Source organism: Levilactobacillus bambusae (assembly GCF_003124125.1).
In the GTDB taxonomy this organism is placed as follows: Bacteria; Bacillota; Bacilli; order Lactobacillales; family Lactobacillaceae; genus Levilactobacillus; species Levilactobacillus bambusae.
The window spans coordinates 386,297-500,877 of record NZ_QCXQ01000002.1 but is presented as its reverse complement, the minus strand read 5'-3'; the positions used below and the strand labels follow the sequence as shown (position 1 = coordinate 500,877).

Sequence of the window (114,581 nt, the reverse complement as noted above, 5' to 3'; positions counted from 1 at the left end):
TTGGCCATCGTAGACTTCATCAGCGGCAGCAGATTTAGATGCTGCGGATGAAGATGAAGCCGTAACGGTGCTTGTCTTAGCGGCCGATGACTGGGTCGTCTTGCTAGTCGACTTAGAGGCGGCACTCGAAGTTGGGGTCGCAGCCGAGGAGGATGACTTAGCGGCTGATGAAGCGACCGTTTGTTTAGCCGCTGCTGAGGATTCGGAACTTGCCGAACTTGAAGCAGCTGACGAAGTCGTCTTAACCGTTGATTCAGATGTCTTTGTAACCGAAGCACTTGAGGCAGCTGAGCTAGCGGTTGCTGCCTTGGCATCACTAGCTGCTACACTAGAGCTGGCTGGGGTACTTGACGCCGCACTAGAAGTCGGCGCTGAACTTGAAACAGCAACCGTTTTCACATTTGTCGTGTCGGCATGAGCGGTAGGTGCCTGGAAGGTAGCTAAGCCAAATGAAAATAAGGCAATTCCAGCAACCATCCAATTTTTCTTGGATTTATACATTTTATAACGAACGGTCTTTTTTACCCCGTTATGATTTTGCGATCCCATATTTCTTTCCTCTTCTTTCGTCTCTGAAGTTGGTTGGCACGACCGTCAACCATCATATTCAGACTAGCACACGAAGTAAATAATTCACAGTATTAAATATACGAAGGAGGAACTTTAAGGTTATCTGTTTCATTCCCGGGACAGACTATTTGAAGATTGTGAATTAAATACTGATGTAGCTTTTGCTTTTCAAACGTATGTTCGTGTGATAGAGTAAAACGAGAACGTACGTTCGGATGACGAATAAACACGGTTTGGAAGTGATCAAATGGACTATTCAAATGAGCCGCACGGGGTCTATTTTTTTATTGATAACAAATCCTTTTATGCAAGCTGCGAGAGTGTGGCCCGGCGGATTGACCCCCTAGAATCGATTTTAGTGGTGATGTCTGAACAGGAAAATACAAACGGGGGACTGATTTTAGCTGCTTCACCCATGGCTAAGCAGTTGTTTCACATCACGAACGTCTCGCGTCAACGGGATCTGCCCGATGATGAACGACTGATAGTGGTGCCGCCTCGAATGAATTTATACATTAGAAAGAACCTGGAAATCAACGCTATTTACAACCGGTACGTGGCAAAGGCGGATCTTCTACCGTATTCAATTGATGAATCCCTCCTGGATGTGACGAAGAGCTGGTTCCTATTTGGCCATGACCTGTTAGAAGTGGCTCAGCAAATCCAGCAGCAGATTTATCAGGAACTTGGTCTCTACACTACCGTTGGCGTGGGCGAAAATCCGGTTCAAGCCAAGTTAGCGCTCGACTTATATGCCAAACACGATCCTAACCGAATTGGGCAGATCAAATACGATACGGTGGCCGAACGACTCTGGCCGGTGACCCAGCTAACGGATGTATGGAGCATTGGGCGGCGGACCGCAAAGCGACTAAATCAATTACATATTGACTCAATGGCGGATTTAGCGCGGGCCAACCCGTACGACCTTAAGGCGGAGTTTGGTGTGATGGGGTTCCAATTGTTTGCCCTGGCGTGGGGTGTTGATCGAAGCCAACTAACGGAGCCCCTTAAGATTCGGGACGTCAGCTTTAGTAATTCACAGGTTCTAGCCCGGGATTACAACCGGTTAGAAGAAATTGAAGTGGTGATCCGTGAAATTGGGGAGCAGGTTGCTTCCCGGGTTCGGGCGCACGGCAAGCTTGCGGGAGAGATTGGGTTATCGATTGGATTTGCCCACCCGGCGATAACCCAAACGGGCACCCCGGGGTTTAGCCACCGGATGAGGCTTGAACCCACCAACGATAATCGGGAAGTGGCCAGGCAGCTCCGGTTTCTCTTTGAAAAATACTGGGAGGGCCAGGCGGTCCGCAATATTGCGGTCCAGCTCGGCCGGTTAAGCCCGGATAATCATCAGCAACTGGATCTTTTTCACCCGGTTGACCAGCAGATTCAGACCAACACCATTAATCGGACCCTCGACCAAATTCGCCGGCGGTACGGCTCAAGTGCCATCGTTAAGGCGAGCAGCCTACGGACTGGGGCCACGGCCATTCAGCGGGCCAGCCTTGTGGGCGGACATAACGGGGGGAACGCTTATGATTGATTGCCACCGAGAAACGGCTATTATTCTAGATCGCTTAGCCGACCACTTTAAAAAACGGCCACGAACAATCTATCAACTGTCCGTGGCCTGGGATCCCTATGAAGGCGGGATTAATTTCTTTATTTTAATTCACAAACTAGGTCACCGGCAGCGCTCCATTCCACTCCATACCGTTAAAACGACGGAGTTGGCGGATTTTGAAACCATCATGACCGAAATTAAGGGTGCAACCCAGATTTCCGTGGTTTACGCCGGGTTTGACGGGTTGCGGTGGCCGAGTTCAAACCAGTTAATCACTTAATGGCAGGTTTAAGAGGTGAGCGGCGTTTTGGTAACCAATTTGTTCCTTGAGCGAGTCGTCAATTGGCAGCTGATCAAACCAGTTTGCACCCTCTTCATTAGTCACGTAGGGAAAATCTAGCGAAAATAACATGTGATCGGGGCCAAATGCTTCTAGGGCCGCCAGAAACGCGGCCGTTGAAAAGTGGCCGCTGGTAGTAGCAAAGACGTTTGTGCGCAAGTAATCCGTCAGGGGTCGAAGGTTCTTGGCCCCCGTCTGACCGTGCCGCTGTTTGTATAGGCGGGCCTGCGTCCGGGGTAGTGTTTGGGAGAGGCCTTCGCCCAGGTGACCCAGAATGAGGTGCAAGTTCGGATACTGATCGAAAAGCCCGCTCATCATCAGTCGAACGGTATGCACGGCGGTCTCTTGGGTGTAGCCCCAAGCTGAACCGATTAACCCCGGATAGCCCGCATAAATGCGTTGTTGTGACGGTTGAGGATTTCTAGGATGAAGGTAGACGGGGACGTTTAGTTCGTTAACCTTTGCCCAAAAAACGGCCATTGAGGGATCGTCCAAGTAAACCACTTCGTCGGGGTCGGCTAAATTGGTATAGCCATTAATTAAAGCGCCTTTCATCCCTAACTGGGTTACCGCCCGTTCTAATTCGTCAGCGGCAGCCTGCGGATCTTGGAGCGCCACGGCGGCGAAAGCACTAAACCGGCCGGGATAAGCGTTAACATAGGCTTCCGTCACGGCATCGTTGCTTTCCTTTGCCAGTGCAATCGCCTGCTGCTTGTCGCTAATTCCTTGGACGCCGGGGGAATTCAGGGACAAGACGACCTGATCTATGGCCATTCCGTTTAATTCCTGAACGTAATTTTTTTGGTTACCCCAGAGGTTTTCCCGGATGAATTGGGCATCAGTGGGACCAAAAACAGCGGCGGTATCAACGTCCTGCCAAAGCTTTGTGTTCATTGGGGAAGAAAAATGTTCTTCCAGCGCAATTTTTTTAACCATAAAACGACCCCCTAAAATTAAAAATAGTTACTTCTTTTATCTCCTAATCAGGATCAAAACGCAACGATAAACCCTTATTTTTGAACGGAGGTGGGATTAAAATGAAGCGACCGCCATTTACGGATGCGGACGTCCAGCATTTTTTTGACGTTGATTATCACGACCGGGGATTAATGAAGTGGCAGGGATATTTTCTCTCTGATCACACGTCAGCAATCAAGGAGGCACAGTCAGATAACCAATGGAAAACCCAGCCGCTGCCCCGCCAATCCCAACCAGAAATTAAGCGGCGGCTGGTTCAGGCGGTCCATAAGCAGCGGCCCGTTTTAGTTCAACAGCTGTCCATTGACGGCCAAACAAACGCCCACAACTTTGCGACCGGAATCGTCGACTAGGTTTGCGATTCAGAATGCTATGTTGGATCAGCACTGCTGAGTCTCACTGATATCCGGGCAGTGGTCTGGCAGCCGCACTAGAGGTGGTGGATTCGGTAAATGGCACTAGTAAGAATCAAAACGAGTCCCGCCAATAAGAGCGGGAAAAGTTGGATTCCGATGGTTTGCGTGAGCCAGCCAAATAGGGGCGGCAAAAGGGTCGTACCCGTGTAGGCGCTGGCCATTTGATACCCGATCATGGCCTGCGATCGAGCGGGACCAAAGGTGGTTGGCGTTTCGTGGATGAGAGAGGGGTAAATGGGGGCACACCCTAGTCCCATCAGGGGGAGAGCGAGAATGGCGGTACCTGAGGTTGGGATGAGAAGCAGAAGGGTTCCTAGGGCCAAGCAACCCAGTCCCGTTTGAATTAAGCGTCGGTCGCTAACTCGATTGGCCAAGACCCCGGCGAAGAACCGGCCCGTCATAATGCCCATGTAGAAAAAGGCGGTGTATTGAGCGGCACTCGCTACGGAGATCGCCCGCCCCTTAACGAGAAAACTACTGGTCCATAATCCCGTTGTTTGTTCCAGGGCGTTATAAACAAAGAAACTGAGAGTTGCCGCTTTAAATCCCTTGATGTGCCAAAGGGGTTCCCGGTCGGTGATCAGAGGTTCCGCATCGGTAGGAGTGACCTCGGCAAAACGGTGCCAAAGGGGCAGACTGATGATGAGGGCAATCCAGATTATGGCTTGAATCCCAGCCACCAAGAGGTAGCCGCCCCGCCACCCGAAGCCATTTCTAAGACTGGTGCCCATTAAGATGGGGCTTAGCGTGGCGCCAACACCCCACATGCAGTGCAGCCAGTTCATGTGGCGCGAGGAAAAATGCAGGGCGACAAAGTTGTTTAGGGCGGTATCAATGGCCCCGGCGCCGAGCCCATATGGAATGGCTAACAGGCATAACCCCCAAAATGTGGGGGAGAGGGCAAACCCCAGCAAAGCTAGGGCGGTTAGAAAAACACTCCAGGTAGTGACGGCTGCGGTCCCCCTTTTACGGATTAATCGGTTCGCAAAGAGACTGGATAGGATGGTGCCGATTGAAATAATCATTGTAATAAGACCGGCGCTCGCCAGGGGGACGTTTAATGATTGGTGCATGGCGGGCCAGGCGGAGCCTAACAGGGAGTCAGGCAGGCCTAAGCTGACAAAGGCAAGGTAAATAAAAATTAACAGTAAACTGGTCATGACGTTCGGTTCCCCCTATCGTTGTTTAAGCCTATCAGTTTCGACTAGTTTTATGATGCAGAAAATTATGACTATTTTGAATGACGACCGGATAAATTTGCGTTGCTATCAGATTAGGGGATTGGTATGATGAGGAAAACGGATTCTTTAGGCTTAAGCCAAGATTAAGTAAGAGGGAATATTTATGGTAACGATTCGGGACATCGCTAAAGAAGCCGGTGTATCAGTATCGACAGCGTCCAGAGCATTAAATGATAATCCACATGTCTCCCAAGCTACCCGGCAGCGGGTGCAGCAGCTGGCGGAACAAATGGGGTACGTCCCCAATTTGAACGCTAAAAACCTGACGAACGGTGAAGCGAATGCCGTTGGCGTTATTTTTCCAACGAGTGATCGGGTGGCACAAGCCAATCCATTTTACATTGACCTATTGCGAGGCATCAACTTAGAATTAGTGGCCCACCACGCTGTGTTATCCATTGCGATTGGCAGCACGCCCGAAATGCTGCTGCAGAACGTGCGGGCAATGGTTCAGCAAAGTCACATTAAGAAGTTTATTTTTCTTTACTCAGATGTTAATGATGAAGTCGCTCAATGGTTAAGGGATCAAGACATTCCCTTTGTAATCGTGGGCCATCCAATTGACCACGGGGACGACCTCTTTGTGGATAATGATAACTTTGAAGCGGGTGCCGCTGCCGCACGGTATCTCCTCACCCACTATCACGTGAAACACCCCGTCTTTGTGGAGTCTAATCAAGGTTGGGAGTATGAAATGAACCGGCGGGAGGGATTCGAACGGGTCATGGCAGCTTACCACATTCCGGTTCGGATTATTTCGATCACGGCCGAGACTTCAAATACAGAAACCATTCACGCCATTGAGAATAATCCGGCCATCGACGGGGTGATTGCCACCGATGATGATCGAGCAATGGAATTCTACCGCCTATGGCACCTGACCCAGACGGAAACCATTCCCTTCATTAGTTTTAACCAGACGGTCGCCAAACAGTTGGTGGATAATGAATTTCACTCCATTAATCTGTTTCCGGAACGGATGGGGGAGGCTGCAGCTCAATTGCTGTTTCAGTCCGATGAATCGACAAGGGCCCGGCACCGGCTGATTCCGTTTGAAATTAATTAAAAATTGATGTTGGAGTGGGAACCTCAAGCATCCAGACCATTTTGACAGGGATTGTTACCGGATTCGGTTAGTCGTAATCGGATTTGATCATAATCCCTTTTTGTTTTGCAATGGCCATGACGTGCAGGAGATCCATGAACTTCGCTATGCCCCCGGTAGGATTGGGATTAATGAACCGTTAATTTCACAAGATAACGAACAATGATTAATATATCACGTTTGTAAACGGTTGCAAAGGTAATTAAATTATTTTTACGCAAACGGTTGCATTATTTTGCAAACGGTTTCATAATGGAGCCAATCATAAATGATCATTTTGATTGAACAAGCACCGTGGACGTTAAAGTTATATTGCTTAAGGAGGAAAATAGCATGGCTGACACCGTACAACCAGATAACGGTCAGGTCGTTTTAGAGTCTCAATCAGGGCTGCCCAAGTTAACGCCAAGTATGATTTGGATGATTAACCTTGGGTTCCTAGGGGTTCAGACGGCCTTTACACTGCAGAGTTCTCAAATGAGTCGGATCTTTCAAACGATTGGGGCCAACCCCAATAACTTAGGGTGGTTTTTTATTTTGCCACCCCTAGCTGGACTAATTGTTCAGCCCATTGTCGGGTATTACTCCGACAGAACGTGGTCGCCGAAGTTTGGCGGCCGCCGGTTACCCTACTTAGCTTTAGGTACCATTATTGCTGTGATTGTCATGTGTCTGCTTCCAAACTCGGGCAGTCTTGGGTTCGGTTACGGTTCCTTTGCCGCCCTGATGTTTGGTGCGGTAACCGTGGCCCTGCTGGACTTATCATCCAACATTGCGATGCAGCCGTTTAAAATGATGGTCGGCGACATGGTAAATGATAATCAAAAGAGTTACGCATACGGAATTCAAAGTTTCTTATCCAATACGGGTGCCGTGCTAGCGGCGATCTTACCCTTCCTGTTTGCTTGGTGGGGAATTAGCAATACCGCCAAGAAAGGGGTCGTCCCACAATCCGTTGTGATTTCCTTTTACGTGGGGGCAGCCATTCTTGTGGTAACGAGTTTATTTACCCTGTTAAAGGTTAAGGAATACGATCCAGAACATTACGCCCTGTACCACGGAATTTCCGAGGAAGCCAATAGTACGGGAGGTAACTGGTGGACCCTCTTGAAATCGGCACCCAAGGTCTTTTGGACGGTGACCCTGGTTCAATTCTTCTGCTGGATGGCCTTTCAGTATCTCTGGACTTATTCCGCGGGCGCCATTGCTTCTAACGTTTGGCATACCACCAACGCAGCGAGTGCTGGGTACCAAGCGGCGGGGAACTGGTACGGTGTGTTAGCGGCCGTCCAATCCATTGCCGCTGTCATTTGGTCCTACGTCCTGGCCAAACTGCCGAATTCCCACCATAAGTTTGACTACGCCTTCAGTCTTCTATTGGGGTCGGTCGGGTTTATCGCCGTGTTCTTTATTCATTCTCAATACACGCTGATTATTGCCTTTGCCCTAATTGGAATGGCGTGGGCCGCAATGAACACCTACCCGCTGACCATGGTGACGAACGCCTTAACGGGAGCCCACATGGGGACGTACCTAGGCCTCTTTAACGGGTCGATTTGTTTGCCACAGATTGTGGCCTCATTAGCTAGTTTTGCCCTCTTTCCACTCCTCGGCAGCAGTCAGATCAACATGTTCCTGCTAGCTGGAATTGTTATGCTGTTAGGGGCATTTAGCGTGGGAACCATTAAGGAAACCTACCGGGCTTAACCGTAAAAATGAAAGGAATTTGAATGATGAAACGAACATTTGAAATTGCGCCCTGGCATGTGACGACGCACCGCATGGATAAGGACGATAAACGGCTCCAAGAGTCCATGACCAGTCTGGGCAATGGCTACATGGGGATGCGCGGGTTTTATGAGGAAGATTACTCCGGTGATACGCTGCCGGGTGTTTACCTGGGCGGGGTTTGGTACCCCGATAAAACCCGGGTGGGCTGGTGGAAAAACGGCTACCCCCTCTACTTTGGCAAGGTGATTAATGCCGTCAATTTTATCAAGCTGAACGTGGTGTTAAACGGCGACCAAGTTGACCTTAACCGGGATGATATTAGTGATTTTGAACTAGATTTAGATATGAAACAGGCGCGGTTAACCCGGACGTTTACGGTAACAACGCCACACGCCAAGGCTAACGTGGTGTTTGATCGGTTTTTAAGCATTGCGACCCCGCAGCTCTCGGTTCAGCGGGTAACGGTGACCAATTTGGCTGATGACCAACTGAACGTTCAGTTACTGCCAGCCATTGATGGCAACGTAAAGAATGAAGACGCGAACTACGATGAAACGTTTTGGGAGATTTTAAAGACGGATCAGCAGTTGGACTCTGGCTCCGTGATGGCTCAAACCACACCGAACACGTTCGGTACCCCACAGTTTACATCGGACATGTTAATGCACAATCACGCCACCAACCTGACGGCCCAACCGATTGCCCAGCCAACGACTAGCGCCATTGCGAATTCCTTTGTTGGTACCTTAGCGCCCCGGCAAAGTGCCCACCTCGAAAAACGGGTGATCGTGGTGACGTCAAGGGATTATGAAACGACCGCCGATCTGGAATCCGGGATGCAAAGCTTAATGGCTCAGGTTGAACAACAAAGTTACGCAACGTTATTTAAAGCCCATACGGATGCGTGGGCCAAACGTTGGACCCGCTCCGATGTGACGATTGAGGGCGATGATGAATCGCAGCAGGGGATTCGGTTTAACCTGTTTAACCTCTTTTCCACGTATTACGGGGATGACTCCCGGTTGAATATTGGGCCGAAGGGCTTTACCGGTGAAAAGTACGGTGGGGGAACCTACTGGGATACCGAAGCCTTCTGCGTTCCCGTCTACCTTGGGGTTGCTGACCCGGGCGTGGTTAAAAACCTCTTATTATACCGGTATAACCAATTAGACGGGGCCTACCATAATGCGCAGGAACAGGGTCTAAAGGGGGCCCTCTTCCCAATGGTGACGTTTAACGGAATTGAGTGCCATAACGAATGGGAAATTACGTTCGAAGAGATCCACCGGAACGGTGATATTGCGTTCGCCATCTATAACTACACGCGTTATACCGGTGATGACCAGTACGTTCATCATGAGGGCGCCAAGGTGCTTACCGAAATTTCGCGGTTTTGGGCTGACCGGGTTCACTACAATGCCATTAAAGACTGCTATATGATGGGCGGAGTAACGGGACCTGACGAGTATGAAAATAACGTTGATAATAATTGGTACACCAACTACTTAGCCCAGTGGACGTTAAAGTATACCCTGCAAATTCTTGATGGGGTGGACGCAGAAGTCGCCAATGACTTAGCCGTTAGTGACGCTGAAAAGCTGCAGTGGCAGACGATCGTTAATAAAATGTACCTGCCAACCGATTCTGACCGGCACATTATCCTGCAACAGGACGGCTTTTTAGACAAGGAACTAAAGCCCGCTACTGAAATTCCGGCTGAGGAGCTCCCCCTTAACCAACACTGGTCGTGGGATAAAATTTTACGGTCGCCGTACATTAAGCAGGGGGATGTGATTCAGGGGCTATGGGACTTCATCGATGATTTTACCCCCGGCGAAAAGAAGGCAAACTTCGACTTCTACGAACCATTAACCGTTCATGAATCCAGCTTATCGCCTGCGATCTATTCCGTTTTAGCCTCGGATATTGGGTACGAAGATAAAGCTTATGAGTTGTACGAACGGACGGCCCGATTGGACCTGGATAACTATAACGGCGATACGGTCGACGGCTTGCACATTACCGCGATGACTGGAGGATGGATTGCTGTTGTTCAGGGGTTTGCCGGGATGCGAGTCCGCAATGACCGCCTGCACTTTGCTCCGTTCCTACCGAAGAAGTGGACCAGTTACCAGTTCCGGCAGCTGTTCCGGGGCCGGGTCATTGACGTTCACGTTGATGAAACCGGGACGACGTTACACCTGATTAGTGGTGCCCCCCTTACCGTTGATCTAGCGGGAACGGCGGTTAACCTGAAGTAATGAAATCCCCCAAGAAACCGGTTCATGACCGATATCTTGGGGGATTTTTTAATGACCTTAACAGGAATTGGGGTCCCGTGTGATATACTTCATAGTGTGAAGAGAATGGGAACATCTAATAGAAAAGAGCTGAGATCAAATTTCAATTTATATCGTCCAACAGAACGGGAACTTCGACGACACGTTTTATAGCCAGTGGACCACCGGAGTGATGGGTAAAGCGGCGGCTGACGCCATTCAGTTTGTCAATCAAATTGGTGGAAAAACCTTGAATTACTTTGTGTACCGGGACGACACTGAAGACGCCGATCAGCGGCGAATCCGGTTTGATGGCATGCTTGGCGGATTGAAGTGGGATGATATCGTAATTATCCACTATCCGATCCTTATGTTTGATAAGGCAACCCAACGCCAATTTATTGCGCAGGTCCATAACCGGGGAGCAAGGGTTGTCACCCACATTGATGACGTTAAACAGTGGCAAATAAACGGGGACTATGATCAGCCGTTTGACGAACCATTTCTAACGGATAGTGACGGGATCATTGCCCAAACCCCCAAAATGGCCGCCCAGTTACGGCAACAACTCAACTTGGCTGATAATCAGGCTATGGTTGTCCGGGGACCCGGGGGATACGTGACGAGTCTATACGACCAAAAAGACCGCACCCTTGGGACTCCGATTGACTATGCAGGGGGACTACATAAGGCGCCCTTCTTAGCGGAGCTCGCTACCCAAGTTCCGGTGAATATCTATGCCAACGTGGATGACGGTGCACCAGTTCCGGAGGGAATCAACGTCAAGGGAACCTATGATCCAGACGTTATTCCCCACATTATTGATGGGAGCTTCGGCCTCGTTTGGGATTCGGAGTCCTACACCGATGTGACTGGTAAGTTTGCGGAATATACGAGGTATAACACGCCAAGCAAACTGTCGCTTTATTTATCAGCTAACGAACCCGTTATTGTGTGGTCGGGGGCTGGGGTCGCCAACTTTGTTCGAGAAAACCACGTTGGGTTAGTGATTGATTCCTTAACGGATTTGGCACCTCGACTGGCAGCACTGACACCGGAAGAGTACCACGCCATTTTAAGCAACACCCATCGTATCGGAAATGTGATTCGCTCCGGCTACTTTTTAAAGCAGGCGGTGTTTAAGATGCAGGGTGAGCTCTTGCTGGCGCACGCCGAGTTTAATTAAGCAGTGATTAATTATTCTGTTCATGACGTTTGGAAAAATGACGCTGTGATATAAGTCCGCTTCGCTCAGAAAACACAAGTCTGCAGCTTGGCACGAAGCCCAACATCCAAAGTACGGATGCCTTCGTGCCAATAGTTACGTGACATTAGTCAAGCCAAATCAAAATAAGGATCCTCCCAAAACACGAACAAAGGACGTTCGTCTTACGGGAGAATCCTTATTTTGCCAGGCTTAAACGACTAATGTCGCAGCCTCGTTTTTAATGATTAGAATTTAATTTAGTTCGTCCAAATCCGATGCGGTAATCACTGTTGGATGGAACTCCTCAATCTCACCGTTACGAATTAGGGTGGCCAATTTGTCGATGAAGTTATCGATTAGGTCGTCGCCGTAAATCCCCTTAAAGTCCCGAATGGAATAATTCCACCACTGGAGTTCAAGCAGCTTATCGATTATGTATCGGGGATAACGGTACCGAATAACCTTTGCGGGGACGCCACCAATAATGGCGTAGGGTGGAACGTTCTTGGTTACCACAGCTCTGGCGCCAATGATCGCACCGTCCCCGACCGTCACTCCCGCTTTGAAGAGGACGTCCTGGCCCACCCAAACATCGTTTCCGATGGTGACCTTGCGCTTGTCATCGCCCCCTAAGTCGTTAAAGGGGACGGGATTAAATTGGTTTTCGGAATCTTTGCCATACTCAGGTTTGACGTCCCAGTAGGTTAAAGGAGAAACGGAAAACCGATTGACAGCATGCTGGGAACCCATAATTTGAACATGCGGTCCCACTGAAGAATAGCGACCGATTTTTGAGGTTAGGGAAAGTTCACTGTTTGTGTAACTGTGGCAACCAATATTAGTTAGAAGCTTAGTCGCAGCTCCAAACCAGAAACCAGTATCTGTTTCAATTTGAACGTTATCGGCACTAATAATTTGAAAACCGTCTACTAGTTGACCGCCAAACGAAACATGATGATCATCAAAGTATTGACGTACATGTTCATTAATATTAATTTTTACCAACCTAATCGTCCCCTTTAACTTTATCTAGTTTACGTTTAGTATAGCATAGGGAGATGCAATGGCTACCACCGGCCACCTTGGATTCAGGTGGACACTAATGTTTAGAGAAGGGGAACCAATTTGTCAAAACGAAGCACGATTATTGTGACGTTAGCCCTACTAATGTCTAACGCCATGAGCGGCCTCGACAGTACCATCATTACCACAGCTTTACCCGCCATTACCAGTGACCTGCACGGAATTAACCTGATTGGATGGGTCATTGCCGTCTACCTGCTGGGATTAGCGGTGACGACGCCCCTATGGAGTAAATTGGGCGAACACATTGGAAATAAAACGGCGTACCAGTTAGCCACGATTTTCTTCGTCATTGGCTCGCTTCTAGAAGGGTTAGCCCCCAACATGGTCTTTCTGATTGCAGCCCGGGCTGTTATGGGAATTGGCGGCGGTGGAATGACGTCCATTCCCTATATTATTTACGCTAAGTTATATCAGGACCCGAAGCAGCGGACGAAGATTTTTGGGTTTGTGACGGCGGCCTTTAGCTTTGCCACCATTATTGGCCCGTTATTCGGGGGCTGGATCGTCGATAACTTCAGCTGGCACTGGGTATTTTACGTTAACGTTCCATTAGGACTGTTATCCATTGCTATCATTCAGGTCTTCTTTAAGACGCCGGCACACGAAGAAACTGCTAGCCAGCCCGTTGATTACTTGGGCGGCCTGCTTTTGAGCGCCGGCCTCATTTGCTTGCTGATCGGGATTGAAATGATCGGAACGGTTGCGCCACTGCTCGTTATTTTGACCCTTTTGGCAGCCCTGCTGTTTTTAGCGGCCCTAATCTACGTCGAACGTCTGGCGGTTGATCCAATTATTCCGGGCAGTCTGTTTAAGAATGCCCACCTACTCGTTGATTTTGCACTGTTTGCTCTCATATGGGGGGCTTTTTCAGGGTTTAATACCTACGTTCCGATGTGGGCTCAGGGAATTATGGGAACCTCAGCGGTGATCGGTGGGGTGACCCAGATTCCGGGGGCGGTGACCAATTTTATCGGCTCGGAACGGGTAGTAGCCTTACGGGCGAAGATGACGACCCAGACCGTCATTGGCATTGGGATTGTGAGTATCATGATTGCCTTTGTGGTGATGGTCAGCCTCAGCCAAACAATGCCGTACTGGCTGCTTTTGGTGGCGGGAATCTTTGAAGGCTTCGGGGTTGGAATCTGTTTTAACGTTCTGCAGATTCAGGTTCAGCAAAATGCGGATAGTCAGGATGTTGCGGCCGCGACATCATTTAGCTATCTCGTTCGAATGCTAAGCCAGACGTTTATGGCGTCCATTCTCAGTCTCATCTTAAATCAGGCCCTCTATCATGGCGTGGCGACTTCCCACGGGACCATTACGATGAAAATGATGAATCAGCTGAGCGATGCCAGCAGTGTGAAGACGTTGCCCCAGCGGTTAATCCCAGCCATGCGGACAATTCTACACAGCGGCTTGCATAACATCATGGTGACATCATTAGTTGTGTTAGTGGTGGCGTTTTTGATTAATGCTTGGTCCAAACGGCGGTTTGCTGCCCAAAATTAATACAAACGATTGTATGTTGATCGGGACGCGATTTGTTAGCCGTTAGGGTAGCAAGGCGTCCCGTTTTAAGCTCCTGGAAGGGAGCAAAATGATGATATACTGAAAGCGCTTTAAAAAGATAAGGGAGATGTTTTAGATGAGATTGGGCAGCGTAGAAGCCGGTGGAACGAAGTTTGTGTGTGCCGTTGGCAATGAGGACTACCGGACGGAGGATGAAACGGTGTTTCCAACCACTACTCCGGCTGAGACCTTGCAAAAAACGGTTGATTACTTTAAACAATTTGATGACTTGAAGGCCATTGGGGTGGCATCCTTTGGTCCGATTGAACTGCGCCATAATTCTGACCGCTACGGTTACATTACGAATACCCCCAAGGTGGGGTGGGCCAATACTGATTTTGTGGGGCGCTTGAAGGCAGAACTGGACGTTCCGATTTGCTGGACGACCGATGTGAATGGATCTGCGTTCGGGGAATACGTTGTTTCAACCCTGTTTAATGAAAAAATTGATTCTCTCACGTACTATACCATTGGCACCGGTGTGGGCGCGGGGACCGTCATTAACGGTCAGTTTGTGGGGACGTTGGGTCATCCCGAGATGGGCCACGTCGCCTTAAAACGGCATCCCGACGACCTGAACTTTGCGGGGATTTGTCCCTACCATGGGGACTGTTTGGAAGGGTTAGTATCAGGCCCCACCTTTGAAGCCCGGCTCCATAAAAAGGGACAAGATGTTCCGTTGACGGATCACGTTTGGGACATTATGGCGTACTATATTGCCCAAGCCGCCATGCAAACGACGTTAACGCTGCGGCCAAATAAAATTGTGTTTGGCGGGGGCGTTATTTCTGAACCGTTTCTGGCTAAAATTCGGGAGCAGTTCGGCGAGTTAATGAACGACTACGTGGCCGTTGGGGACTTAAACGATTATTTAGTGATGCCGCTGGTGAAAAATAACGGTTCCGCCACGTTAGGAAACTTCGCCTTAGCTTTGCGGGCGTACGAAAAATAACGGGTTTCTGTTCAGAACCGCCTTGTGAGGATTTTCGTTCACTGATATAATTTCAAGGAGAACAGGAGGATCACAATGGCGGAACTAAAGGTAGAGTTTTTAGATCGGTTTAATCATTTGAATTTGATTTTTGGGATCGGACAGGTGAGCAAAATCACGGGTGTGTCGCCCCGAAAGCTGCGGTACTGGGAGCAGCAGGGGTATATTGCCAGCATTGACAACAGTCAGGGCGGTACCCGACAGTTTGATCTCAAAAATCTCATGACGGTGATGGGGATCGCCCAATTTATTGATGCGGGTTATACCTTACAGGCGGCCGTCAAACGGGCCCACGCACTAGAAGCCGTCATGCCCCTGCTCAAACGCTTTTTATCGCAAAACATCCAAAGTATTGAATTAGATGACGATCATCAAGGGACCGGCCGAATTGATTTCGGGGTCATTGACTCACATCCCCACCAGCACCTGTACGGTGAAGTCAGGGATGATCAAACTCGATTCGTTATCGAAGAAGACTAACTAAAAAGCGCTAACCTGATCCGATCAGCGGAGTAGGTTAGCGCTTTTTAGCGAATTTAATGCGATTTAACGGGTTGTTTAGCAGCCCCCAGTTTGAAGGCGTAGTGGTAAAAAATAAAGTTTACGAAGATGAGAATACCAACGAAGGTGAAGGCATGCTGAGTCCCCGACTTCATTACTGCCCCGGCGGTTGCGCCCGTTCCAGAGGCTAAAAAGCTGGAAGCTACGGCGGTCCCGATGGAACCCCCAAACTGCTGCAGGGTGTTAAAGATAGCGTTAGCGTCAGCTTCTGACTGCGGTCCCACAATGGTCAGGGCGTACGTCATGGTGTTTGAGAAGGAGATCGTCATCCCAATGGCGAATAAGAAGTACATCCCCATAATCATTAAGGGTGACATATTCAGACTGAAGCAGGCAAACAGAACGATGGCCAAAAAGAAAATGGCGTTGCCAGTCGTAATGGGCCGTTTAGCCCCGAGGTTATCGTAGAGCCGGCCCCAAAGCGGGCTTAGTAGGCCGGAAATCAGGCTCCCAGGGAGTAAGATCAACCCTGCAATCAGGGAGGTAGCGTGGTCCACAATTTGGGCGTAGTTCGGGAGAATGAAGTTCATGCCGATGTTTGTAAACTGGATGAACACGTAGGCTAATAGGGACAGGGTAAAAACGGGATTTTTGAAAATTTGGATGTTGACTAACATCCGGGTCGACTTCTTGGAAACCGCAATGAAGGCCCAGAGTGCGGCCACCATGACGAGCAGGCTGAGACCAAACCGACCGTTTAACCATCCATAGGTACTAACCGTGTTAAATCCAAGGGTTAAGCTTGTAAAGACAACGGCTAAGAGGATAAGCCGGAGCCAATCAAACTTAGGCTTTGACAGTGGGGCTAATTGATCGATTGAGAAACCGAGGAAAAACCCCAGAATCATAATGGGTAGAACAATCCAAAAGATGTCCCGCCAACTCAAAAAGTAGACGACAATCCCGCCAAATGTGGGCCCCAGTGCAGGAGCAAGGGAGACGATAAGGCCGCCAAGTCCCATGAAGAGTCCCCGTTTAGCCATGGGGGCCCGCTCTAAAATAATGTTAAGCAGAAGGGGAAGCACAATTCCCGTGCCAACGGCCTGAACTAACCGGCCCAAAAGCAGTACACTAAAGCTGGGGGCAAGGGCACAGAGCAGATCGCCGACAATTGAAAAGAGCACGCCGGCCATAAAAATATGGCGTTCGTTGAACCGGCTCTTAATGTAGGAGGAGCACACGATCACTAAGGAGACCATTAAGAGGTAGCCCGTTGTGACCCACTGGACGGTGGCCAGGGAAACGTGAAACTGCTGGGTTAAGGTTGGAAAAGTAACGTTCATTGATGTTTCAATCAGGACCCCTACGAAGGCCATAATGGCAGCGGCGATAATCGCAAGCATCCCACGTCGTGAAATTGAATCAGATGGTTGATGAGTCATAGATTTTCTCTCTCTTTCTCATGCCGATGGGCGGATTTGGTGAGGAGGGCCTGAACCGTTTCCTGCTCGGTTGGCGTTAAATTGTCAAACACGAGGCTCATGGCATGCTGGGTGATGGGGATGAGCTGATACTTAATTTCTTCACCCCTGGGGGTTAGAAATAATCGGCTGGCCCGCCCGTCGACTGGATCTGGCTGCCGAACCAAATAACCAATTTTAACGAGTTTGGCCACCGATCGGGCAATGGTACTGTGATCTAAAATAACAGCTCGGACGAGGTCATCTTGTGAGGCCCCCGGGTGATCAGCAATAAAGAAAATGAAAAAGTAGTTACTGTCGTTGAGCCCCATTGGTCTTAACGCCCGGTTGAGGTCGTTACGCATAATGCGACTTAGCATCCCCAGTCCCTGGGTTTCATCTTCCGTCCATTGATTTGCCATCACGTTCATCTCCTTAATTTATGTGTTATTGCACATAAATGCAACGAGATTCATCTTAGTCGGTTTTAGTTGGCTTGTCAATAACGAATTGAGGGGATTAAACATTGGGGATCGAGGCGTCGATCTAAAAAAGCGATCCCAACTTTGCCCGCTGAGGGTAAGTGTTAGGACCGCTTCAAGTTCACTTTAAGCGCAAATCATCGAGTTTAGCGTCACTGGTGGCAACCGTGCGGGTGATTAGCCAGCCTTGGCCGTCATCGTCCATTTCAAAGGCCCCGCGGACGGGCAGGGTTGCTTGGTGGCCGTTCAATTCACTCGTAATGTCGTTAGTGGCAATGAGTTTGGCGTGGTTGTTCTGAATGTCTAATTCATGGGAGGTTTCCGAAATCTTTTTGTACCGGCGTTTATTGCTATTGATGGAATCCAACCATTCGGATTTAGTTTGATCCAGACCGGTAACGTCCTGCATCATTGCATCAGAACGAATGAGTTTGCCCAGCTTTGTGGTATCGCCATCAAGAAGTCCCTGCATAAATTGATGGTAAACCGAGAGGACGTCAGCTTCCTGTGTCATAAAATAACCACCTTTCTTTTCTTAATCCTAGTATAGGGCCAAGGGGCGGGAAAGATGAAGTATAATGACTTATAGAGAGGAATGGTGACATGGAGAAAACGAAATTGAGCAGTTTATTCCTGCTATGGTTAGGTGCAGCGATTTCCATCGCAGAAATTGTGACGGGGACGCTGCTAGGTCCCCTCGGCCTGAAGCAGGGGATGTTAGCAATTATTATCGGCCATTTAATTGGGTGCGGCCTCTTTTTACTGCCGGCAGCCTACATATCGGCGAACCAGTCGCAGACGGCCATTCAAACGACGGGGATGGTTTTCGGCACCCCCGGGAAAATTTTATTTTCCGGATTAAACGCCCTTCAACTATTGGGATGGACGGCGGTAATGCTGGTGAACGCTCAAATTGCCATGAATGGGATTACGAGTAAGCTATTCGGGTATGAATCGAAGTGGGTGATGACGCTGATTGTTGCCGTACTAATCATTGTTTGGCTGATTTTAGATCATGATTGGTTATTTCGGATTAACAATGGCGTAGTGCTGCTGTTGGCGTTAGGCACGATGCTCATGCTGTGGGCCGTGACACACGTTGGCATTCTGAGGGCTGGCGGACCAAGCGGCAGCATGACGTTTGGAGCAGCCGTTGAATTAAACGTTACCATGGCGCTGTCTTGGCTGCCACTGATTGGGGACTATACAAAACAGACTAAGCGCCCCGTAGCCATCAGCGTGGTGAGTGTGCTGGGCTACTTCATTGGGAGCGTCACGATGTTTTCAATTGGGCTGCTGACGGTGGTGTTGACCCATGAAAGTGACTTTGCCACGGTATTGACCCACTCCAAACTGGGGCTGGTGGCCTTGTTCATTATTGTGTTTTCGACCGTCACCACTACGTTTATGGATGCCTATTCGGCCGCAACTAACATCACCAACATCACGGGACAGCGCAACGTCAATTGGATTGCGGTGATCATCACCGGACTGGGAACGCTGATTGCACTGGGGATTTCCATGAGTTACTACGAAAACTTTTTATACGCCATTGGGGCGGTCTTTGCACCGCTGTTTGCCATTCTGTTCGTGAGCTACTTTATCATGCACGGGCGTTTGCCAATGATCGTTAACTTTTTATGGTGGATCATTGGCGTGTTTGCCTATAGTTGGATTCAGCACTATAACTTTGTGTGCGGGCCAACTCTCATCTTACTGGTGGGCCTCAGCCTCTGTGTCTGGCTCAGCAGTCTGGTTCTGCCTAAGACGCCGTTCAACACGGCAAAGTGAAAATTGACAGCACTATGAATACTCAAGTTTAGGACATTAGGCCCGCGTCGCTTAGAAATTCGACTCTTGCAACATGGTCCGAAAGTCTTTCATCCTTAACAGGATGCTTTCGGGTCAGTAGTGACGGGATAGGGTGTGGAACTTCTCGCTCACTTTTGAGGATTAACGGAGCTCACAAAAAATACTGGGTTTTAGTATTATTTGTGAGCTTGGTTAACCGCAGGAAGTTGAGAAGCGGAACCCGACTAAAGACAGACCACAACCAAATAGGGGCGATAACCAAATCCGATTAAAAAACAATCGAACCTGGTCATCGCCCCTATTTGGCATGGTCTAAACGTCTTATGTTCCAGCCTATTTATTTTATTCAAATATTTTCCATTGGAAACAATCTGTGCTATGATATTTTCCGTCAGAAACTAATTAGGAGATTTGCGCATGAGTGAAGAAGAAATTATTCGGTTGTACCAGAGCTTGCTTCAGCAGGGAAACCAAGTGGCCGAACCGGCGGGTACTTTAGCGACACCCGAATTAAACCGGCACTTTAATCATTTTCAGCACCATTACCAGGCGAACGCAGGACTGCGGCAGCTTCTGGACTATTTAGCGGCCTACCCGCAGACTAACGCCAAAGCGGTTAGCCAGACCCTGGACTGTCTCCCGGGAACCCTCTCAAAGCGGCTTCATCACTTAATGAAGCACGGGATCGTTCAGGAAATGATTAACCCGGATAATAAACGGGAGCACTGGTACCAGTTAACGCCAATGGGCCAGCAGTTTTATACGACTATGATACAGCAACTGCAGCTACGGTTTGATCAGCAAGCAGATCAGCTAAGCCAATTTTCCGACCGGGAACAACAGACGATCTATCATTTCTTGAAAGCCATGCAACAAATCAACGAGTAAGGGGGCTGTTTTATGCAGCAAGAACCATTGCAACAGGTAACCACTAAGGACATGCTGGGGTTTGTCTTTAATAAGGTTTTGAACCAGCGCTGGATTTTAGTGCTGAACGTTTTGGCACTGACGTTAATCACGGCGCTGCAATTTGTGATGCCGCAATTTGAAAAGCTGATTATTGACCAGGTGATTCCAACGCATAATTTTCAGTGGCTAGCGTTAGTCATTGGCGGGTTATTATTAACTGCTGTCGTGCTAGGGATTTTGAACTACGTCTCGACTTACTACATGGGGGTCATGAGCCAGTCAGCCATTACCGATCTGCGAAATGACCTCTATCATGACCTGCTCACCCAGGATACCCAGTTTTTTGAAACGAGTAAGACGGGGGACTTAATGGTCCGTTTGACGAGCGATATCAATAACCTCCAAAGTATGATTTCAGCAAACATGCTCTCGATGGTGGGCAACATGTTCACATTTGTGGGGGTCCTCGTGTTCATTTTCATCGTGAATTGGCAGATGGCGCTAGCGGTCAGTGTGACCTTCCCGCTCATGTTTATCATCTACCGGGTCTTTCGGGATCGGATTCACAAGGCTTACCGGGCCGCTAGGTTGTCGCAAACGAAGATGTCCAACCAAATGCAGAATACGCTGACCCAAATCGACCTCATTAAAAGTTATACAAATGAAGATCTGGCTCAGGACCACTTTAACGAAACGTCAGAGCAGAATAAACAGGATATGATCCGGGCCACCCAAAACGGCGCTCTTTTCTCCCCGCTGATCGACGGGGTCAACTATTTGGAGGTCGCCATCATTTTAGCCCTGGGTGCCTACTTTGTGATGCAGAAACAGATGACGGTCGGGACGCTGGTGGCTTACCTCACCTACGTGGGGATGCTCCAAAGCCCGATTCGGTCGTTTACCCAGCTCCTAAACCAAATTCAGCAGTCCCTCGTTTCCTACGGGCGGATTAATGAAATTTCTCAGGTGCGGCCAACCATTGAGGAACCGGCTCATCCCGTTGCCTTTCCGACGGGAAACTTAGGGATTCAGCTGGACCACGTGAATTTTGCGTACCAAGTGGAGGCCAATGAATCCACGCTAAAAGACGTGACGTTTGATGTCCTAGGCGGGAAAACGACGGCGCTAGTGGGCCATTCCGGATCCGGAAAGACGACCATTACCAAACTGATTGACCGGTTATATGACATTGAGAGCGGTGAGATTGCGATTAACGGCATTGATATTACGGACTTTCGGCTGGAGGATCTTCGTCGCCATATTTCGATCGTCTCGCAGGACATGTTTATTCTGGACGGAACGCTGCGGGATAACATCGTTTACGGGCGGCAAGAGGCCACGGATGAGCAAATTCAGCGGGTGATTGAAATGGCGGATCTCACCCAGTTTGTTGCCAGCTTGCCCGACGGGATTGAAACCCAGGTCGGTGAACGCGGGGTGAAACTGTCGGGTGGCCAGAAACAGCGGCTGTCCATTGCCCGGGCACTGTTGAAGGATGCCCCAATTGTGATCTTGGACGAAGCGACTGCTAGCCTCGATAACGAAGCGGAAAAACAGATCCAGCACGCCCTAGATAACCTCACCCAGACCCGGACCACCTTGGTCATTGCCCACCGGCTTTCGACCATATACAATGCAGATCAAATTGTGGTGATTGATAATGGCCGGGTTGTCGAGAAGGGGACCCACCAAGCCTTGCTTGATCAAAACGGGGCGTACGCTAAGTTGTATAACGCTCAGTTTAAGTAGGTATGAGTAAGAAGCTCCAACTCCAAAAATAAGGACCCATACCAAATTCGATTGAAAACCGAATCTGGTATGGGTCCTTATTTAGTGAGCAAAGTGGTTCCACATCCTACCCCGTTTTTTTGTCCAGTCGAATCAGTACGGAGAAGGCCACGAGGGCGAGTAAGCCAAGAACGATGTAGGTCCAGTGGTGGAGGATTGGAATAACGCCCCCAAAGAGGAGGCTGCCAACGGGTTGAATGCCATCGTAACAAAGGAACATCAACCCAAAAATTCGGCCCATGTAGGCGTCATCCGTAGCATCCTGGATAAAGGTCGTGATGCTGCCAAACAGGCGGGACTGAACGATGCCGTAAGTTAATCCAATTAGCAGCCACGTCCAGAAGTTAAAGAGGGTCCCGCCCAGAATCAGAACGGCAGCGTAGATTAATTGTTCCCGGTAGACGCTAACCGGTTTGACCCGGTTCGTTTGAAACATAAGGCGGAGGCCGCCAATGATGCCACCGATGGCGCTTACCGTTAAAAAGAGGCTGTAATTGATGGAATGCCCGCCAAAATTGTGTTTGCCGACGTACGGTGATAGCAGCAGAAAGCCAGCATAAATAAAGTTAAAGATCCCCATGGCAAACATGAACTGAACGAGTTTGCCGTGCCGAAAAACGTATTTGAGGCCCTCGATGGTATCGGTGAGAAGTCCTCGGTACCAGGCTTTGGAACTCGGCTGAGAGTGAGGATGGGGATAAATGATCAGGCTATTTAACACGGCTGCCAGAATAAAGGAGGTGGCGTTAAACAGCATGAAGTCCGTAAAATCGATTTGCTTAATCGCTAAGAGGGTCCCGCCGACGATGGGCGAAAAGATGTTGGCCAGACTAAAGAGGGTGTTCGAAGCGGCGTTAAACCGCTGGAGTCGGTCACTGGGGATGACCTCCGGAATAATTGATTTGGCCGCTGGAAAGTTAATGGCCACCATTAGGTTGAGAACGAGGGTAATCATAATCAATAAACCGGTCTGCGGGGCCGCATTATTAACCAGTAGGCCGCCTAAAATGCAGGCCAGTGCCGAAATGATGTCGGTCCAAACGAGGACCCGTTTACGGTTATAGTGGTCAACCAATCCGCCCACCAGAATATCCCCGAATAAGAAGGAAATCCCGCCAATTCCTTGAATGATTCCGAGCAGTTTCGTGGTTCCGGTGGCTTGAACGAGCAGCCAGTCTAAGCCGATTAAGTAGACAGCAGTCCCCAGCTGGGAAGCAAAGGGGCTGATAATTAGCGGAACGCCCGTCGTTCTAAATTTAGTCCCCATGGTATAACCTCCTAAGTGATGAGTAAGTCCAGCTTAACGGGATTTGCGGGGAAACGCAACCGACAATCGATTGCGCAACGGCTGATTGTCTGATAAGCTAAGGGGGTTAAAAAAATAAGCGTATGACACTAGGGGCGCCATTTGGCTGAGAAGTACCCTCGAACCTGATCCGGATAATTCCGGCGTAGGAAAGTGAGCCTCCTTTTGTCGTGCACAATTGGAGGCTTTTTTATGTCAAATTCTGTTCGACGGTTAACGCTAGCATCCCTGTTAGTGGCCTTAGGGGTCATCGGTGGAAGTCTGTTTTCCTTTACAATCGGGGTGGCTAAGGTAGCGCCCATGCAGCACTTAATTAACTTGGTGAGTGCCGTCCTGCTGGGTCCGTGGTGGGCGCTTGGCCAAGCGCTAGCAACTTCAGTGTTACGTAACGTTATGGGAACGGGAACCGTGCTGGCCTTTCCGGGCAGCCTCTTTGGGGCGTTTATTGCGGGTTGGGTCTTTCGGTGGACCGGCTCCCTTATAAGCACTGCGGTTGGCGAACTTGTGGGTGATGGGATTATTGGTGCATTGGCGGCCTATCCCGTTGCAGCGTGGTTCTTGGGGAGCAAGGGTGCCCTGTGGTTATTCATCCCCAGCTTTTTTATGAGCGCCCTAGTTGGGACCATCATCGGATATGGGTTACTGCGAGCCCTATGGCGGCCGGTAATTCGACCGCAGCTCGATAAATGGCGGCGGACGCGGGCCGAGTAGCTAAAGCTACTAAGCCAAATACTTGATTTTGCCCCCGTTTTAGCGAGAATTAGGGGTGCAACAGAAAAATTGGGGGCGATTTCAAATGGATAATAACATTAATATTATGATTAACGGTCAACGATACGGAATGATTTTAAACGGTAACGTGACGGCCACGGATTTAGACCAGCACCTGCCGCTTGATTTAGACTTCCAGAGTAACGGCGAAGCCTATTACGCTTCACTTCCTGTTGCTTTAACCAATGCGGATACCGATCATACTCACCACCTATTAGATAACAAACTTTACTATGGAATCGTTAGTCACCGTTTGATTTTTCAGTTAAAGGATGTTGACGGCGCGGATGATTACATTGAGATTGGCCACTTTAAGGATACGGAATTAACGACGGTTCTCAAAGCGGCGCCGGAACACCTTTTGCTCACGGTTGCTCGGGACGATGAGTAGGAGGTTATAATGAAAAACGTTTTAATTATTGGTGCTACGGGTTCGGTGGGGCAAGTGGTGCGCCAAACCCTTTTAGACCAAACAGACGACCAACTGACCCTGTTTTCTCGGTCCGCGGGTCAGCTAGCCATTGATCAAAGCCGGGAAACTCACGTTTCGGGAGACGCTACCGATCCATCGGCGTTGCGGGGAGCGGTTAAGGGGCAGGACTTGGTGTTTGTGGCCCTCAAGGGGGATATGCCCGCCTTTGCTTCAGCCATTATTCAAGCGATGGATGAGGAGGCAGTGAGTCGGCTGGTGTTTATCGATGCCATGGGGATTTACAACGAGGCGCCCGCCGAATGGATGGGTAGTCAGTTAGATGATCCCTATAACGACCCAATTTTAGCACCGTTTCGGGTGGCAGCGGATGAAATCGAAGCCTCGGATTTGAACTATACCATTATCCGACCAGGCTGGTATCGGGAACCAGTTATGAAGGTGACAAACTACCAAATCACCCAGCGAAATGAACCGTTTGGTGGCCCAACAACCTCGAGGGAAAGCATTGCAGCGTACGTATTGGCCTTAAGCCAGGACGATCAGTTAGATAACCGGGCCAACGTCGGAATTAACCTGCCTAAGACCGAATAGTCTATCGAATCTAATCTTCACTATAAGCTCGTTCAGAAATATTTCTGAGCGGGCTTTTTACTTTTTTCGCTAATATTTGGTACGGTGGGCTAAAAGGAGCGATTAAGATGACGCAGGATTTACAATCACTATTTTTTAGTTTGCTGGGGTTTGGAACGGGACAGTTAGGGTACGAAGTTAAGGCTCCCAACGTCCAAATGACGGAGCCTGGTCAGGTGACGCTCGTACCAAACGTGCAAGTAGAGTTCAGGGTGCCAGATAACCAGGGTGATGGGTTTGCCCGGTTTATGGTGACGGCGAGTAACGTTGCCCGGGTAAAACAGTTGCTAACGGCGGCCCTCAACCAGCAGTCCCTATCGGGGTTAACGCCTAATGATTCACAGGACCAGCACTTACACTTATCCCCCGCGACGACCTTCGACGATCAAGGCCAGCCAGTGCCGGGATTTAATTTAGCGCTGGATCCCCAGCATAGTACGGCGGTGAAAACCCCGGATGTTTCCCAAATTTTACAGCAGCTCAATCAACTTAATACGAGTACCGCGAAGGTTGTCTTGCAAAACCAGTTTAGCCAGCTGGCCCAGAACCTAAAGCATAACGGCCAATTTGCTCATCAATTACAGCAGCCACCGGTGAACCAAACGAACATTAACAACAGTGTTAATACGGTGACGAATCCCACAAACTCCTCCATTCAATCGCGAATCTTGGATGATATTAATAACGGCAATTCTAATAACAACGGGGATACGAACCATAATTCAACCGAACAGTCACCGTTTAACGATAACGGATCGAGCGATCAAAATCAGTCACAGGGATCAACTGATAACCAGGATGCAAACTCCGATAACCCCGCGGGGAGTCAGTAAGGACAGCGGTTCAACGGCTACACTGAAATTTTTTAAAGTTTTGGCTTGCCTTAGAGTCGACTCGAAGGGTTACAGTAGGGGCACAATCAAATCAGGAGGTGACAGTATGACGGCGTTAGATCCAGAAAAACGGTATCGAATTGGAGAGTTTGGCGCATTAGTCGGTTTATCAACCTACACCCTACGTTACTACGAAGACGAAGGCCTTATTCGCGCTCGGCGGGATGAAAACGACCAACGTTACTACACGGTAAATGATATTGGCTGGATTGGGTTTCTCCTTCACCTAAAGGGCACCGGAATGAAGCTGACGGAGTTAAAGCAGTACGTGAAGTGGCGGGCACAGGGGGATCAAACCATTCCCCAACGGCGGGACCTTTTAGAACAGGTTCGTGAAGCCAGTTTGGCAGAAATTCGGGAACGGGAGGCCAGTCTAAAGGTACTGTCCCATAAGATTGATTGGTACGACGGTAAACTGGACCATCAAATTGCGGATAACGAAAGTTTTGCAGAGTACCTGAGCCAGTTTAGCGATCAAGATTAAAGGAGCGAACAGCATTGACAGTGAAGAATAAAATTGTCGTCATTACGGGAGCCTCGTCCGGAATTGGCGAGGCAACCGCTGAATTACTGGCTAAAAATGGAGCACGGGTCGTCTTAGGGGCTCGGCGGGAAGCTAAACTACAGGCTTTAGTTGACCAAATTAAGGCTGACGGGGGCGAAGCCATTTACCGGGTCACCGATGTCACTAAGATGGCGGACGTTAAGGCGTTAGTTGAACTTGCCAAGGATCACTTCGGCGGCATTGACGTGATATTTAATAACGCCGGCGTCATGCTGACGTCCCCGCTTAGCGAGCTAAAAACCGATGAATGGGATCAAATGGTTGATATTAACTTAAAGGGGGTCTTAAACGGGGTCGCAGCCGTTTTACCTACCTTTACCGCCCAGAAACACGGGCACGTGATTACGACGTCCTCCGTGGCTGGCTTAAATCCCTACCTCGGAGCCGGCGTATACGGGGCCACGAAGTTTGCGGTTCGGGATATGATGGAGATTCTGCGGATGGAAAGCGCCCAGGAGGGAACTAATATCCGGACCACCAGTTTGTACCCCGGTGCCATTAATACGGAGTTAGTTGATCACATTACCGATCAAAATGCTAAGGCCGGAATGGATCAGTTCTACGATCAGGTCGGGATCTCTCCGGATGCCGTGGCGCGGGCCGTCAACTTTGCGATTGATCCACCCGATGACGTCGAAATGCACGACTTAACCATTTACCCCACTAAGCAAGGATAGGAGGGACCATTCATGAATGATAATCAGATGATTGTAAAAAATAATCCCTTTGGGTTCGGTGAACTGAATACCGAATACGCCCAATTCTTTCAGGGTCAAAGCTTCTTAAAAACGTTGGTGGCGGATCCCGACGTAAGCGTTAACGTGGGCAACGTTTCGTTTGAACCGGCCTGCCGAAATGACTGGCATATCCACCACGATGGGTTTCAAATTTTACTCGTGACGGCGGGCGAGGGCTGGTACCAAGAATGGGGTCAAGCGCCACGTAAACTGCGGGTCGGCGACGTGGTCGTTACTAAGGATGGCATCAAACATTGGCATGGTGCAACCAGGGACAGTTGGTTTAGTCATATTGCAATTACAGCGGGAACGGCTGAATGGTTAGAACCCGTTAGCGCCGCCGATTATGACGCATTGCCTAAGGAATAGGAGGCGTCAAAATGGCAGAAAAACAAACGGCTGGTCGGGATCAGTTGGGTGACTTTGCTCCCCAGTTTGCGACTTTAAATGATGATGTTCTGTTTGGTGAAGTTTGGTCAAACGAGGCGGCCCTGTCCGCCCACGATCGAAGTATGATTACCGTTGCGGCCCTCATTTCAGGGGGGAACTTAGAACAGTTAGACGCCCACTTAAAGATTGGCAAACAAAATGGTATTACCCAGGATGAAATTGTGGCTGAAATCACCCACCTGGCCTTTTACGTTGGCTGGCCCAAAGCCTGGTCGGCGTTTAGTCGAGCGAAAGAAATTTATGCCGATTAGTTCCAGATGAAACTGCGGTGGATCAGCCCGCAAATAAACGACGGATTCTCACCCAAGCGCTTGTGGATTGGGAGTTAGGGTTCGCCGTTTTTTGGCCGGAGCCTTTGCTTTAAGTTAGGCGCGCTTACGGCTATAATGTGGACTAATCAGGAGGAGGTTGAGGTTTGTGAAACAAAGAAAATGGTGGATTGGTCTAGTTGTGCTGATCGTTGCAATGGTCAGTGCGATATGTTTTCAACTTGGCCGCCGGGAGTCAAATTCAGTGCAACCAAGTGCGGATGGGGTGCCGACGTTTTACCTGCACGGGTACGGGGGCTCGGCTAATTCGACGAACGGCATGATTGACTATGCGGTTCAGCATAATGGGGCCACTAAAGTTATTCAAGCCGTCGTGGCTCCCAACGGAAAGGTCACGCTGCGTGGTAGGTGGACCGGCCAAGTTACCCATCCCATTGTTCAGGTGGTCTACCAAAATCCACGCCAGCGAAACTTTAAAACGGACGGCCGGTGGTTTAGAAACGTCTTACTGGCCGTTAAGAAGCAGCATTCGTTTTCCCGGTTTAACGCGGTTGCTCATTCCATGGGGAACATGTCGCTGATGTATGAAACCCTGTTTGACAGCCATGAATCCGGGATGCCACAGCTTCAAAAGGAGGTCAATATTGCGGGCCACTTCGACGGAATCGTGCAGCTGGATGACCGGCCCAACCAGAATTCCTTAGCCGCTAACGGGAAACCCAAAATAATGGATAGTACCTACCGGGAACTGTTGGCTAACCAAAATCAGTTTCCTAAAAATCAGGTTGATATCTTGAACGTGTACGGAAATCTCCGAAACGGAACCAATTCAGACGGTGACGTCACCAACGTGTCTTCCCGCTCGCTTTACTACTTGGTGGGAAAACGTGCAAAGAGTTACACGGAGCTGCAGTTTAACGGGCCCTCGGCACAACACAGCCGGTTGCACGAAAATCAGCGGGTTGATAAGGCAATTGGCAGTTATCTCTATCGCCGCTATTAAAAATTTTAATGGGCAAAGAGGGATTAGAGTGGTAAAATAACACCATTAGTTATTTTATTCACAAGGAGAAAACGTAGATGTCAAAAAAAGTTGCTTTTATTACCGGTGCCGGTCAAGGAATCGGACAGAGTATTGCTGAACGGCTATCAAATGATGGTTTTGCGGTGGCCCTAGTCGGTCGTCACAAGGAAAAGACGGATAAGGTTGCCGACAAGATTAACCAAAACGGCGGCCAGGCAATTTCAATTGCCGCTGACGTTGCCGATCGTGACGAAGTGTTTGCAGCCGTTAACCAAACGGTTGATGAATTAGGCGACTTAAATGTCGTTGTCAATAATGCAGGTGTGGCACCGACAACGCCGATTGATGAAGTGACTCCGGATCAATTACAGAAGGTGACGATGATCAACACGGGCGGTGTTGTTTGGGGAATTCAGGCGGCCCACGCTGCCATGAAGAAGTTAGGCCACGGCGGTAAGATTATTAACGCTACTTCCCAGGCCGGTGAAGTCGGGAACCCTAACTTGACGGTGTACGGATCAACGAAGTTTGCGATTCGTGGTATTACGCAAACGACGGCTAAAGAACTTGCGGTTGATGACATTACGGTAAATGCCTATGCACCTGGAATTGTGATTACTCCGATGATGGAAGACATTGCCCATGAAGTCGGGAAAAACGCTGGTAAGGATGACGAATGGGGAATGCAAACCTTCGCTAAGGACATCACTCTAGGCCGAGTTTCTAAGCCAGAGGACGTTTCCGCAGTGGTTTCGTTCCTTGCGGGTCCCGATTCAGATTACGTCACGGGTCAAACGATTACGGTTGACGGTGGAATGGTTTTCCATTAACCACTAATAGAGAAATATTGGAACGGATAGCGGCCAATGACCGCTGTCCGTTTTTTGGTTCTATGTTAAATAGTGTGATGGATTAATATATTGAACTCAGATCTATGATTCGGATTCTTTTTGATGCAATTTCAAGCCGAATTCTGGTAAATAAACTTTGCATGTTGCGATAACCGTATTCAGTTCTGCGAATTTGTTCTATTTTTCGAATTAGGCCTTTGAGTGGACCATTCGAATACTGGCAACTTAAAGAATTTTGACTATATTTTAGGTTTTTTGAAAGGTATTAATAGTTGTGTCCAAATCTGTTCCGATATTTATTTGTTTCAAAAACTGGTTACAGTTCCCTCTCGCCACGGAGACGGCCTCTTTTATTTTGATATCTAAACTTTGCTTTGACACTACATTTAACCTTTTGTCCTTTTCAAAATTTGTTAAACTATTTTTTGGACAAATATGACAGCTAGTTGTCATATTCACTTTGCTAAGATGGCATTTGTTGAAGGAGTTCATATGAAAATCAATCGGTTAGTCGGGATTTTATCAGTGTTATTGCAAGAAAATGAAACAACTGCAGTTAAGTTGGCGCAGAAATTCGAAGTGTCTCAACGAACAATCTATCGTGATATTGATAGTTTGGCAGAAGCCGGAATCCCAATTTATACAACTCGTGGTTCAGGTGGTGGCATTCGAATCATAGATGATTATCGAATAGATCGGACTTTACTGACATCCAAAGAAATGCAAGGGATTTTAACAGGGTTAAGGGGGATAGATAGTGTCAGTGGCAGTCATTATTATCGACAATTAATGGAAAAAATCCAGGCAGGCTCTTCGGAATTAATTAATGGTCAAGAAAATATTTTGATAGATTTAGCTTCATGGTATCAGCCTACCCTTGTTCCAAAATTTCAATTAATTCAAAATGCGATTGAAACAAACCAAAAAATCAGTTTTGCTTATTTTGCGCAAGCTGGTAAAAGTCAGCGTCAAGTGGAGCCGTATTATCTCGTGTTCAAATGGTCCAATTGGTATTTATGGGGTTGGAGTACTGAAAAACAGGACTTTCGTTTGTTTAAACTAATGCGAATTTCCCAACTCAAATTAATGGATGAAATATTTCAACCTCGTCCGGCGCCCATTCCTGATCCAGCAGTTCGTAAAACCCAGACCAATCATATTAAATTCAAAGCTTTATTTAACAACAAAGTTGCTTGGCGGGTCGTTGAAGAATTTGGCACTGATAACTTAGCCAAACAAACTGATGGCCGTTTGCTGCTCCAAGGTGATTACAGCAATTCAGAGAGTTTGTATCAATGGCTCCTGACTTTTGGTAACGATGTTGAAATACTGGAACCTCAATCGATTAAAATTGAACTCCTTCAAACCGCAAAAAAAATACTTCAACTATATGAAGCAAATTAAAGAGGTTTGTTTTTATGAAAAGTGTCGATCTTGGCAAAGATCAAGTACTACCACTTGTTTTAAAGTTAGCATTACCCACTATGTTGGCCCAGTTTGTCAATGTGTTATATACAATAGTTGATCGAATGTTTATCGGCCATATTCCAGGAATTGGCACTTTATCGCTTGCTGGTGTTGGTGTCTGTGGCCCAATCATTTCAGTTTTATATGCATTTGCTTATCTGGTAGGTCAAGGTGGCACGCCACTAATGGCCATGCAAATGGGCGCTGGTAATTTAAAATCAGCTAAAGAAATCCTCTCTAATTGCTTTCGAATTTTACTGGTTTTAGGACTATCACTAACCATTTTATTTCTCATTTTTCGTAAACGATTTCTATGGTGGTTCGGTGTTAGTTCGGCTACCTATCCATATGCCTTATCTTTTTTGACAATTTATATTTACGGAACCGTCTTTGCACTTATTTCTGGTGGATTAAATAGCTTTTTGATTGCTCAAGGTCACTCGGGGCTTGGCGTAACAACCGTTTTAATTGGTGCCCTCTTAAATGTTAGTCTTGATCCAATTCTTATTTTTGTTTGTCATCTTGGAGTTGCAGGTGCCGCTTATTCGACCATTTTTTCACAAATAATTTCAGCTTTATTTGCATTATTTTGTCTATGCTTTTGGGATCTACCTGTTAACCTAACATGGGGCCACTTTAGACCAGATCTTTGTATAAAAATTATCGGATTAGGCTTAGCACCTTTTCTAACCTATGCGTTGGATAGTTGCCTACTCATTTTATTAAACACTACTTTGCAAAGAACCGGTGGCGTAGGATTGGGTGATCGATTGGTCACTACGGCAACTATTATTCAAAGTTATCTCTTACTGGTAACTTCCCCATTAAGTGGTATTACGTTGGGATGCCAAGGAATTGTTAGCTTCAACTTTGGGGCCAAGGATTTTAAACGCGTTAAAAATGCATTATGGTGTGTTTATCTAGTCTGCCTTAGTTTTTGCAGTATCATATTTTTGATTACAATTTTTGCTTCACCTTATTTTGTCCGTTTGTTTACCAATGATTCGCCATTAATTACTCAAACTGTCACAGCACTCAAAATTTATCTTGCTGCAGTTTTATGTATGGCCGCTCAATGGACTGTTACCGATATGGGAATAGCCATGGGCCAGATGAAAATGGCCTTATTCTGTTCTTTATTACGGAAAGCACTATACATAGCCGGCGTTTTGATTCTACCGTTTTTATTCACACCTCAGGCAGCATTTTTTGCTCAACCACTATGTGACGGTGTAACGTCTATCATTTCAATTATTATCTTCTTTAGAATATTAAGTAAGATTCTCGTGCCAAATCAGGAAATTGAGCAGACTTAATACTTAATTTATACTAAAATCATCTCTGTACAGCTCGTTTTTAAGGGTAAAAAACGAATGTACGTTCCCACTTTATGGTACACTAAAGGTACCATAAATGAGATAAGCGAGGGATTAATCATGGATACGAATTTTTTGCAACAAGTGTTAGGGACTGCCGATAAGATTGCGTTAAGTACATCACTCGATCATGATGCCGATGTCAAAATCGTCAACTATGTGTGGTACCCTGATGAACCAGATACCCTGTACTTTTCATCCGTTAAGGATACGGACGCCGTTAAAATTTACGACCAAAATCCGGATGTAGCGTTTATTACGGTGCCCTACGATAGTGAAAAAACCAATCCGTTTGTGCGCGGCCAACACGTTACGGTTCAAAAATCGACTAAAACGATTGACGACTTGTTGCCACGATACCTTGAAACGGTGCCCGGATACCAAAAAGTATACGACATGATCGGAAAGTCCCTAGTGGTTTATGAAATTAAGCTCCATACCGTCACGGTGGACGCCGGTCTAGGCGAAAAAAAGACGGAGATGACGTTTGGATAGGGTGCCGAACTCCTCGGTAACTCCCGAGGATTAACGTAAGAATCAAAATATGCTGGTCCTTAGCATAATTTGATTCTTGGGTTAACGGGAAGGAGTTGAGGAGAGAGGCCTGACTAAAAGGGTGTGGAATCCCTCGATTAACTTCTGAGGACTAAGGGCGTCACCGAAAAATCCCGGTCTAGGGTATTATTCTTGTGGCTAACTCCGTCACCGAAAAATCCCGGTCTAGGGTATTATTCGGTGACGGAGTTAGCCACAAGAAGTTGAGGGATGGAACCCGACTAACAGGGTGTAGAGCAGCTCGGTAGATCTTGAGGAATAACTGAGGCATCGGAAAATGCTGGTTTTAGGCATTATTCGATGCCTGGGTTAACCGCAGAGATCTGAGCGGTGGAACCCGACTAAAGGGTGTCGAACTCCTCGAAAACTTTGGTGGATGCATCGGTTTTTAAGTGCAACGGCTTGCGTTTATAAATTAAACTCGATATGATGGCAAGGTTGGCTTTTGAAGCCAACCTTTTTATTTTATAGCCCTCTTTTGTTAATTAAGTTGACATTGATACAACGAATGCGTATCCTAGGAGCCAGTAAAAAATTAGAGGTAACAGGAGGAATGGTAGATGGCCTTTTTGGAAGTCCGAGACGTTTATAAGTCTTACTATTTAGGTAAAGAAGAGTTTCCGGTATTAAAGGGAATTTCGCTCGATTTTAATTTGGGTGAGTTTGTGTCAATCCTTGGTGAATCCGGAGGCGGTAAGTCCACCTTAATGAACATCATTGGGGGGCTGGACCGTAACTTTAAGGGAAGTATCCTAGTTGACGGTAAGAAGTTAGACCATACAAACGAAAAGGACATGGACCGTTACCGGCGCGAGACGATTGGCTACATTTACCAATCCTATAATTTAATTAGCCACCTCACTGTGTTAGATAACGTTTTAATTTCACTTGATATGACGTCCCTTAGCGGGGAGGCCAAAAAGACGCGGGCCAAAGAACTATTGGCCGAAGTTGGGTTAACCGGGCAGGAAAAGAAATACCCGAACCAGCTTTCCGGGGGTCAAAAACAGCGGGTGGCCATTGCCCGGGCGTTAGCTAGCAACCCGAAGGTCATAATCGCTGATGAACCCACTGGTGCGTTGGATTCCCAAAACACGAAGGAAGTCTTGGAGATCTTAAACAGGATCGCTTCCGAAGGCCGGTTAGTCATTACGGTAACGCACTCACAGGATGTTGCTGATTCAGGAACTCGGATCGTCAAGTTAGTGGACGGTAAAATTGCGAGTGATGAACAGGTTCGTGAACCCTATGTGGTGGACACGAAGGATCCGGGATTTAAATCACGGCTGCTGCCAGCGAGCGTGAGCTACCGGACCGCTTGGAAACACTTTAAGTACAACTTCGGCCGAAACTTCCTGATCGTGCTGGGGACCGCCATTGGTCTGTTTGCCGTCATTTTATTTTCGGGACTGGGTAACGGAATTAGCGGCTACATTAATAAACAAATTACGGACGTGGCAAACCCGAAGGTTATTTCGGTTTCACGCTACCAAAAGAAGAGCGACAATGATCAGCAGGGCGGTGCTGGCATGATGCAGCAGGCCAGTTTGACCAAGGTACCAACTTTCGACACTAAGCAGATTAATAAGCTGAAGGATCTGGACCACGTTGATAAGGTGGAAAAGATGTACACGGCAAATAGTGTTACCGTCAAACGGGATGGCAAATCGGCCAGCATTTCCAACTTAACCAACTGGACGGCCCTCTACCCGAAGTCATCCATTGAAGCTGGTCACGCCCCTAAGAAGGGTGAGGTGCTGCTTGATAAGACTTCCGTGGCTAAGAAGTTAGACAAGCAGGACTGGAAGGCCCTAATTGGAAAGACCGTTACGTTATCCTATAAAGCTCAAAGCAAGTCGGGCCAGATCGTAACCGTTAAGTTTAACGCCAAGGTTTCCGGAATTGGGAAGAACCAAACGGGAGCCTCTGCCGTTAACGGAGTCAATACGGAGACCCTGGCAGACGCAATGAAGGCCAAGAACGTTGATACGAATCCTCAGGCCATGATCGTGAGCGTGAATACCCTCGACAATGCTAAGACGGTTAGCAAGCAGATTAACAAGATTAAGATTGATGGTAAACGGCAGTTTACGTCAACTTCAATTGCATCAATGATTGATACCGTTCAAACTTACATTCACTTGGCTTCCACTATTTTAGCGGTGATTGCGGCCATTTCATTAGTGGTTTCGGCCCTTATGATTATCGTGACAATGTACATGTCGGTGAGTGCACGGACCAAAGAAATTGGGGTGCTTCGGGCGTTAGGTGAGAGTAAGAAGGATATTCGGCGGCTCTTTGTGAGTGAATCCCTGATTATGGGGGTCCTCAGTGCCGTTCTTGCCACGGCCTTAGCCTACGGGGTCGGTGCTGGCGCCAATGCGTTGCTGGCTAAAATTGCCTCATACAGTTTCATTCAAATTACGGCGGGTGATGTGATCACGACCTTTGTGATTGCCATCGTGATTTCCCTCCTAGCCGCAGTCCTACCCGCACGGCACGCTTCAAAACTGAATCCAATTGATGCCCTTGCGGCAGATTAAACTAATAAACAAGGCTGGGAGATAAGACGTTTAGACCATGCCAAATAAAGCGAAGGACCAGATTCGATTGTTTTTTTATCGAATTTGGTCCTTTGTTTTATTGGGTTGTGGTCTGTCTTATATCCCGTAACTACGGGTCCGAAAGCATCCGACTAAGGATGAAGGGCTTTCGGACCATGCTGCAAGAATCGCCTTTTTAAGTGAAGCGGACTTACTATCTCTAGCCTCTTTTTTAGTGGAATTTAACGGCGACTTACCGTTTTCGTTGTCACATGATATACTAGCAAAATATGTAACTGATCGGTGTTTGAAACGGGGGATGAAGATGCGGTATAGAGGATGGGTGGCTGCGGCCATCGTTATTTTTGGCGGGTTCGGGTTGTTAGAGTTTCATGACCAACGGCAAAATCAAAGCCGGCATGAGGCGATCGCGGTGTCGCAAACCCGAGTTAGTCAGCACTCAAAGTCTGAGAGTTCGTCAAATCAGGTGAAAACGTATCAGGCCGATAACGACCACATTACTGGACGTTCACAAGCCATTAAGGCCGTTAAGGATACGCTTCACATTAAGCAACGGGTGATCATCGCAAACAATGGGGATGGAACTGATCAAGCGGGTGACCAATACTACGAAGTGGAGGCGGTCAAACGGAATTCGGATGGCCGGCTCATCCAAACGAATTTATACTGGGTTTACCAAAACGGTCAAATCATTCCGCGGTAAGGGTTAGGAGTAGGAGAGATGAAGATGCAACGAAAGTTAAACGCACGGCAAATGCAAATGATTGCCCTCGGGGGGACAATCGGAGTGGGACTTTTTATGGGGTCCAGCTCAACCATTCGGTGGACGGGCCCCTCAGTGCTATTGGCTTACATTATTTCGGGGTTCTTTTTATACATGATTATGCGGGCCCTCGGTGAGATGCTGTACATTGAGCCCACCACCGGTTCATTTGCCAAGTTCGCCACCGACTACATTCATCCGGTTTTTGGTTTCTTGACGGCGTGGAGTAATATCTTTCAGTACGTGGTGGTAGGGATGTCGGAAATGATTGCGATGGGCGGTTACTTTCAGTTTTGGTGGCCTCACTTGCTGGTTTGGGTTCCCGGTTTAATTTCCGTGATCTTTTTATGTCTGGCCAACTTAGCCTCCGTGAAAATGTTTGGGGAACTCGAATTTTGGTTCGCCCTAATTAAGGTCGTGACCATTATCCTAATGATTATTCTGGGCCTCGGCGTCATTTTTATCGGGATTGGAAATCACGGTCACCCGGTTGGAATAAGTAACTTATGGGCCCACGGTGGCTTTTTCACCCACGGCATTAAAGGGTTTATCTATGCGTTAGCAATCGTACTAGCTTCCTACCAGGGGATCGAGTTGATCGGTGTAACGGCTGGTGAAGCCGAAGATCCACAGCACACCTTAGTGCGTGCGATTCGTTCAACGATTGGCCGAATTCTCATTTTTTACGTGGGCGCCATTTTTGTGATTGTGTCCATTTATCCCTGGGATCAGCTTAGCCAACTGGGATCACCATTCGTTCAAACGTTCACTAAGGTGGGAATTACCGGAGCAGCGTCACTAATCAACTTTGTGGTCATCACGGCGGCACTCTCGGGGTCAAACTCCGGGATATATAGCGCCAGCCGGATGTCCTTCACCCTTGCACACCAAAAGCAGCTGTCCAATAAGTGGACCAAACTGAACCGGCACGGCGTTCCATTTTACTCCGTCATTGCGATCTCGTGTGGGATCGCCCTGGGAGTGGTTGCTAACGTGGTTCTCCCGTTGTTCTATAAAAATGCGAGTGATATCTTTGTGATGATCTATAGCTCAAGTGTCCTTCCGGGGATGGTCCCCTGGGTCGTTATTTTAATCAGTGAAATTCGGTTTCGCCGGGAGCATGCGGCTGAAATGGTGAACCACCCCTTTAAAATGCCGCTATCGCCCATCATGAATTACATCACCTTGCTTTACCTTTTCATTACCCTCGCCTTTATGTTTATTAACCCGACAACCCGGGTTTCAATTATGGTCGGCGTGGTGTTCCTCGCCGTCATGACGGGAATTTACTTTCATAAGTTTAATCGAAAAAAGGGTTAACGAAAGCTTGCGGTAGGTGACGTTTCGCCGTATGATAGTCTTATTAATATCGAAAGGGCGATCTTATGCCAAAACAGGGGAAGTACGCGAAGGCCAGCTCGCTGAAGCGGATTCGAAACATTAAGCGTAAGCAGCAGGCCCATCATGATCACGCCATTGATCGGGCGGATCTCTCAGACTTCTTGGTGGTTCGGTACCAGTTAGTGACTGAAAAGCAGGCCGAAATAGCGCACGAAACCCTCCAGCGGTTTCTCATGTTATGGTTGGAAACGGCGGAAAAGCATGAGGGTGAATGGTCAGTTCGGAATGTTACGAAACAGGCGTTACAGTCAGCGAACATTCAGGTCCCGTGGCAGTTTTACGCCTTTATCGTGGGGCAGTGGAATCAATTCCAGAAGTTTCTGCTGAAAGAGATTCCTGCCGTCCCGTTAGATCAGCAGCAGATTGTTACCGATCCACTAACTTCAGCTGAAGTCAGTCGAATGGTAGCCCAGCAGCTGGCTGCCAACGTCTTTTTAACCACCTTTAAGGGTGACGATGACCGGTTGCAAGCGGTGGCCGCCGTGCAAATGATGCAGATGACCGCAAGCTTTTTACGCGACCAACAGGTTGACTGGCAGGCGGTTACCGCCGTCTTTTTGGCAACGCCGTTCGCGGTCGCTCCGGATGTCGATTCGGGGACCCGGGATTGGTTAGTCAATCTAAGCCAGTATTCCGCAGCTCAACTTAATGTTTGATATCAAAAGGAACGGGTCAGGCGTTCCTTTTTTGCTAAGTAAAAAACGAAAGAGGGAAAATTATGTTAGCCATTTTGATTGGTTTGACGATTGGGATTGGATTACCCATGCAGACGGCAGTAAATTCACAACTCAGGGATGCCGTTCGGTCGCCCTTTGGATCCTCACTGGTGTCGTTTGCCATTGGGACGGTCTTTTTAGTCATCATGACGGTGGCAACCGGGGCCACGTTGCTGCTACCCGCTAATTTTATCACGACGGAACCCTGGTGGATCTGGATTGGTGGGGTCTTAGGCGTTTTTTACCTCACCGCCAACGTGGTCCTGTTTCCCCGCCTGGGGAGTGTTCAGACCGTCATTATGCCAATCATGGGGCAAATTCTGATGAGTATGCTGGTTGATAACTACGGCTGGTTTTATTCGCCCAAACACGATTTGGGCTGGAGTCGGTTTGTCGGGGCCATCCTTGTGATTATCGGCGTGATTTTGGCCGTTGCCGTTGAAAGCTGGGTGCAAAACCGAAACCATCCGTTGGATGCCGAAGCCAAAAAGAGTGTTCGGGGAAGTGGAATTTGGCTTTGGCGGATTGCGGGCATCTTGGCGGGAATGTTAAGTGCCACGCAAACGGCGATTAATGGCCACCTCGGAACCGTCCTGGGCTCCGCCGTTAAAGCCTCCCTGATTTCATTTGTGGTGGGAACCCTGTTGCTAATTGTGATCGTCGGGGTCGGAGATCGGTCCTTTAGCTTTAAAAGTGCGGTAACCGGTCACTGGCCGTGGTGGATTTGGAGCGGAGGCATCATTGGGGCGGCCTTTGTCGTTGGTAATGCCTACTTGGTTCCTAAAATTGGAACGGGTCTGGCCGTCGTCATTGTGTTGCTGGGTCAAATTATTGGCAGTATGCTCATTGATCAGTTCGGCTGGTTCCGGGCTAACCGCCGGCCAGTGGTGCTCATTCAAATCGTGGGCGTATTAATTATGGTTGCGGGTGTCGTCATGATTAAGCTCGTATAAGATCAGCCTTACAATTAATTTGAATTCCGAATAAATAAAATAACGACGGATTTCCTCGTTGAGCAGTTGTGGCTCGGGGAAATCCGTCGTTGTTTTATTTGGGGAACTTCTACTTTTGAGTTTGGGCTAGGGGCCACGCTATTAATAATAATTCTTGCAGGCGACAATACCCATGTGACCATTTTGGGGTGTATAAACTAAGCGGTCCTTACGGTTGATTCACCTTGACCACCCATCTTGATATCTTAATCGTTCTGGTTTTCCCAGCCCATCGCGTTGAATTGACTTAATTAAATTATTGATTCGTTTTAGAGTTTTACGATCTTCCGTTTGCCAAGCTAAATAGGCTTGCCATGCTTCATCTAGAAATTCAATGGTCATTGTCAATTAGTCTCCATCGTCAATGAGGGTGTGAGGATTAACATCCTGCTCGTTGGCTAACTTTTTAAAGCGCCGATTTAGTTCGGCTTGGTTGGCTTCGCTGTAAAACGGATCTTTGACCTCGAAAGGCAGGCCGCCTTCAGCAATGCTTTTCTTTATAAAAATATTAATAGCCGTTGAAAGGTTAAGGCCCAAGCGGTCAAATAGTTCTGCTGCTTGCTGCTTATCTTCGGGACTCGTCTTGACTGAAATTGAAACTTTCTTTTTTTCAGTATTAAGCATTGTCTTCACCTCGTGGCCATAGTAACACCAAATCAATCCAGTGGATATACTTAAGCAAACTTTGTCCTGCAATCGATAGCTATAAGGGCCCTCTGGTGGCAACTAAATAAAGACGGTGACCAAATCCGATTAAAAATAATCGAACCTGGTCACCGTCCATTTTTGGTCTAAACATCGTCATGTCGTTGAGACTAGTCGCTCACCTTAACGATTTTTCCGCAGGCAATTGGCAGAGTGACGTGCTGATCGTATTCACCGGCCATGCCTTGAACGGTGTCAGGGAGCTGCATGTCGTCCGGAACGCCATGAATATAGACGACCCGCTTATCAAGGTCGAGGTTGGCGTCGTTGAATGCCTTCTTAAAGTTGCGAACGAGTTCGTCGATCCCGACTTCCTTGAAGTAGTCGAAGTTGCCGTGTTCGTTTGCAACGGGATAGTTGCTGTTGGCAATGTCAAGCTGTTGGGGTGCCGAGTCAAACGGAACCATGGTCGTCCCTGAGACGGGTTCGGTCTCAACTAAGTCAACAAACCCGTCGTGGTTGGTATCCTGTGCCATGGTAGCGGGTTGGGCGTCCTTGCCGTCAACGAAGCCGTGGAAGTGTTCCCAGTGCATCATGTTGGCGGGAACGCCTTCCATTTCGATGGAAATCCGGAGCCGTTTTTCGTCTAACTCAAACGTGGCTTTTCCGTGTGGTGCAGTGCCAATTTTATCTTCGTTTAGTGGTTGAATATTTGCTTCATACTTTGCCATATGAAAACCCCCTCATTGTTCTATCTTAATCGTAGCATAGGCCAATGAAAGGGGGCGGTTTAACGCTTATTAAAATTAGTGGTTAGTGGCCTAATTGCTAGGAATCCTGCTTGGTAGCAGCAATGACTACTTCCCTGATGTTGACTTCCTGCGGCATCTGGTACATCTGGTAGACCACCTGGGCAACGTACTTGGGATCGAGGGTCTTGCCACCGTCACCCATGCTTTGTTTCCAGTCGTTATAGGTGGCTAGGGCTTCTTCATCGGTGACGTGGGTGAGCAGCTCGGTATCCGCAGCCCCAGGTGCTACAACGGCAACCCGGACATTCTTAGCGGCGACCTCGCCACGAACGGTTTCACTAAGGCCATGAACGCCCATCTTAGTGGCAACGTAGGCGGCATGGTTGGCGAATTCTTTTCGCCCAGCAATGGAGGACATGTTGATAATGGTGCCGCCCTCCCGTGCCATCATATCATCTAGGACAATCTGCATGCCGTTTAAGACGCCCATCACGTTGGTGTTCAACATGGTTTGCCATTCGCTTGGATCCTGACGCCAGACGTTGCCAAGCAACATGACGCCGGCATTATTGACGAGGAGGTCCGTTTGACCAAACTGATCTTCGGCTTTTCTGACGGCCGCCTTAAATTCAGCGTAATTGGTAACGTCCACTTGGTCAACGAGGACGTTCGTAAAGTCGAGTGGCAGAGTCTTGATTTTGGCTGTGTTTCGGCCTAACAACAGTGTAGGATAGCCGTTAGCGTTAAAAATTTTGGCCGTTTCAGCCCCGAAGCCTGAGCTGGCCCCGGTAATGACAACGAGTTTTTTCATAATCAAATCTCCTTTAATTGGTAAGTGAACTTAGTGTAGCACCTAGACATTAGTCTAAGTAAAGCTATAATGGTCCTATTCAATCAAAAATTTGGGGAGGAAGAAAATGACCTACACCATTGGACAAGTCGCTGAACGCTTTGGCTTGTCAGAGTACACTATTCGATTTTACGACAAACAGGGGCTGTTACCGTTTGTTAAACGGAATGCTGCGGGGCGGCGTGAATTTACCGACGACGATCTCAAGACGATTAACATTATTGTTTGCCTCAAGGAATGCGGGGTGAAAATTTCGGAAATCCACCACTTTGTGGACATGCTCATGGCGGGGGACGACACCTTAGAAGACCGGCTCGCCTTCTTTAAGCAGCAGCAGGAAAACGCCTTGGAGCAGCTTGAACGACAGAAAAAGAACTTAAGCAAGCTGGACTTTAAGGTCCGCTACTATACGGCCGCTGTTTACGAAGGGACCGAGGCCGGAATTGACGGTGACTGTGACGTACCTAACTGCCCGATAACGGTTAACGGCAAGGTGTTTGACCAAGACCAAGTGGGCTAGCCGTTAGTTAAACGGGTGGTTCTTTAGGAGCTCCGTGTAAAACGCAAGTTCGCGAATGGCTTTATCCAGGTGACGGACTACGGCATCGGCTCCATCGCTGCTAACGTCCAGAACGCCAGATTCATTAAAGTATTGGTCCACGTTTGGGACCGCAATTTGGGCGGGTAGGGTAAAGGCGCCTAACCGGCTGAGCGGGGCCAGCAGTCCGATACCACCGAGCCGGCCACCCCTAGAATTATTAGCATAGGTTAAGACCTTAGCTGGTTTCCCCATAAATTCATCCGCCACGTAATCTAAGGCGTTCTTCAGGGCGCCGGGCATGGTGTGATCGTATTCTGGAGTCATGATTAAGTAGCCGTCAGCCGCTCCCAGATCAGCGAGCCACCGCTTCGTGTTTGGCGCAAGCTGGCGGTTCTTGTTGGCTAAGGGTGGTAATGGTTCGTCAAACCCAGTCAGCTGGTAATCCCGAAGGTTCTTGAACTGAAACTCGGTATGCGTTAAATCAGTGTACCGGTCCGCATTGTTGGCTAGGTATCGGTAGAGGTGTTCGCCGTTTGACACGGTTCGGATACTGCCAAGCAGAACTAAAATGGATGTCATAAAAAAGCCTTCCTTACTGTATAAGTTAAGTCTAAGTTTAAGCCAATTTACCGAAATGAACACAGAAAAAGGTTAGAAATTGAGGGTTTTCGTTTAGGGTTAAATGTGAAAAGGATTACACTAGAGGTATTAAATTAAGGGAGCGATGAGGATGCCAGAAATGCCAGGTGCTAAAGAAGTCGATGATTATATTGCCGGGTCAACGCCCATTGCCAGACCGATTGAGATGACGTTGCGTCAACTACTAAAGGATACGTGGCCAGACGCAAACGAGACGGTGGTGAACGAGGTCCCCACCTACCAATTGCAGGATAAGTCGGTGGCATACGGGGTTGATAACGATAAGGAGCGGGTAGTGGTCACACTGTCTGAGACGTTACCCGATAAGGTGATCAGCGAGGCCGATCGCATGGGATATGAGACGGATGCCCAGCATCTTTATGTGGGTTATAACCAGCCAGTGCCCCTAAATATGATGCGGAACCTCTTAACGGAACTATAAGGCGGTGATTAAAAATGCCCATTAGACCAGCTGTCAAAACGGTGGATGAATATGTGATGAAGGTCACTCCCATGGCGACTAACATCGTCACCACCCTCCGACAGATTATTTTAGAAACGTGGCCCGACGCCACCGAGACGATTAAGTACGGGATGCCCACCTACCTTCGGGGAAAACTACGGGTTAGCTTCGATACGTATCAGGATCACGTCAGTTTTATGAGCAGCGAAGACCTTTCGCCACTAACAATTACCCAAGCTAATACAGCGGGGTATATGACCGGTCAAAAACGGATCAACATTCAGTTCGACCAGGCCGCTCCAGTCGAGTTTATTAAAAATGTGATGGCGGAAATGAAGTAGGAAAAGGGTGTGGAGTCACTCGGGTAGATCTCGAGGAATAACTGAGGCAGTGAAAAATGCTGGTTTTGGGCATTATTCATTGCCTGGGTTATCCGGAGGGATCTGAGTAGTGGAACCCAACTAAAAAGGGTGTGGAACTTCTCGCTTACTTCTGAGGATTAACGGTGCACACAAAAAAATACTGGGCTTTAGTATTATTTGTGTGCTTGGTTAACCGCAGGAAGTTGAGAAGTGGAACCCGACTAAATAAGGCGGCTGACCAAGTTCGATTAACCTGGTCAGCCGCCTTATTTGGCATGTCTGAACGTCTTATATTCTTACCCTTTACTTGAGTAAGTGGTGGGTGAGAAGGTAATGGTGCGCCACCGTTGACGCCTTTTCGTGCTTGACTTGAACGTCATAGTTCATGGTTTGCATGTCCTTCTCGGTAATCTGATTGGCCAGTTTGTTTAAGGCCGGTTTTAAAGCCGGGTACTTTTTAAGTGTAGAGGTTTTTAACAGTGGGGCTCCCTGATACGGTGGGAAATAATGGAGATCGTCTTTTAGAACCACCAGGTGATACTGCTGAATTTCAGCATCCGTTGTGTAACCATCGACCACGTTGACCTTACCGTTAACCAGTGCTTTGTACCGAATGCTTGGCTCCATCGTTCGAATGGAACCCATCTGCAGGTTATAAGCCTTCTGTAATCCGGGGTACCCGTCTTTTTGGTGGTCAAAGTCGGGGTCAAAGCCTGCGTGCAGCTTGGTCGCAATTTCACGCAAGTCAGAGATGGTTTTGAGGTCGTACTTCTTGGCGAATTGTTGGGTTACCGCCAGATCGTACCCGTTTTGGTACTTCATCGGTTTTAGGTAGGACATTTGATATTCGGAGCTCAATCCGGCCCGGGCCTTTTCGTACGTTTGCTGCGGGTTATGGGAGGTTTTCGTGTGACTCTTTAAAATGGTTTGGGTCACCGTTCCCGTAAATTCTGGGTAGACCTGAATTTGGTTGGACTGGAGGGCCTTAAAGAGAAACGAGGTGGCACCGAAGTTCGGTTTAGTCACCACCTGTAACTTGTGATCCTGCTGTTCAATTAGTTCCTTATACATATTAATGAGAATATCCGGCTCGCTGCCTAGTTTACCTGCAATGGTAATGGTGGCTGTCTTGGCGGTGTAGGATTGGTAACCGGCGGCCCCAGCAATGAGGGCCACGGCAATGGCAACCACTTCGACCATTCGCCGCAAGGATAATCTGCCGAGCCACCGAATGAGTGCGGAGAAGAAAATGGCAAGTAAGGCGGACAGGACCGCACCGATGATTAAGTATGAATTATTATTGGTTTCAATCCCCAGTAGAATATAGGTCCCTAATCCGCCAGCTCCGATGAGGGCCGCAAGGGTTGCCGTTCCGATAATCAGGACGAGGGCGACCCGTAAGCCGCCAATGATGGTCGGCATAGCTAGGGGAAGGTCAATCCGAAACAGCCGCATCCACCGTGGGAGTCCGAACGCCGTCGCGGCTTCTTGCAGTGACGGGTCAATTTCTGAAAGCCCGGAGTAAGTGCTCTGAAAGATGGGCATGACGGCGTACACCACGAGGGCGATAACGGAAGGTACGGTCCCAATCCCCACGAAGGGAATTAAAATTCCGAGGAGTGCGAGGGACGGAATGGTTTGCATGACGCTGGTGATTTGGAGAACGCCCTCCGCAATTTTTTTGTGGGGGGTTAGGATGATGGCGAGGGGAATGGCAATTGCGGCTGCAATGAGCAAGGATAACAGGGATAAGCCAATGTGCTGCAAGAGGGCCTCCCAAATTTGGCCCCGCTGGGTCACCATGGTGTGCCAAAGGTTTTGCCACATGGGTTAGACCCCCCTTTCTGAAATGTAACTCAGGAGATCCTGGGTCGTAATGACCATATCTTGTCCGTCACTCCGGGTAACGATAACCCCGTTGGGCTGACTCTTTAATGTTTGGGCCAGATTATTAAGGCTCGCTGACTTAGGAATTCGCATGTAGTGTTTGTCCGGTTCCACGGGGCGATCGTAACCACTGAGAAGGAGCTCATCGACCGTTAGGGTTTGCTGCTGATCCTCGGCGGAAATGAAGAATTCCTTAATGAAGTCGTTTGCGGGGTGCTGGCGAATATCGTTTGGGGTTCCGACCTGCTGGATGTGGCCGTTCCGCATGACAGCCACCCGGGTCCCTAAGCGGAGGGCTTCCCGCATATCATGGGTCACAAATACAATGGTGAGGTTTAGGGATTGATGGAGCTGAAGTACGAGGTCCTGCAATTGTTTTCGCGAAATCGGATCTAGGGCGCTAAAGGGTTCATCCATTAAGATGATCTTCGGCTCCGTTGCTAGAGCCCGAACGATCCCAACCCGCTGCTGTTCGCCACCGGATAGCTCCCGGGGATACCGGTTGGCATAGTCATCCGGACTTAAGTGAACCTGGGTTAGTAACTGTCGGGACCGCTCAATTCGTTTGGCTCTGGGCCACCGGAGCGCTTCGGGTTGAATCGCAATGTTATCTTGAATGGTCATGTTAGGGAACAGGGCGATGTTTTGAAGAACGTACCCCATGGTCAGCCGCAGCGCCTGAATGTTATAGTCGGTAACGTTTTGATCCCCAATCTTAACGGTGCCGGAGGTAGGGTCAATCAACCGGTTAATCATTTTAAGGGTGGTGGTTTTCCCACTGCCGCTGGGGCCAACTAGGACAAAAAGCTCACCCGTGTGAATGGTGAGATTGAGGTCGTCGAGGGCGAGGTGTTCGGGGTACTGTTTTGTGACGTGTTCAAAGGAAATCAATTTATCAGACCTTCTCTTTTAGCTCGATAGTTGTAAGTTCATGTTGATATTATAGTCCCTCTAGCTGGCGCTGGGGCAAGCTTAATTTTGCCAATTTTGGGTTAAGAAGTGGCTCATGGTTTCGGGCTGATGCCCCGTAATCATGGCAAAATCGTCGCTAATTCCGTTTAAGAGCCCTAATGCGCCCGCGTGGTACATCGACGCAAGCTCGTCACCGTCACCCTCATCCGCATAAGCTGCGGCAAATTCAGAGAGGGTCATTTCATGGTAGCCGATGTGATGACCGGTAACCGTGGACATCAAGGCCCCTAATTCAGGCATCGTAAAGTTTTCACCCTGGGAAAGCAGGTAGCGCTGCCCGCTACTACGCAAGGCTGGTGTTACCGCAACTTTCGCAATTGCTTCAGCGCTATCGTTTCGGGTAATAAAGGATAGGGCTTGATCTTGGACGGGATAGATTAATCCTTCGCGTTCAATGAGTTCTGGGAGGTAGGGGACTAAAGGATCGGCATACAAACTGTTCTTTAAAATCGCAAAGTTAAGGGGTGTGCCCGCCAGTCGCCGGGGGACGTAGGCGTAGTAGCTTGACATTTGAAAGGGGTTTGACTCTTGGTCCGCAAAGAAACTGACGAAGACCAAGTTTTTCACCTGTGCCTGTTTCATCGCAGCTAGACTCGTTTCGAATTCAGTGATTCGCTGTAAAACGTTGTAGGTAATGCTAGGGATGTAGACCAATACGTCGGTACCGGTAAAGGCCGTGACGAGTGATTGATAATTGGCATAATCTGCGGAAACGACCGTCATTCCCTGCTTGCTAAAGGACTCGGCCTTTTTGGGGGTATGCACGGCCAGCTTTAAATTGGTGGGACCGACCAGTTTGGTTAAGGCATGGACGACTTTAGTTCCTAACTGTCCGGTTGCACCCGTAACTGTTATTGTCATTTTAATTCGTCCTTTCTATTGGCTTCGTGTAGGTCCGTCATAATGTCGGCTAAGGTAATGGCGGCCATCTGTTTCTTAGCGGCCGCCTCCACTTCTTGGTAGTGGTCAGTTAAAATCGTTTGGATGTGACCACCGACTGGACATTTTGGGTTCGTCTTTCGATCGACCGTTAGTATGGGGTGGGGGTCCACCGCCTGCTGAATGGCCAGTAAAGTGAGCTGATCTTCTGGAATGGTCAGCTCCGGTTGGGCTTTCCCCCTGGTGGTGATTAACAGGCCGGCATGGCTTAACTGGCTCATGAGGCGGCGGACTACGACCGGTGAGGTTTCGATGCTTTTAGCAATGGCTTCACTCGATAAATCATCCCCCTTAAAGTAGCGGATATAGGCGAGTAAGTGAATGGCATCGCTAAGTTTAGTAGATGAACGAATGGTCATCATCTCCCTTTTTGTAACTTTAAAAGTTACAAGTAGCCTAATTCATTGTGCGGCTACTGTCAAGCCAAGTACTCGCATTGACGTTCAAATTAGGGTACGGTAACCTTAAAGAAAACGTGAAAGGGGTTCCGCCCATGTCAGTCAACGAAAGGTCTGAAATTTTAGAATTTTTAGATGAGATTAATTTGAAGTATGATCGAATGGATCACGTGAATTGGTTGGCCAATGGATCGGCTGATGACCCGCTGTTTACCCATCCCTTGGTCAACCTTGAACTGTTGCGGGTGCACGGAACACCAGAATTTTACCTGCTATTATCAGCGGGTGACCGGGCGTTAAATCTAGACCGGTTGGGGCGTCATTTGGATGTTCCCACCCTTGAACCCGCAAGTTTAGACGTCAAGCAGGATCTGTTGGGCAAACCCGCCACGCTGTTTGGAGTTAAACAGGACGTGGATCAACAGGTGCACGTGGTTTTAGACCGGTTGTTGGACCAGGATGATGACATCATGCTGCCGATTAGTGAAGACTCACTGATTGTCCTGTCCTTTACCAGTCTCATAATGGTGATGCAGGCGCTTGACCATCCCGTTCGAGTAATGGAAGTTCCGAAGCTATAGCCATGATATAAACGTTAAAACAGGATTAAAGGAGTGTTGAAATTGAGGATTGCAATTGCAGGTGCCGGTGCCATGGGCGGCCGGTTTGGTGATATGTTGAGCCATGATAATCAAGAGGTGATTTTAATTGACCGGTGGGAAGCGAACCTTAAAGCGATTAATACCCGTGGACTGATTGTTAACGTCTCGGGGACGGAACACGTCGATCAAATCGTTGCGGTTCAGCCCGCTCAAGTTGACCCTAGCGAACATTTTGACCTAGTGATTATGTTTACGAAGGCCATGCAGCTTGATGCCATGCTCACGGATATTAAACCCATTCTGCACGACGACACCATGGTACTTACCCTGGCAAATGGGATCGGGAACGTTGAAACGATTGAAAAATACGTCCCAAAGGAAAACATCATTGCGGGGGTTACCACGTGGTCAGCGGGGCTCGATAGCGCCGGATACATTAGTTATGGTGGTGAAGGAATCGTTCAAATGCAGGCGGTTGAAACGGGGAAGGCAAATCAGGTTGATCAAATCGTGGAAGTAATGAACAGTGCCGGCCTTAACGTGACGTTGACCGATGATGCGATTGAAGCGATTTGGCGCAAAGCGGCGTTGAATGCCGTTTTAAACCCACTTTGCACGCTATTAAACTGCAATATCGGCAACCTCGGTAAAACGACAACGTTTTCAGCCATGATGGATGAAATTCTGGCTGAGTTTCAGCAGGTGGCAGACGCTATGCACGTTCCATTTGACGTGACGAAAACGCGCAACCTGATTCTCGCCCAGCTACCGGATGAGGCCAACGGGACCCATTACCCGTCCATGCATCAGGATATGCTGAGCAAACGGCCAACGGAAATTGATTATTTGAACGGGTACGTCGCGCGGCAGGGAGAATCCCGGCATATTCCAACGATGGTAAACCGATTGATCACCCAGGAAATCCACGCGATGGAACAACTCGTTCAGGGTAACCATTAATGCCCGGAAGTTGGAAGCAGCAACTAGCCACGTCCTTTTCGCCACGGCATTACCAGTGGGCGCCCATAATCGCCGGGTTAATAACGGTGGTTAGCGTTGGAATTACGGTCGCAACCAAGTCCCGGTGGCCAACCTGGCTGCTGATCTTTCTTGCGGCTTATGAAGCAGATTACATCAGTGTTTGGCTGGTTCGGCATCGGTTAAGCATTGGGGTAAGCCTCATTTTCGGGATATTGCTAGCGGTAACGCTGCTCGTACTGATCATTCTATTAATGGAATTTTTTATTTTTAAATAGAATGGTGAAGAGAATTGGGCATAAGACATTAGGTCTGCTTTGCTTAAGAAATACTGGGTGTGAGACATTATTCGCTGCCATAGTTAATTGCAGGATGAAGTGGCACCCGACCACAGCTAAACCTCAACTAAAATAACGGTGATGACCAAATTCGATCAAAAAGACAATCGAACCCGGTCATCACCGTTATTTTGCATGGCCTGAACGTCCTATGTCCCGGTCCTATTTTTTATGACTTCTGAAACACACCTAACTTCAACAGGCTTTTCGCGGTATCATCGACGGTTTGCCGGCCGGAGCGGGGGTGCCAATCTAATTGATCCACCGCTTTTTTATGCGTGTAACGGAACTGGCGGCCAATCATTGGGGTGAGCGCACGGAGTGGAGCAATGAACCGGGCCCCTAGTTTAAGCACGCCACCAGGGATTGTACGCAGCGATACATGGGGGCAGGCACTGCCTAAGTCGGTCTTGAGAATTCGGGAAATTTCGGTGGCCGTGAGGTAATCGTTAGCCGCAACGTAGCGTTGCCCCTTTGCCTGGTCAGACTGCATGGCCGCAATGTGGAGATCAGCAAGGTCGCGAACGTCAACGATTTCAAATCCAATTGGCGGATTCCCAATTCGATTATTCATTAGTTGGGCGATAAACTGATCGGACCCCGTATTGCGTTTCGTCATGGCGGGACCAAAGATGGCACCCGGTAAAATGGTGGTTAGAGCGGGCGCATCTTCGTGGTGGGCCACAAAGTTCCAGGCGGCCGATTCAGCTAATAATTTAGACTTTCGGTAGGCGTTTAATTCGGGATTATCCCGACTGGACCAGTAATGTTCATCAACGATCGGGTTTGAATCCTGACTTGGTGGAGTTGCGGCGGCAAGGGATGAAGTCATGATGATCCGGCTAACATGGGCGTCAGTGGCAGCCTGAAACACGTTGTTGACACCATCAACGGCGGGGCGGATCATGGCGGCCTCATCGTTCGGATTATCAGCTCCTAAGGGGGAGGCAATATGCAAGACGGTATCGACACCGGCCATGGCGGCGTCCCACCCCTTAGAATCGGTTAACTCGGCTTCGTAAAAGGTAAGGTGCTGGGTCAAGTCGGCTCCAATCCGATCGGTCAATTCTGATCGGACGAGGTCGCCCTTTTTACTGGTCCGGACGGTTCCCCGAACCTCATACCCCTGTTGCAATAATTTTAAAAGGGTCCAGCTGGCGACAAATCCGCTGGCTCCCGTGACTAAAACCGTTTGTGTCATGTGTGTCAGTCCTCCTCGTTTGATTGTGGCATCAGAATAACACGTGTTTTGAACAAAGTAAACGAATTTTGTTCAAAAAGTAAAACATGCTATAATAAACGGAATTTAAGTAAGGAGCGACAAGCGAATGGACGAAGCAGCGCGTCGGGCAGAAATGACGGCGAAAATTAATGAGTATATGGTGGTACATGGATTTCATAGCTTAAAGATGGATCAAATCGCAAAGATTATGGGCGTCAGCCGGGGGAAACTCTACCTGTATTTTTCGTCAAAGACTGCTGTGGTTGAGGCGGTTGTAGCCCGTTATCTCACGTACATTAGTCGCTTAACCAAGGCCTATGAAATTGGCACGGCTTCGGAGATTATTGGTGAGTTTCTGGATTACGTGGTGGATAATCTGCTGCTGAATACCTCAAGTTCACCCGTATTTATCGCGGATTTGCAAGCTGACTACCCAGAGCTCGCAGAGCAGCTAAAGCAGGCCGAAACCGCCTGGGTTGCCGAAGTTCGTCAATATCTATTGGCGGGCCAGCGCTTGGGAGTTTTTAACGATATAAACCCGGACCTGATTGTCCTTTCGGATCAAGCCATGATGCCTCAACTAACGCCACAGTATTTACTTGGCCACGGCTTGACACCGCTTAAGGCCATTCACGACCTCTTTCAGTACCAAATTAACTCTTTGGTGCGGGAACGGTACCGGTCTCAAATTGATTTAACGGCTCGGGAGGCTGATTTGGCCCGTTTAGCAGCTAAGTATACCCAGACTTTTGAATGAGGTTTAGGTCAAAGAAATTATGAATAAAATACAAAAAGTGGTGGACATATTGGCCTAGCCCATATTACAATAGGGGCATGGATTGATAGCGCTACCAATGACGTGACAAGTGGATAATGGGACTAGAGTGGGGATACGGCGTTAGTATCCCCAAAACCAACCAAGCTTTTGTAAGCGAATTCATATAGGCTATTTTAAATTGGTATAGTCCTTATAATGTATATTTTTCCTAGCTTTCATTTAGCTTTAATGGTATAACATTTACATTGGTATTATTTTATTACGGACGTTTGCTTGGTCACCGTCAGCGGATCGAATGATTAATCTACCTTACTCTATACTTAGGAGGAACACATAATGAAAACATACTTACAGCGTATGGGTCGGTCATTGATGCTGCCTGTTGCAACCTTGCCAGCAGCGGCACTATTAATGGGGATCGGGCATGCATTACCATCAACCTGGGCGTTTGCGCTCTTCTTACAAGCGGGAGCCAATGCCATTCTAGGTAATTTACCCACTTTATTTGCCGTTGGGCTAGCTCTCGGAATGTCTGTGGATAAATCTGGTGCCGCAGCGTTAGCAGGGCTGGTTGCCTTACTGGTTCCTATGTTTGTCTTGGATCCCGTGCAGGTTGCGACCTATTACCACACTACGGTTGCCAACGTAGATCCAGCGTTCACTGCCATTAAGTCCAACGTCTTAATCGGTATTATTGCCGGTCTGATCGCGGCGGGATTATATAACAAATTCCACGAAGTTAAGCTGCCGATGGCACTGTCCTTTTTCAGTGGCAAACGCTTAGTGCCAATTCTGGCATCGATCGTGATGCTCGCATTATCCGCGATCCTCCTCTTTGCATGGCCACCCGTATACGAAGCCTTAGTTGCCTTTGGTAAGTTTATGGTTGGGTTAGGGGCCCTTGGAGCTGGCTTATACGGCTTCTTTAACCGGTTATTAATTCCAACCGGGCTGCACCAAGCCTTAAACTCGGTCTTCTGGTTCAATGTGGCGGGAATTAACGATATTGGTAACTTCTGGTCCGGTCACGGAACGAAGGGGGTTACCGGGATGTACCAAGCCGGCTTCTACCCAATTATGATGTTTGGGCTGCCAGCTGGGGCTTACGCAATTTACAAAAACGCACTTCCAGAACGGAAAAAGGAAACGGCTTCCCTCATGTTAGGGGCCGGAGTTGCATCATTCTTTACGGGGGTTACGGAACCCCTTGAGTTCTCCTTTATGTTTGTCGCATGGCCGCTCTACTTGCTTCACGCCATCTTTACCGGTTTATCAATGGCGTTTGCCGCTGCCATGCACTGGATCGCCGGGTTTGCCTTCTCAGCTGGTCTAGTCGATTACGTGTTAAGTTTCCACTTACCGTTAGCCGATAAGCCCTATATGCTGCTCGTTCAGGGATTAGTCATGGCTGCGATTTACTACTTTGGGTTTGACTTTGCGATTAAGAAATTCAACTTAATGACGCCGGGGCGCGAACCGGTAGAGGCAGACGATGGCGATGGGGCCATTGAACTGCAGAACAGTGAGAATGACGATAAGTATATGACCAAGGCGAAGAAGATTTACATTGCCATTGGTGGTAAGGATAATATTTCGTTAGTTGATAGCTGTGCCACACGGTTACGCCTCCAGTTAAAGGATACGGGCAAGATTAACGAAAAGGCCCTGAAAAAGGCTGGGGTTGCCGGTGTTAACACGGTGGATAAGACCAACTTGCAGGTTATTATCGGAACTGACGTCCAGTTCGTAGATGAAGCCCTCGCAAAACTGTATAATGCCGGGGTTCCATTGTCTGACTTAACCATCTCAACGGATAATCCAGCTAAGGAAGACGAAAAGCTGGATGCCGAAGCAATCGGGGAAAAGCCAGCGGTCACGACCGACTTGCATAGTGTCGCTAACGGCCAGTTCGTTAATATCACGGATGTTGCTGACGACACCTTTGCCCAAAAGATGATCGGGGACGGGTTTGCGATTGAACCCAGCGACAACACCATTGTTTCGCCAATCGATGGAACGGTGACGGTTGTCTTCCCAACGAAGCACGCTATTGGTTTAAAGACCGACTCAGGGTTAGAAGTTTTAGTTCACATGGGGTTGGACACCGTTGAATTAAACGGCAAGCCGTTCGACGTTCAAGTGAAGGCAAATGACCAAGTTCATCACGGCGACGTTCTGGCAACCATGGATTTAGATCAGGTTAAATCAGCTGGTAAACAGACGACGGTGGAAGTTGTCGTTACTAACATGGACCAAGTTAGCGATTTGCACTTAGACATCGACGGTGATGTGACTCAGGACCAAACGGTTGGTTCGGTGACAACAAAATAACGAGGCTGGGATATAAGACGTTTAGACCATGCCAAATAAAGCGGGGGACCAGGTTCGATTGCATTTTGATCGGATTTGGTCCCCCGCTTTATTTGGTTGTGGTCTGTCTTTAGTCGGGTTCCACCGCTCAGCTCTCTGCGTTTAACCAGGTCATTGAATAATACCTAAGATCAGCATTTTTCGATGAACCCCGTTAAGCCTCAAGATCTACCGAGCGGTTCCACACCCTCTCCCGTCACTACCAGTCCGAAAGCATCCTATTAAGGATACTTTCGGACTATGCTGCAAGAGTCGTATTTTTTAAGCGAAGCGGGCCTAGTATCTCAAACCCGTTATTGTTTTTAAACTTAGATTATACATTAAGCTCCGTGGTGCGAGAAGGTGGTCACAATTTTTTCGTTGCCGTTAGTTTTCGTGGTTTTAATTTCCATTCGGATGTTTTTATGGGTTGCCATGTAGGCCTTTTTAGGTGTTTTTTCGGACCGGGTTAGCAGTGATTTAGCTTCCTTATCCGTGAACCCAAAGGCTTGACCAGCGGCGGTTACCTGTTGCTCATATAAAGTTCGATTGCGTTTGTCCTTCATAGAATCCGAGACCCCCAATAAATCACCGTTCTTAGTGGTGGTTACGGAAATCGGCTGGGTGTCGCTGCCCACATGGTACCGACCAATTTTACCCGTGGTATCGATCGTTTGAGAACCATTGGCCTTTTTGATTGCCGTATTATAAGCCGTTGCAAAGGTGGTGTACTTCGTCAACGGTTTAGCAGCTTTAATATCTACCTTTTTAGTCTTAGACGATTTATGGTTGATTTTGGCCGTTAATTTAACAGTTTGGGCCGTGGTTTTTGGGGTCACGTATATCTTATAGGTTCCCGATTTTTTGACCTTAACCGTTTTTGACTGCTTGCCGTTTAACGTATAGTGAATGGTTGACTTTGGTGTGGCCTTCCCGCTTACTTTGGCGGCTGCCCCATTGGGTGTAACCGTTGATTTAGTTGTGGTTAGTTTTACGGCTGCGTTTTGGCCACCCATCCCACATCCTGTTAACCCCAAACCTAGTGCAATGATGGCGATTCCTGTCAGTTCCTTTTTCATATTATGCATCCCCCTATGCGATTTAAACCCAGTATAGAACATCCTTAGGCGATTTCGAATTAAAAGCACTTCGAAAAATTCGATAAATTTGCGGGGCACTCCTTGTGCTCGACTATGGTCGAAGTTGTAAAATAAGGGTGTCGATAACAATAGGTGACTTTTTTAGGAGGTTAGTTATGAAACAACTTAAAATGGGTAACACTAACTGGCGGGTTTCAGCTGTTGCGCTGGGCATCATGCGCATGGAAGCTTTAAGTGCTGATGACGCTGCAAGGACCCTCGAAGCGGCTCATGATGCGGGAATCAACTACATTGATTCTGCAGATATCTACGGGCAGGGGAAGTCAGAAGAGGTTTTTGCCTCCGCTATGAAGGCCTCCAATCTTAACCGGGATGATTTTTACATTCAGTCCAAGGGCGGCATTGTAATTGACCCGAATCGGAGTCATGGCAGCTTTGTTTTTGGCCAACGTTACGACTTTTCAAAACAGCATCTTTTAGACGCGGTCGATGGGATCTTAAGCCGGATGAACATTGACTATTTGGATACCTTTTTACTACATCGGCCGGATGCTTTAATGGAACCGGATGAAGTGGCTGCTGCGTTTGACGAACTCCAGTTAACTGGCAAAGTCCGGCATTTTGGGGTGTCAAACTTTAATCCCCAACAGGTTGAACTCGTGCAATCGGCCTGCAGTCAACGGCTGTTGATTGATCAGCTCCAGTTCAGCATTATGCATACTGGAATGGTCGATCAGGGAATTCACGTCAACATTGCGGACGATCGGAGTATTGATCATGACGGAGGAATTTTAGATTATTGCCGGTTAAAGGGGATCACCATTCAGGCTTGGTCACCGTTCCAGTACGGAATGTTTGAGGGAACCTTTATCGATAATCCAAAGTTTAAGGTACTAAATGAAGAATTGCAGAAACTAGCCGATAAGTACCACGTTTCTAAAAATGGAATTGCCACGTCCTGGATTGTTCGGCATCCCGCTAACATTCAGGTTATCTTAGGAACCATGACCCCTGCTCATATTTCGGATAGTGCTGCCGGAGCGGACGTTGAACTTACGAAGCAGGAATGGTATGACGTCTACTTTGCCGCTGGAAATGATCTACCATAAACGACTACTAGGACATAGCTGGTCGGTTCATAGACAAAAAATAGAGAGCATGACCAATTGTTGGTTATGCTCTCTATTTTTGATTTCTAAGTTAATTAGTGTTAATGACCGTTGGTTTAATCCCCGGTAATATAATTTAAAATTTTAAACATTGTTTTTTTATTTTCTTCCGGGACGGGGGTCTTCAAAATATCAGCGGCTGACTGGTTAAGTACTGAATTTTCAATGTAAGGGAAGTCGTTAACAACCATTTCTCGAACGTTATCCGCTTGAGGTTCAAGGTGGAATTGCAACCCCACAATCCGATGATTCATTATAAAACCTTGGTTTCGGACGTCATTGCTGGAAAATAGTAGGTCGGCATGTTTGGGAATCTCAAACATATCTTCATGCCAATGTAACACTAATAGTTTTTCCGGTAGACCTGGCACTATTTTACTTTTACGATAGACTGGTGCCCACCCAACTTCTTTTGCGGGCGCTTCTGAAATTTGACAGCCTAACGTTTTAGCGATCTGCTGTGCTCCATAACATACGCCTAGCATTGGCGCATCCTTGTCTAAAAGTTCCTGAATCAATTGGCGTTCTTTTTTAATCCATGGTAAATCAGTGTTAGGATTCATTGGCCCACCCAGAATAAACAACATATCGGTTTCCTCGGCGGTGGGCAAATAACCAAAATGATAGGGGTGATACACGAAAGTTTGATGTCCATTAGCCTGTGCCCACTCTAAGAGTGAACCAGGACCTTCATTAGGAGTGTGCTGTAATATATTAATACGCATAAAAAACCTTTCCACACTAAAAAGTGTCAACGGCAATTTTATACGGGTTTCGCCTGCAATTACCCTTAGTATATTAAGTAGTATAGCACCATCAGTTAATCCGACCAACTTGAACGATTAATAAGAATCATAATCAATTGTCCGGTACATAAGATTGAGTGCTCCAACTGCGGGGGAAACTAACGCTATTTTGGTTATGAGTGGCTCATGACAAACCATACACCAAACTTATAACTGGTGGATCTCGAATTAACTAAAACAAGCGCCGACTTCTAAAAGTCAGCGCTTGTTTTAGTTAACTCGTTGGGCCGTTCGAAATATTCCAGTTTAGCGTTGCATGATAGGTCGAGTTGGTATCGACATTATCGTTCGGATTAGTCTGGTACGTTAATCCGCCTTCTGAACTGTTGCTGGAAATTGGAATGGTGAAGGCCCCGTTATGGGTTGTGGTATTGGTGTAAACCGTCGTCGGCGTATTGGTAATGGCGTGACCGTCAAAGGCTAGGGCGCCTGAAAGGGTCTTATTGTTGCCATCTGTGAACGTGGTGGACGACAGGTTTAACTGCCAACCTTGAACGGTCGTGTAGTTATCAAACATGGATAGGGCTAACGTGCTATCAGTTGGTTGATACTTGGATATACTTCCCGTTACGGGATGCACACCAAAATCAACATTTGGAGCACTTACGATTCCATAGCTGTAGACGATGTTTGTCACGGTTAAACTACCAGTATTAGTGGTTGCTAACGTAACATCTGATGGATCACCGGTCCCCTTACCAGACAATTGAATTCCCGGAACCGTTGTGGATTGGTCGGCAGAATTATACTGTGCCGTTCCTTGGTAGGCGACCCCAATTTTGGTTGACCCCGTAATGGAGGACAGCCCAGCAGATGACATCGCACTAGATAAATCCACGGTGATTTTTCCGCCCGAGACCGTTGCGTTTGTGTACGTGTAGGACTTACCGTTTAAAGTAACGGTGACTCCAGCGGACGGAACATACGTTAGGGAATCGGGGATGCTGATCACCAGTTTGCCATCTAACAACGTATTGTTGTCGGTCGAATCCGTGAAAGAACCCGATACTTTGATGGTATCCCCCTTGTTTGCCGAAATTGAGGTTCCTGCTGTGCCGTTAGCAGTGGTGTTTTGAAGGGTCATTTGGCCAGTATAGTTAGGGGCCTTTGATTGAACTAACTGGGATGAAACTGGGTTGAGGGCCGTGCCACCACCATCTTTACCGCTCCACGTAATAGTTTGGGGCGAGGAGGCTAAGTCATTGCCGCTAACGCTTGGCGCCGTCGTTGTTAGGTTGGTCGTAGCCGAACCATCTGCGATCGTGCTAGCATCTAGGTTGCTACCCATAGTTGACACCACAGCAGGCATCTTGAAGAAGTTAACGAGTCGACCAAACCGGTTGACAATACCGGCACTCGTTGGTGGTACCGTAGCAGCGGTGTATTTGTTGTACGTCATAATTCGGTTGTTCCAGCCGATGCCAGATTCGGGTAGGGTGGCAGTAATACCAGTTACTTCCTGAAAGGCTTCGGTTGACGTGTTTAATACGTTTTTACTGTCAAAGGGTGAAATATAAGTGTTCCAAGTTGGAATATTATAGCCTGTGGCATTGGTGCCGTTTGTTCCTAACTTAGATGGGTCATAAGAAAAATCAGAGTTTAAATCCGAAGATCCAAAGAAGTTAACGACAAAGGGTAATTTTTTGCTGGGACTAGGGGATAACATTTGGTCGGTTAACACGTGGTTCGGGGTGGGATCCCCCTGAAAATACGAGCTACTAGTAGCATTATTGGATAGCCCGCCAATACTAATGGGCGCGTTTAGGGTTAACGGTAAATTGGCCGTTGTATTACTTAATTGATTAAACCACGCGTCCCCGAAGCCACCGATCCAACTGGTAAGCAAACTAACAAAGTCCGCATTAAAATTTCCACCTGTTGTACTATAAAGTTGCACTAGCAGCCGTTGTTCAGAATTAGGATCGGTCTTAAAACCGATCCCATATTGTGACAGACTGACCATGTTCAACTCAGAACCAGTCTGACCGGTACCTGTGGATGAGGCCATACCATTTTTTTGGTTATTACCATAAAGAATGGTGTTGTTTTTATCCATAGAATTAATAACTTGGGTGGCCGTAAAATTCCATGGGAGGGTAACGACGGCCCGGAAACCAATCCCGGTTGAAATTTCAGATAGAGCTTGTCCGGGGTTCGTCAAGAACGATAAGATTGTTGATGACTGTAAAGTTACCGTGTCCTTCCACGTAAAGTTAAAGGTCCCACCCTTCCAAGGAACACTAGAACTAGCTGGTGTATACGTATTATAATTATTTCCCACTAGAGATGCGGCAGATGAATCCGTCCCTGGTGCTGGCATGGTTGGTTTAACGGTCGGTGATTGGGCAACGCTAATTCCGGCACTAAAAGCCCGAGAACTTTTTCCGGCTGTGCGAGAACTTTTAGCGTTAGCCTGGGTCATCTTTTTAATGTCGGGGTCGTTTTTGGCCAGTTGGACCAGTTTAGTGGCATTTTGCATGAACTTTGCACGCAATTCTTTGCTACTCATCTTTTTAACCTGGGCTTCAGTTAACGGCTGAATTTTAGCGTTCACAACTTTTTCTGCAGCAGTCTGGTTCTTGCTTGATGTTGTTGATTTAGTTGCTTCTGTGACATCAGATTTTGAACTAGCTGTTGAATTGGCCGATGATGTTGAAGATTTGGCTGGAGTTGACACGGATGCAGTGGAATCGGACGACTGGCTCTGTTTTTTTTGCTGCTTGGTAATTTCGACCGCATCCGCATACCGATTATTTTGAACGTAAGCATCCGTAATAGCGCAGATTGGTGTCGCCGAAAAAAGGACGAAGGCAGCAAGACCGGTTAAAACAGGTTCAATATGTTTAAAGGGTTTCATTTGCTGTGCGCCTTCTTTCTTTTGGCCCCGATGATAAGAAGTACAGATAAAATCAGTTCAAGCCCAATGATGCTTGCCAACAGGTTAACGGCATCGGATGTTTGGGGCAGGCTGCCCGTCAATCCGCTATTATCTGTGGTACCTGAATTTGATGCTGGCTGGGTGGATATTCCGGAACCTTCTTTCCCGGTTCCGGTTGTGCCATTGCCATTATTATCTCCAGTGCCTGACGGATTTTGATTACTAACGTTGCCAGGCCCCGTAGTTGACCCCCCAGAACCATCGGGCCCCGGAGTTTGGGATCCTGAGCTTGAGGTTGACTGAGTAAAGGTGATTGTAGCCTGACCGGTTGCGCTGGCATCAGCAGCGTTAGCGGTGGGCGTTGATGGTGAACTCACCGCTAAAATGGCAACCAGGGGCGCCAGAGCTAAAAATTTATTCAAATGAGTCATTTTTTTGCCCCCCTTTACGAGATTGAATCAATTAATCGCGTGAATGTTTACCTTGACTTCTATTCTTTCGGTAGCGGTGGTAGAGGAGAACCACGATAATCAAGAGGAGAAGGGCGATGATTGATAAGAAGAACCAAATTGTTTCATACCACGGTGTCTTTTGTGGGAAGTAGGAGTTGTTATTAATTTGACTAGCTTGCTTCTGAGTTACCGTGAAATGACGTACCCAATGCCAATGTCCACCCTTAGTCGTTGCATCAATGACCGCCTTATAGGAACCTGGCTCCATCCGGTGGTTATCGTTACGCACCATGTAGGTCATGTTCGTATTCGGGGCAATTTGCATCGTTCGAGTGGAATTGTTAACTAATAACTTTTTGTCACCTTTATAAATGGTGGTTTTAAGTTTGAGTTGGCTTTCTATTTTACTCATTGGATTTTGAATATTCAGCTCAACGGTTGGTTCAGCATTATTAGCTGAGGCTTTAACGGAGTTTAATACGAGTGCCGATTTAACGGGCTGCGTTGATTCTTGGAATTCGGTTGCCACGGAGTATGAAACCTGGTTGCGAATATTATTCTTTTTATCCGCGTCCGTTAGGTTTTTCGTGACCGTGACACCGCCCAGGACAATTCCGTTAAATGGTTTGTTCGGCATGCGATACTTAACTGCAATTCGTTTACCTTGCCCCGCCTTCAATGTCAGATTTTGCTGCGAAACCGTTGCGTAGTTGCGCAAATTAAATGGCATTGAGGGATCAAGCTTACGACTATTATTATTGTACGTAATTGCCCCGGCATTACTGGTGAAGGCCGGATTTAAAGCGATTTTATAGGTGGCCGTCTTATCCAGTTGATTTTGGACGTTCAAATATAGGGTACCGGATTCATTCGGTTTTACCTTTAAGTCGTAGTAGGTGGTTACTTTCTTATCAATTTGGTTTTTGGGAATTTCGGCCTGGACTTGGAATCCACCAGGCTGATTTCCCTGATCTTTAGCAGCTAGTGCTGTAGTTGGGAGGGTAAATCCCACTAATAGGGCGACTGCTGCCAACCACTTTCCTTTCTTGGTCATGATCATCGTCAACCTTCCGTTTCAAAATAGAATTGAATAAACGTTTTTTTGAAAAAAAGAGCAGCGCGAAGCCGCCTGCTCTTTTTCATTAAGTCGAATTAAGCTGTAGGACCGGCTGTTAAGTTCCATGTCATGGTGCTGGTGTAGGAACCAACCGTTTCATCGCCGTTAACCGTCAACTTAATGTTAGGGTTATCGTCTGATGGGCCGGCGTAAACCATGTCCCAAGTGCCAACCCCGTTACCAGCTTGAGCAGTCGCCATGTTAGTTGGGGTTGCTGGATCAACACTTGCGTCAGATACGGTTGGTGCGCCAGCGTTACTTGAGTTTGATGGGTTTGATGGGTTAGTTAGCGTGGCCTTAGAACCCGCAAAGTCCATCTTGGTTCCAGCTAACTTGTTAGCCCCGTTAGCAAATTCGGTGTAGGCCATAGTGACGTTCCAACCCTTTTTCAAACCGGTATTGTCGGTGACTTGGACGTAAGGGTTATTATTTGTTACGTTGTAAGTATTCGTTCCTTCAACGGGGTGAGTCCCGAAGTGGAGGTTTGGGACGTAATCAAGCGATAATGGACCAGCATCACCAGTCCCGTTGTTACTTGAATCGCCACTATCCGATGGTCCGGATGGGGTAGTTGAACTCGTGTTAGCTGTAAATGAAATGTCTGCTGAACCGGAAGCAGAATCGGATGATTCTGCGGCGTTAGCAGTCGAATGGTTAGTGGCCCCCAAAGTGGTAACACCCACACCACCAAGCATAATGGCTGAGACTAATAGCGTTGGTACAATTCCCTTTTTCATAAAGAATTCCTCCCTTTATTATTAACAATGTGACAATCAAACCGTGGATCGGGTGAAATTGCCCTTCCACGCACCGATTATGACAGGTGTGTCCGTTGAGGGAGGAAATGGACACTATCTAAAATTTAATCGTTATGATTAAAAATGTGATAATTAATGGCCTAAGAAAAAATCGGGCGTGAAATGATAGGAAACCAACTAGATTTAAGATAAGATGGGGGTAACTAAATAGTGTAATTAGGTGAGCACGTAAAAATGAACTTATTTGATATTTTGGAAAAAAATGATCAAATCCAGGTTCATATCATTCATGAACTATTGGATCAAGAGAGTGAAATTGCTGAGAAAACCCTGATGGAGCGTCAAAAAATTACGCGTTTTCTCTTCAACACCAACTTGAGCCAATTAATCCAACGTCTCTCAGAATTAGATATCGGGATACAGATCGTGGAGTCGCGCCGGGGCCGGACTAAGTACCTGGCACTTAAATGTCAGGCAGATGCAGATATTGCCCAGCTATACTACTCATACCTTAAAGAATCACCAAACTACCGGTTGATTCATGATGTTTTTTTTCAACCTAATTACACAATGGATTTCTTGACCCGGGATCTTTTAATAAGCGAGCCGGTGGTCTACCGCCGCTTAACGTGCATTAACCAGCGATTGCGTGAATTTAAAATCCAAATTACTGGAACGAACATTGAGGGGACCAGCCTGCAGGTCTGTTACTTTTACTACGAATTTTATTGGAATTCGGTTCCGGTGGAGGAGTTAGAGCGGCAGCTTACGAAGGCTACGGTATGGCAACTGGTTCACCAAGTGGAAGCGGCAATCAACGTTCAGCTCGCTCACTCGGAGCAGCTGCGGCTGTATTTATGGCTAGCGGTTATTAATCACTACCCGATAGAGCAGCCCAACCAGTCGTTATCAGATTCGATATTAGAAGAACTCCAGGATCAACCGATCATCAACCGATTAGTGGCGCGGGGGTTCGGCCGGACTCAGGCGCTTTTCTGCTACCTGTTTTTAACGACCCAGTTAGTGTTAACCCCCAGTGCCCAGACGGACCAGCTCTTAATGCCGTCACCATTGAAAAAGGTCCGACAGACCATGCAGACCGTCTTAGCAGTGGGGCAAGAACAGTATGAACTCACGTTGGACAGGTTGGAGTCAACGTTAATTCGTAACTGGATGCAGACCCTCAACCAATTAAATACCCGCTTTTATTTATTTTCGGGAATGGTTTTCTTCTATAAAAGAAACTATTACCAACCACCGTTGACGCTGCCTCTTTCCATAGCCGATAAACGACTAGTTGCTCATATTTTAGCGGCTACGCAAGACCAATTGGGGGTTCGTCTGACGGCGGACCAAGCCGATAACTTAAGTAGTATCATTCAATTCTGTATTGAATCGATTAAACGTTTTTCACCCTTAACTTTGAAAGTGGGCATTTATTCAGCAGCGAATTATTTAGCTGCCCAGTCCCTATTGACAAGCTTAAAAGACTTCTCCCACCTGGGGAAAACGGTTCAGTGGGAAGTTGCTAAGCCGGACCAGCGCTACGATCTTTTGGTAACGGACACTCGGGCAGCACTAGCGGACTTTCACTACCGAGAAGGGTACCTTCTGAGTGGTGCCCCTAACCTTAAGCGGGATGCTCGGGCGATTACCCGGTTAATTGATCAGGGAATAAAGGAAGTTCATGAGCGTCGCCCACCCCAAATTGAAATGAAAGATTTACACTTAGAATAACTAGGTGAAGGAGGTATGAAGATGAATTTTAATCAATCGTAGCTTGGCGGCCAATTATCGGAGAATGCCAATGATCGATTAGTCATGAAAATAGGGATGCGTTCATCATTAATCCGGTTGAAGGAAAAATGGCTTGGTTACGCTGGCAAAGCTGACCACCATGAAATCTGGACTAATGGGCGTACCCTAAGACGTCGGTCACGGGCCCGTCGCTAATTGCAACGGCTGTCGGTAATATTTTTAACAAATGGACATCGTTTTGAAATATATCTGACATAATAAGTCGTTATTATATAAAGTGACAGGGAGTAAACGAGTATCAGTTAATTAGAGATCCATTACATAATCAGAGAGTGAATCCCTGAATATCAGTCAAGAAAGAATTGGGGTAAGAAAGAATATGAGTTCAAAGTACATTAAGCCATTGCTTGCACTAACAATGGCCGGTAGTTTTGTCTTGGGTGGTCCAGTTGCGAGTGCCGCAACGGCTGCCAATAGTAGTTCTAGTGCCGATAGTTCTTCGAACAGCGTCAGCACTTCGAGTTCTTCCAGCGCATCAAAGACGTCGTCATCTTCAAGCAGTCAGAAGGCTAAGGCGACGAAGTCAGCTGACACCGCAACGAAGTCAAGTTCGACGTCTGGTTCGGGTGCCGATGTAACGTTGAAGAAAAGTCAAAAAGGGACCATGGGTTCTTCCATTGTGAAGACCAAGCAGTTTAGTGCCTTTTCCTTAAGACGGTACATTACACAACGGTCCAATTCGGCACCAGATATTTCTGAGTGGCAGGGGTCCATGTCCGATAGTCAAGCTAAGGCTTTGAAGAAGGAAGTTCCGTTTGTAATCTTACGGGTTCAATATGGGTCTGACTATTACGATAGGACTTTTGACCATAACTTAGCTCTCGTTAAGAAATACAACATTCCTTACGGGGTGTACTCCTTCAGTCAGTATTCAAGTCCAAGCGACGCTAAGACCGAAGCTAAGGACCTTTACAATCGGGCTCCGGAAGCCTCATTCTACGTTAATGATTACGAAGACCAAACGGTTTCGTCTGGATCAACGGATACGGCAACCAAGAATTGGTACACGGAAATGCGGAGTTTGGCGGGGAACCGGAAGATCCTCCTATACTCCGGTCAATGGTTTGTTGATTTATATGCACCTAAGGCCGTTGGGAGCTACGACGGTTTCTGGTTAGCGGCATACCAATCAAATGAGCCAACTTCAACCCACGTTTTATGGCAGTACACAGATTCCTACTACAGCAGTTCACTGAACCAAAACGTGGATGCCAGTGTTTACACTAGTAAGCCAAAGAGCTGGTTCTTCTCAAGCAGCAGCGATAATAGTAGTTCTAACTCAAACAGTGTTGGGGCAACTTACAAGCATACCTCAACGAAGTTTACCGTTAAGAACAACCCAGAACACAACTTCTACACGCACGTGGCGGGAGATACCCGGTACTCCCGGAAAATTTCCCACTATGGTTCAACTTACGCTGGTAAAGACATCACCGTTGATTCACAGGGAACCCGGACAAGTACGGGTGCCATCTACTACCGTTGTTACTACAACGGCAAGAACATTGGGTGGATGTACCATACCGGTTTAGCTTCTCAAGTGACTTACTCTAAGCCAGCTAAGAAGACAATGACGGTGGTTAATAAACCTACTAGCGCGTTTTATAATCACGTCACGGGCAGTAAATATGCTAGCATCAAGGTTACACATGCCAGCGCAGCCTACGCTGGTAAGACCGTGACCGTTGATAGTAAGGGAACGAAGTATGGATGGAAAACCCCATACTACCGCTGTTACTACAACGGAAAGTTGGTCGGTTGGATTTACGCAGGTTCATTAAAATAATGAAAGAAGATTCGGAAATTAATCAATTTTCCGAATCTTTTTTTTTGATTTTACGTGAATTAAATCACAGAAAATACAACCGATTGTATTCCTAACTTTGTGAGGTTAGGGGCGTTTATAACCGGTTCATCTAGAGGAAACTAACTTTTTTTCCGGGACGACGATGCTATACTAAACTTGTTAATTTTAGAACAAGAGGTGTTCATCATGAAAGCATTAGTTCTTACTGAAACGAAAAAAATGGAACTTGAAACTATTGACCGACCAAGCGTTGGACCGGATGAAGTCCTGGTTAAAACAGCGTATGCCGGAATCTGCGGCACGGATAAGGCCCTTTATCAAGGGTTACCGGGGTCAGCCGATGCCGTGCCCCCAATTGTTTTGGGTCACGAAAATTCAGGGGTGGTGGAAGCCGTTGGGGACGACGTTAAAAATGTAAAGCCGGGGGACCACGTTTCCGTTGACCCTAACATTTACTGCGGAGAATGTGCTTATTGTTTGACGTCCCGGCCGGAACTATGTGACCATCTATCAGCCGTGGGGGTAACCCGAAACGGGGGCTTTGAAGAGTACTTTACGGCACCCGCCAAAGTCGTTTATCGGGTTCCGGCCAGTCTGTCCCTAAAGGCTGCGGCAACCATCGAACCCCTCTCCTGTGCGGTCCACGGGGTTGACTTGTTGAACATTGAACCCTACCAGAAGGCGTTAGTCATTGGTGACGGGTTTGAAGGAGAACTGTTTAACCAGGTGTTGCAAGCCTACGGTGTTCGTCAGGTGGATATGGCGGGGCGTAACCGAGAAAAACTCGCCCTGAACCAGAAACAGTTTAACGTCACCACGACCTATGAACTCTATCGAGACGAAATTCCAGCAGAGTATGACATTGTGATTGAAGCGGTGGGGCGGCCGGAAACCCAAGAGATGGCCATTGCAGCTACTAAGAAGGGGGCCCAAGTCTTGATGTTTGGGGTTGGCGCTCCCAACCAAACCTTCCCGGTCAATACCTACGATGTCTTTGCTAAACAGTTGAAAATTCAGGGATCCTTTATTAATCCCTATACGTTTATGGCCTCCATCGCACTGTTAGAAAGTGGAAAGGTTAATCCGCTGCCGCTCATTAACACGGAACTCACGTTGGATAACGTGGAGGACTTTGTGAGCGGTCAGATGCAAAACGTTAATAAAGCCGTTGTCAAAGTTGGTGGCGACTTAAACTAGGAGGATCTGCACATGGCAATTAAGGATGACATTACGGGGATCCAACACGTTGGAATCCCAACCGATGATTTAGACCGGACAATTAGATTTTACGAAGCCTTAGGGTTTGTTCAGGCGGGCCTCTTTAAAAACGGAGCTAACCGGTGTGCGTTTCTGCGGCTAGGAACGTTGACCATTGAAACGTGGGAGGGCGACCCCGTTACTAAGAAGACGGGCGCCATTAACCATTTTTCGTTGGATACCACGAATATCGAGGCCGCCTTTCGGGATGCCCAAACGATGGGTTTAACCCTGAAGGAATCAGAAATTCAGTCCATTCCTACCTTCTGGGATCATGGCATTCGGTACTTTAACATTCTCGGCCCCAACGGCGAAACGATTGAGTTTTGCCAAATCCTCTAGACAACGGGCGTCGATTTGATATAATAAACCTATAATTTAACCAATTCTTGCCGCCGGGTAAGACAACTAGGGTGTTTCCACCGATTCTATTAGGCCAATGAAAGAATCGGATGGGGAGCACCCGCTTTTTTATGGAGGGATTCAAATGAATTGGGTTTATTTAATCGTTGCGGGCCTCTTGGAAATGGTATGGGCAACGACGATGAAACTGAGCCAGGGATTTACGAACGTGACGATGACCGTTATCACCATTGTTGTTTCGTTAACCAGCTTTGTTTTACTCGCGCAGGCAACTAAAACGCTCCCCATTAGTTTAGCCTACCCCATCTGGACGGGTATTGGGGCGATAGGCTCCATTATCGTTGGGTTGGTTTTATTTGGGGACCGATTATCCCCGCTGGGTTGGGGCTTTATGATTTTACTGATTGTGAGTATTATAGGGTTGAAGATGACAACCCAAGGATAGAAAGGATGATTACCATGGCACAAGAATTAAAGATTGATGATGATTTTTGGCAGCTGTTTCCCGATACAACGGTGGGGGTTGTGCGGGCACTCGGCGTTAATAATACGGCTGACGTTCCAGAAAGTCTGCTAGCAGAAGCCAATCAAACGGCACAGAAGTACGTTCAAGAGGATCCCATCAGTGCCAATCCGATTGTGGCGGATTGGCGGGAAGCCTACCGAAAGTTTAAAACGAAGAAGGGGGCCCGATCATCCATTGAGGCCCTAATGAAGCGGGCTAAGCAGGGGAAACCCGTATCAAGCATTAACGCAATGGTTGACCTCTATAACATCGTTTCGCTTACCTATGGTATTCCCGTGGGTGGGGAGAACATTGATTCGTTAAAGGGTGATATGCACTTAAAGATTGCCCAGGGGGGCGAGGACTTCCAACCACTTGGTGAAAATGACAGCGAGCCTGCATTACCAGGTGAGGTTGTATACCAAGATGGGGAGTCGATCGTGTGTCGATGCTGGAATTGGCGAGACGGCCAACGAACCATGCTAAAGGATGACACGACGAACGCTATTCTGGTTTTAGAAAACGTTAACCCCGATCGGGAACAAAACCTGGTGGACGCCGTGAATGCCCTTTGTGACTTACTAGCCAAGTACGTGGGTGGTGATATTTCATCCGCCATTTTGAGTCAGAACAACCCTAGCTTTCAGTTTCGCAATTAATTTCCTCAAATAACGGTCACAAGCCGGATTTCTTCCCGTATACTAGTTTAGAGGAAACTATTTGGGAGGAATCCAACGTGAAAAGGAAATTGTTGCAGCTGACGGGGCTCTTATTTGCCAGCGTCATGTTATTAACGGGGTGTTCGGTAACGGACTCACCAACTACTAACCGGTCGTCATCCGATACGGTTGAGCAAATTGCTAAACGACCGTACCAATCTGGGCATGAAGCGGTTGTTAAGGTGAACGGAAATAAGAGTACCCTGGCCCCAGAGGATTGGAAAACTAATCAGGTTGAGTACCACGACCTAGATAAATTGAACCGGACGGCATCGGCCAACACCGCATACCTGGAAAACCGAAATCTGGCTAAGGGGTCGCTGCGGGTCCGCCAAATTTTCCAACCCACTGGCTGGCACCAAAAGTTTGTGGATGGTGCCCCCATTATTAACCGGGGCCATATGATTGCCTATTCAATTTCGGGGGGAATCGATCAGGACGGTCAATATCAGCCAGGACAACGATCTGGGGATCAGAATAACCCGAAGAATTTGTTTACTCAGACCGCGTTTTCCAATCAAAACCTGCAAACCATTTACGAGGATAAAGTTCGGGACGCCCTGTACCATTATAAAAAGGTGATTTTTCAAGTCCAACCCGTTTTTTTAAACGATAATTTAATGGCCACCGGGGTTCACCTTCAGGCACTCTCCACCGATAAAGAACTCAACTTCAACGTGTTCATCTATAACGTCCAGCCAGGAGTTAAGTTTGACTACGCCACCGGCCGATCGGTGATTGATCATGATATGAAGGTACCGCAGCCTGCGGGAACTCACGGCTTTTCCAGCTCTAGCAGCCGGAAGTCATCGTACTATTAAAGCTCATTGCAACACTAAATAACGTCGGGAACCTGAACTGAGCAAGTATTGCTCAATTGGGTTCCCGACGTTATTTTAAATGGTAGATACCTGGATACGTTGTTTAATACGCTGGGTGCCACTGGGTATCAGTTACCGTTTGAGTGACATCGTTTACGGGGATTTGATTTAATCCAGCGGTCACCGCTGCTTTTGCCGTGGCAACCGCAATCGTGTTCGAAAACCTCTGTAGCTGATCAACGGGGGGTAAGACGGCTGCACCTGGTTGGTTGGGATCAACGATGCCGCTAAGGGAATGGGCAGCCGCGGAAATCATTGGGTCTGAAAGCCGGCTAGCGTGAACGGCGATGGCCCCCAGTCCTAACCCGGGATAGACGAGGGCGTTATTTGCCTGACCGATGTGGTACTGAACGCCTCCATAGGTGACGGCTTCGGCGGGCACACCCGTTGCCACTAATGCCCGACCATCCGTCCAGGTTATGAGGTCCTCCGCCGTTGCCTCTGCGAGCTTAGTCGGGTTGGATAGCGGAAAAATAATGGGTCGGGCTGTATGAGCCGCCATCTCCCTAACAATTTTTTCTGTGAAGGCACCGGTAACGGTTGAGGTACCGACCAGAATTGTGGGATGAATGGCAGCGACTACGGCGGCTAAGGAGGTCAGCGTTTCTGGGTGGCTAAAGTCCGATCGGGACCGGGCAAATTTCCGTTGGGCTGGGGTGAGGTTGGGATCGTCATTGAATAACAGTCCCTGCCGATCAACCAGGTAGAAGTGCGCCCTGGCAGTGGCCTCTGAGAGCCCCTGCTGCCGCATTTCTTGATAGATGCGGTCGGTAATACCAGCGCCCGCCGATCCCGCACCAAAGCAAAGGTAGGTTTGGTCGGTCAGTTTTTCACCGGATATTTTGAGGGCGCCTAAAATTCCGGCGAGGGTAATAATTCCCGTGCCCTGAATGTCGTCATTGAAGGTTAAAATCTGGTCCTGGTACCGGGCCAAGATAGCAGCGGCCGTCCCACGGCCAAAGTCTTCCCAGTGCAGGTAAAGGTTGTTGAACAGGGGTTCAGCGGTCGTGACAAACTGGTCGATAAATTGATCGTATCGGGCCCCTCGAATCCGGTGGTGCCGGTTGCCGAGGTAACGGGGATCCTTCAAGAGGGCGTTGTTTTCCGTCCCCGTGTCTAAAATGACGGGCAGAACCTGTTCGGGGTTAATCCCGGCGGCAGCCGTATAGACCATGAGTTTACCGATGGCAATTTCCACACCGTTCACGCCCCAGTCCCCGATCCCTAGGATTGCTTCAGCATCGGTCACCACAATGAGGTGAATATCCCGTCCACTAGCGGCTTCTTGCAGCGTTTGGCGGATGTTTTCGGGGTGGTCAATCGAGAGAAATGCGGCACCCTGGGGTTTCATATAAATGTCGCTGTAGTGTTCAATGGCGTCCGCGATGACGGGATCATAAACCACCGGCATCATTTCAGCAATGTGCTGACCGAAGAGGTAGAAGAAGAGGGTCCGGTTTGTATTAAACAGGCGCATGAGAAATTCGCGTTGATTTAGTCCCCGGGGCTCCCGCAAAAACTCATGGTAGGCCCGGGCGGCTTGGGCGGCGATTGTTTCAACCTGTGGGGGAATCAACCCCGTTAGGTGATACTTTGACCGTTCTTGAATGGAAAATGCGGTGCCCTTATTTAAAAAGGGATTGGCAAGTAAGGCAGTGGGGTTCATCATTAAGATCCTTTCCGTGGTTGGTTACTGCCCACAGTATAGGAGTGTTAAAAAAATATAGTCAAATACCCTAATTTTGATAAAATAGTTTTATCAGGAGGCGACATGATAGATGAATACAACAGACTACCAATACTTCACTAAGCTAGTGACCCTGCGGAATTTTCGGGATACCGCCGCTTACTTTCACGTGACGCAGCCCACCATTTCTTACGCTCTGCAACGGTTGGAAGCTGACTATGGCATCAAATTGATTGACCGTTCCCGGGGAAAAGCCGTAACGGTAACCGAAGCGGGGATGCGGCTGAATGATCATGCCCTCCGAATCATTCGGGAGGAACGGCTGGCTCAAAAGGATCTCGATGATTTACAGACGGAAAAGATCCGATTGGGGTTGCCCCCGATTATCGGGAACGCTTATTTTTCGGCCTTAACTCAGCCACTCAAAAAAGCCCACCTTCTATCCCAGTTAGATCTGGTGGAGGCAGGCTCGCAAGAGGTTTTAGCCCAGTTAAAGGCGGGCGACATCGACATAGCGTTATTAGGTTCAGCGGAGCCCTTAGTGGATCCCCAATTAGTGACCCTCCCCATCGTTAAAAAGCCGTTCAACATCGTGGTGGGTCCCGAAAATCCGTTAGCCGACCAAAAGTCAGTCGCCTTTTTTGAGCTCCAGGATCAGGCATTTGTCATGTTTAATTCGGAGTTTGTTCACCGGGAGGTCTTCGAAATGTTATGTGCCGTATCCGAGACGAACCCAACGGTGATTCAGCAGACGAGTGACCTATCCATCTTAAAGCAGATGATTAAAGCCGACATTGGGATTAGTCTGTTAACTGAAGCGGCGGTCAGTCCGTCCGATAACTTAGTCTCGCTATCCTTAACGGATCGGGACGTTCCTCAGTTTGCAATCTCACTGGCATACCGCCGGCACTATCGATTAACCGGGGACCAGCAGGCCTTCATCGATTTAACTCAGCAACTGCGCTAAGGAGCCACCTTGATAATGACAGAGCCCTGGCATAGGCCGCCCCGAGCATAGTTTAAGGCGTCGTTGATTCGATCGAGTGAAAACGAGGTGGGGTCAACCCGAGGCGTCATCGTATGCGATTTCACCATGGCACTAATCTTACTAAGTTCATAACCGTCCGCGCTGGTAAAGATAAACCGGTAGTTAATTCCTAGTTTTTTGGCCTTATAATCCATTTCCCGGCCCCTAACTGATTGAGTGACGCGTTGCCAAAATGAGAGGTCATGGTTAGCGGCCAATAGGGCATCGGGGCCAGCCACAATGCTTAACAGGGTTCCGCCACGCTTAAGGATCTCCATTTCATGGGCTACTTGGTCACTGCCGGTTGATTCCATAACGGCGTCGATGTTTGATAGGACCTCCCAGAAATTTGTGGACCCGGGATCGATAACCTGTTTAGCTCCCAAATTCAGGGCGTGCTGTTTTGTCTCGCCCGTCCCAACCGTAATGACGGTAACGCCCATGGCAGACGCCATGGGAATGACAACCGCAGCTAAGTTATCTGTTGCATCAGATAAAAATAGGGTTTGCCCGGCCTGCATTGCGAGTTCGTCCGTCAACCCCTGGTAGGCAAGCAGTCCAACCTGTGGCATTGCACTTGCGGTTCGCATGCTGAACTCTTCTGGAACCTTATCAATCACGTCCTGATCAACGGCAACGTATTCGGCAAACGAACCAATTCGGGGAAGCGGTAACCGAGCGTAAACCTGATCTCCGGGACGAAATGCATTGATCCCAGAACTTACGGCTTCAATGGTGCCCGAAAGTTCGCTCCCCATGGTGAAGGGTGGGGTAGCCCCCTGGAGGGTTCGAACGGCGCCGGTCCCAATTAAGTTATCCAACGGGTTGATGGCGGCGTAACGAACCTTGATTAGAACTTCATTGTCGGCTAACTTCGGTTTTTCGACATCCCTAACGGTTAACATGAACTTCGTTTGATATTGATCTAACTGTGCAGCTTTCAATCTTGAACACCCCCTTAGTTGGCCCTATTGTAACAGGGGAGATTTAGGGATACAAAAAGGGCGACTTAGAGTCGCCCTTTTTAGTGGCCCACGTAATTAGCAGAGGTCTTAGTTCGTAATATCCGACATGGAGAGACCTAGTACCTTGGCAACCCGGGTCCCAAAATCGGGATCCACTTGGTAAAAGAGTTTGGTTTGCCGGATTTTAGTGTCGGTTGATTTGACGGTGCCTAAGCTATCCTTAATGTCCTGGATAAGCCAGTCCTTTTTATCTGGTGTTAGGATCTGGTAGAGGGCTCGAGGAGCACTAAAGTAATCATCATTTTGGGGGTAAGCTTTGACCTCACCTTGAACGGGGTAGGTCATCTGAGTTCCACGGGGATTTTGAACGGGTCCGCCCAGTGAATTAGGTTCGTAGTTGACGGCTCCCGCACCATTATCCGTGACCTGCATCTTACCGTCCCGATCGTAGTTTTTGACCGTATTTTTAGGTCGGTTGACGGGAATTTGATCGTAATTGGTGCCTAACCGGTAACGTTCAGCATCCGTGTAGGCAAACAAACGTCCCTGTAACAGTTTATCAGGCGAAAGGCCAACTCCCGGAACGATATTGGCGGGTGAAAAGGCAGCTTCTTCAACGTCGGTAAAGTAGTCAACGGGATTTTCGTTTAACGTAAATTTACCGATTTTTTGCAGTGGGTAGTCGTGTTGGGAAACGACCTTGGTGACGTCAAAGATGTCGTCCTTGTACTTCAAACCTTCTTCATAGGGAATGATTTGAACGTAAACGTTCCAGGAGGGGTAGTCGCCATGATCTATGGCATCATACAAATCCTTAATATACCAATCGGGTTCCTTCCCGGCCATGACGTCAGCTTCCTCATCGGTCAGGTTCTTGATTCCCTGGTTTGACTTGAAGTGATACTTAATCCAAAAGTTCTCCCCCTTAGCGTTTGTCCAGCTAAAGGTGTGGCTGCCGTAACCGTGCATGTACCGGTATGAATAGGGAATCCCCCGGTCGGACATTAAAATCACGACTTGGTGGGTTGCCTCGGGTGAGTGTGAGAAGTAATCCCATTGCATATCCGTACTACGTTCATGGGTGGACGGGTTCCGCTTTTGACTATGAATGAAGTCGGGAAACTTCAGTGGGTCGTTCATAAAGAAGACGGGCGTATTATTTCCCACAATATCAAAGTTTCCTTCGTCCGTGTAAAACCGAAGGGCAAATCCCCGCACATCTCGGTAGGTATCAGCATGGCCGGACTCACCTGCTACGTTTGAGAACCGGGCCAACATTGGGGTCTTCTTTTCGGGGTGGGTTAAGAAATCAGCGGAGGTATAGGCGCTTAAGTCATGGTCAAGCTCAAAGTACCCCTTTGCTCCCGCACCCTTAGCGTGAACCACCCGTTCTGGAATCCGCTCCCGGTCAAAGTGGGCGAGTTTTTCCGTAAAGCCAAAGTCCTGCATGACGACTGGACCACGGGGGCCGGCCGTTAAGGTGTTTTCGTTATTAGCTTGTGGGGCACCGTTATTAGTGGTTAAGTCCGGCTGACCCTGTTTTGGTTTGTCGTTTTTATCATTACTATTGTTAGGTTGTTGATGGTCTGTCATGTGATCTCCTCCTTCAGGGTCATTATACGAAATTTACCAAGTGTTAGAGTCCTAAACGCTCAACAATTTAGACTATAATTTTAGTTGGAAATACGCCGAAAAAGGAGACGAAAAAATGGACAAAGTGATCATCATGTTGGGGCTTCTATTTGTCATCTTAGCTAGTTTAGCTGTTGCGGTGGCTCCCTTTGCTAACCTTGCGAGCAGCTTAGGGATTAGTCCGATGTGGGCCCGGCTGATTTTAGGGTTGGGAATTATAGTGGCCGTTGTGGGAATTTACCGGAAGTTTAATAAGTAGCGACAAAATGCAAAAGCGGGAATACAGTTAAAGAGGAACCGTGACACAAGTCCGTTTCGCTCAGAAAACACAAATTTGCAACTTGGCACGAAGCCCCTCATCCCAAATGCGGATGCCTTCGTGCCAGTAGTTACGTGACATTGGTTAGGCCAAATCAAAATAGGGATCATCCCAAAACACGAACAAAGGGCGTTCGTATTACGGGATGATCCCTATTTTGCCAGGCTTAGACGACTAATGTCACAGCCTCTCTCTGGCTTAGCAATTATTTTGTTTCGCGTGCAACCTTTGGGTTAAGGTGCAGACTTAAGGCGTTTAACGCCACAATAATGGTGGAGCAGGACATCACGAGGGCCCCAGCCATTGGTGGCAGAATGAAGCCAATAGGAGCTAAAACTCCGGCGGCCAGTGGAATCGCAATGATGTTGTACCCGGCAGCCCACCACAAGTTTTCGGTCATCTTATCGTTGGTCCGTTTGCCTAAATCAAGAAAGTCAATCACGTTTTTGGGATCGCTCGAAACTAGGACGACATCGGCCGATTGAATGGCAACGTCCGTACCTGAACCGATGGCGATACCAATATCTGCTTGGGCTAGGCTAGGCGCATCGTTGACACCGTCCCCGATGAAAATAACTTTGCCGGATTTTTGGTAATCTTCCACAATTTTTTCCTTATCGGCAGGCATTAACTGGGCTTTGAATTCAGCAATCCCCAGTCTGTTTGCCACTGCGGCTGCGGTTTCCTGGTTATCTCCCGTTAGCATAACGGGAGTCAGTTTATGGTTTAACATGTAGGCAATCATTTCCTTAGAATTCTGTTTGATTTGATCACCCAGGGCAATGACGCCCAAGACCTGCTGACCACTAACCAAGAAACTAACGGTATTACCTTCAGAAGCTAACTGCTTGAACTGGTCGGAATTATACGGTAATCCCTTTTGCTGGAGGTAAGCCACGGATACGATACCGTATTGCTGACCGTTAATGGTTCCGAACTGACCGATTCCGGACTGTTGTGAAACATCTGTTGCGGTGACAATCTTGAGGTCCTTGGCTTTAGCGGTCGTTAAGATACCAACGGCTAAGGGATGGCTGGATCCCGTTTCCAGGTCGGCAATTAGGTTTAAAACCTGGTCGTCATTTAGCGAGTCCGATAGGCTTTTAACGGCGGTGACTTGGAAGTGCCCCTCAGTCAGCGTTCCGGTCTTGTCGATTAGAGCGTACTTGACCTTGTTTAACTGTTCAATGGCGTTTTTATTCCGATATAGTAAACCATGGGTGGCAGCAATAGAGGTACTCCGTGCCGAGACGAGGGGAACCGCCAGTCCTAGAGCGTGGGGACACGCAATGATGAGCACAGTGACCGCAATGGGCAGTGCGACTGAGAGACCCCGTAAGGCTAACCACACGAAGAAGGCAATGATAGCAACAGAAACGGCGGCGTAGAATAACCAGCCAGCAACCTTATTGGCCCGGGTTTCGGTGTTGGACTTGCTGCTTTGGGCGGTTTGAACCAGCTTGACGACGTTTGAGAGGTAACTCCCATCACCAGTGGCCGTAACTTTTGCTTCGATGGTCCCGTCGCCGTTCACTGATCCTCCGATAATATCATCGCCGGGTTTCTTTTCGACTGCCTTCGCTTCACCCGTAACCAACGATTCATTAACCGATGTCGTTCCACTCGTTACGGTCGCATCAGCGGGAATTTTTTCACCGGCCCGGATCTGAACGGTTTCTCCGTTTGTCAGATCACCTAAAGCGACATCTTGAATTTTACCATCGGCGCCCACCACGTGAGCCTTCTGGGGCAGCAGTTTTGCGAGGGCGTCCACGGCTGATCCGGCGTTAGACAGGGTCTTCATTTCAATCACGTGCCCCGCCAGCATAATGACGATTAGGGTGGCTAATTCCCAGAAAAACGTGGTAACCATTGGGTGAACGTGGAAAATATTATTAGCAATTACCCCGTAAACACTGTAAATATAAGCGACCGTGATACCCATGGTAATTAAGGTCATCATGGCTGGCTTGTGCTGTTTTAACTCTCCCTTGGCTCCGGCAAAGAAGGGCTGGCCACAGTAAAAGTAGAGGATGGTACCCAAGAGTGCAACAATCCAGTCGGACCCGGGAAACGTAATTTGCCAGCCGAAGGTCATTCCCATCATGGGCGACATGATAATCATTGGCACGGTTAAAATGACCGCAATCCAAAACTTTTTCTTCATGTCCTCCATCATGTGATCCATTCCGCCCATGCCCGACATATTCCCCATGTCCATTGACATGTGATCGTGACCCGACATAGTCATTTGATGGTCCATGTGATTCATGTGATCCATCTGATGGTCATCATTTTTCATTCGTCACAACTTCCCTTCATATTTGGCATACAGTTACAGTCAACCTCGACCGGAGCCGTTTTTTGGCGTTCGGTTAATTTTGTCACGAGCTGATCAATATCGCCTTGACTCAGTTGAATTCGATCGAAGTTATCCAGCAGCATTTGTCCGTGGTGCATGGCGCAGGTTTCGTCAAACAGGGTGGCGGCCTGCGAATCAATGGTGTCTTGTTCCACAATGTTAGCCGCGTACTGGTAGCTTCGGCCGTTCCGAGTGGCCGAAAGGGCGTTCTTCTTCACGAGCCGGCTGATTAACGTTTTAGTTGTTGAAGCTGACCAACCCATTTTTTCAGCGAGGGCGTCGATTAATTCGGTACTGGTCGTTTGGTCGAGCGTCCAAACAATCCGCATAACTTCCCACTCAGCGGGGGTAATGGTCATTTCAGTTTCGGTCATTTTCGTTCCTCCAATCTACATTTGTAGATCTATTTACTGGGTTAAGTTTACATTTGTAGATTTTAAATGTCAACTTTTTTGAAGCTCCTTTACTTGAAAGCGGATTCTAAAACCCGTAAAATTAGTTCATACGACGCTACTAGGAAGGGGATTCACCATGACTAAGATTCTATCGATTAATGCCGGCAGTTCGTCATTAAAGTTTAAACTTTATGAGATGCCAGCCGAAACCGTCATTGCGGAGGGCGAAGTGGAGCGGGTCAACATGCCCCAGTCACAGTTCAAGCTAACCGTTCCGGATCAACCGGATCGGCCCTACACTGAAACTCAGGACAATATGACCTACCAGGAAGCCGTCTCGACCATTTTAACCAGCCTCAAAAGCGAAGGGGTGCTTGATCATATTAGTGAGATTGAGGGCATTGGGAATCGGGTCGTTGCCGGGGGTGAAATCTTTAAGGATGCGGCCGTTATTACGCCAACGACCTTAAATCAGATTAAGGAGTTAGCGAAGTTTGCCCCCTTACATAACCCCGTTCAAATTGAATACATTGAGGACTTTCAAAAGATTCTCCCCAACGCGACTCAGGTCGCCGTATTTGATACCTCCTTATTTACGGAGTTGCCAGCAACGAACTACCTTTATCCACTTCCGTATGACTATTACGAAGACTATGGTGCCCGTAAGTATGGCGCCCACGGAACTAGTCACCGTTACGTTTCTCACCGGGCAGCGGAAATTCTAAATCGCCCCCTGAAGGATCAAAAGATGATTACGCTGCATTTAGGATCGGGCTCATCTGCTACCGCGTTTAAAGACGGTCGGGCCCTTGACACTTCCATGGGATTTACACCGTTAGACGGTTTGCTCATGGGGACCCGGAGCGGTAATATTGACCCGTCACTGGTTGCCTTTCTGGGGCAAAAGATGCAGATGAGCTATGCGGACGTGGTGACCATTTTAAATGAAAAATCTGGCTTATTAGGGGTTTCAGGCTATTCCTCTGATCAGCGGGATCTTGAAAATACGGCGGCCGAACGTCCCCAGTCTAACCTAGCGTTGGAAATGTATGCGAACCGCATTGTGCGCTATGTCGGAGCGTACATGGCTGAGTTAGGCGGCTTAGACACCTTAGTCTTTACTGCCGGAGTGGGAGAAAATAGTCCCGCTATGCGACAAACGATTGCTAATCAACTGGCGTTTTTAGGGGTCAAAGTGGCCGATAGTTTGAATCAGGTCCGGGGGAAGGAACAAATTATTAGTCCCGCCGACGCCAAGGTGACCACGATGGTCGTTCCCACCAATGAGGAATTAATGATTGCCCGTGATACCATGCGGTTAATGACCAATCAAAAATAGAACGGTGGAGACGACTGGAATCGCTCGAAAAATGGACATTGTGAATATTTTTGTTAAACAGTTGTAATCTTTCTGACTCAATTTTGACTTTTAAGGTGTGTATGATGAAATTAGATAGATAAAATTAAAAAAGATTAAAGAAAAAGGTAGGGGTTTTAATTTTGAGTGATGCAGGGAAACGATTGTTATCGATCTTAGTTGTTGCCGCGGGGGTTTTCTTTTTATTCGGCGGGGCTAACCAACGGGCCGAGGCTCAGGCATACAGCCATATTTCTAACGTTAAATGGGTGGCTAAGACGCCGTACGTGCGTAATTCATGGGCTGGAAATACCTATAACTTTACTAGTACCACGGGAAAGTTTAAGTTTAGCAGGTTAACGCACCGGTTAAGAAATTATCCGAATACAACTTGGAATGTGACTCGGCGTGCTACGGTTACTAAGCCGAATGGTGTTCGGTACACGTACTACTACGTCACGAATGGTCACGGAGATGTTTCAGGTTGGATTTGGCACGGTTACCTCAAAAAGAAGAGCATCGTTCCAAATTTATCAGCCGCTGAGGCGAGCGCCCGCAGTTGGATCGTTGCGCGTGAATCGGGCGGTTCATACACAGCCCGCAATGGTGTGTGTTACGGTAAGTACCAACTGAACCTTGGTTACCTACACGGTAATTTATCCCCTGAAAACCAGGAAAAGATGGCCCAGAAGTACGTCACATCCCGTTACGGTTCGTGGCGGCGGGCTAAGTCATTTTGGCAATCCCATCACTGGTATTAAAATAAACGCCTATCCTTTAATCTAACTCAAATATGAAATATTTTTCCACCAAAAACGGTGACCCTCCTAGTTGAGCACTCTTGTTCGGCTAGGTAGGTCGCCGTTTTTGATTTCGGAATTGGCCTGTGTCTAACCTAACAGTGATTAAGATCACAAATATTCAAAAAATGATACAATCGATTACATTGTGAAGGAGCCAATGATTGAGGAGATTTAACGAAAAAGACGGCCATTTTTTATGGTAGTATCCGCTTTCAGCAACCACTATACTAAAACCGGAAATGATAATTGTGAAATTAAAAACATGATTTTAGAAAAGGTGGAGTTTAAGATGGAAGCGGATCAAGATAAGTTCGTGACGCATAAGGTTGAGTCAGTAGAAACCAATCCGGGAGTCGGGCAAAGAAATATTTCGGTGGGAACCTCCCTTACGTTTTTCGTCTTATCACTAGTGATTAATTCGGCTGGTAACGTCCTGACACTGGTGACCAGCGCTAAGATTCACCCACCGTTTTTAGGGGCGGCCTACTGGACGGCGGCGGAAAATAATTTTGGGGTCGCCGTTGGCTGGAACCTATTCTGGACCTTTCTGATTATCGGAATGGGAACGACCGTCTTAAATGCGATTTTAGTGGGACACTGGAGCTGGCGGCGGGCACTGGGAAACCTCTGCTTTATGGTGCCATTCTCTGCGTTAATTCAAATTTTTCAGGATTTTTTCATGGGTAACTATCCCCAATTATTTAGTGGTTTTCCGGAAGCTCACGGAGCGGTGATGGTCACCCTCTACGTCGGCCTTAACTTCCTTGGGGTGGCACTGATTGCGATTGCGATTTCCATTTACCAGCGGGTTAACTTAGTGCTGCATCCCGCCGATGACCTCATGCAGATTCTTCGGTTTAAGTATTTTAAGGGAAACGCCGTTTGGGCTATGTTGGCGTCATACATTCCACCGACCATTCTGGCCATTGTTGCGATTCTAATTACCCATACGTTCACCACGTTTGGGGTGGGCACGGTCTTCGCTTTTCTGGCCCAGGGCGCCATCACGGGCTGGGGTGATCAACACGTTTTTCCTTGGTTGAAGCATCAGGCATTAGACGTTGGTGAAAAATCATAACCAACGGAGTTCACTCTTGGGGTTCAATAAAGATGGGATCTGGAACCAGTCGGTTAGCAATAAAAGATGCGGTCACTCACTAGGATGATGAGTGGCCGCTTCTTTTGGTTACCGGACAACGAGTCCCGGCTGAAACCGTTTTTCGGTTGGTAATAGGTGGTGATTGGCGATTCGGGCTAACAGTCGGTTAAGGGCTGCCACCCCAATTTCTTGAATAGGTTGTTTAGCAGTTGTAATGGCGGGGCTGACAAAGTTTAACCAGTCATTATCATCGAATCCGCTGATGAAGTAAGTGGACAGGGTCAGCTCGGGCAGCTTATGTAAAACTTCCAATAGAATGGTGTTATCCGCCGCAAATAGGGCGTCACACTTCTGATTTTGTAGTAATTGTCGGGTCATTTGCTGTACGTTACCGTTATCTTTCCGAGCACTAACAATGATATCCGGATCAACGGGCAGCCCGTGATTTAGCAGGGCCTGCCGGTATCCCTGGAGTCGCTCCGTTGCGGTAGCTGATGCGGAACTATTGATGATGCCGATGCGTCGGGCACCCCGCGTAATGAGATTGGCGATTACCCGCTGGGTCCCGGCTACGTTATCGACTAACAGCCGGTCGTAGGTAATGGGACCGTTGGGTGCGCGATCAACAAAGACGGTGGGGGTGGCTCCTAAGAGGCGGTCGTAATCCTGGTTAGGATCCGTACTTGCGATAAGCAGGCCGTCCACCCGTTTGCCCTGGAGCAGCTGAATAGCATCCCGCTCCGCATCAGGCTGCTCATCTGTGTTAACGATGACCACGTCGTAGTGTTGGGCTTTGGCTGCATCCTCGATGGCACGAATCAAGGAAGTAAAGAATGGATTTAGAATATTGGGAATAATCATGCCAATGGTTTGGGTTCGCTGGACTCGGATACTTCGAGCTAGCTGATTTGGAGAGTAACCGAGCTCCTGGGCTAACCTCTGAATCCGAGTTCTGGTTGCCAGCTTAACCCGGGGACTATCGGCAAGGGCCCGGGAAACGGTAGCTTCGGAGACCCCAGCCCGTTGCGCTAAATCCTTCATCGTTAACTTGTCTGCCATAACGAACGCTCCCTTCTTTTCTGACTCCCATTATACCGTGTTTTGCAGGGGAACTTTGGCAGAAAACGCGCGTTCGACGAAAAATCGTGATAAAATGGGAGCATTCGATTACGATATGTAAGGAGATTTTTAACGTGACCTTATCACAATACTGGCAAGACGTTCAGGCTGCTGCCCAGCAAAAGGGCCAGCCGATTTTGAGCTTGGCACCGATGGAAGCCGTCACTAACGCTGTCTTTCGTGGGGTTGTGGAACAAGCGGGAGCCCCTGACTTGTTTTACACGGAATTTACCCACGCTAAGAGTATTACCCACCCGAAAGCGAAGTTTGCGGCACAGGGGCGGTTATACGTTCCGGATTCAGAACCAAAGTTTCCGGTTATCCAACTCTGGGGGAACGACGGGAAGGATTACGAAACGGCATCCGTGGCCGTTCGTGAGATGGGTTATGAAGCCATTAACATCAACATGGGGTGTCCCGCGCCAACCGTTATTAAGAACCACGGGGGCAGCGACATGATTCGTCACCCAGATGATGCCGCCGCGGTTATTGCCGGTGCCAAGAAAGCGGGCTTGCCCGTTAGCGTTAAGACCCGGTTAGGCTACAGCGACTTAGATGAATTTAGGGAGTGGATCCCCTTCCTATTAAGGCAGGATGTTCAGACCTTAATGGTGCACGTCCGGACCCGTAAGGAAATGAGCAAGGTCCCGGCCCACTACGAGGTGATTGACGAACTGATTCAAATGCGGGATGCGATTGCTCCGGATACCCTGATTGGTATTAACGGGGACGTTGAAAACCGGACCGAAGCCGTTCAGCTAGCGTTAGATCATCCCGGCTTAGACGGGGTCATGATTGGCCGCGGGATCTTCCATAACCCCTTCTGCTTTGAAACGGAACCGAAGTCCCATACGATTGGGGAACTGGTCGAGTTGCTTCGGCTCCAGCTGGCGAACTTCGATAAGTTTTCTAAACGGTATGACAACCCCCGGTTTGCCTACCTCAAACGGTTCTTTAAGATTTACATCAAGGACTTCGCCGGGTCCAACGAAGCCCGAACGGAGTTAATGGATACGACGTCCACGGATGATGTCCGCCGGGTTTTAGACGAAAATCCGCATATTCAAGCGGCCGTTCAAAGTGGTGAATTAATGAAGTCGTAAGAAGTAACGAATGACTTTTAATGATTCAAATTAAAACGCACCCGTCAAATTCAGGTTTTAAACGAATTTGACGGGTGCTTTTTACGTGGCTTCATCCTGGTCGTACAACCAAAGGAGGGCGAACTGAAATAAGTTTGTGAATCGGCGAAAGTCCAGTCCGGTTAAGTCCTTGGCCTGGTTAAAACGATAGGTTAGGGTATTTCGGTGAATATGTAGCTGCGTGGCTGTTTGACCGGCGTGACCGTTATTTTGGAAGTAGGCCATAAAGGTCGTCATGAAATCAACGTCAGAGGCTTCCTTCAGATCGCGATAGTGCTGTGCCATTCTGGGAAGTTTTAGCCGGTGGCGCAGGAGCTCATCCGTCAACCGGGCTTCTTCATAGGTTTGGAGCTGGGGCTGCTTGAGTAACCGTTGGAGGGTAATAGTTCGTCGAGCTTCAGCGGTGCTTTGCTGCAACCAAGTGGTCGGGGTGCCAATCCCAAGTTCACAATGGGATCGTTCGGCAAACTGGAGGGCCCGGTTAAGGGTCTTCGGTTGATTGGTGATGATCAATCGCATTTGATCGTTGGTTTGCAGGGAATAGTCTAAGGCATCCGTCCGAAAGGCATTGGAGTTGGGCCCAATCAAGCATAGAACCTGACGGGGAAGGGTTAGATCCACGTGCAGTTCTCTAGCAGCCATAACGAGGGATGACTCCCGGAGGGGCGCTTGAGATTGCAGCCACTGGCTAATAAAACGGGTGAGCTGGGATTCCCGCGCCGCTGACCTAGCGTTTTGCTGGTGCTGCTGCAGTAAAAGAACGGTTGCGGTCACTAATAACCGGGCGAAGGGTTGGACGGTTTGCGGTTGGCCCGTAATCCCAATGACCCCGATAATTTGATCTTCAAACCAAATGGGCATATTCACCCCGGGCTGACCGTGATCACCGTAGTCATAGTCCATCGCTAAGGTTTGCCGCTGCTGGATGGCCATTTCTGCGCCGACGTGGTGGCAGCCGATTCGCGCCGCATCGCCACTGGCAATGATATCGCCGCTTTCATTCATCATATTAATATTGTAAGGGATCTGTTTCATCATGTGATCAACAATTGATTGTGCAAGAGTGGACGATATTTTCATAGCCCTAATTTTCCTTTCGTCAAATGATTCGTTAGTCAATTGACCAACAACGCTAGTCTTGTTTCCTTGGGAATTACCTGCATTTTAACAGATAGAAAGCGGTGGAATCAACGGATTATTTTCACCGATTGACCAAATCAGATCGTTAATAACTTGCTGTAAAATAAATCGTGCAATAAGTTTTTGATATGATATGTGATTTTTTCACTAAAAGGAGCTTACGGAATGACTGTTAGTTGGATCGGGGCCTTAGTCGGTTTGGCCCTCGCAATTATTTTGATTTTATATAAGTTAAACCCGGTGTATGCTTTAATGCTGGGAGCAGTGATCGGAGCGCTCATCGGGGGCGCTAGCTTAAGTCAAACGGTGGAAATTGTGGTGACTGGAACGCAAAGTGTCATGGGTACGGTTGTCCGGGTCTTAGCGGCGGGAGTTTTAGCCGGGGTAATGATGGAATCCGGGGCCGCCAATACGATTGCCCGGGCAATTGTGGATTCGCTAGGGGAACGGTTAGCCCTATTTTCCCTGGCGCTCTCAGCGATGATTATTACTCAAGTTGGTGTTTTTATTGCCGTAACCGTCATTATTTTAGCGCCGATTGCGTTAGAAGTTGGGGAACGGATGCACTTGTCAAAGGTGGCGCTGCTAGTTGCTCTATCCGGTGGGGGAAAAGCGGGGAACATTATTTCCCCGAATCCGAATACCATTGCGGCGGCCCGGGGGTTCAACCTGGAGTTAAGTCAGCTGATGATTGCGGATTTTATTCCGGCACTCTTTGGGCTGGCAGCGACCGTTATTTTAGCGACCCTGTTAAAGCATCGGGGTGAGATTGCTAGTCGGAGGGATTTAGAGGCGATTGAAACCCCGGAACTAACTAACTTACCCTCGTTAAAGTCCGCGTTAGTGGCTCCCATTGTTGCCATTGTTTTACTCTTAATTAATCCAATCGGCAGTTTACTTCATATTGCTCTGTTAACGAAGTTCCAAGTGGACGCGATGTATATTTTGCCACTGGCCGGGGTTATTGGCGCCTTAGCGATGGGAAAGGGCCGGGACCTCATGGCGTACGCTTCCTCAGGGATGGAACGAATGACGGATGTTGTGCTGATTCTAATCGGGGCCGGAGCAATCGGAGGATTGATTACCTCTTCGACGTTGCCGGCTGAAGTGGTTAAACTGGTGCAGCATTCTGGAATTTCAGGAGTCTTTTTAGCCCCAATTGCCGGAATTTTAATGGCTGGGGCAACGGCTTCAACTTCAACGGGGGTTATTCTAGCGACCGGGTCATTCTCAAAGTCGATCTTGGCCTTTGGGGTGGCGCCAATTGGGGCAGCTGTGATGATTCATACGGGAGCAACCGTTATTGATGAGTTGCCGCACGGAAACTACTTCCATGCTACCGGTGCCGCAATGAATATGAGTTTTAAGCAACGGATGGCAACCATTCCGTATGAAGCAGCCGTGGGACTGACCATGACCATCGTTGGGACCATTATGTTTGGGTTTATTTTTAAGTAGGAGGGACTGCCTAGCATGAAATTTGTATTAGCGCCGGACTCGTTTAAGGGAAGTTTAACCGCCAAAGAGGCCACACTTGCAATGAAACGGGGAATCCAAACGGTGTACCCGGATGCAGAAATCGAAATGATTCCAATGGCCGATGGGGGCGAAGGAACGGTTCAATCATTGGTGGATGCCACCCATGGCCAGTTATTAACGGCCACCGTTACAAACCCGTTGGGGCATCCCACGTTAGCAACGTACGGTCTTTTAGGGGACGGGCACACCGCCGTGATTGAGATGGCCGCCGCCAGCGGCATTCAGTATATTGATGATGAAACGGCAAATCCGCTAGTGACGACGACGTACGGAACCGGTGAACTTATGCGGGCGGCCATGGATCAGGGGGCTACCCAGCTGATTTTAGGACTTGGCGGCAGCGCGACGAATGATGGGGGAGCGGGAATGGCCCAAGCTTTGGGCGTGCAACTCCTGAAAGCGGATGGAACCGAGGTTGCGGTTGGGGGTGGGAACCTTTCCGAATTAGTCCGAATTGATGCGAGTCGCAGGGATCCCCGGTTGGATAAGGTTGAGGTCATTATGGCGTCTGATGTGACGAACCCCTTGACTGGCAACACGGGGGCCAGCGTAGTTTTCGGCCCGCAAAAGGGCGCCACCCCAGATCAGGTCCAACGGTTAGACCACAACTTAGCCCACTATGCGGAGGTGGTTGCCCGCGATTTAGGGATCGAAGTGGCTGAAATTCCTGGTTCGGGGGCTGCGGGTGGATTAGGGGCCGGACTCTTAGCCTTTACCTCCGCGACCGTTGAACGTGGGGTTGAGATTGTATTAGAGAAAACGCATTTACGTGATCGGGTGAAGGATGCGGACGTGGTCTTCACCGGAGAAGGCGGCATGGATTTTCAGACCCAGTACGGTAAAACCCCAATGGGGGTGGCTCAAGCCGTGAAGCAAACGGCCGGTGACCTACCCGTAATTGCCCTGGTTGGTAAGATTGGTCAGGGTACCGAGGTACTCTATGAATTAGGAATTGACGCAATCTTTAGTACCGTCCCCGGCGTTGAAACCTTAGACCAAGCGATTTCAGAGGCCGGTTCAAACGTGCAAAAGACCGCTGAGAATGTCGCCCGGTTAATTAGAGCCATGGATGGGTGTGGAACCGCTCGGTAGAACGGTGGAACCCGACTAAAACCACAACTAAATAAAACCAGGGACCAAATCCGATCAAAATATAATCGAATCTGGTCCCTGGTTTTATTTAGTATGGCCTGAACGTCTTATGTCCTTGCCGTGTTTAATTAGAAGTTGCTCAGTGGGAGAGTGTTATTGGATACTAATGTGATCATCATGATCGGTATCCTTGACGATTTTTGGAAGGGTCAGTTCCAAAACGCCATCTTCAAACGTTGCTTTGGCCTGATCTTTGTCAGCATCAGGCAGGTAGAAGCTGCGGGATGTATTGCTGGTGTTGCGTTCGGAACGCAGTACGTTTCCCTGATCATCCTTGTCCTCACGCCGAACGTCGTAGGAAGCGGAGATCCGAAGGGTGTCATCCCGGTAGTCGATGTGAATATTGTCTTTCTTGGCACCGGGGATGTTGACCTTCACCACGTACCGATCATCGTGATCAACAATGTCGGTCTTCATTGTGGCCGATGAATCCAGATCCTTAAATGCGTGATTAAATTCATCAAACAAGTTTTGTGGGGCAAAGTTACTGAAAAAACCGTTACTTAAATCGTTAGCCAAATTGATGACCCCCTTCGTTTATTTTTGGAACACCCTTATAATAGTCAGGATTGGTCAAATACGCAAGCAATTTGTTAGCTGCGGCGGCGTTTAAAAGCAGCCCAGCTTGCCCAACTGATGAGGAGGAACCCAGTGGCGATGATCAAGAGGGTACTGTAGGATTTCATAGTGGTTAGGATGGTCGGCCAAGCATTTCCCGCTAAGTGACCGGCAAAGATTAGCACGGTATTCCAGATCAAGGTTCCCGCAAAAGTGAAGCCGATAAACCGGACCAGGGAGTAAGAGGACATCCCCGCTGGGATGGAAATCAGGCTTCGAACGACTGGAACGAACCGGCCAAAGAAGATGGCGAATAGGCCATGGGTTTGAAAGTAGCGCTGGGCCCGCTGAATGTGGGCGGGTCTCACGTGAAGATAGCGTCCCATCCGGCTGCCTAACCAGCGTTCAAGTCGTTCCGCCTTAACTAGCCGGCCGGCACCATACAAAATTAGGGCCCCGGTAACGGCTCCAACCGTTGCTGCCAGGATGACTCCCGGAATGGTGAGGGTGGAGGAAAGCGTTAAAAAGCCGGCAAAGGTTAGGATAAGTTCGGATGGAATCGGTGGAAAGAGGTTTTCAAGTGCGATTAGCGCGGCAATGCCGAGGTAGCCAAACTGTGAAATCAATTCGGTTATGAGTGCGTTGTCCATGTTTTTTCCCCTCGTATCTCGTTCAATTTGTTACACTGTATTCTACAGGGGGCCCCTGGGAAACTCAACTGATAACGGTCTGCCTTAAGGAAAGGTTAAAGCAAGTTTTGAAGGCGGTTTTCTGGTCAGAATTTTCATCTCCCTATATAATGATGGTAATAAGCTTTTCTGAATGGATTAATTGAAACGGAGGAGATTAACATGCATATTCCAATTCATCGAAGTGCAAACAATGCGGTAATTGCTGGTGTGATTGGTGGAATTTCAGCTCAGTACGGTTGGAATGCAACAATCGCTCGGGTTATCTATGTGTTGTTATCAATGACGGTCATTTTTCCTGGAATTTTAGTGTATTTGATTCTATGGATGTTAATGGAGAGTCCGATTGAAACTGATTAGGTAACTAATCTGCCGACAGCTAAGCCCGGATTGGAGTGGGGACACCAACCGGAGCTTAGCTGTTAATTTAACAAAAAAGGAGCCCATTCATTTTGAAGAACACATTTTGGGGGAAAATGGGAGTTATTGTAGCGGTTATTGCGGTGTTGTGTACATGGTTACCCCAGCAAACGGCTAATGCCAGTAGTCAACTGGATCACGTTTCGGCCCGGGCGGCGTACGCCATTGATGCTGAAAGCGGCCAGGTGCTTTACCAGCAGAATCAAAACCAAGAGGTACCCATTGCGTCATTAACCAAGTTAATGACGCTCTACTTAGTGGAACGTGACGTTCAGTCGGGGAAACTCAACTGGTCGGATAACGTCCCCATTGATAAAGAGCTACAGAAAATGTCTAAGAACTCGGAGACGGGATCAGTCGAAATGAAGACTAACGAAAAGTTTACCGTTAAGCAGTTGTTTGATGCGGCCTTAATTGCGTCATCCAATAGTGCAGCAATTGCCCTCGGAAACAAAGTCGGGGGAAGTAACGCTCGCTTTATCCAAATGATGAATGAACAGGCCAAACGGTGGCACATTGACGCCAAGTTTGTCAGTTCATCTGGGTTAGATAACACGGATTTGACGAAGTACCACTACGACTTGAAGGGTACCGATAAAAAGGCTCAAAACCTGGTTTCTGCGAGTGCCATTACGATTATCTCGCAACATTTAATTAATGAATTTCCGGACGTGCTCAAGGTGGCTAAAACGACGAACGAAAAGGTTAACGGAACGGCAGTCATGACGTCTAACGAACTATTGCCAGGTCAGCCGTACTACGATGAGGATTTGAAGGTGGACGGTTTAAAGACTGGTTATACACCTAAGGCATTAATGTGCTACACCACGACTTATACGGTGGACGGCCACCGGATTATTGCAACGGTTCTCGGGGCCAAAAGTTCGTTTCCCACGATGATTAAGTTAATGAAGAACCTCAAGGAAACCTATACGTACGAACAGATCACCCCCCGGCCGGTCGCGCTTCGGACGCCCGATTCCAACCGCCTATTATCGGCACCCTCGGTTAGCACGACCACTGGCCTATGGATTTCGGATGATACCAATTTGGAGGATCTAACCGGGACGGTAACGGCAACTACTCCGCTAAATGGGATGATTCCCACCGGCAACTTAGTGGCCCGTAAACAGGTTACGGATAAGAACTTAGGGCTTAAGGAAACCGTTGAGTACTGCACGAACACGCCATACTACCCGATTAGCTATGAAATTTGGCACCGGAACAGTGATTTTCAACCGATTAACGCCAGCTTAGCTCAGCAGTCAGCTTTTCGTGGATAAGGGTGTGGAATCACTCGGTAGGTCTCGAGGAATAACATAAGAAACAAAATATGCTGGGCCTTAGCATAATTTGTTTCTTGGTTTATCCGGAGGGATCTGAGTGACGGAACCCGACTAAAGGGTGTGGAACTTCTCGCTTACTTCTGAGGATTAACTGAGTCATCGGGAAATGCTGGGTTTAGGCATTATTCGATGACTTGGTTAACCACAGGAAGTTGAGAAGCGGAACCCGACTAAAGGGTGTGGAATCACTCGGTAGTTCGTGAAGAATGACCCCTAACTAACGACAATTAAATAGGGCGACTACCCCAGTCCGATTCACATGCAATCGAACGGGGGTAGTCGCCCTATTTAGTATGGCCTAAACGTTGGCCGTCTCGGCCGTTTTTCGTGTGGAATTCCCTAGACCTATGGGAGGGTTACATTGGTCAACTTGACTTGGTAAGCGCCGTTTGGGGCGTCCACTGAAACGATGGTCCCGGCTGGTTGACCGTTTAGCTTTCGACCAATGGGGGACGCAATCGTTAACTTGCCGTGCTCGAGATCGGCTTCGGTGGGACCCACTAATTGATAGGTTTCCGTAGATTCATCGTCCATGAATTGAATGGTGACCGTTTTTCCGATCGAAGCCAAGTCATTTTCAGCGGGTTCGATAATATCGGCGTAGGTCATGATTTTATCGAGGTATCGCAACCGGCCCTCCATTTGACGTAAGTCGTGTTTGGCTGACGTGTACTCGGAATTTTCTGAGCGGTCGCCAAGTGCCGCAGCTGCGGATAGCTGTTTTAGTAGTCCGGGACGCTTATTTAGTTTGAGGTCGTTGATTTCAGCAACGACGTGCTCGTAACCAGCCCGGGTAATGGGGGTTAACTCTGGATCTTGTGCCATATTCCGACTCCTAGGGATGATTTATTTTGTGCCATTAGTTTATCGCACTTTAGCCGGTAAAAAAAGAATTTATTGCAACCGCAAACAAGGTCGATAAAACCCGAACATGTTATAATACAATTAGGTTTAAGAGGAGGGTTGAGTGATGCCAGAGATCACCACCATTGTTGAAAGAATCATTCGTTTTTGTTCCGACCCCATGGATTACTTGGTACCGCTAACCAATGCCATTGGACCGTGGATCTACGTTTTTTTGTTTGCCCTCATGTTTATTGAATGTGCGAACCTGCTCTTCTCGTTTTTACCCGGCCAGGTGCTCTTCTTTGCCCTGGGATCATTATCTGCCCGGCCGGATTCGAAGTTGGAGGTCTGGCTGCTGATCATAATTTTAACGGCGGCAGTGGGATTAGGCGGAATGGTTAAATACCAAAACGGCGAGAGCATTTTACAGCGGAAATGGTTTAAGAAGCTGTTCCCCCAAAACAAGGTGAATGACGTGCTCAACCAGTTTCAGCACCATGAGAAACGGTCGTTGACGCTCGGTCAGTTTATGCCGTGGGTGGGCACCCTGGCACCAACTTTTGCGGGGGCCAGCCGGATGAACTGGAAACTGTTTCAACGCTATAACTGGGTCGGAGCAGTTCTCTGGGTCGGAATTTGTACCTTGGTCGGCTACTTCTTTGGCCACAGTCTATTCGTTCAGCACTACTTCGTTTACATCATGTTCCTCGTCATCTTTTTGCCAACGTTAACGGACAAGTTGTTTAAGCAGTTAGAAAATAAAGTTAAGGCAAATAAGCAGAAAGATTGACCTAGTCGAAGCTTATTTTTATAAGTGGCGCCAGTTGAGAAAACACACTATTTTAATAGTGAGATGAAGCAATGTCTTGGGCACCGCAATAGGTTTTAGTATGTTAAAATTAAACTGTTAGCGAGAACCAAGCTGACCGTTCATCATCAACTCTAAGGCTCGGAACGAGCCGTGGTCAATAGCGGTAACCTCAGCACAATGTGCAAGGCACGATCGTGCTGAGTCCGCCGTATTCCCAAAAGCTCGTTACTTTAGTAATGAGCCGTTCACGATAGATGGGTAACAACCAAAAAGGGGGAGTCATTCATGACGGTTTTAGATAGTGAAACCTATAAGTTATCAAACGGAACAGTAATTCCAAAGTTGGGGTTTGGAACCTGGCAGATTCCAAATGGTGATGTGGCATACAATGCCGTTAAGGACGCGTTAAAGGTGGGCTACCGGCACATTGATACCGCTCGGGCCTACGAAAATGAAGCTAGCGTGGGGAAGGCCATTAAAGATTCTGGGATCTTCCGTGACGAAATTTTTGTGACCACGAAGCTGCCAGCCGAAATTAAAACGTACGAAGGCGCCATGGCCTCATTCGAAGAATCCTTAAAACAATTAGACATGGATTACGTCGACCTATACATTATTCACGCGCCATGGCCATGGAATAACATCGGAAAGGACGAGGACGCCGGAAACAAGGAAGCTTGGCGGGCCCTTGAAGATATTTATAAGAGTGGTCGGGCTAAGGCAATCGGGGTCTCAAACTTTGCCGTCCACGACCTGCAAAACATCATGGGTGGGGCTGAAATTAAACCAATGATTAACCAAATTCAGTATTACATTGGGTATACTGAACCTGAAATCACTCAGTTCTCACAGAAAAATGACATTGTCGTTGAGGCTTACTCACCGTTAGCAACTGGTGACATGCTGAAGAACGCTGAAATTAAGCAGTTGGCAGATAAGTACAACGTTACTCCGGCTCAGTTAGCCCTGAAGTTTGTGCTTGAAAACGGCCTGGTTGCTTTGCCAAAGGCAACCTCCTTAGGTCATATTGAGAACAACGCTGACCTTGGCTTTAGCATTAACGATACCGATATGAAGACGTTAAACGCCATGAAGGATCCGGCACCCGAACATTTCCACCCGGAATCAGAAAAATAGCGATTAAGTTGAAACTAATAATAAAAGGCGCCACCTCCAATTCAAATTGGAGGTGGCGTCTTTGTTTTACCATTTATTTGAGGAAATTAACCCAGAACCTTGAATTGCTTAGTGGCGTCATCTGGGTGATCCAAGTTCGTTTCACCCTCAACGGAACCGAAGGGCATTTGGGCTTGAAGCAGCCAACTGGTTTCGAGGTTAAACGTCTCTAAAACCTGATCGTTAATTTCGGGGTTGAAATGTTGAAGGGATGCCCCGAGTCCGAGGGAGGTCAAGAGGGTCCAGACGTTCATTTGGGCCATTCCGTTCTCAATGATGGTGGCCGTCTTAAACCAGTCCGACTGGTGGGGGTGCTTGTGACGTAACTGTTTTGTTACAGCCGTATCCGTGAAAAAAAGGACCGTCCCTAACCCGTTAGCGTACTGATCGCGAATGGTGGTCAGGACCCGTTCACTGTCCGACTGATTGAAGGCATCCGAAGCCCGGGCATCGGATGCAAACTCCCAGAGTTGTTCATGAGCGCCACCGAATAGAATGGCGGCTCGGACGGTCGGGGTTTCCGTTGGAGCCGGTGTATTGTCAATGGCCGATTCAATGGCTGTTACGAGATCGGATTCCAATAGGTTCGTTTGCTGGCCGAGTTGGGTCACTTTAGGTCGGCTAGCTAGCAGTTTTAGGTAGTCATTAGACATGGTGATTTCCTCCTTCAATAAAAATAACCCCCGTTAATAAGGCTCGCTGACCTTATTTGTGGGAGTTATTTTAACGTGGCCGCTAATTATTTCTTAGCGGGTTCAGCTTTTTTGTCGTCTTTAGCTTCGCTAACAACGATGGTATCGTTGTCGACGTTAGCGATTAAATGCTTAACGTGAACGTTATCCAAGTAGAAGTCAGTTACTTTATCCCGGATTTCTTGTTCGATTACCCGACGGAGTGGCCGAGCTCCCATGGCTTCATCGTAACCCTTTTCGATTAACCAAGCCTTAGCATCGTCCGTTACCTCTAAGGTAATGTGCTTCTTTGCTAACGTCTTGTTAACGTCGTCAATCATCAGGTTAACGATTTCTAACAGATCGTCCTTACTTAAGTGGCTGAATTCAACAATTCCGTTGAACCGGTTAAGGAATTCTGGCCGGAAGTAAGGGGAGAGCTTATCCATTAAGCTTTCATCCTTCTTATCATCCTTCGTCATTGATTCGCTACCGAATCCGGCGTTAGAGGTGGCAATAATGATGGTGTTCTTAAAGTCGATCACGTTGCCCTGACCGTCTGTTAAGCGGCCATCGTCCATTACCTGAAGCAGAAGGGTCAAGACTTGTGGGTCAGCCTTTTCGATTTCGTCAAGTAAGACAATGGCGTATGGGTTCCGGCGAACACGTTCGGTCAACGTGTTGGAGTTATCTTCGTAGCCGACATAACCAGCGCTCGTCCCGATTAACTTCGAAACGGCAGTCCGGTCTTGGTATTCGGACATGTCTAACCGAATGATGGCATCCTTGCTGCCGAACATATCCAGAGCTAACTGCTTGGCTAATTCCGTCTTACCAACCCCGGTTGGACCAACGAAGAGGAAGGAACCGATTGGACGGGAACCTTCGTCAAAACCAGCCCGGTTCCGACGAATGGCCCGAGCAACCATTTCTACGGCTTCATCTTGGCCGATGACTTTGCCCTTTAACCGTTCGTTCAATTTCTTTAAGTGTTCAATATCGCTGGCACCCATCTTAGCAACGGGAATTCCAGTGTAGCGTTCAACGGATTGAGCAACGTCATTAACGGTTGCAACGGGTTGATCCTGTTTGTCATCACCGTGTTCCAACTTAGCGTTTAACTGGTCGATTTCGTTCTTAGCCTTGTTAGCGGCTTCGTAATCTTCCTTAGCAGCAGCATCGTTCTTCCGGTTTTCGGCTTCAGCAAGTTGCTGCTCCAGGTCAACGCGGTCTGTAACGGGGTGCTTGGCTGCAATGTGAGCGGCAGTCATATCCACTAAGTCAATGGCTTTGTCGGGCAAACTGCGTTGTGGAATATATTGAACGGAGTAGTCAACGGCGGCCTTTAAAACGTCATCAGGTAGTTTAACCTTGTGGTGGTTTTCGTAAAGGTTCCGCACGCCCTTTAAAATATCAAAGGTTTGTTCTTGGGTGGGTTCGTTAACCGTCACTTCGTTGAACCGACGGGCAAGGGCCGCATCCTTCATAATCGTATTCCGGTATTCATCCTGGGTGGTTGCCCCAATCAAGGAAAGGTCGCCCCGGCTTAAAGCGGGTTTGATAATGTCGGCTAAGCCCTTGCTGCCGTCACCATCGCCGGCCGATCCAGCCCCTAAGATTTGATGAATTTCGTCAAAGAAGAGGATCACGTTGCCGCGGTCTTGAACTTCCTTGACTAAATCTTGAATGTTTTGTTCGAAGGAGCCCCGGTATTGGGTACCCGCTTCAAGGTTAGAAATATCAATGGAGATAATTTCCTTGTCCTTAATGGCTGCTGGGACGTCGCCCTTAACAATTGCTTGGGCTAAGCCTTCAACAACGGCCGTCTTACCAACCCCAGCCGCTCCAACTAAAACGGGGTTGTTCTTAGTCCGCCGGCTTAAGATTTCAGCGGTCTCTTGAATTTCTTTATCCCGGCCAATTACGGGATCGAGTTCTTCGTGCCGAGCTTCATCCGTTAAGTTCCGGCCCAGCTTTTCTAAGGGACCTTCCTTACCGTTACCGTTGCCAGCTTGGCCGGGTTGCCCGTTAGCAGCTCCGGATTGAACGCCAGAAGGCAATTTACCCGTGGCCCGGTATTGAGCAAATTGTTCTGGGGTTAGCTCATGGCCGTTGATCGAATAACGGGTGTTTGCGTTTTCCCCATCCATACTGTTCATACGTCCCAGAAGTTGATTGAAAATATCGTCCATGTCCCGGTTAAACGGATCGTTACCATAAAATGAATTGTTAGCCATACTAAAACCTCCAGTAAATTAATGAATTATTTTTTATAATGCAGCTCGAGAACCTGTAAAACCTGCCACATTGCTAAATCTTGGGCGTTTGCTAAGGCATCTAAATCACGTAAATTAAGAGGCGTGGATTGTGATTGATGCTTATTAAACGACTTATGCAGGGTGGTATAGCCATAGCCACTGCGCTTAGCAACTTGGTAGATCGTTAAGCCTCGATCATCTAAGTAAGCCTTGACGTCGAATTGCATTGTCTGCCTCCTCTATGTGTAGTTATATCACGATCGTGGACTATTTACAAATAAAACGACTTATATTATGAACGTTTTTATTTTAACGCACTTCGGGGTTAGGTTGAAGTAGAGGGCTTTCATTTTTGAACAATCAACGAGCATTGCAGTAGGCAGATGGAAAAGAAACCACTACAATAGAAGAAACGGGTAAGGAGGAATTGATGGAGATGGATTATGATGTTGTGTTTATTGGCAGCGGACAGGGTGCCTGGAACGGGGCAATTCCCATGGCTAAACGGGGATTGAACGTCGCCATTATTGAGTCGAGTCTCTGGGGAGGGACGTGTACCAACCGGGGTTGCAACGCTAAGTTTACGCTAGATCGCCCCGCCGAGCTCGTTTTTGAAGCCCGTGAGTTAGTGGGGTTAGGGATTGATCAAGTCCCGAAGATTAACTGGGCTGATTTAATGGCCCACAAGCAGGATGTGATTGGACCCCTATCGGATAAGATGCGGCAACGGATGGATAAGGGCGGGGTTCATACCATCACGGGGCACGCTCAATTTGTGGACGCCCATACGTTAAGAATTGATGATCGGCAAACCATTACGGCGGATAAGATTGTGATTGTGACGGGTCAGGTACCGCACCGGTTGGACGTTCCAGGTCGTGAACTGATGCATGACAGTACCGACTTTCTTTCATCTGCTAGCCTCCCCGACAGATTGACCGTAATTGGGGCCGGTTATATTGGAATGGAAGCGGCCTCCATTGCCAGTCTGGCTGGGGCCGATGTTACCTTAGTGACGGATGGGAATGCAGCCCTCAGATCGTATGACCAAACCACCGTTGACCGGTTAGTGACCATTATGCGTCAAAATGGGGTCAAGTTTATTTTTAATCAGTCCATTACAGCCGCTCATCAGATTGTCGGCGGAATCGAAGTTACCGGGGACCATGATTTTCGGCTGGAAACGGATTATATTTTAGATGCCACCGGCCGAGTTCCCAATACCTCCGGATTAAACCTGGCGGCAGTTAACGTGCAAACCAATGCTCACGGGATCGTCGTGAACGACCACCTACAGACGGGTGAACCCAACGTTTATGCCACGGGAGACGTCATCGCTAAGTCGGTGGCTAAGATAACGCCAACCGCGGTTTTTGAAAGTCACTACTTAGCCGATTTGCTGACCGATCAAACTTCGGCTCCCATTCGGTACCCTAACATTGCGGTCAACGTCTTTACGATGCCCCGATTAGCCTCAGTGGGAATTTCTCCCGCTGAAGCTCGGCAGGCCCCGGAACGTTTCCGCGTTGAGACGGTTGATTATGCTCAGGACTGGTTCCACCAGTCGGATAATGAAATGGGGAGCGAAATTACCCTAATTTATGATCAAGCGGATCAGCTGGTTGGGGCGGTTGATATGAGTAATCAAGCGCCGGATACCATTAATACTCTTTTGGGTTACATGGAATTAGGGGTCACTAAGGCTCAGTTAGATAAGATGATTTATATTTTCCCAAGTAATACCTGGGAAACGCGTAAACGAATTATTAAGTGACACTAGAAAACAACACAAAAATCGANNTCGATTTTTGTGTTGTTGCTTTTGATTTTATAGTTAACCGTTTTTACCCGGTTTAAGGTTCAGTGTCAGTGCTAGTTTTCTAAGGCAAGCTTTAAAAATCGGTTAATGGTGGTGAGTTCCTGAGGCGTAAATTCAGCGAAGAGTTTGGTTTGGTGAGCTGCCAAAGCTTGGTGCATCCGGTGATGCAGGTTAGCCACGTCCTGGCCCCAATCCGTTAGCACATAGTTCCGCTCCTTGCGGTTTCCCTCCCGCTGAACGGTTGAAATAAGTTGATCAGCGAGTAGACGTTTGGCAATTCGAGAGATGCCGCCCCGGGTAACGTTCAGGGACTGAGCGATGGCACTTGCGTTTTCGGCTGGGTGATCAGCAACCTCGGCAATCACGGAGAGTGCTAACGCCGAGAGCCGGTTAAGCTGGGCTTGCATCCGCTTTGATACGGCATGATCAAGCATCCATTTCCGTTCATCGGATTGTGTCTCGCTTGACTTCAGCTGCACTAATCGCTGTTGAATCTGTGCTTCAGTCGTTTCCATTATAATTCCCCCTAATCCGGGCGCCGACCTAGAAGGTTGCTGCGACCGTTTTGGCCTCCGCTTTTGCAGCGGCTAAAATTTCGCCAGCCTGTTCTGGATGGGCATCCGCCCCTTCGATATCAATATCAACTACATCCATGATACCAAAGATTGCGAGGGTTGAAGTTAAATACTGCGAACCAAAATCACCAGCGGGGTTTTCGGGGGTGTGGTAGTAGCCACCAGCAGATTGGATGTGGGCGGCCTTTTTACCGATCATCATGCCAACGGGACCGTTAGCGGTGTAGCGGAAGGTTTTTCGGGCCACTGAAACAACGTCGATATATTGTTTTAGTTCAGCGGGTAAAAAATGGTTGTACATGGGATTAACAAACAGGTATTTATCCGCAGCGGTAAATTCAGTTAACCAGTCTGTGTGCCGGTTCAAAAGGGTTTGTTCTGCCGGGGTAAGTTCCTGGTTCATCTTCATTTTTTGCCAGGCCCCAAAGGTTTCGTCGTTCATTTCGGGAACGTGATCCGCATAGACGTCCCGGATAATCACGTCATCATGGGGATGGGATTGGGTATAGGCATCAATAAAAGTTTGTTCAACGGCCAAAGAGTTTGATGGTTGGTCAGTTTTAGGGTGGGCTTGAATGACTAAGAGTGTTGGCATAAAAATGATCTTCTTTCGATGATTATTATTTTGTTTACGTGTAAACATTATAACTAGTTTTGTTTCCATGTCAACAAAATAGCCAAAATTCGTATGCTATAATTTAAGCAATTCAATTGGGAGGTGGAAACGTGAAGTCAAATCAGTCTGATCAACCAACTGGATCCGAGGCAGAATTTCAAAAGCTACGGGTTGAAACGAAAGCTAAAAACAAACAGTTAATGATGAGTCTCTGCTTTGCCGCCTGGGCAACCACTGTCATTTGCGCAACCGTATACGGCAGCGTCCGGGCACTGAACCGGAGATAGTAAAGTCCCTTAATAACATGTTATAATCGGAGCTAAGGGGTGAAGGGGAATTTGAAAAAGAACAAGATGATGATTTTAGGAGTGGTCGGACTAACGGGACTTATTTCGACGATGTGGTCACAGCCGACCAAGTCGGAATCAGCGACCACTCATTGGCGCCAGGGGACGCCTGCAATTGTCCGAAATAAGTACTTCAAGACGACGGATAGTGTCAGTTCAGCGGGATTTCCCGTATATGAATGGATTCACGGGACGGACCAAACGTTTGAATTGAACGTGGCCAATTCGACGCAATTGGGGATGAATCAAGCCGCCTACCATAAGGCGGGTGGCGTGTATTATGCCCGGGGAACGTACGTTGGTGAACGCCAGTCCAACGAAAAATGGGCGTACCGGGTGAAAGCTGCCGGAAAACATACCATTAAGCTGGCACTGTATGATCAATCTAACCAAAAATACGGTGCCTACCGAACGTACCACCAATTAAAATCAGGTCGACCAGTCATGACCCAAGTGAATTAAAAAACAAGGCTGTGACATTAGTCGTCTAAGCCTGGCAAAATAGGGATCATCCCGTAATACGAACACCCTTTGCTCGTGTTTTGGGATGATCCCTATTTTGATTTGGCTTGACTCATGTCACGACCCCGTTTTTTCAATATCTAACTTATTATTTTAAATAATTGGAACTAGTCCTCGGCCAAATCAATGGACGTATTATAGTTCAGGTAACGGTAATGGACCCGCATGCTGGAAAACTCAAACGGGGTGCCGTCGTCTAAAAAGAAGGTTCCCGCCATGATGCCAACGGGTTCCGTGGCCGTTAAGCTGAGTAACTCTTGATCTTCTGGAGTGGATGGAGCGACTTGAATGGACATAAAGGACTTAATAACCCGTTTATGGTCTTCGCTGTCCATGTAATTAAAGATGGAGCTTTTGACAATGTTCGGGGTAAGTTCAGGGACTAGTTTAATGGGAATATAGCCGGTTTCGATAATAATGGGGCTATCGTCGACGAACCGAAGCCGTTTAATTCGGTATACGAAGTCGTGTTCATTCAAAAAAAGATTTTGCTGAATTTCCAGGCTTGCGGGTTGAACCTGGTAATCCAATAGCTGGATGGTTGATTTTTGACCGGCCATGCTAATATTATCGGTCATACCTAGGTTATTGCCGTCAAACTGAAAGAGGGAGTGATTTTTTAAATACAGGGGGTTAATGAACGTCCCGGAACCCCGTTTTTTAAAGATAATTCCCTGCTGGGCTAAAACATTTAGCGCCCGCTTAATGGTACTTCGACTGACACCATAAGCCTCACTGAGACTCCGTTCATCTGGCAGCCGGTTATTAGTGACTTCCTGATTTAAAATTTGTTTTTTGATATCTTGGATTATCTGACGATATGCTAAATCTGCCATTTTAATTCTGTTCTCCTGTCAGTTAAACCAATGCGCGTGATTTTTTAAAAATTATACCATGTTTTTTGGATATGTATAATTTAAAATTGGGTCGTATCAATTTTGAAGAATGTTGACTTTTTGTGAAATTTCGGTATTCTTATACATTGTAAAGCGGATCTATTTGAACCCTGAATAATCCGGTTACACTGTGTTGTCAGGTAAGAAGTAGTTATCAATTCATTGAAGGAGTTTTAAATTCATGGCAGTAGATTACGATTCCAAATCATATTTGGAAAAAGTTGACGCTTGGTGGCGTGCAACGACCTATCTCTCTGGTGGAATGATTTTTCTGAAGTCAAACCCACTATTCTCAGTAACTAACACACCGATCCAAAAGGACGATGTAAAAGTTAAGCCAATTGGTCACTGGGGAACCATCTCAGGACAGACGTTCTTATACGCACATGCTGATCGGTTGATCAACAAGTACAACTTGAACATGTTCTACATTGGTGGTCCTGGTCACGGTGGTCAAGTTATGGTGACTAACGCTTACTTGGATGGTACCTACACTGAAGATTATCCAGAAATCACACAAAACGTTGAAGGAATGGCACGTTTGTTCAAGCGTTTCTCATTCCCAGGCGGAATCGGCTCTCACATGACTGCCCAAACGCCAGGTTCACTTCACGAAGGTGGCGAACTGGGTTACTCACTCTCACACGCAACCGGTGCGGTCTTAGATAACCCTGACCAAATTGCCTTTACCGTTGTTGGTGATGGTGAAAACGAAACGGGTCCTGCAATGACTGCATGGAACTCAATCAAGTTCTTGAACCCTAAGAATGACGGTGCCGTTTTACCAATTCTTGACGTTAACGGATTCAAGATTTCTAACCCAACCTTAACTTCCCGGATGAGCGACGAAGAATTAACGAAGTTCTTCGAAGGTCTTGGCTGGTCACCTCGTTTCATCGAAAATGATGACATCCACGACTACATGGCTTACCACGAAAAGGCTGCTAAGGTCTTTGACGATGCCATTGCTGACATCCAACAAATCCAAAAGGACGCCCGTGAAAACGGTCGTTACGAAGATGGCGAAGTTGCTGCATGGCCAGTAATTATTGCTCGTTTGCCTAAGGGCTGGGGTGGCCCAACTCACAACAAGGCCGGCGAACCAATCGAAGGCTCATTCCGTGCTCACCAAGTACCGCTTGACTTGAAGCAAGGCGACTTGAGTGAATTACCAGAATTTGAAGCATGGATGAACTCATACAAGCCAGCAGAATTGTTCAACGCTGATGGTTCCTTGAAGCCAGAAGTTGCTGACTTTGCCCCTAAGGGTGACAAGCGGATGGCTTCTAACCCAGTTGCTAATGGTGGCCGTGACTTTGGTGCTGCACCTAAGTTGCTTGACTTACCAGACTGGAAGTCATTAGCTAACGACATCAATGAAAGCAACCGTGGAACTGAATTGCCAGATGGCAAACGGAACATGGATATGAACGTACTTTCAACGTTCTTTGCTGGCATTGCTACTAAGAACCCAACTTCATTCCGTGTCTTTGGTCCCGATGAAACCATGTCTAACCGACTTTGGGATATGTTCAACGTGACGAGTCGTCAATGGGAAAGTAAGGTTAACGAACCTTATGACCAATACGAAGCCCCAGAAGGCCGGATCTTGGATGCTCAATTATCTGAACACCAAGCAGAAGGTTGGCTTGAAGGTTACACGTTAACCGGTCGTTACGGTGTCTTCACCTCATACGAATCATTCCTACGGGTTGTTGATTCTATGACGACTCAACACTTCAAGTGGATCCGTCAAGCAGCTGCGCAAAAGTGGCGGAATGACTACCCATCATTGAACTTAGTTTCGACTTCAACGGTCTTCCAACAAGACCACAACGGTTACACCCACCAAGATCCAGGTATGTTAACTCACTTGGCCGAAAAGAAGTCTGACTTCATTCGCCAATACCTGCCAGCTGATGGGAACACCTTGCTTGCCGTCTTTAACCGGGCCTTCACTGACCGTCAAAAGGTTAACCACATTGTGGCATCCAAGCAACCACGTCAACAATGGTTCTCCGTTGATGAAGCTGATGAATTGGCTACTAAGGGTCTTAAGACCATTGACTGGGCTTCAACCGTTGCTGAAGGCGAAGATGCTGATATCGTCTTTGCTTCAGCCGGTGTAGAACCAACCATCGAAACTTTGGCTGCCGTTGACTTGATCAACGATGCCTTCCCAACGGTTAAGATGCGTTACGTCAACGTTGTTGAATTAGGTCGTCTTCAAAAGAAGAATGGCCCTCTGAACGCAGAACGTTCATTAAGTGACGCTGAATTCAACGACTTCTTTGGTCAATCTGGAACACCAGTTGTCTTTGGTTTCCACGGTTTCGAAGACTTAATTGAATCCATGTTCTACGAACGTCAACACTTAGGGTTGCACGTCCACGGATACCGTGAAGATGGTGACATCACCACTGCATACGACATGCGTGTTTACTCTGAATTAGACCGTTTCAACCAAGCTAAGGACGCCGTTCAAGTTCTGATGGACAAGGGTGTTATCGACGAAGCTGCCGGTGCTGCCTTTAACCAGAAGATGGATGACATCTTAGCTAAGCACTTCAAGGTTACCCGTGAAGAAGGTCATGATATTGAAGAATTCACTGACTGGTCATGGACTCCCCTTAAGAAGTAATTAAGTTTAAAAACGGGCGAGCGTTAAGTCATTAACGTCTTCCTAATAAAATAACGGATCCGATTCGGGCTGCAAATGCTTGAGTTGGATCCGTTGTTTTTTGCTTAAAATAGAGTTTTAGGGGCTAATTTAAAAAAGTATTTTTATAAAATGGTACACAATTAAATTGTGAATCCAATTTCTGGTAATCATGAGCAAAATTCCCCATAATGTGGTCAAAGGGGAGTATTCTGTCTGTAAAGTTTTAGGGGGGTAGGAGTATGACACAGGTATCAGGGGAATATCATACGGCAACTCAATCATTATTAGAGGATGCGCTGATTGAATTATTACGAACCAATTCGCTCGATCGAATTACCGTTCGTGATATTGTGGGCCAGGCTCACGTGGGGCGCTCAACCTTTTATAATCATTATCAGGATAAGTTTGAACTACTAAACAGTTTGGTTGATGAAGAAACGGGCGCTTTTAGTCGGTGGATAATTGAAGATTTTAACGACCGGGAGTTAGGGGAAGCTTTGGGAATGTTGTTAGATGAGTTGGCACCTAAACGTGAAAAGATCTTGATCTTACTGTCAATTAAAACGAAGACGGCTGACTTGAACGCAAACTACCGGAGAATTGTGCGGGCGGCGTTAACTGAACATATGATTCCAAAACTCACCACGCACTTGCCGTTAAATTACTTACAGGATTTCTGTGTGGATACGGTTATGACCCAAATTGATTACCAATTGCGCCACGGCAAGCAGCCGCAGTTATTAGACTTTTGGCGGATGGTCAAACAGGCCTTAGTTCTACCGGCTGATTAGAACTCCATCACGGTGCGACTTGAAATTAGATTGAAAACCACACCAAATAGGGATGACAACTAAGTTCGTATAATCGAATTCGGTTGTCATCCCTATTTAACGTGGCCAAAGCGGTTGATGGTTCTGACTATCATTTACTTCAAGTCGATTTTACCCGTATAGAGTTCGTAATATTTGCCATGTTCGGCCATCAATTGATCGTGGGTGCCACGTTCGATAATTCGGCCGGCGGAAATAACCAGGATGAGATCTGAATTAAAGACGGTAGATAACCGGTGGGCAATGGCTAGGGTCGTCCGGTTCTTCATTAGGTTATCCATTCCACCCTGAATTTGACGCTCCGTGTTGGTATCAACGTTTGACGTGGCTTCGTCTAAAATCATTACGGGTGGATCGGCAACGGCAGCTCGCGCAATGGATAATAGTTGCCGCTGGCCTTCCGAAAGGTTACTGTTACTGCCATCAATTTCCGTTTCATATTGCTGGGGCAGCTGAGTAATAAAAGCGTCTGCGTCCGCAAGTTTAGCGGCGTTAACGACGTCGGCAGTCGAAGCGGATAGCCGCCCGTACCGAATGTTTCCGGCGACCGTATCGGTAAAGAGATTGGTTTGCTGAAGGACGATCGCCATGGCCCGTCTAAGATCCGCCTTCTTGATGGTAACGATATTAATACCGTCATAGGTAATCGTCCCGCTCTCAATTTCGTAAAACCGGTTCAGCATATTAGTAATGGTAGTTTTACCCGCCCCCGTTTCGCCCACCAGAGCGACCTGCTGACCCTGGTTAGCCTGAAACGAAATATCGAAGAGGGTCTGGTGTACGCCATCATAACTAAAGTTAACGTGATCAAAAGTAATGTCGCCCCGAAGCCGGGTTAACTTGGGGGTACCAGAAGCAGTGGGGGTCTTCCAAGCTAATTCTGGCGTTTCATCGGTCGTTTCGTGCAGGTTTCCCTGGGGGTCCTGGGTAACATGGACCAAGGTGATGGTCCCGTTATCCACCTCAACCGGTTCGTCAAGCAGTTGGAAGATTCGTTCGGCTCCAGCCATTGCTTGAACGATGAAGTTCAGTTGCTGGGAAATTTGGGCAACGGGCTGGCTAAAGGAACGGCTGAGCTGAACGAAAGCAGCGATAGTCCCTAAGGTTAGGGGCGCGATACGGTTAATTGCAATAAAGCCACCTGCTACGGCTACGAGAACGTAGAGGAAGTTTCCGATGTTGCCCATCATTGGAAAAAGCATGGTGGCATAGCCATTTGCCTTCGCAGCGGCTTTGCCCCACGCGTCATTCAGCTGAATAAATTGATGTTCGACTTCTGCTTCGTGAGAGAAGACCTTAACCTCTTTTTGTCCGGTTAAGGTTTCCTCCACGTAGGAATCAATTTGCCCAATTGCCTGCTGCTGGCCCTGAAAGTACTTATGACTTTCGTTCGTCATCCACCGAACCAAAAAGAGGCTGAGGATAAAAATTCCGATGCTAACCATCGACATTTGCCAACTGAGAATGAGCATGGCCGCTAACGCAAATAACCAGTTTAAACCGGCGCTAATTAACTGCGGAAAACTTTGGGATACGAGTTGACGCAGAGTGTCGACGTCATTTGTGTAGCGGCTCATGGTGTCACCGTCATCGGTAGAATCAAAGAAGCGCATCGGCAATTTTTCCATGTGCTGAAATAGTTGATTCCGTATGTCACGTTGAAGCTGCTGACTAACAATGGCCATTATTTCCGTGGATAAGAAGACGGCGACAACCCCAATGAGAAAGATGATTCCCATGATAATTAAGGCGTGAATCAGCGGTGCAAAGTTAGGAACCCGCTCCCTTAGCATGGGCGTAATGTAATTATCCACTAACCGACGGAGGAAAAAGGAGCCAGCGACGGTAGCAAACGCACCGAGGGCGACACAAATTCCTGAAATCACTAGTTGGAGGGGGTACGTTTTAAAGATTAGCCGCATTAACCGCCTTAGCGTGGACCAATTTAATTTATGCTTTGGTTGAGCTTTCTGTGTCAATTGATTGACCCCCTTCCTCATGGTACTGCTGGGATTGAACTAGTTGCTGGTAGGCGGGATTGGCTGCCATTAGTTGAGCGTGCGTCCCAACCTGGCTGATGGTCCCATTTTCCATCATTACGATGAGGTCGGCATCCTGAACAGCTGCGACCCGTTGGGAAATGATAATCTTAGTGGTGTGAGGGATTTTAGTGGCGAGGGCCTGCCGAATGCTAGCTTCGGTTTGGGTGTCGACGGCGCTGGTAGAGTCGTCCATGATGAGAATCTGGGGCGACTTGAGGAGGGCCTGGGCAATTCCAATTCGCTGCTTTTGGCCCCCAGAAACGTTATTGGCGTTTTGTTCCAATTCGGTATTATATTGTTCAGGAAAGGTCGTAATAAAACCATCAGCCTGAGCCAGTTCGGCGGCGTGTTTAATCTGTTCGTCAGTTGCCTTAGGGTTTCCCCACCGTAAGTTGTCCGCAATGGTCCCCGAGAACAGGGTGTTGCCCTGGAGAACCATAGCAACGTTGTTACGTAACACTGTGAGGTCATAATCCTTAACGTTATGCCCGGCTACCGATACCGTCCCCTCCGTCACGTCGTACAGTCGTGGAATAAGTTCTACCAGGCTGCTTTTACCCGCACCCGTAGCCCCAATTATTCCAATGAACTGCCCGGACTGAATGGTAAGGTTGATATCGTGAAGGACCTCATGATCGGGGTTTCCGTCGTAGGCAAATCCCACGTGGTCAAAAACGACGGCGCCGTTATCCACGGTTTTGAGGTCCGCCGCGTCGTTTTGGATGGAGGGGGTCGTCTTTAAGACGGCCACAATTCGTTCGGCGGCTGCATCAGCAATCGTCAGCTGGTTGAAAATCATGGAAAACATCATTAAGGAGAACAGGATGGACAAGCTATAAGAAAACAGGCTGACTAATTGTCCGGTTGTTAGGCCATGAAAAACGATCAGTCGGGCCCCAAACCAGAAGAGCAGCATCATGGAAACACTGATGACAAACTGCATGAGGGGGGCGTTTAGGGAGATGAGTTTCATCGCCTTGGTGAAGACGTTATAAATCCCGGTTGAGGCGCGGTCAAACTTTTGGTCCTCCGTGGTTTCGCGGTCGAACGTCTTCACAACCCGAATACCGTGAAGATTCTCAGAGACCACCCGGTTCAATTCGTCGTAGGCCTGAAAGACTTGTCGAAAAAGGGGCTGTGCAGTTTTGATGATCCACCATAGGGCAACGGCCAAGATGGGGATGATCACTACAAAAATGGTTGCCATTTCGGCGTTAACCGTGTAGGCCATGATAACGGAAAAAATGAGAACGGCCGGCGCCCGAAACGCGGTTCGAATGAGGACCTGATAGGCGAGCTGCATGTTTGTCACGTCCGTGGTCATCCGGGTGATCAGACTTGAAGTTGAGAATTTATCAATATCTGCAAACGCGAAGTCCTGAACGTGATAAAACATGTCCTGGCGCAAATTCTTAGAGAATCCGGCTGAGGCATAGGACGATATCCAACTGGCCGAAACACCGGCGGTTAATGAAATTGCGGCGAGCGTGAGTAAGAGCCACCCCATTTGATAGATGACGGATAACCGACCGGCGTTAATGCCTTGGTCAATCATCGTGGCCATGTAGAAGGGAATGAGGGTTTCAGCGGCCGCTTCAATCAGGACGCAGACCGCGGAAAAAATGGACGGCCATTTATACTGACGAACTGATTTTGCAAGTGTACGTAACAATTTGCCACCTCCGTGAAAACTTAATGCGATTGTCTCTTAGCATAGCGCAAATGGCCGAAAATTTCCTGGACTTCACTTTGCGGATCAAATTATAAAAACTGAGCGTTAGAACGTGACAATCTTTTTAAAAAAGGTGACAATAGGGTTATCAAGAACAGATTATGGGGGGCACAATAATGACAACCGAAGCAGGAAACCAGGGTGTGATGCAAATCCGGGTAACGTTAAATGATAGTCAACCCGCTATTTGGCGGCGAATCCTCGTTCCAACTAGTATCCGATATGACCAACTACATGCGGTCATCCAGGTCATCTTTGACTGGAACAATAGCCACTTATATAATTTTTTAACGGCCGGTCACCACGAATATGTTTCAGCCGATTTAGATGACGATGCTGAACCTAATGAACTGGTCGATATGAACTTTCCCTACAAGGATTTAGTTGAGGGACCCATTACATACACCTATGACTTTGGCGATAGCTGGGAACATAACATTGAGTTAGAACAGATTGTGCCGATGGCGGACTTAACCGCCCACCAAATTCCATTCTGTCTTAGTGGCGAGGGCGCTAACGTATTAGAAAATACTCGGGGGCTAACCCCCAAGGAAGTGACTGCGGATATGCAGGCGACCATTTTAAACGGGCGGCCGGCTAAGGAAGCGGGTCACTTAGGCATTGCCGGCTCTGATTTTAATCAGACCACGGTCAATGACTTGTTAGCAGAGTTCTTTGTTGATAGTTGGACGGAACGGTTGCGGTAGGTCATGTTAGACCAAAAGAAGAGACCGAGAATGTTGATCTCGATCTCTTCTTTCAATATAGGGGTAAACCATTTTTATCGAACAAGGGGTATCCAGCCACGTGCTGAAAGGCGAGGATGAGCTTTTCTGGTGGAACATCACCATCGGCTTGCAGCCATTCAATAATCATTTTATTGAGGGCCCCCGCGTAAAGATAGCTTTCGTAATGGGCAATATCAGGATCGGCTGCTAACGTATCCTGCTCTTTTCGTAAGCGTGCAAGACCCTCGCTAAAGTATCGTGAGGATAAATCATCCCATAGGCCATCATCATAGGTGACCGTATGCTGATAAAGTACGAGGTTATCCTTTAATTCATTGAGCAGACGGTCAAGTTGGGTAGTAAAATTATCTAACGTTAGGTTGGCAGGGTCAACATGACGTAAGGCACCAAGGGTGTATACCGTCCGGAGAATGTCATATTTATCGGTAAAGTAGTAGTACACGGTTTTTCGGTGCACGTTTGCTACTCTGGCAATTTCAACCACAGAAATTTTGTCGAATGTTTCCTTTTGAACAATCTGACGAAATCCCTCTAGTATCTGGTCCAGTTTCCCATTCTTCATAGATGACGTACCTTCCTTAAAAACTGTGTTATTCTACAAGACTAAGTATAACTAAGTTTGTTGTCACGAAGGTATATTGAACTTAACCAATTTATTTAGACTGGTTAGATTGTGGTGGTAAGATTCACAAGTTAGTTATGAATTCAAAATAAGTTAGCGAGCCAGCTCTTTTTAACGTCGGATTCCTTAGATGATCAGGAGCCGGCTTTTTGGTTTGGTTGGCCGTGCTTAACCTACTTGAACTCTATACTTGCTAGCTTATGACGTCAACTTTGATGCATAGGAAAAAATAAGCAAAAAAAGGTTGCCTTCGACTAACTCGAAGGGAGTAAGATAGCCTCTAATGATAAAACGATCCTGAACGAGTCTGTAAAGGAGTGTAACCAATAATGAAAACAATTTTAATGGTCGGACAAAACGTCCAGGCCCTTGTTCGCCGGGCAACGGAAATTTTGAGTCAAACGACTGAAATTCAAATTACCGTCTACGCCCCAAAAACGCCTGAATTATATGGGTTAACGGTTGATCGGCTAACCTTTATTGAGGGGACAATTGATGATGCTGGGGCACTAACCGCAAGTATGTTGGGTCAGCAGGCAGTATACGTAGATTTAGCACCCGAGATGCCAGCGTGGCAAGTTCACCACCTGCTATCAGCGATGCAGGGTGCTGAATTGAATCAAGTTTACGTTAACGGTTGTGTTCAACAGGAATTAGAAGGGCAGGTCCACTGGTTTAATAGAAGACGCAACCAGCAGACGAGTGTGGAGTGGCAGCAAGTTATGCAGCAACTGACCAATGGGGAAATTAACTTTACTTACTGGCAAGGGTTTCAAAGCGACGGCCAGGCCATTGTTAGCTACGGGTCTGCTGATGGTCGGCTTCAACATGCGACCACCCAGCATCCGGCAATGATTACAGATTTAGTGGGTGATTTGAACCAGGGAGCCGCCTAATCTCGGGGAGGCAAAATCATTGCCCTTTCAGCGGAGAATCGAGATAATGGTGAAAACGAATCAGGGGGGAATTGGGATGGATTTTGATCGATTACGAACCGATGCTAACGCAGCAGCCGATAAGGCAAAGGAAGCGGCGGACAATGCGAAGGTGCAAGTGAACGGCGCCAAGGATAAAGCTGAGGAAGCGGTTGAAAATGAACGGGCTAAACACCAGACAGCCGATCTAAAGAACCAGAATTAAAATTAGGCGGCCCTGATTGGCCGTTTTTTTGGTGGTGAAGAATGATGTACGGTATTTTTTATAATGAAACTGCGGGTGGGGGCAGCAATGCGGATAAGGCCCACCGGGTTGAACTGTTAATGCAGCAAGCAGGGCGTGCGACGGAGACCATTACCGTGGCTAAAAAAGATCAGGTCGTTGCGACCCTAAGACGGAAGCTCCATCATTTGGATGACCTAATTGTGATTGGCGGCGACGGAACCTTAAACGCGGCCATTTCAGCCATGACGGAGGAACAGCTGGCAATTCCACTCGGGATCATTCCCGGTGGAACGATTAACAACTTTGCGACCCGCTGGGGGCTGCCAGAAGATGTGGATGAAGCCGTCCAAGTTATTTTAGCGGGCCGGAAAATTCGGGTGGGGATCGGGGAAACGCAAACCCACCGGGCCATTGTCAGTTCGCTGACGTTTGGCAATCTGGCGGATATTTCAAATGACGTCCGCCAAAAGGATAAGCAGCGGTTAGGCAAATTAGTGTACCTTAAAACGGCGTTGCAGCAAGTGGGGCGGCACCATTCCTATCAGGTACAGATTACGATGGATCACCACAAACCGCGGCGTTATAATACGTGGTTTGCCATGCTGACGACCACCGCTGATGTGGGGGGACATCGGTATACGGATCCCACCCCGAATCGGTTCCACTTCAGTATCCTGCACAACATTCATTTAAAGCAGGTCGTTCCCTACCTTTACTTTGCGTGGACGGGCCGCTTAGACCACTCGAAGTCCATTACCTATGCCACTCCCCGTCAGGTTCTTTTAGTGGGAAAGTCGACTGAAACTATTACGACGCACATCGACGGCGATCGGGGACCAGAGCTGCCCCTTAAACTTCAGTTTTTGCCCCGGTTTTTACCCCTTTATGTCCCAATCAACAATGAGTAATAAAAAAGCTGCCTTCATTGGTTCCCTAATTAATCGGGAAGTGATGAAGGCAGCTTTTAGGTTAGGAGTGTTCGGCTGTCTCGGCCGAGGATTTATTCTACCGGAATAATTTTGTCGCTTTGCTGAGGACCCTGGAACTGAGGTAGCCCCCCTGAATGGATAAACACATGAGTCCAAGCATTAATAGCGTCCGAATCATAATGTCATTTAAAAAACTAAGGTCGAAGTAGGTTAATAGATTTATCTGGGGAGCGTTTGCTAACGTCAGCACGCCAAACCAAATCAGCATTAAACTCGTTGTAAAAATAACCACCAAGCTGCCAAACCGTGATGCAGCAAGAACCAAGGCTTTAAACGATAAGTGATATTGATGTGGTTGCATAAGTAAAACCTCCCTGACTTGAAGTTGTGACTAGTTTAACAGACAATCGTTTTAAAATGGGAGAGTTCACGAATTGTTCATAAAACTTTCTGATTTTTGCCGTTTTATAGGGTGATTCGAGGAAAGTAAACGGAGAGCTAATCTACTTTAAACCGCTACCAATATTAAAAATGCTAAGGTGAATCGCTGGTTATTTTGACCGGTGCGTACTATCATTTAGGAAGTAAATCATCACTCAATCAGTTCTAGAAATGGGGAATTGGATTATGACAAAAATGATAGCTGGACAGGCACTCGTTAAAACGCTCGAGGATTGGGGCGTTGATCATGTATACGGTTTACCCGGTGGTTCTATCAATCACACGATTGAAGGGTTGTACCTGGAACGGGATCAGGTTCAATACATTCAGGTTCGGCATGAAGAAGTCGGGGCGATGGCGGCTACCGCTGACGCCAAGTTTACCGGTAAAATCGGGGTATCCTTTGGTTCTGCGGGCCCCGGCGCCACTCACCTCTTCCAGGGGCTTTACGATGCCAAGATGGATCACGTGCCAGTATTAGCACTGGTTGGCCAAGTAGCTCAGGAACAAATGAATACGAACTTCTTCCAAGAAATGGATGAGGATCCCATGTTTAACGACGTGGCCGTCTACAATCGGACGGTTACAACGGCAGATCAAATACCCTACGTCATTAATCAGGCCATTCGGCAGGCGTACAAGCAAAGTGGCCCGGCAGTGGTTATTATTCCGGATAGTTTAGCAGCCGAAGAGATTGATTACCAGAAGGCAAAGACGCCGGATACCGTGGCGAATACCTACCGACAAACGGTTGATCCTCAAGCCGTTCAGGATACAGTCAAGATGATTAAGGAAGCCAAACACCCATTAGTCTACGCCGGTCGGGGACTACTAGGGGCTCGAGACGAACTCGTTCAATTCTCAGAACAGTTTAACCTTCCCGTCATGAATACCGTGCCTGCAACGGGAGTCATCCCAACCGATCATCCGAATGCGGTCGGGACATTCGGCCGGTTAGGGAGCAAAACCGGATTTGAAGCCTTACAGCACACGGATCTCATTCTCTTTATGGGATCAGAATTTCCGTTTGCCCGCTTCTGGCCGAAGGGGATTAAAGTGATTGAAGTCAACCTGAATCCGTATGATATCGGGAAGGAAGTCCCCGTTGATTACGCCATTATTGCGGACGGCAAGAGTTATCTTCAGGCAATGATTGCGACCGGGGAATCCCGGCCCGAAGACGCATGGATTAAAGCCAACCAGGAAAATAAAGTGAACTGGGAGGCCTTGCTCAAGCACCGGGCAACCGATGATAGTCGGGGGCTAAACGCAGAGACCGTAATGGATCAGGTCGCTCAGATGTCGGGCCCGGATGACTTCTTTGGGGTTGACACCGGAAACGTTTCGGAATGGGCCGTGCGGGGATTACCAATGACCCAGAATCAGCGGTTTGCCATTTCTGGTCTCTTTGCAACGATGGGATACGGGGTTCCAGCTGGAATTGCCGCTGCCTTAGATACCAAGGGACAGGCATGGTCCTTCTCTGGTGATGGGGGATTCTCCATGGTGATGCAAGATATCATTACTCAGAATCGGTACCAATTGCCGGTTATCAACGTGGTCTTTGTGAATGAACTCTTCGGGTTCATCTACCACGAACAGGTAGTTGATAATCAGGATCTCTACGGGGTTGACCTGACACCTGCCGATTACGCTAAGATTAGTGAGGGCATGGGCGCCATTGCCTTTAAGGTTGCTAATAAGGCCGAAGTTGAGGCAGCCTTCAAACAAATTAGCGAACTTCAAAAGCAGGGCAATAAGAAGCCGATTGTGATTGAGGCCCAGATTCAAAATGCCGATCCCATTGACACCCAGTTCATGCCGTTTGACCCGCAACTTTACGGGCAGGACACCGTCAATGCTTACGCTGAAAAGTACCATATTAACTTGGCTAAGCAGCCGTCGTTAGGGGAACTCCTCCGTAACGATGGTGATACCCTATAAGCAGCCTTAATTTAAAAGCCGGTTTCAACTTAGCACGGTTC

General features: G+C 47.9%; 111 protein-coding genes, 3 pseudogenes and 1 riboswitch (1 of these 115 cut by a window edge). Of the genes and pseudogenes, 69 read left to right on the top strand and 45 right to left on the bottom strand.

The window, feature by feature from the left end; all coding sequences use genetic code 11:
- Positions 1-549, bottom strand: the beginning of a protein-coding gene (locus DCM90_RS05225; RefSeq protein ID WP_109250280.1) for a MucBP domain-containing protein. 2,208 nt of this gene lie to the left of the window's left edge; 549 of the gene's 2,757 nt are visible here — the first part of the coding sequence; its start codon is at positions 547-549; its stop codon lies off the left edge, out of view.
- A 268-nt stretch (positions 550-817) separates the two neighbouring features.
- Here DCM90_RS05225 and DCM90_RS05220 point away from each other — a divergent pair, with 268 nt between their 5' ends.
- Both DCM90_RS05220 and DCM90_RS05215 read left to right on the top strand, forming a co-directional pair.
- Positions 818-2,116 (top strand): Y-family DNA polymerase, encoded by a 1,299-nt coding sequence (locus tag DCM90_RS05220; RefSeq protein ID WP_109250279.1) that lies wholly within the window; start codon positions 818-820, stop codon positions 2,114-2,116.
- Entirely contained in the window at positions 2,109-2,417 is a 309-nt protein-coding gene (locus DCM90_RS05215) for a hypothetical protein (protein WP_109250278.1), read from the top strand. The genes DCM90_RS05220 and DCM90_RS05215 overlap by 8 nt, the downstream gene beginning before the upstream one ends.
- Here DCM90_RS05215 and DCM90_RS05210 read toward each other — a convergent pair.
- Positions 2,406-3,413 carry an amidohydrolase family protein gene (locus DCM90_RS05210; protein ID WP_109250277.1) on the bottom strand — a complete coding sequence of 336 codons (1,008 nt, stop codon included), beginning with the start codon at positions 3,411-3,413 and terminating at the stop codon, positions 2,406-2,408. The two genes, DCM90_RS05215 and DCM90_RS05210, sit on opposite strands and share 12 nt — an antisense overlap.
- A 101-nt stretch (positions 3,414-3,514) precedes the next feature.
- Here DCM90_RS05210 and DCM90_RS05205 point away from each other — a divergent pair, with 101 nt between their 5' ends.
- Positions 3,515-3,808 carry a hypothetical protein gene (locus tag DCM90_RS05205; RefSeq protein ID WP_109250276.1) on the top strand — a complete coding sequence of 98 codons (294 nt, stop codon included), beginning with the start codon at positions 3,515-3,517 and terminating at the stop codon, positions 3,806-3,808.
- Positions 3,809-3,885: 77 nt separating this feature from the next.
- On the opposite strand, the gene DCM90_RS05200 is transcribed toward DCM90_RS05205, so the two are convergent.
- Positions 3,886-5,031: an MFS transporter gene (locus tag DCM90_RS05200; RefSeq protein ID WP_109250275.1), complete on the bottom strand. Its 1,146-nt coding sequence runs from the start codon at positions 5,029-5,031 to the stop codon at positions 3,886-3,888.
- Between the two features lie 184 nt (positions 5,032-5,215).
- Between DCM90_RS05200 and DCM90_RS05195 the strand changes: the two genes are divergently transcribed.
- The 4 genes from DCM90_RS05195 (at position 5,216) to DCM90_RS05180 (ending at position 11,413) form a co-directional block, all read left to right on the top strand.
- The gene (locus DCM90_RS05195; RefSeq protein ID WP_109250274.1) at positions 5,216-6,178 is read left to right on the top strand and encodes a LacI family DNA-binding transcriptional regulator; all 963 of its coding nucleotides are present in this window, start codon (positions 5,216-5,218) and stop codon (positions 6,176-6,178) included.
- 372 nt (positions 6,179-6,550) lie between these two features.
- Positions 6,551-7,924: an SLC45 family MFS transporter gene (locus DCM90_RS05190; RefSeq protein ID WP_109250273.1), complete on the top strand. Its 1,374-nt coding sequence runs from the start codon at positions 6,551-6,553 to the stop codon at positions 7,922-7,924.
- Positions 7,925-7,950: 26 nt separating this feature from the next.
- Positions 7,951-10,209, top strand: coding sequence for a glycoside hydrolase family 65 protein (locus DCM90_RS05185; protein WP_109250272.1), 2,259 nt, complete (start codon positions 7,951-7,953; stop codon positions 10,207-10,209).
- A 139-nt stretch (positions 10,210-10,348) separates the two neighbouring features.
- A complete protein-coding gene (locus tag DCM90_RS05180) occupies positions 10,349-11,413 on the top strand; it encodes a glycosyltransferase (RefSeq protein ID WP_503100472.1) in 1,065 nt (354 codons plus the stop codon).
- Positions 11,414-11,686: 273 nt separating this feature from the next.
- Here the strand turns inward: DCM90_RS05180 and DCM90_RS10200 are convergent, their stop codons facing one another.
- Positions 11,687-12,439, bottom strand: coding sequence for a CatB-related O-acetyltransferase (locus DCM90_RS10200; protein ID WP_109250270.1), 753 nt, complete (start codon positions 12,437-12,439; stop codon positions 11,687-11,689).
- A gap of 120 nt (positions 12,440-12,559) precedes the next feature.
- On the opposite strand from DCM90_RS10200, the gene DCM90_RS05170 reads away from it, so the two are divergent.
- The 3 genes from DCM90_RS05170 (at position 12,560) to DCM90_RS05160 (ending at position 15,560) form a co-directional block, all read left to right on the top strand.
- A complete protein-coding gene (locus DCM90_RS05170) occupies positions 12,560-14,029 on the top strand; it encodes an MFS transporter (protein WP_225365972.1) in 1,470 nt (489 codons plus the stop codon).
- Between the two features lie 136 nt (positions 14,030-14,165).
- On the top strand, positions 14,166-15,041 hold the full coding sequence (scrK, locus tag DCM90_RS05165; protein WP_109250269.1) for a fructokinase ScrK: 876 nt from the start codon (positions 14,166-14,168) through the stop codon (positions 15,039-15,041).
- Between the two features lie 75 nt (positions 15,042-15,116).
- Entirely contained in the window at positions 15,117-15,560 is a 444-nt protein-coding gene (locus DCM90_RS05160; protein WP_109250268.1) for a MerR family transcriptional regulator, read from the top strand.
- A gap of 56 nt (positions 15,561-15,616) precedes the next feature.
- On the opposite strand, the gene DCM90_RS05155 is transcribed toward DCM90_RS05160, so the two are convergent.
- The 3 genes from DCM90_RS05155 to DCM90_RS05145 form a co-directional block, all read right to left on the bottom strand.
- Positions 15,617-17,023 carry a DHA2 family efflux MFS transporter permease subunit gene (locus tag DCM90_RS05155; protein ID WP_109250267.1) on the bottom strand — a complete coding sequence of 469 codons (1,407 nt, stop codon included), beginning with the start codon at positions 17,021-17,023 and terminating at the stop codon, positions 15,617-15,619.
- Complete coding sequence (locus DCM90_RS05150; protein ID WP_165815216.1) at positions 17,020-17,463, bottom strand: MarR family winged helix-turn-helix transcriptional regulator; 444 nt, start codon at positions 17,461-17,463, stop codon at positions 17,020-17,022. The genes DCM90_RS05155 and DCM90_RS05150 overlap by 4 nt, the downstream gene beginning before the upstream one ends.
- 181 nt (positions 17,464-17,644) lie before the next feature.
- Positions 17,645-18,037: a nuclear transport factor 2 family protein gene (locus DCM90_RS05145; protein ID WP_109250265.1), complete on the bottom strand. Its 393-nt coding sequence runs from the start codon at positions 18,035-18,037 to the stop codon at positions 17,645-17,647.
- Positions 18,038-18,126: 89 nt separating this feature from the next.
- Between DCM90_RS05145 and cytX the strand changes: the two genes are divergently transcribed.
- The 3 genes from cytX (at position 18,127) to DCM90_RS05130 (ending at position 21,993) form a co-directional block, all read left to right on the top strand.
- On the top strand, positions 18,127-19,314 hold the full coding sequence (cytX, locus tag DCM90_RS05140; protein WP_109250264.1) for a putative hydroxymethylpyrimidine transporter CytX: 1,188 nt from the start codon (positions 18,127-18,129) through the stop codon (positions 19,312-19,314).
- Positions 19,315-19,752: 438 nt separating this feature from the next.
- Complete coding sequence (locus DCM90_RS05135) at positions 19,753-20,223, top strand: MarR family winged helix-turn-helix transcriptional regulator (protein ID WP_109250263.1); 471 nt, start codon at positions 19,753-19,755, stop codon at positions 20,221-20,223.
- A 12-nt stretch (positions 20,224-20,235) separates the two neighbouring features.
- A complete protein-coding gene (locus DCM90_RS05130; RefSeq protein ID WP_109250262.1) occupies positions 20,236-21,993 on the top strand; it encodes an ABC transporter ATP-binding protein in 1,758 nt (585 codons plus the stop codon).
- A gap of 106 nt (positions 21,994-22,099) precedes the next feature.
- Here the strand turns inward: DCM90_RS05130 and DCM90_RS05125 are convergent, their stop codons facing one another.
- Positions 22,100-23,299, bottom strand: coding sequence for an MFS transporter (locus DCM90_RS05125; protein ID WP_109250261.1), 1,200 nt, complete (start codon positions 23,297-23,299; stop codon positions 22,100-22,102).
- 120 nt (positions 23,300-23,419) lie between these two features.
- Positions 23,420-23,507, top strand: a riboswitch (TPP riboswitch).
- Between the two features lie 23 nt (positions 23,508-23,530).
- Here DCM90_RS05125 and thiW point away from each other — a divergent pair.
- The 10 genes from thiW (at position 23,531) to DCM90_RS05075 (ending at position 29,940) form a co-directional block, all read left to right on the top strand.
- Positions 23,531-24,049: an energy coupling factor transporter S component ThiW gene (gene thiW, locus DCM90_RS05120; protein WP_109250260.1), complete on the top strand. Its 519-nt coding sequence runs from the start codon at positions 23,531-23,533 to the stop codon at positions 24,047-24,049.
- Between the two features lie 85 nt (positions 24,050-24,134).
- Complete coding sequence (locus DCM90_RS05115) at positions 24,135-24,500, top strand: cyclophilin-like fold protein (protein WP_109250259.1); 366 nt, start codon at positions 24,135-24,137, stop codon at positions 24,498-24,500.
- Positions 24,501-24,509: 9 nt separating this feature from the next.
- Positions 24,510-25,133 carry an NAD(P)H-binding protein gene (locus tag DCM90_RS05110; RefSeq protein WP_109250258.1) on the top strand — a complete coding sequence of 208 codons (624 nt, stop codon included), beginning with the start codon at positions 24,510-24,512 and terminating at the stop codon, positions 25,131-25,133.
- Positions 25,134-25,240: 107 nt separating this feature from the next.
- On the top strand, positions 25,241-26,005 hold the full coding sequence (locus DCM90_RS05105; RefSeq protein ID WP_109250257.1) for a hypothetical protein: 765 nt from the start codon (positions 25,241-25,243) through the stop codon (positions 26,003-26,005).
- Positions 26,006-26,111: 106 nt separating this feature from the next.
- Positions 26,112-26,549, top strand: a complete 438-nt coding sequence (locus tag DCM90_RS05100; RefSeq protein WP_109250256.1) for a MerR family transcriptional regulator — start codon at positions 26,112-26,114, stop codon at positions 26,547-26,549.
- A gap of 14 nt (positions 26,550-26,563) precedes the next feature.
- Complete coding sequence (locus tag DCM90_RS05095) at positions 26,564-27,307, top strand: SDR family oxidoreductase (protein WP_109250255.1); 744 nt, start codon at positions 26,564-26,566, stop codon at positions 27,305-27,307.
- A gap of 27 nt (positions 27,308-27,334) precedes the next feature.
- Complete coding sequence (locus tag DCM90_RS05090; RefSeq protein ID WP_109250543.1) at positions 27,335-27,736, top strand: cupin domain-containing protein; 402 nt, start codon at positions 27,335-27,337, stop codon at positions 27,734-27,736.
- 11 nt (positions 27,737-27,747) lie between these two features.
- The gene (locus DCM90_RS05085) at positions 27,748-28,068 is read left to right on the top strand and encodes a carboxymuconolactone decarboxylase family protein (protein WP_109250254.1); all 321 of its coding nucleotides are present in this window, start codon (positions 27,748-27,750) and stop codon (positions 28,066-28,068) included.
- Between the two features lie 166 nt (positions 28,069-28,234).
- Positions 28,235-29,089: an alpha/beta hydrolase gene (locus DCM90_RS05080; protein ID WP_109250253.1), complete on the top strand. Its 855-nt coding sequence runs from the start codon at positions 28,235-28,237 to the stop codon at positions 29,087-29,089.
- 77 nt (positions 29,090-29,166) lie between these two features.
- Positions 29,167-29,940: a (S)-acetoin forming diacetyl reductase gene (locus DCM90_RS05075; protein ID WP_109250252.1), complete on the top strand. Its 774-nt coding sequence runs from the start codon at positions 29,167-29,169 to the stop codon at positions 29,938-29,940.
- A gap of 82 nt (positions 29,941-30,022) precedes the next feature.
- Here DCM90_RS05075 and DCM90_RS09900 read toward each other — a convergent pair.
- Positions 30,023-30,196, bottom strand: a pseudogene (locus DCM90_RS09900) (transposase); the annotation flags it as partial.
- A gap of 233 nt (positions 30,197-30,429) precedes the next feature.
- Here DCM90_RS09900 and DCM90_RS05065 point away from each other — a divergent pair.
- The 8 genes from DCM90_RS05065 to DCM90_RS05030 all read left to right on the top strand — a co-directional run bounded on the left by DCM90_RS05065 (position 30,430) and on the right by DCM90_RS05030 (position 39,756).
- On the top strand, positions 30,430-31,365 hold the full coding sequence (locus DCM90_RS05065; RefSeq protein WP_225365971.1) for a helix-turn-helix transcriptional regulator: 936 nt from the start codon (positions 30,430-30,432) through the stop codon (positions 31,363-31,365).
- A 14-nt stretch (positions 31,366-31,379) separates the two neighbouring features.
- The gene (locus tag DCM90_RS05060) at positions 31,380-32,744 is read left to right on the top strand and encodes an MATE family efflux transporter (RefSeq protein ID WP_109250249.1); all 1,365 of its coding nucleotides are present in this window, start codon (positions 31,380-31,382) and stop codon (positions 32,742-32,744) included.
- A 120-nt stretch (positions 32,745-32,864) separates the two neighbouring features.
- Entirely contained in the window at positions 32,865-33,299 is a 435-nt protein-coding gene (locus DCM90_RS05055; RefSeq protein ID WP_109250248.1) for a pyridoxamine 5'-phosphate oxidase, read from the top strand.
- 620 nt (positions 33,300-33,919) lie between these two features.
- Entirely contained in the window at positions 33,920-35,902 is a 1,983-nt protein-coding gene (locus tag DCM90_RS05050; protein WP_109250247.1) for an ABC transporter ATP-binding protein/permease, read from the top strand.
- Between the two features lie 325 nt (positions 35,903-36,227).
- Positions 36,228-36,626, top strand: a complete 399-nt coding sequence (locus DCM90_RS05045) for a hypothetical protein (protein ID WP_109250246.1) — start codon at positions 36,228-36,230, stop codon at positions 36,624-36,626.
- Between the two features lie 24 nt (positions 36,627-36,650).
- The gene (locus DCM90_RS05040; protein ID WP_109250542.1) at positions 36,651-38,006 is read left to right on the top strand and encodes an amino acid permease; all 1,356 of its coding nucleotides are present in this window, start codon (positions 36,651-36,653) and stop codon (positions 38,004-38,006) included.
- A 65-nt stretch (positions 38,007-38,071) separates the two neighbouring features.
- A complete protein-coding gene (locus DCM90_RS05035) occupies positions 38,072-38,743 on the top strand; it encodes a hypothetical protein (RefSeq protein WP_109250245.1) in 672 nt (223 codons plus the stop codon).
- Between the two features lie 62 nt (positions 38,744-38,805).
- Entirely contained in the window at positions 38,806-39,756 is a 951-nt protein-coding gene (locus tag DCM90_RS05030; protein WP_109250244.1) for a DMT family transporter, read from the top strand.
- Positions 39,757-39,897: 141 nt separating this feature from the next.
- On the opposite strand, the pseudogene DCM90_RS05025 reads toward DCM90_RS05030, so the two are convergent.
- The 4 genes and pseudogenes from DCM90_RS05025 to DCM90_RS05010 form a co-directional block, all read right to left on the bottom strand.
- Positions 39,898-40,137, bottom strand: a pseudogene (locus tag DCM90_RS05025) (Txe/YoeB family addiction module toxin).
- Positions 40,138-40,143: 6 nt separating this feature from the next.
- The gene (locus tag DCM90_RS05020) at positions 40,144-40,419 is read right to left on the bottom strand and encodes a type II toxin-antitoxin system RelB/DinJ family antitoxin (protein ID WP_109250242.1); all 276 of its coding nucleotides are present in this window, start codon (positions 40,417-40,419) and stop codon (positions 40,144-40,146) included.
- Between the two features lie 191 nt (positions 40,420-40,610).
- Positions 40,611-41,171, bottom strand: a complete 561-nt coding sequence (locus DCM90_RS05015) for a hypothetical protein (protein ID WP_109250241.1) — start codon at positions 41,169-41,171, stop codon at positions 40,611-40,613.
- A 97-nt stretch (positions 41,172-41,268) separates the two neighbouring features.
- Positions 41,269-42,003, bottom strand: coding sequence for an SDR family oxidoreductase (locus tag DCM90_RS05010; RefSeq protein ID WP_109250240.1), 735 nt, complete (start codon positions 42,001-42,003; stop codon positions 41,269-41,271).
- A 106-nt stretch (positions 42,004-42,109) separates the two neighbouring features.
- Here DCM90_RS05010 and DCM90_RS05005 point away from each other — a divergent pair, with 106 nt between their 5' ends.
- The gene (locus DCM90_RS05005; RefSeq protein WP_109250239.1) at positions 42,110-42,562 is read left to right on the top strand and encodes a MerR family transcriptional regulator; all 453 of its coding nucleotides are present in this window, start codon (positions 42,110-42,112) and stop codon (positions 42,560-42,562) included.
- Positions 42,563-42,565: 3 nt separating this feature from the next.
- On the opposite strand, the gene DCM90_RS05000 is transcribed toward DCM90_RS05005, so the two are convergent.
- Positions 42,566-43,162 carry an NADPH-dependent FMN reductase gene (locus tag DCM90_RS05000; RefSeq protein WP_109250238.1) on the bottom strand — a complete coding sequence of 199 codons (597 nt, stop codon included), beginning with the start codon at positions 43,160-43,162 and terminating at the stop codon, positions 42,566-42,568.
- Between the two features lie 151 nt (positions 43,163-43,313).
- Here DCM90_RS05000 and DCM90_RS04995 point away from each other — a divergent pair, with 151 nt between their 5' ends.
- Both DCM90_RS04995 and DCM90_RS04990 read left to right on the top strand, forming a co-directional pair.
- Positions 43,314-43,664 (top strand): hypothetical protein, encoded by a 351-nt coding sequence (locus DCM90_RS04995; protein ID WP_109250237.1) that lies wholly within the window; start codon positions 43,314-43,316, stop codon positions 43,662-43,664.
- A 14-nt stretch (positions 43,665-43,678) separates the two neighbouring features.
- The gene (locus tag DCM90_RS04990) at positions 43,679-44,026 is read left to right on the top strand and encodes a DUF1801 domain-containing protein (RefSeq protein ID WP_109250236.1); all 348 of its coding nucleotides are present in this window, start codon (positions 43,679-43,681) and stop codon (positions 44,024-44,026) included.
- A 324-nt stretch (positions 44,027-44,350) separates the two neighbouring features.
- On the opposite strand, the gene DCM90_RS04985 is transcribed toward DCM90_RS04990, so the two are convergent.
- From DCM90_RS04985 to DCM90_RS04970, 4 genes are all read right to left on the bottom strand, one after another.
- Positions 44,351-45,874, bottom strand: coding sequence for an ABC transporter permease/substrate-binding protein (locus DCM90_RS04985; protein ID WP_109250235.1), 1,524 nt, complete (start codon positions 45,872-45,874; stop codon positions 44,351-44,353).
- Between the two features lie 3 nt (positions 45,875-45,877).
- Entirely contained in the window at positions 45,878-46,825 is a 948-nt protein-coding gene (locus tag DCM90_RS04980) for an ABC transporter ATP-binding protein (protein ID WP_109250234.1), read from the bottom strand.
- A gap of 81 nt (positions 46,826-46,906) precedes the next feature.
- Complete coding sequence (locus DCM90_RS04975) at positions 46,907-47,767, bottom strand: NmrA family NAD(P)-binding protein (protein WP_109250233.1); 861 nt, start codon at positions 47,765-47,767, stop codon at positions 46,907-46,909.
- Positions 47,764-48,204: an RrF2 family transcriptional regulator gene (locus DCM90_RS04970; RefSeq protein WP_225365970.1), complete on the bottom strand. Its 441-nt coding sequence runs from the start codon at positions 48,202-48,204 to the stop codon at positions 47,764-47,766. The genes DCM90_RS04975 and DCM90_RS04970 overlap by 4 nt, the downstream gene beginning before the upstream one ends.
- 134 nt (positions 48,205-48,338) lie before the next feature.
- On the opposite strand from DCM90_RS04970, the gene DCM90_RS04965 reads away from it, so the two are divergent.
- Genes DCM90_RS04965 through DCM90_RS04955 form a run of 3 tightly spaced genes read left to right on the top strand, consistent with a single transcriptional unit; the run spans position 48,339 to position 50,101 of the window.
- Positions 48,339-48,824 (top strand): YbaK/EbsC family protein, encoded by a 486-nt coding sequence (locus DCM90_RS04965; RefSeq protein WP_109250232.1) that lies wholly within the window; start codon positions 48,339-48,341, stop codon positions 48,822-48,824.
- Between the two features lie 42 nt (positions 48,825-48,866).
- Positions 48,867-49,805, top strand: coding sequence for a 2-dehydropantoate 2-reductase (locus DCM90_RS04960; protein WP_109250231.1), 939 nt, complete (start codon positions 48,867-48,869; stop codon positions 49,803-49,805).
- Positions 49,805-50,101: a hypothetical protein gene (locus DCM90_RS04955; protein ID WP_109250230.1), complete on the top strand. Its 297-nt coding sequence runs from the start codon at positions 49,805-49,807 to the stop codon at positions 50,099-50,101. Before DCM90_RS04960 ends, DCM90_RS04955 begins: the two co-directional genes overlap by 1 nt.
- 229 nt (positions 50,102-50,330) lie before the next feature.
- Here DCM90_RS04955 and DCM90_RS04950 read toward each other — a convergent pair whose 3' ends face one another.
- A complete protein-coding gene (locus DCM90_RS04950) occupies positions 50,331-51,362 on the bottom strand; it encodes an NAD-dependent epimerase/dehydratase family protein (protein ID WP_109250229.1) in 1,032 nt (343 codons plus the stop codon).
- Positions 51,363-51,489: 127 nt separating this feature from the next.
- Here DCM90_RS04950 and DCM90_RS04945 point away from each other — a divergent pair, with 127 nt between their 5' ends.
- Positions 51,490-52,140 (top strand): TetR/AcrR family transcriptional regulator, encoded by a 651-nt coding sequence (locus tag DCM90_RS04945; protein ID WP_109250228.1) that lies wholly within the window; start codon positions 51,490-51,492, stop codon positions 52,138-52,140.
- Between the two features lie 357 nt (positions 52,141-52,497).
- Positions 52,498-54,492: an N-acetylglucosamine-specific PTS transporter subunit IIBC gene (nagE, locus tag DCM90_RS04940; protein WP_109250227.1), complete on the top strand. Its 1,995-nt coding sequence runs from the start codon at positions 52,498-52,500 to the stop codon at positions 54,490-54,492.
- Positions 54,493-54,851: 359 nt separating this feature from the next.
- Here the strand turns inward: nagE and DCM90_RS04935 are convergent, their stop codons facing one another.
- Positions 54,852-55,589, bottom strand: coding sequence for a hypothetical protein (locus DCM90_RS04935; RefSeq protein WP_109250226.1), 738 nt, complete (start codon positions 55,587-55,589; stop codon positions 54,852-54,854).
- A gap of 176 nt (positions 55,590-55,765) precedes the next feature.
- Between DCM90_RS04935 and DCM90_RS04930 the strand changes: the two genes are divergently transcribed.
- Positions 55,766-56,719, top strand: a complete 954-nt coding sequence (locus tag DCM90_RS04930; protein WP_109250225.1) for an aldo/keto reductase — start codon at positions 55,766-55,768, stop codon at positions 56,717-56,719.
- Positions 56,720-56,835: 116 nt separating this feature from the next.
- Here DCM90_RS04930 and DCM90_RS04925 read toward each other — a convergent pair whose 3' ends face one another.
- From DCM90_RS04925 to DCM90_RS04905, 5 genes are all read right to left on the bottom strand, one after another.
- Positions 56,836-57,504, bottom strand: coding sequence for a type 1 glutamine amidotransferase (locus tag DCM90_RS04925; RefSeq protein ID WP_109250224.1), 669 nt, complete (start codon positions 57,502-57,504; stop codon positions 56,836-56,838).
- Between the two features lie 295 nt (positions 57,505-57,799).
- Positions 57,800-60,442: a hypothetical protein gene (locus DCM90_RS04920; protein WP_109250223.1), complete on the bottom strand. Its 2,643-nt coding sequence runs from the start codon at positions 60,440-60,442 to the stop codon at positions 57,800-57,802.
- Positions 60,439-60,894, bottom strand: a complete 456-nt coding sequence (locus DCM90_RS04915; RefSeq protein WP_109250222.1) for an LPXTG cell wall anchor domain-containing protein — start codon at positions 60,892-60,894, stop codon at positions 60,439-60,441. Before DCM90_RS04915 ends, DCM90_RS04920 begins: the two co-directional genes overlap by 4 nt.
- Positions 60,895-60,925: 31 nt before the next feature.
- Entirely contained in the window at positions 60,926-61,969 is a 1,044-nt protein-coding gene (locus DCM90_RS04910) for a WxLIP family cell surface protein (protein ID WP_165815215.1), read from the bottom strand.
- 98 nt (positions 61,970-62,067) lie between these two features.
- A complete protein-coding gene (locus DCM90_RS04905; RefSeq protein WP_109250220.1) occupies positions 62,068-62,769 on the bottom strand; it encodes a WxL domain-containing protein in 702 nt (233 codons plus the stop codon).
- A 255-nt stretch (positions 62,770-63,024) separates the two neighbouring features.
- On the opposite strand from DCM90_RS04905, the gene DCM90_RS04900 reads away from it, so the two are divergent.
- From DCM90_RS04900 to DCM90_RS04870, 7 genes are all read left to right on the top strand, one after another.
- Positions 63,025-64,527, top strand: a complete 1,503-nt coding sequence (locus DCM90_RS04900) for an AcpB/EbpR/MafR family transcriptional regulator (RefSeq protein ID WP_109250219.1) — start codon at positions 63,025-63,027, stop codon at positions 64,525-64,527.
- A gap of 400 nt (positions 64,528-64,927) precedes the next feature.
- A complete protein-coding gene (locus DCM90_RS04895) occupies positions 64,928-66,394 on the top strand; it encodes a GH25 family lysozyme (RefSeq protein ID WP_109250218.1) in 1,467 nt (488 codons plus the stop codon).
- A 207-nt stretch (positions 66,395-66,601) separates the two neighbouring features.
- A complete protein-coding gene (locus tag DCM90_RS04890; protein WP_109250217.1) occupies positions 66,602-67,612 on the top strand; it encodes a zinc-dependent alcohol dehydrogenase family protein in 1,011 nt (336 codons plus the stop codon).
- Between the two features lie 12 nt (positions 67,613-67,624).
- Positions 67,625-68,014, top strand: coding sequence for a VOC family protein (locus tag DCM90_RS04885; protein ID WP_109250216.1), 390 nt, complete (start codon positions 67,625-67,627; stop codon positions 68,012-68,014).
- Positions 68,015-68,159: 145 nt separating this feature from the next.
- On the top strand, positions 68,160-68,480 hold the full coding sequence (locus tag DCM90_RS04880; protein WP_109250215.1) for a DMT family transporter: 321 nt from the start codon (positions 68,160-68,162) through the stop codon (positions 68,478-68,480).
- Between the two features lie 14 nt (positions 68,481-68,494).
- On the top strand, positions 68,495-69,199 hold the full coding sequence (locus DCM90_RS04875; protein WP_109250540.1) for a B3/B4 domain-containing protein: 705 nt from the start codon (positions 68,495-68,497) through the stop codon (positions 69,197-69,199).
- Positions 69,200-69,324: 125 nt separating this feature from the next.
- The gene (locus DCM90_RS04870; RefSeq protein ID WP_109250539.1) at positions 69,325-70,080 is read left to right on the top strand and encodes a DNA/RNA non-specific endonuclease; all 756 of its coding nucleotides are present in this window, start codon (positions 69,325-69,327) and stop codon (positions 70,078-70,080) included.
- Positions 70,081-70,183: 103 nt separating this feature from the next.
- Here the strand turns inward: DCM90_RS04870 and DCM90_RS04865 are convergent, their stop codons facing one another.
- On the bottom strand, positions 70,184-71,806 hold the full coding sequence (locus DCM90_RS04865) for a malolactic enzyme (protein WP_191981029.1): 1,623 nt from the start codon (positions 71,804-71,806) through the stop codon (positions 70,184-70,186).
- Positions 71,807-71,918: 112 nt separating this feature from the next.
- On the opposite strand from DCM90_RS04865, the gene DCM90_RS04860 reads away from it, so the two are divergent.
- The gene (locus DCM90_RS04860; protein WP_109250213.1) at positions 71,919-72,794 is read left to right on the top strand and encodes a LysR family transcriptional regulator; all 876 of its coding nucleotides are present in this window, start codon (positions 71,919-71,921) and stop codon (positions 72,792-72,794) included.
- Here the strand turns inward: DCM90_RS04860 and DCM90_RS04855 are convergent.
- Both DCM90_RS04855 and DCM90_RS04850 read right to left on the bottom strand, forming a co-directional pair.
- Positions 72,791-73,798 carry an NADP-dependent oxidoreductase gene (locus DCM90_RS04855; protein ID WP_109250212.1) on the bottom strand — a complete coding sequence of 336 codons (1,008 nt, stop codon included), beginning with the start codon at positions 73,796-73,798 and terminating at the stop codon, positions 72,791-72,793. The two genes, DCM90_RS04860 and DCM90_RS04855, sit on opposite strands and share 4 nt — an antisense overlap.
- 108 nt (positions 73,799-73,906) lie before the next feature.
- Entirely contained in the window at positions 73,907-75,412 is a 1,506-nt protein-coding gene (locus DCM90_RS04850) for a catalase (RefSeq protein WP_109250211.1), read from the bottom strand.
- 115 nt (positions 75,413-75,527) lie between these two features.
- Here DCM90_RS04850 and DCM90_RS04845 point away from each other — a divergent pair, with 115 nt between their 5' ends.
- Positions 75,528-75,710 (top strand): hypothetical protein, encoded by a 183-nt coding sequence (locus DCM90_RS04845; protein WP_109250210.1) that lies wholly within the window; start codon positions 75,528-75,530, stop codon positions 75,708-75,710.
- Positions 75,711-75,975: 265 nt separating this feature from the next.
- On the opposite strand, the gene DCM90_RS04840 is transcribed toward DCM90_RS04845, so the two are convergent.
- Positions 75,976-78,072: a copper-translocating P-type ATPase gene (locus DCM90_RS04840; protein ID WP_109250209.1), complete on the bottom strand. Its 2,097-nt coding sequence runs from the start codon at positions 78,070-78,072 to the stop codon at positions 75,976-75,978.
- Positions 78,069-78,506: a CopY/TcrY family copper transport repressor gene (locus DCM90_RS04835; RefSeq protein ID WP_109250208.1), complete on the bottom strand. Its 438-nt coding sequence runs from the start codon at positions 78,504-78,506 to the stop codon at positions 78,069-78,071. Before DCM90_RS04835 ends, DCM90_RS04840 begins: the two co-directional genes overlap by 4 nt.
- A gap of 157 nt (positions 78,507-78,663) precedes the next feature.
- Between DCM90_RS04835 and DCM90_RS04830 the strand changes: the two genes are divergently transcribed.
- From DCM90_RS04830 to DCM90_RS04820, 3 genes and pseudogenes are all read left to right on the top strand, one after another.
- Positions 78,664-79,866 (top strand): acetate/propionate family kinase, encoded by a 1,203-nt coding sequence (locus tag DCM90_RS04830; protein ID WP_109250207.1) that lies wholly within the window; start codon positions 78,664-78,666, stop codon positions 79,864-79,866.
- 548 nt (positions 79,867-80,414) lie between these two features.
- Positions 80,415-80,645 (top strand): annotated as a pseudogene (locus DCM90_RS04825) (aggregation-promoting factor C-terminal-like domain-containing protein); the annotation flags it as partial.
- A gap of 304 nt (positions 80,646-80,949) precedes the next feature.
- The gene (locus DCM90_RS04820; RefSeq protein ID WP_225365969.1) at positions 80,950-81,765 is read left to right on the top strand and encodes a DUF6198 family protein; all 816 of its coding nucleotides are present in this window, start codon (positions 80,950-80,952) and stop codon (positions 81,763-81,765) included.
- Positions 81,766-81,873: 108 nt separating this feature from the next.
- On the opposite strand, the gene DCM90_RS04815 is transcribed toward DCM90_RS04820, so the two are convergent.
- Positions 81,874-82,845 (bottom strand): LacI family DNA-binding transcriptional regulator, encoded by a 972-nt coding sequence (locus tag DCM90_RS04815; RefSeq protein ID WP_109250206.1) that lies wholly within the window; start codon positions 82,843-82,845, stop codon positions 81,874-81,876.
- Between the two features lie 134 nt (positions 82,846-82,979).
- Here DCM90_RS04815 and DCM90_RS04810 point away from each other — a divergent pair, with 134 nt between their 5' ends.
- Positions 82,980-84,008 carry a tRNA dihydrouridine synthase gene (locus DCM90_RS04810; RefSeq protein ID WP_225365968.1) on the top strand — a complete coding sequence of 343 codons (1,029 nt, stop codon included), beginning with the start codon at positions 82,980-82,982 and terminating at the stop codon, positions 84,006-84,008.
- A gap of 81 nt (positions 84,009-84,089) precedes the next feature.
- On the opposite strand, the gene DCM90_RS04805 is transcribed toward DCM90_RS04810, so the two are convergent.
- Entirely contained in the window at positions 84,090-85,127 is a 1,038-nt protein-coding gene (locus tag DCM90_RS04805; protein WP_109250205.1) for a CdaR family transcriptional regulator, read from the bottom strand.
- Between the two features lie 225 nt (positions 85,128-85,352).
- Here DCM90_RS04805 and DCM90_RS04800 point away from each other — a divergent pair, with 225 nt between their 5' ends.
- Together DCM90_RS04800 and DCM90_RS04795 are read left to right on the top strand one after the other, a co-directional pair.
- Entirely contained in the window at positions 85,353-86,645 is a 1,293-nt protein-coding gene (locus DCM90_RS04800; protein ID WP_109250204.1) for a GntP family permease, read from the top strand.
- 15 nt (positions 86,646-86,660) lie between these two features.
- Positions 86,661-87,818 carry a glycerate kinase gene (locus tag DCM90_RS04795; protein WP_109250203.1) on the top strand — a complete coding sequence of 386 codons (1,158 nt, stop codon included), beginning with the start codon at positions 86,661-86,663 and terminating at the stop codon, positions 87,816-87,818.
- Positions 87,819-87,971: 153 nt separating this feature from the next.
- Here the strand turns inward: DCM90_RS04795 and DCM90_RS04790 are convergent, their stop codons facing one another.
- Both DCM90_RS04790 and DCM90_RS04785 read right to left on the bottom strand, forming a co-directional pair.
- Entirely contained in the window at positions 87,972-88,397 is a 426-nt protein-coding gene (locus DCM90_RS04790) for an Hsp20/alpha crystallin family protein (RefSeq protein ID WP_109250202.1), read from the bottom strand.
- 74 nt (positions 88,398-88,471) lie between these two features.
- On the bottom strand, positions 88,472-89,086 hold the full coding sequence (locus DCM90_RS04785; protein WP_109250201.1) for a DedA family protein: 615 nt from the start codon (positions 89,084-89,086) through the stop codon (positions 88,472-88,474).
- Between the two features lie 201 nt (positions 89,087-89,287).
- On the opposite strand from DCM90_RS04785, the gene DCM90_RS04780 reads away from it, so the two are divergent.
- Positions 89,288-89,485, top strand: a complete 198-nt coding sequence (locus tag DCM90_RS04780) for a PspC domain-containing protein (protein WP_109250200.1) — start codon at positions 89,288-89,290, stop codon at positions 89,483-89,485.
- Positions 89,486-89,577: 92 nt separating this feature from the next.
- Entirely contained in the window at positions 89,578-90,828 is a 1,251-nt protein-coding gene (locus tag DCM90_RS04775) for a D-alanyl-D-alanine carboxypeptidase family protein (protein ID WP_109250199.1), read from the top strand.
- A gap of 408 nt (positions 90,829-91,236) precedes the next feature.
- Here the strand turns inward: DCM90_RS04775 and greA are convergent, their stop codons facing one another.
- Positions 91,237-91,716, bottom strand: coding sequence for a transcription elongation factor GreA (greA, locus tag DCM90_RS04770; RefSeq protein WP_109250198.1), 480 nt, complete (start codon positions 91,714-91,716; stop codon positions 91,237-91,239).
- 145 nt (positions 91,717-91,861) lie between these two features.
- Between greA and DCM90_RS04765 the strand changes: the two genes are divergently transcribed.
- Together DCM90_RS04765 and DCM90_RS04760 are read left to right on the top strand one after the other, a co-directional pair.
- Entirely contained in the window at positions 91,862-92,527 is a 666-nt protein-coding gene (locus tag DCM90_RS04765; protein ID WP_109250197.1) for a DedA family protein, read from the top strand.
- Positions 92,528-92,833: 306 nt separating this feature from the next.
- Entirely contained in the window at positions 92,834-93,685 is an 852-nt protein-coding gene (locus DCM90_RS04760; RefSeq protein WP_109250196.1) for an aldo/keto reductase, read from the top strand.
- An 86-nt stretch (positions 93,686-93,771) separates the two neighbouring features.
- Here DCM90_RS04760 and DCM90_RS04755 read toward each other — a convergent pair whose 3' ends face one another.
- The 3 genes from DCM90_RS04755 to DCM90_RS04745 form a co-directional block, all read right to left on the bottom strand.
- On the bottom strand, positions 93,772-94,377 hold the full coding sequence (locus tag DCM90_RS04755) for a nitroreductase family protein (protein ID WP_109250195.1): 606 nt from the start codon (positions 94,375-94,377) through the stop codon (positions 93,772-93,774).
- 86 nt (positions 94,378-94,463) lie between these two features.
- Positions 94,464-96,632 carry an AAA family ATPase gene (locus DCM90_RS04750; RefSeq protein WP_109250194.1) on the bottom strand — a complete coding sequence of 723 codons (2,169 nt, stop codon included), beginning with the start codon at positions 96,630-96,632 and terminating at the stop codon, positions 94,464-94,466.
- A gap of 26 nt (positions 96,633-96,658) precedes the next feature.
- Entirely contained in the window at positions 96,659-96,880 is a 222-nt protein-coding gene (locus DCM90_RS04745; RefSeq protein ID WP_109250193.1) for a transcriptional regulator, read from the bottom strand.
- A gap of 203 nt (positions 96,881-97,083) precedes the next feature.
- On the opposite strand from DCM90_RS04745, the gene DCM90_RS04740 reads away from it, so the two are divergent.
- A complete protein-coding gene (locus tag DCM90_RS04740) occupies positions 97,084-98,427 on the top strand; it encodes a dihydrolipoyl dehydrogenase family protein (RefSeq protein ID WP_225365967.1) in 1,344 nt (447 codons plus the stop codon).
- A 98-nt stretch (positions 98,428-98,525) separates the two neighbouring features.
- Here DCM90_RS04740 and DCM90_RS04735 read toward each other — a convergent pair whose 3' ends face one another.
- A complete protein-coding gene (locus DCM90_RS04735) occupies positions 98,526-98,987 on the bottom strand; it encodes a MarR family winged helix-turn-helix transcriptional regulator (RefSeq protein ID WP_109250192.1) in 462 nt (153 codons plus the stop codon).
- Between the two features lie 28 nt (positions 98,988-99,015).
- Complete coding sequence (locus DCM90_RS04730) at positions 99,016-99,642, bottom strand: FMN-dependent NADH-azoreductase (protein WP_109250191.1); 627 nt, start codon at positions 99,640-99,642, stop codon at positions 99,016-99,018.
- A 131-nt stretch (positions 99,643-99,773) separates the two neighbouring features.
- Between DCM90_RS04730 and DCM90_RS09990 the strand changes: the two genes are divergently transcribed.
- Both DCM90_RS09990 and DCM90_RS04725 read left to right on the top strand, forming a co-directional pair.
- On the top strand, positions 99,774-99,950 hold the full coding sequence (locus DCM90_RS09990; RefSeq protein WP_165815213.1) for a hypothetical protein: 177 nt from the start codon (positions 99,774-99,776) through the stop codon (positions 99,948-99,950).
- Between the two features lie 66 nt (positions 99,951-100,016).
- Positions 100,017-100,472, top strand: coding sequence for a hypothetical protein (locus tag DCM90_RS04725; RefSeq protein ID WP_165815212.1), 456 nt, complete (start codon positions 100,017-100,019; stop codon positions 100,470-100,472).
- A 167-nt stretch (positions 100,473-100,639) separates the two neighbouring features.
- On the opposite strand, the gene DCM90_RS04720 is transcribed toward DCM90_RS04725, so the two are convergent.
- Positions 100,640-101,368, bottom strand: coding sequence for a GntR family transcriptional regulator (locus tag DCM90_RS04720; RefSeq protein WP_109250189.1), 729 nt, complete (start codon positions 101,366-101,368; stop codon positions 100,640-100,642).
- Between the two features lie 241 nt (positions 101,369-101,609).
- Between DCM90_RS04720 and DCM90_RS04715 the strand changes: the two genes are divergently transcribed.
- Both DCM90_RS04715 and DCM90_RS04710 read left to right on the top strand, forming a co-directional pair.
- The gene (locus DCM90_RS04715; protein ID WP_109250188.1) at positions 101,610-104,069 is read left to right on the top strand and encodes a phosphoketolase family protein; all 2,460 of its coding nucleotides are present in this window, start codon (positions 101,610-101,612) and stop codon (positions 104,067-104,069) included.
- Positions 104,070-104,329: 260 nt separating this feature from the next.
- The gene (locus DCM90_RS04710; protein ID WP_109250187.1) at positions 104,330-104,881 is read left to right on the top strand and encodes a TetR/AcrR family transcriptional regulator; all 552 of its coding nucleotides are present in this window, start codon (positions 104,330-104,332) and stop codon (positions 104,879-104,881) included.
- A gap of 134 nt (positions 104,882-105,015) precedes the next feature.
- Here the strand turns inward: DCM90_RS04710 and DCM90_RS04705 are convergent, their stop codons facing one another.
- Both DCM90_RS04705 and DCM90_RS04700 read right to left on the bottom strand, forming a co-directional pair.
- Positions 105,016-106,920: an ABC transporter ATP-binding protein gene (locus DCM90_RS04705; protein WP_109250186.1), complete on the bottom strand. Its 1,905-nt coding sequence runs from the start codon at positions 106,918-106,920 to the stop codon at positions 105,016-105,018.
- On the bottom strand, positions 106,871-108,634 hold the full coding sequence (locus tag DCM90_RS04700; RefSeq protein WP_109250185.1) for an ABC transporter ATP-binding protein: 1,764 nt from the start codon (positions 108,632-108,634) through the stop codon (positions 106,871-106,873). The genes DCM90_RS04705 and DCM90_RS04700 overlap by 50 nt, the downstream gene beginning before the upstream one ends.
- Before the next feature lie 176 nt (positions 108,635-108,810).
- Between DCM90_RS04700 and DCM90_RS04695 the strand changes: the two genes are divergently transcribed.
- On the top strand, positions 108,811-109,401 hold the full coding sequence (locus DCM90_RS04695; RefSeq protein WP_165815211.1) for a plasmid pRiA4b ORF-3 family protein: 591 nt from the start codon (positions 108,811-108,813) through the stop codon (positions 109,399-109,401).
- A gap of 52 nt (positions 109,402-109,453) precedes the next feature.
- On the opposite strand, the gene DCM90_RS04690 is transcribed toward DCM90_RS04695, so the two are convergent.
- A complete protein-coding gene (locus DCM90_RS04690; RefSeq protein WP_109250183.1) occupies positions 109,454-110,005 on the bottom strand; it encodes a TetR family transcriptional regulator in 552 nt (183 codons plus the stop codon).
- Positions 110,006-110,394: 389 nt separating this feature from the next.
- On the opposite strand from DCM90_RS04690, the gene DCM90_RS04685 reads away from it, so the two are divergent.
- The 3 genes from DCM90_RS04685 (at position 110,395) to DCM90_RS04675 (ending at position 112,134) form a co-directional block, all read left to right on the top strand.
- Positions 110,395-110,961: a Rossmann-fold NAD(P)-binding domain-containing protein gene (locus tag DCM90_RS04685; RefSeq protein ID WP_109250182.1), complete on the top strand. Its 567-nt coding sequence runs from the start codon at positions 110,395-110,397 to the stop codon at positions 110,959-110,961.
- 76 nt (positions 110,962-111,037) lie between these two features.
- A complete protein-coding gene (locus DCM90_RS09985; protein WP_165815210.1) occupies positions 111,038-111,205 on the top strand; it encodes a hypothetical protein in 168 nt (55 codons plus the stop codon).
- Between the two features lie 41 nt (positions 111,206-111,246).
- Positions 111,247-112,134: a diacylglycerol/lipid kinase family protein gene (locus tag DCM90_RS04675; protein WP_109250180.1), complete on the top strand. Its 888-nt coding sequence runs from the start codon at positions 111,247-111,249 to the stop codon at positions 112,132-112,134.
- Between the two features lie 97 nt (positions 112,135-112,231).
- Here the strand turns inward: DCM90_RS04675 and DCM90_RS04670 are convergent, their stop codons facing one another.
- Positions 112,232-112,516, bottom strand: a complete 285-nt coding sequence (locus DCM90_RS04670) for a hypothetical protein (RefSeq protein ID WP_109250179.1) — start codon at positions 112,514-112,516, stop codon at positions 112,232-112,234.
- A 266-nt stretch (positions 112,517-112,782) separates the two neighbouring features.
- Here DCM90_RS04670 and DCM90_RS04665 point away from each other — a divergent pair, with 266 nt between their 5' ends.
- Complete coding sequence (locus DCM90_RS04665; RefSeq protein WP_109250178.1) at positions 112,783-114,540, top strand: thiamine pyrophosphate-dependent enzyme; 1,758 nt, start codon at positions 112,783-112,785, stop codon at positions 114,538-114,540.
- Positions 114,541-114,581 lie beyond the last annotated feature (41 nt).

What these genes read in the sequence shown, in the direction of transcription:
- DCM90_RS05220 (WP_109250279.1), top strand. Translation starts at nt 818, where the DNA reads ATGGACTATTCAAATGAGCCGCACGGGGTCTATTTTTTTATTGATAAC.
- DCM90_RS05215 (WP_109250278.1), top strand. Translation starts at nt 2,109, where the DNA reads ATGATTGATTGCCACCGAGAAACGGCTATTATTCTAGATCGCTTAGCC.
- DCM90_RS05210 (WP_109250277.1), bottom strand. Translation starts at nt 3,413, where the DNA reads ATGGTTAAAAAAATTGCGCTGGAAGAACATTTTTCTTCCCCAATGAAC.
- DCM90_RS05205 (WP_109250276.1), top strand. Translation starts at nt 3,515, where the DNA reads ATGAAGCGACCGCCATTTACGGATGCGGACGTCCAGCATTTTTTTGAC.
- DCM90_RS05200 (WP_109250275.1), bottom strand. Translation starts at nt 5,031, where the DNA reads ATGACCAGTTTACTGTTAATTTTTATTTACCTTGCCTTTGTCAGCTTA.
- DCM90_RS05195 (WP_109250274.1), top strand. Translation starts at nt 5,216, where the DNA reads ATGGTAACGATTCGGGACATCGCTAAAGAAGCCGGTGTATCAGTATCG.
- DCM90_RS05190 (WP_109250273.1), top strand. Translation starts at nt 6,551, where the DNA reads ATGGCTGACACCGTACAACCAGATAACGGTCAGGTCGTTTTAGAGTCT.
- DCM90_RS05185 (WP_109250272.1), top strand. Translation starts at nt 7,951, where the DNA reads ATGAAACGAACATTTGAAATTGCGCCCTGGCATGTGACGACGCACCGC.
- scrK (WP_109250269.1), top strand. Translation starts at nt 14,166, where the DNA reads ATGAGATTGGGCAGCGTAGAAGCCGGTGGAACGAAGTTTGTGTGTGCC.
- DCM90_RS05160 (WP_109250268.1), top strand. Translation starts at nt 15,117, where the DNA reads ATGGCGGAACTAAAGGTAGAGTTTTTAGATCGGTTTAATCATTTGAAT.
- DCM90_RS05155 (WP_109250267.1), bottom strand. Translation starts at nt 17,023, where the DNA reads ATGACTCATCAACCATCTGATTCAATTTCACGACGTGGGATGCTTGCG.
- DCM90_RS05150 (WP_165815216.1), bottom strand. Translation starts at nt 17,463, where the DNA reads ATGGCAAATCAATGGACGGAAGATGAAACCCAGGGACTGGGGATGCTA.
- DCM90_RS05145 (WP_109250265.1), bottom strand. Translation starts at nt 18,037, where the DNA reads ATGACACAGGAAGCTGACGTCCTCTCGGTTTACCATCAATTTATGCAG.
- cytX (WP_109250264.1), top strand. Translation starts at nt 18,127, where the DNA reads ATGGAGAAAACGAAATTGAGCAGTTTATTCCTGCTATGGTTAGGTGCA.
- DCM90_RS05135 (WP_109250263.1), top strand. Translation starts at nt 19,753, where the DNA reads ATGAGTGAAGAAGAAATTATTCGGTTGTACCAGAGCTTGCTTCAGCAG.
- DCM90_RS05130 (WP_109250262.1), top strand. Translation starts at nt 20,236, where the DNA reads ATGCAGCAAGAACCATTGCAACAGGTAACCACTAAGGACATGCTGGGG.
- DCM90_RS05125 (WP_109250261.1), bottom strand. Translation starts at nt 23,299, where the DNA reads ATGGGGACTAAATTTAGAACGACGGGCGTTCCGCTAATTATCAGCCCC.
- thiW (WP_109250260.1), top strand. Translation starts at nt 23,531, where the DNA reads ATGTCAAATTCTGTTCGACGGTTAACGCTAGCATCCCTGTTAGTGGCC.
- DCM90_RS05115 (WP_109250259.1), top strand. Translation starts at nt 24,135, where the DNA reads ATGGATAATAACATTAATATTATGATTAACGGTCAACGATACGGAATG.
- DCM90_RS05110 (WP_109250258.1), top strand. Translation starts at nt 24,510, where the DNA reads ATGAAAAACGTTTTAATTATTGGTGCTACGGGTTCGGTGGGGCAAGTG.
- DCM90_RS05105 (WP_109250257.1), top strand. Translation starts at nt 25,241, where the DNA reads ATGACGCAGGATTTACAATCACTATTTTTTAGTTTGCTGGGGTTTGGA.
- DCM90_RS05100 (WP_109250256.1), top strand. Translation starts at nt 26,112, where the DNA reads ATGACGGCGTTAGATCCAGAAAAACGGTATCGAATTGGAGAGTTTGGC.
- DCM90_RS05090 (WP_109250543.1), top strand. Translation starts at nt 27,335, where the DNA reads ATGATTGTAAAAAATAATCCCTTTGGGTTCGGTGAACTGAATACCGAA.
- DCM90_RS05085 (WP_109250254.1), top strand. Translation starts at nt 27,748, where the DNA reads ATGGCAGAAAAACAAACGGCTGGTCGGGATCAGTTGGGTGACTTTGCT.
- DCM90_RS05075 (WP_109250252.1), top strand. Translation starts at nt 29,167, where the DNA reads ATGTCAAAAAAAGTTGCTTTTATTACCGGTGCCGGTCAAGGAATCGGA.
- DCM90_RS05065 (WP_225365971.1), top strand. Translation starts at nt 30,430, where the DNA reads ATGGCATTTGTTGAAGGAGTTCATATGAAAATCAATCGGTTAGTCGGG.
- DCM90_RS05060 (WP_109250249.1), top strand. Translation starts at nt 31,380, where the DNA reads ATGAAAAGTGTCGATCTTGGCAAAGATCAAGTACTACCACTTGTTTTA.
- DCM90_RS05055 (WP_109250248.1), top strand. Translation starts at nt 32,865, where the DNA reads ATGGATACGAATTTTTTGCAACAAGTGTTAGGGACTGCCGATAAGATT.
- DCM90_RS05050 (WP_109250247.1), top strand. Translation starts at nt 33,920, where the DNA reads ATGGCCTTTTTGGAAGTCCGAGACGTTTATAAGTCTTACTATTTAGGT.
- DCM90_RS05045 (WP_109250246.1), top strand. Translation starts at nt 36,228, where the DNA reads ATGCGGTATAGAGGATGGGTGGCTGCGGCCATCGTTATTTTTGGCGGG.
- DCM90_RS05040 (WP_109250542.1), top strand. Translation starts at nt 36,651, where the DNA reads ATGCAACGAAAGTTAAACGCACGGCAAATGCAAATGATTGCCCTCGGG.
- DCM90_RS05035 (WP_109250245.1), top strand. Translation starts at nt 38,072, where the DNA reads ATGCCAAAACAGGGGAAGTACGCGAAGGCCAGCTCGCTGAAGCGGATT.
- DCM90_RS05030 (WP_109250244.1), top strand. Translation starts at nt 38,806, where the DNA reads ATGTTAGCCATTTTGATTGGTTTGACGATTGGGATTGGATTACCCATG.
- DCM90_RS05020 (WP_109250242.1), bottom strand. Translation starts at nt 40,419, where the DNA reads ATGCTTAATACTGAAAAAAAGAAAGTTTCAATTTCAGTCAAGACGAGT.
- DCM90_RS05015 (WP_109250241.1), bottom strand. Translation starts at nt 41,171, where the DNA reads ATGGCAAAGTATGAAGCAAATATTCAACCACTAAACGAAGATAAAATT.
- DCM90_RS05010 (WP_109250240.1), bottom strand. Translation starts at nt 42,003, where the DNA reads ATGAAAAAACTCGTTGTCATTACCGGGGCCAGCTCAGGCTTCGGGGCT.
- DCM90_RS05005 (WP_109250239.1), top strand. Translation starts at nt 42,110, where the DNA reads ATGACCTACACCATTGGACAAGTCGCTGAACGCTTTGGCTTGTCAGAG.
- DCM90_RS05000 (WP_109250238.1), bottom strand. Translation starts at nt 43,162, where the DNA reads ATGACATCCATTTTAGTTCTGCTTGGCAGTATCCGAACCGTGTCAAAC.
- DCM90_RS04995 (WP_109250237.1), top strand. Translation starts at nt 43,314, where the DNA reads ATGCCAGAAATGCCAGGTGCTAAAGAAGTCGATGATTATATTGCCGGG.
- DCM90_RS04990 (WP_109250236.1), top strand. Translation starts at nt 43,679, where the DNA reads ATGCCCATTAGACCAGCTGTCAAAACGGTGGATGAATATGTGATGAAG.
- DCM90_RS04985 (WP_109250235.1), bottom strand. Translation starts at nt 45,874, where the DNA reads ATGTGGCAAAACCTTTGGCACACCATGGTGACCCAGCGGGGCCAAATT.
- DCM90_RS04975 (WP_109250233.1), bottom strand. Translation starts at nt 47,767, where the DNA reads ATGACAATAACAGTTACGGGTGCAACCGGACAGTTAGGAACTAAAGTC.
- DCM90_RS04970 (WP_225365970.1), bottom strand. Translation starts at nt 48,204, where the DNA reads ATGACCATTCGTTCATCTACTAAACTTAGCGATGCCATTCACTTACTC.
- DCM90_RS04965 (WP_109250232.1), top strand. Translation starts at nt 48,339, where the DNA reads ATGTCAGTCAACGAAAGGTCTGAAATTTTAGAATTTTTAGATGAGATT.
- DCM90_RS04955 (WP_109250230.1), top strand. Translation starts at nt 49,805, where the DNA reads ATGCCCGGAAGTTGGAAGCAGCAACTAGCCACGTCCTTTTCGCCACGG.
- DCM90_RS04950 (WP_109250229.1), bottom strand. Translation starts at nt 51,362, where the DNA reads ATGACACAAACGGTTTTAGTCACGGGAGCCAGCGGATTTGTCGCCAGC.
- DCM90_RS04945 (WP_109250228.1), top strand. Translation starts at nt 51,490, where the DNA reads ATGGACGAAGCAGCGCGTCGGGCAGAAATGACGGCGAAAATTAATGAG.
- nagE (WP_109250227.1), top strand. Translation starts at nt 52,498, where the DNA reads ATGAAAACATACTTACAGCGTATGGGTCGGTCATTGATGCTGCCTGTT.
- DCM90_RS04935 (WP_109250226.1), bottom strand. Translation starts at nt 55,589, where the DNA reads ATGAAAAAGGAACTGACAGGAATCGCCATCATTGCACTAGGTTTGGGG.
- DCM90_RS04930 (WP_109250225.1), top strand. Translation starts at nt 55,766, where the DNA reads ATGAAACAACTTAAAATGGGTAACACTAACTGGCGGGTTTCAGCTGTT.
- DCM90_RS04925 (WP_109250224.1), bottom strand. Translation starts at nt 57,504, where the DNA reads ATGCGTATTAATATATTACAGCACACTCCTAATGAAGGTCCTGGTTCA.
- DCM90_RS04920 (WP_109250223.1), bottom strand. Translation starts at nt 60,442, where the DNA reads ATGAAACCCTTTAAACATATTGAACCTGTTTTAACCGGTCTTGCTGCC.
- DCM90_RS04915 (WP_109250222.1), bottom strand. Translation starts at nt 60,894, where the DNA reads ATGACTCATTTGAATAAATTTTTAGCTCTGGCGCCCCTGGTTGCCATT.
- DCM90_RS04910 (WP_165815215.1), bottom strand. Translation starts at nt 61,969, where the DNA reads ATGACCAAGAAAGGAAAGTGGTTGGCAGCAGTCGCCCTATTAGTGGGA.
- DCM90_RS04905 (WP_109250220.1), bottom strand. Translation starts at nt 62,769, where the DNA reads ATGAAAAAGGGAATTGTACCAACGCTATTAGTCTCAGCCATTATGCTT.
- DCM90_RS04900 (WP_109250219.1), top strand. Translation starts at nt 63,025, where the DNA reads ATGAACTTATTTGATATTTTGGAAAAAAATGATCAAATCCAGGTTCAT.
- DCM90_RS04895 (WP_109250218.1), top strand. Translation starts at nt 64,928, where the DNA reads ATGAGTTCAAAGTACATTAAGCCATTGCTTGCACTAACAATGGCCGGT.
- DCM90_RS04890 (WP_109250217.1), top strand. Translation starts at nt 66,602, where the DNA reads ATGAAAGCATTAGTTCTTACTGAAACGAAAAAAATGGAACTTGAAACT.
- DCM90_RS04885 (WP_109250216.1), top strand. Translation starts at nt 67,625, where the DNA reads ATGGCAATTAAGGATGACATTACGGGGATCCAACACGTTGGAATCCCA.
- DCM90_RS04880 (WP_109250215.1), top strand. Translation starts at nt 68,160, where the DNA reads ATGAATTGGGTTTATTTAATCGTTGCGGGCCTCTTGGAAATGGTATGG.
- DCM90_RS04875 (WP_109250540.1), top strand. Translation starts at nt 68,495, where the DNA reads ATGGCACAAGAATTAAAGATTGATGATGATTTTTGGCAGCTGTTTCCC.
- DCM90_RS04870 (WP_109250539.1), top strand. Translation starts at nt 69,325, where the DNA reads ATGTTATTAACGGGGTGTTCGGTAACGGACTCACCAACTACTAACCGG.
- DCM90_RS04865 (WP_191981029.1), bottom strand. Translation starts at nt 71,806, where the DNA reads ATGAACCCCACTGCCTTACTTGCCAATCCCTTTTTAAATAAGGGCACC.
- DCM90_RS04860 (WP_109250213.1), top strand. Translation starts at nt 71,919, where the DNA reads ATGAATACAACAGACTACCAATACTTCACTAAGCTAGTGACCCTGCGG.
- DCM90_RS04850 (WP_109250211.1), bottom strand. Translation starts at nt 75,412, where the DNA reads ATGACAGACCATCAACAACCTAACAATAGTAATGATAAAAACGACAAA.
- DCM90_RS04845 (WP_109250210.1), top strand. Translation starts at nt 75,528, where the DNA reads ATGGACAAAGTGATCATCATGTTGGGGCTTCTATTTGTCATCTTAGCT.
- DCM90_RS04840 (WP_109250209.1), bottom strand. Translation starts at nt 78,072, where the DNA reads ATGAAAAATGATGACCATCAGATGGATCACATGAATCACATGGACCAT.
- DCM90_RS04835 (WP_109250208.1), bottom strand. Translation starts at nt 78,506, where the DNA reads ATGACCGAAACTGAAATGACCATTACCCCCGCTGAGTGGGAAGTTATG.
- DCM90_RS04830 (WP_109250207.1), top strand. Translation starts at nt 78,664, where the DNA reads ATGACTAAGATTCTATCGATTAATGCCGGCAGTTCGTCATTAAAGTTT.
- DCM90_RS04820 (WP_225365969.1), top strand. Translation starts at nt 80,950, where the DNA reads ATGATTTTAGAAAAGGTGGAGTTTAAGATGGAAGCGGATCAAGATAAG.
- DCM90_RS04815 (WP_109250206.1), bottom strand. Translation starts at nt 82,845, where the DNA reads ATGGCAGACAAGTTAACGATGAAGGATTTAGCGCAACGGGCTGGGGTC.
- DCM90_RS04805 (WP_109250205.1), bottom strand. Translation starts at nt 85,127, where the DNA reads ATGAAAATATCGTCCACTCTTGCACAATCAATTGTTGATCACATGATG.
- DCM90_RS04800 (WP_109250204.1), top strand. Translation starts at nt 85,353, where the DNA reads ATGACTGTTAGTTGGATCGGGGCCTTAGTCGGTTTGGCCCTCGCAATT.
- DCM90_RS04795 (WP_109250203.1), top strand. Translation starts at nt 86,661, where the DNA reads ATGAAATTTGTATTAGCGCCGGACTCGTTTAAGGGAAGTTTAACCGCC.
- DCM90_RS04785 (WP_109250201.1), bottom strand. Translation starts at nt 89,086, where the DNA reads ATGGACAACGCACTCATAACCGAATTGATTTCACAGTTTGGCTACCTC.
- DCM90_RS04780 (WP_109250200.1), top strand. Translation starts at nt 89,288, where the DNA reads ATGCATATTCCAATTCATCGAAGTGCAAACAATGCGGTAATTGCTGGT.
- greA (WP_109250198.1), bottom strand. Translation starts at nt 91,716, where the DNA reads ATGGCACAAGATCCAGAGTTAACCCCCATTACCCGGGCTGGTTACGAG.
- DCM90_RS04765 (WP_109250197.1), top strand. Translation starts at nt 91,862, where the DNA reads ATGCCAGAGATCACCACCATTGTTGAAAGAATCATTCGTTTTTGTTCC.
- DCM90_RS04760 (WP_109250196.1), top strand. Translation starts at nt 92,834, where the DNA reads ATGACGGTTTTAGATAGTGAAACCTATAAGTTATCAAACGGAACAGTA.
- DCM90_RS04755 (WP_109250195.1), bottom strand. Translation starts at nt 94,377, where the DNA reads ATGTCTAATGACTACCTAAAACTGCTAGCTAGCCGACCTAAAGTGACC.
- DCM90_RS04750 (WP_109250194.1), bottom strand. Translation starts at nt 96,632, where the DNA reads ATGGCTAACAATTCATTTTATGGTAACGATCCGTTTAACCGGGACATG.
- DCM90_RS04745 (WP_109250193.1), bottom strand. Translation starts at nt 96,880, where the DNA reads ATGCAATTCGACGTCAAGGCTTACTTAGATGATCGAGGCTTAACGATC.
- DCM90_RS04740 (WP_225365967.1), top strand. Translation starts at nt 97,084, where the DNA reads ATGGAGATGGATTATGATGTTGTGTTTATTGGCAGCGGACAGGGTGCC.
- DCM90_RS04735 (WP_109250192.1), bottom strand. Translation starts at nt 98,987, where the DNA reads ATGGAAACGACTGAAGCACAGATTCAACAGCGATTAGTGCAGCTGAAG.
- DCM90_RS04730 (WP_109250191.1), bottom strand. Translation starts at nt 99,642, where the DNA reads ATGCCAACACTCTTAGTCATTCAAGCCCACCCTAAAACTGACCAACCA.
- DCM90_RS04725 (WP_165815212.1), top strand. Translation starts at nt 100,017, where the DNA reads ATGATGATTTTAGGAGTGGTCGGACTAACGGGACTTATTTCGACGATG.
- DCM90_RS04720 (WP_109250189.1), bottom strand. Translation starts at nt 101,368, where the DNA reads ATGGCAGATTTAGCATATCGTCAGATAATCCAAGATATCAAAAAACAA.
- DCM90_RS04715 (WP_109250188.1), top strand. Translation starts at nt 101,610, where the DNA reads ATGGCAGTAGATTACGATTCCAAATCATATTTGGAAAAAGTTGACGCT.
- DCM90_RS04710 (WP_109250187.1), top strand. Translation starts at nt 104,330, where the DNA reads ATGACACAGGTATCAGGGGAATATCATACGGCAACTCAATCATTATTA.
- DCM90_RS04705 (WP_109250186.1), bottom strand. Translation starts at nt 106,920, where the DNA reads ATGAGGAAGGGGGTCAATCAATTGACACAGAAAGCTCAACCAAAGCAT.
- DCM90_RS04695 (WP_165815211.1), top strand. Translation starts at nt 108,811, where the DNA reads ATGACAACCGAAGCAGGAAACCAGGGTGTGATGCAAATCCGGGTAACG.
- DCM90_RS04690 (WP_109250183.1), bottom strand. Translation starts at nt 110,005, where the DNA reads ATGAAGAATGGGAAACTGGACCAGATACTAGAGGGATTTCGTCAGATT.
- DCM90_RS04685 (WP_109250182.1), top strand. Translation starts at nt 110,395, where the DNA reads ATGAAAACAATTTTAATGGTCGGACAAAACGTCCAGGCCCTTGTTCGC.
- DCM90_RS09985 (WP_165815210.1), top strand. Translation starts at nt 111,038, where the DNA reads ATGGATTTTGATCGATTACGAACCGATGCTAACGCAGCAGCCGATAAG.
- DCM90_RS04675 (WP_109250180.1), top strand. Translation starts at nt 111,247, where the DNA reads ATGATGTACGGTATTTTTTATAATGAAACTGCGGGTGGGGGCAGCAAT.
- DCM90_RS04670 (WP_109250179.1), bottom strand. Translation starts at nt 112,516, where the DNA reads ATGCAACCACATCAATATCACTTATCGTTTAAAGCCTTGGTTCTTGCT.
- DCM90_RS04665 (WP_109250178.1), top strand. Translation starts at nt 112,783, where the DNA reads ATGACAAAAATGATAGCTGGACAGGCACTCGTTAAAACGCTCGAGGAT.